Source organism: Nocardia sp. NPDC050717, from assembly GCF_040654275.1.
Taxonomy (GTDB): domain Bacteria; phylum Actinomycetota; class Actinomycetes; order Mycobacteriales; family Mycobacteriaceae; genus Nocardia.
Map to the genome: position 1 here is coordinate 55832 of NZ_JBFAHR010000016.1, position 85338 is coordinate 141169.

Here is an 85338-nt window from a genome sequence, read left to right on the forward strand (position 1 = left end):
CACCCACCCGGTCGACCCGGCGACCTGGTGGTCGCAGATGACCGAGGTGATCGACGAGCAGCGCACCGTGCAGCAGGCCATCGGCGCCGACATCCGCGCCCGCGCCGACGAACTGCGCCGCACCGCTCTGCTCACGCTCGCCGCCTACGCCCTGGCCGCGCTGCTCGCCGTCGCCGCCGAGGTGGTCCTGGTGATCGCCAGTGTCCGGGCGATCGTGCGCCCGCTGGCCGGGCTGGCAGGCGAAGCCGACGACGTCGCCTCCCGCCGCCTGCCCACGGCGATCGCCGCCTGGCGCGACGCCGACACCGCCCCGCCCGCCCCGGCGCCCGTGCGCACCCCGCCCGGCGCGGGCGTCGAGATCGACGCGGTCGCCCGCGCCCTGGACCGGGTGCAGACCACCGCCTTCGATCTGGCCTCCGAGCAGGCGCTGGTGCGGCGCAACACCACCGAGTCGCTGGCCAACCTGGCCCGCCGCAACCAGAACCTGGTCCGCAGGCAGCTCGGCCTGATCAGCGAGTTCGAGCGCGAGGAGATGGATCCGAAGGCGCTGTCGAATCTGTTCGAGCTCGACCATCTCGCCACCCGCATGCGCCGCAATGCCGAGAGCCTGCTCGTGCTCGTCGGCGAGGCGAGTCCGCGGCGCTGGGCCGAGCCGATCGCGCTCACCGATGTGATCCGGGCCGGGCTCTCGGAGGTCGACGACTACCGGCGGGTGGCGCTGCGCCGTGTCGACGAGATCGCGGTCGCAGGCGCGGTGGTGAGCGAGCTCGCCCACGCGCTGGCCGAACTCATCGAGAACGGGCTCGCGTTCTCCCCGCCCGACCTGGAGGTGGAGATCTACGGCCGCAAGGTCGCGGGCGGGTACCTGCTCGCCGTCGTCGACCACGGGGTCGGCATGGGCGCCGAGCAGCTCGCCGAGGCCAACGCGCGGCTGCGCGGCGAGCAGGACTTCATCGTCGCCTCGACCCGCTACCTCGGGCACTACGTCGTCGGCCGCCTGGCCGGGCGCCTCGGCATCGACGTGGAACTCACCACGTCCCCGGTCAGCGGCATCGTCGCCCGGATGCTGCTGCCACCGAGCCTGATCGCCGACGAGAACGCCTCGCGCCCAGCGCGATCCGGCGACGACCCGGGTGCCCTCGAGGCGGGGGCGACAGCGCCTGCCGGGGTGAGCGAGTCCATCGAGCGACCTGCGCTGCCCGCCGCGGCGCGGGACGATCTTCCCGGAGCCGCCGCTGATGATCGATACGCTCCGGCGATCGCGGCGAGCGTTGTGACCGGAGATGCCAGTGCGGAGAGCGGTGGTGCCGCCGGGAGCGCCGGTGCCGCCGGGGCGACAGCGGTGACGGGGCTTTCCCTCGACATCACCGGCGGTGGTGCGCAAGCAGCGGCAGTGCGCCGCGTTCCAGGGGATCTGGGCGCCGCACCCGCGGGTCGATCCGGCGTTGATCAACGATCCCGCGCACAGGCCCATCCACCGTCGGCTCGGACCTCCGACGGTGGAACCGGGGCGGACACCTCGCGCATGCCCGGCGTCGGCGCGCCGGGCGCGGTGGCTTCGCGGCGGGCGGATTCGGCCCCGCCGTCTCGTACGAACGGGGCAGCGACGCCTTCTGATGCGAACGGTCTCGCCGGCCCCGGGCCGACGGCTACCGGCGCACGGACGCTGCGCTCCGGCCCGGCTTCCGCCGCCGCACAGGACGACTCGCCGTATGCGCAGTTCGTCAATGGCGCGGCGCATTCCCGCCGGGAGCCGAAGGTGCGAGAGTCGGCCGATCCGGGGGACGGCATCGTCCGGCACGTGGGCCCGCGCGCGGCGCCCATCGTCGAGCGCACCCGCAACGGGCTGGTGAAGCGGGGCAAACGCGCCAAGGCGCCGGAAGCCCCGCAGCGGGGTGCCGTGTCCGATCCGCACCGCCCGCCCGCCGTGGAACGCACCCCCGACCAGACCCGCGGCATGTTGACCGCGTTCCGTACCGGCCACGACCGCGCGGGCGAGGCCCGTGGCGAGCACCGGCCCCGAACCGAGGAGCTTCGATGACCACCCACCTTCCGACCGCCGACCCGCACACCTTCAACTGGCTGCTCGGCAACTTCGTCCGCGAGACCGACGGGGCGCGCGACACCGTCGCCGTATCCTCCGACGGGCTGCTCATCGCCATGTCCGACGGGCTCGATCGCGCGGGCGCCGACCGGCTGGCCGCGATGGTGTCGGGACTGGCCAGCCTGGCCCGGAGTGCTTCGCGCAGTTACGAATTCGACGGCCTGAAACTGATCATGATCGAGATGCGCCGCGGTTTCCTGCTGGTCTCGGCCCTGGGCGACGGCAGCTGCCTCGGTGTCATCGCCGACGGCGGCTGTGATGTCGGCCTGGTCGGCTACGAGATGGCGGTCCTGGCCGAGCGGGCAGGCGCGTTGCTCGACCCGATGCTCATCGGCGAACTGCGGGAGTCGTTGCGCAGATGAGAGATCCCGAACGCCCCCGGGTGCCCGATCCGCGCATGATCCCGGTCCGCGCGACCATCGGCTGGCGTGACCAGGCCCCGCCGATCCCGGCGCGTTCCGCCGACCCCGAGACGGACGACCGTTTCGTGCGCCCGTTCGTGGTCACCGCGGGCCGCACCGTCCCCGTGCTGGACGGCCTGCGGCTGGAAACCCTGGTGCAGGCGCCGCCGTCGGCGCTGTCGGCACCGTTGCGCTTCGAGGAGCACACCGTGGTGCGCCTGTGTCAGCGACCGCACTCCATCGCCGAAATCGGTGCCGCCCTGCGGATTCCGGTCGGCATCGCGAAGGTGATCGTCAGTGACCTGGCCGCAGCGGGCCGGGTGATCGTGCGCGACGCGCCGGATCTGTCGACCGCCACCATCGAGAGGATCAGGGATCTTGTTCGGGCACTCTGAATTTCGTCCGCCCACGCCGGCCATGCCGTCGTCGGTGAAGGTCGTCGTCAGCGGCGGCTTCGGCGTCGGGAAGACCACCTTCATCGGCGCGATCTCCGAGATCGAACCCTTGGTCACCGAGGCGTCGATGACCGAGATGTCGCTCGGCGTCGACGACGCGGGCCACCGCGCCGACAAGACGGCGACCACGGTGGCGCTGGACTTCGGGCGCATCACCCTGGACTCCGAGCTGGTGCTCTACCTGTTCGGCACGCCGGGCCAGGACCGCTTCGTGTTCCTGTGGGACGACCTGGTCGACGGCGCGCTCGGCGCCGTCGTCATCGTCGACACCGACCGCGTCGAGGACTGCTATCCGGTCCTGGACTACTTCGAGGACCACGACACCCCGTTCGTGGTGGTGGTCAACCGCTTCGACGGCGCCACCCACTTCGACCTGGCCGAGGTCCGCGAAGCCCTCGGCCTCGACGACTGGATCCCGATCCTGGACTGCGACGCCCGCGCCCGCGACTCCGTCCGCGACACCCTGGTGGCCCTGCTCGAACAGGTCCTCCTGCACCGAGCCAGGCCCCGTCACCGTGAGGTGAGCTGAGCGGTCCTGCGTCAGTCCCGGCGCAGTGTCAGCCCCCAGTGCGCGAGCTGGAAGTCCGCCTCGGTGACGGTGACCGCCGTGTCGGTGAACCGGTTGCCGCCCAGGGCGTTCCGCACGAAGTCGCGGACGGCGGCGGGCTGGGAGTCCAGCTCGGCGAGGGTTTGTGGCGGTACCTCGACGGTGCCGTCGAACGCGCGCGGCTGGGCGGTGATGCCGGGCCGCTGGGGGATCTGACGCAGTCCGTCGACGGTGTGCAGCACGAGATCGAGCCCGCTGCCGTCGGCGAAGTCGATGCGCAGCGGGGTGGGGGACACGGCGAGGTCGAAGGACCGGATCCGGGCCGTCCAGCCGTGGTCCGACGCGCCACGGTAGTCGTACGGCGCGACCGGGCCGAGGGTGTCCGCGGAGCGATCGACCGGCGAATTCTCCAGTGGCGCACCGGTCAGCGGCTGATCGGTGGCGACGAACGACCACGCCGGGTCGGTGAGCATCTTGCGCCAGTAGCCGGTGCGGCCGCCCGCGCGGCCCTCCACGCGCAGTTCCCTGGCGTCCGAGCCGGGCGCGGTCCGGTGGATGGAGAGCCGGTCGGTGATCTCGCCGGGCACCTTGGGCTGCGCGACCCAGTCCGGGGCGGGCAGCTGGATCGCGGCGTAGCGGCTGTCGACCCGTTCGGACAGCATGTCCGGGGCCTCGGGCAGCCCACGCTGATCGGCGTAGGAGTAGCGGAAGAAGACCTTGTCCGCGCCGGAGATGTCGAAATCGTAGAGGCGCGTGTAGAAGTCGCCGTAGCGATTGACGATGAGCGAGGTCGACGCGCTCGTCGACAGGGCGACGGCCCGGAATCGCCCGCCGAACGGAGTGCCCATCTCGTAGCTGTGGTCCACCGGCAGCCACGGATCGACGTACTGGATCCGCTGCCCGCCGTGGGTGAGCGCGAAGACGTGCGAGACCTTCGCCCCGCCGACGGGATGCTCATTGCCCGCGGTGTCGGTCCAGACGTGATCCTCGTTGGGCGAGAGGACCGACCACGACCAGGTCAGTGTGCCGGGCGGGAGGGTGTTGCCGGGGCCGGTCCACAGCGGGGTGCCGTACCGGCTGCTCCAGTTCCAGTCCTTCGGCGCGCTGAGCGCGTGGTCCATCGTGAGGAAACGGCCGTCGCGGTCGATCATCATCACTTCGTCGTCGTCGGCCGAAACTCCCGCGATGGTGCCCGCGAGACAGCTCGGCAGGGCCACCTCGCGCCAGCCACCCACGGCCGCGGCCTCTTTCACGTAGACCCGACCGTCACGGGTGGCGAAGGTCCATCGCCGGTTGAACGACTCGGTGGTGGTGCGCAAGTGCACCTGCTCGGGCAGGTCGACCGTCGCCGGAGCGAACGCCGCGAGCCCGGTGGTGGACTCGTCGACGGTCACTTCGGGTGTGCCGACCGTCCCGACCGGCAGGCATCCCGGATCCGCGACGGCGACACCGGGACCCGACATTCCGGCGAACACCAGCCCGGCGGCCACGATCAGCGCACCACGCCGGACGGCGGACCCGCGCCTCACAGCCACCCCGCCGCGCCGAAAGCGACGAGGGCGACGGCGTCGATGCCGAAGATCGCGCCGACGGCCAGTGCCTTGCCGCGTACGGTCGGCAGGTCGTGCACCAGGAAGCAGGCCGCGAAGAACGGGACGTACCCGATGAGCCAGATCAGGAACGGGAACCCCGGCTGCCACCACGACCAGTCCCAGGTGAGCACGCCCGCCTTGTTCAGCAATACCTCGACGCCCACCGCCGCCGCCGAGTTCACCGCGATCAGCACCGGCCGGTTCGGTACCCCGAAGATCCGGGTCTGCTTGGGCGGCAACATCTTCGCCGCCGCGATGCCCATGATCGCGAACATGAAGCAGATCTCGATGTTCAGCCCGATCAGGATCTGATACGCCGTGGGCCCGGTGGCCGCCCACACCGGCGCCCGCTCGGTGACATGGAAGACCAGCGCGTTCCAGATCTCGTTGAACCAGTCCATGCCCCACAGCGCCAGCCCGGCGAAGAACACATTCCAGTTCCGCCGCTCCACCTCGACCGCGTAGACGTAGATGACGAGCAGGAGCAGCGGAACGACGTACCACTTGAACTGACTCGCGTCGCGAAGTATCTCCAGCGCGGCGCGCGCGTTGTCGGTCACCGGGTGGCCTCCTGCTCATCTCACCGAATCGCGCGAGTATGTAACAGATCACCACTGAACGTCAATGTGTATCGCTGGCTTCGGGGGTCTCACTTCCCGGTGAGCGACTGGGTCAACTTCGTGCCGCCGGTGGCCCAGGCGACGCACTGGACGGTGGTGGATTTGCGGTAGGAGGCCTTGTCGGCCGGGGCGTAGGACATCAGCTCGACGACCGCGTTCGCCGTGCTCGCCTCGATGATCGGGGTCGCGTACGTGACACAGAGGGTCTTGCCCGCGTCGCGGGCGGCGGTCTCGTTCTTCCATTCCGTGAGGTGGCCGACGTAGACGACCTCGCCGTCGTGCGGCTTGTCGCAGGATCGTGTCGGCAGCGAGTACACGGTGCCCGCGGAGGACGGCTTGTCGACGCATCGGCCCGCCCTGAGGTCGTCCATCTCGCTGCGGCCGTGCGGGTCGGTGACGCCGCGGTACACCACGGCGCCGAATGCCGAGGCTCCGAGTAGTCCGGCGCCGATCACCGCCGCGATGATCAGTCCCTTGTTGCGCTTCGGCGGTCGGGGCAGATAGCCCGGCCGGCTCGGTGCCTGGTACTGCGGCGGATACCCCGGAACGGGTCCCTGGTAGTGCGGCTGCCGTGGGGCCGAACCCGGATGTGGCGGTTGCCCGCCCATCGGGTACGGCCTCGGCGCGTGCGGATGTGCTGGTCCCCCTGGATGATTCACCTGATCACCCTATCGGGGCCGTCCGACGGCCCGACAGGGTGCGTCAGCGGCTGCCCAGAGGGACGCCGAACAGGGTGGCGAACTTGGCGGCGAGGGTGTCGCCGAGGAAGGCGAGGGCGCCCGGGGTGGCGGCCATGGTGCCCGCGTCGGAGGTGGTGCAGCCCCGCGGGGCGGGGACGCCGTCGAGGCGGTCGCGCAGCCACAGCAGGGCCGCGGGGCCGCCCACGACCTCGGCGACGATGTGCTCACTGGCGTGGTCGCGGGTGTAGGTGAGCGAGGTGTCCGGATCGCGGCAGTAGGTGTCGACGAGGGTGTCGGTGGCGGCCAGGGGAAGGATCTCGTCCCACGCGGAATGCCAGACGAACAGCGGCATGTCGGGCACGGACTTGCCCATGCGGGTGTCGTCGAGCATGGCCGCGACCGGCGGATCGTCGAGCGGATTGCCGTCGGAGCCGATCATGCCGGTGAGATTGAGGAACGGCAGCAGCGCGGACTGGTACTGCACGCACAGCGGCGACTTGATCGCCGTCAGCCCCTTGCCCAGCGGGTCGAGCCGCTGATCGAGGTAGGCGGCGAAATCGGGGTATTCGCGGGTGAGCCCGAGGACGGCGGCGAAGACCAGGCCGGAGGTGAGCTGATTGTTCGCCATGCTGAGCGCCGCGCCCAGATCGGCACCGACACCGCCCTCGGCGGCGCCGACGATGTTCAGTTCGGGCGCGTAGCTCGCGTGCAGTTCGGCGGCGTGGCCGGTCGCGATCGATCCGCCGGAGTACCCGTAGAGTCCCACCGGGCCGCCCGGCCCGACCTCGAGCGGTGCGAATCCGGTCGCGGCCCGAATGCCGTCCAGGGTGATCCGCCCGGCCAGCGGTCCGGCCGCGTAGGCCGAGTTCGGGCCCTGATGGTCGGGCACGACCACGGCCCAGCCCTGCGCCAAGGCCGCCTGCGCGAACAGGAATTCGGCGGGCACCACGATCTGCCCCGCCACCGGGGCGACCGAAAGATGTTGCAGCGCATAGGACGGTGCGCAGTAACTCGCGGTCGAGTCCTCGGCCAGCTGCACCGAGAGCAGCTTGCGCGGGGAGACCGCCTGGCCGCGCGGCTTGATCAGCGTGGCGACGGCGGGGATCGCCTCGTCGCGGCTGTTGTTGGAGCGGTAGGACACCTGCCAGGCGTCGACGTCGACCGGGAGCAGCCCGAAATCGGCGATCCGCACCTGCCTGGCGGCGATGATCGCGCCGGGTTCGGTCGCCGCGACGACATCGGCGGGCGGCAGGTAGAAGCCGGGGTCGAGCTCGGGCGGCAGCGGAATCACCGGTGCGGGCGCCATCGCGGTCGGTTCGGCCGCGACCGGGCCGGCCGCCACCACGGTGGCCGCCGCGAGCACGGCTGTGGCCAGGGCGAACCAGCGCGGAATCAGGGGAGATCTCATCGTGCACAGTCCTCACATCAATTGAGACGCCTTCGTCTCAATGACGGCTACTATGGCACGGGTGTGGCGTGGATCGCAATCAGCGCGGGGGAGTGACCGATGTCAGCGCGTTGAGCAGGGTGGTGAAGACCTCGATCAGCTCCTCGACGGGTGGCCGCGGGTCGTCGTGGCTCCACTGGTGGACCGCGCCGTTCACCGCGCCGATGAAGGCCGCCATCGCCACGCGCCAGCCGCCCGGTGGGGTGCGGGTGTCCGGGCGCCCGCTCGCGATGGCCGCGACGACCTCGCCCCACTGGTCCCTGACCCTGGCCCGGTGCTCCTCCACGGCCGGGCCCACGCCGACGATCTCCACGAAAGCGACCTTGGCGCATCGGATGTCGTCGGTGATCGCCGTCGTGTACGCCCGCACCGCCGCGTCGATGAGCTCGCTCACCTCGGTGGTGCCGGCCGCCGCCAGCGCGGCGACGACGGCCTGCCTGGCGTTGCCCTGCACCGTGTCGTACACCGCGACCAGCAGTTCCTCGCGCCCGGCGAACTGCTCGTAGAACTGCCGCCGCGACAACCCCGCCGCCGCGCACACATCCGACAGCGAACTGTTGGCGTAGGACTTGTCCGCGAACACTGTCAACCCGGCCTCGATGAACAGCGCCCGCCGCTCGACCTGCCGTTCGGCGACCGAGGTACCGCTGTAGTTGTGTCGAGTCCGCGCCGATTTCACTCCCCCGAGCCTACTGACCACCGCGACGGCGGGGCCGTGCGCCCGGCACCCCGCCTACCCTGGCCGCATGGGCGAACAGAAGCGGCGGATGCTCGCGGGGGAGTTGTACCGGGACAGCGATCCGGAGCTGGTGGCCGAGCGGTCGCGGGCACAGCGGTTGTGTGACGAGTTCAACCGGACCGGGGCGGAGGAGACCGCGCGGCGGACCGAGGTGCTCGGCGAGCTGCTGGGCGCGCTGGGGGAGGGGTCCTGGATCATGCCGCGATTCCAGTGCGACTACGGCTATCTCATCGAGATCGGCGCGAACAGCTTCCTCAACTACGACGCGATCCTGCTCGACTGCGCGCCGATCGTGATCGGTGACGACTGCTCGATCGGGCCGCGCTGCCAGCTGCTCACCGCGTTGCACCCGCTCGACGATCACGAGAAGCGCAGGCAGCGTTGGGAATCCGCGGCGCCGATCCGGATCGGGAACAACGTCTGGTTCGGCGGTGGCGTCATCGTGTGCCCCGGAGTCACCATCGGCGACGACGTGGTGGTTGGCGCGGGCAGCGTGGTCACCCGTGACCTGCCCGACCGGGTGTTCGCCGCGGGCAACCCGGCGCGGGTGATCCGGGAACTGTAGCCACGACCGGGGCGCGTCGCCGGGTCGCGTTCGGCGGCGCGCGGCCATACTGTTCTTCCATGGGCGAATCGCGAACGGTGCAGGAGCAGGAAGCGACCCGGCCGCTGCGGGAGGACATCCGGTTCCTCGGCGGCATCCTGGGAGACACCATCCGCGACCACGAGGGCCCCGAGGTCTTCGACCTGATCGAGCGGGTACGCACCGAGGCGTTCCGGGTGCGCCGCGAGGAGGTCGAGCGCAGCGCCGTCGCCGACATGCTCGACGGCACCCCCACCGAGGTCGCGATCCCGCTGATCCGCGCCTTCAGCTACTTCGTGCTGCTCGCCAACCTGGCCGAGGACATCCAGCGCGACCGCCGCCGTGCCGCGCACGTCGCCGCAGGGGAGCCGCCACAGGACTCCTCGCTGGCCGCCACCTACGCCAAGCTCGACGCCGCCGCGCTCGACGGCGCGACGGTGGCCGAACAGCTCACCGACGCGCTGGTCTCGCCGGTGATCACCGCGCACCCCACCGAGACCCGCCGGCGCACCGTCTTCGACGTGCAGGCCAAGATCACCGAGCTGATGCGGCTGCGGCGCAGGCTCGAACCGGGCGATCCGGGCCTGGCCGACACCGAACTGCGCATCCGCCGCGAGGTGCTCACCCTGTGGCGGACCGCGCTGATCCGGCTGGCGCGCTTGCGCATCCAGGACGAGATCTCGGTGGGCCTCCGCTACTACGACCTGACCCTCTACGACGTCATCCCGGCGATCAACGCCCAGGTGCGCGCGGCGCTGCGGGCGCGCTGGCCCGAGGTGGAACTGCTGCCGCGGCCGATTCTGCGCCCCGGTTCGTGGATCGGCGGCGATCGCGACGGCAACCCCTTCGTCACCGCCGAGGTCGTGCACACCGCCGCCGAGCAGGCCGCCGCCTACGCGTTCGGCCGGTACCTGGACGAGCTGGTGGAGCTGGAGAAGTCGCTGTCGCAGTCGGCGCGGCTGGTGCGGGTGAGTCCCGAGGTCGCCGCGCTGGCGGCGGCGGGCTACGCGGATCCGGCGGTCTTCGCCGACGAACCGTATCGGCGTGCGCTGCACGCGATCCGGGCCCGGCTCAGCGCCACCGCCGCCCGCGCCCTCGACGAGCTGCCCGAACACGGTCTCGCCACCGACGCCGCGCCCTACGCCACCCCGCAGGACGTCCTCGACGACCTGGACGCGATCGACGCCTCGTTGCGCGCGAGCGGCGACGCCCTGCTCGCCGACGACCGCCTGGCCGATCTGCGCCACGCCGTGGAGACCTTCGGTTTCCATCTGCAGGGCCTGGACCTGCGGCAGAACTCCGAGGTGCACGAGCAGGTCGTCGCCGAACTGCTGGCCTGGTCGGGCGCGCACGCCGATTACGCGAGCCTGTCCGAGACCGAGCGGGTCGAGCTGCTGGCGAACGAATTGCGCACCCGCCGACCGCTGCTGGGCCCGAACGCGCGGCTCGGCGAGCTGGCCACCAAGGAACTGGGCGTGCTGCGCGCCGCCAAACAGGTGATCGACACCTTCGGCGCCGCCGCGGTCCCGAACTACATCATCAGCATGTGCACCTCGGTCAGCGACATGCTCGAGGCCGCGCTGCTGCTGAAGGAGGCGGGCATCCTCGACCCCGGTTCGCTCGCCGACGGCCCGCGCAGCCCCGTCGGCATCGTGCCGTTGTTCGAGACGATCGAGGACCTCAGCGCGGGCGCCGACACCCTGGCCGCGGTGCTCGAGGTGCCGGTGTACCGCGAGCTGGTCGCGGCGGCGGGCATGCGCCAGGAGGTGATGCTCGGCTACTCCGACTCCAACAAGGACGGCGGCTACCTCGCCGCGAACTGGGCGCTGTACCGGGCGGAACTCGATCTGGTCGAGGTGGCGCGCAAGTCGGGAATCCGGTTGCGGCTGTTCCACGGGCGCGGCGGCACCGTCGGCCGCGGCGGCGGTCGCAGTTACGACGCCATCCTGGCCCAGCCCGCCGGCGCCGTGCGCGGCTCGCTGCGGCTCACCGAACAGGGCGAGGTGATCGCCGCGAAGTACTCCGAACAGGGTGCGGCGCACCGCAATCTGGAGTCGCTGATCGCGGGCACCCTGGAATCGACCCTGCTGGATGTGGAGGGCCTCGGCGAGGACGCCGAACCGGCCTACGCGCTGCTCGACGAGCTGGCCGCCCGCGCTCGCGCCGCCTATGCGCGCCTGGTGCACGAGACGCCCGGCTTCGTCGAATACTTCCGGCAGTCCACACCGGTCGCCGAGGTCGGCGACCTGAACATCGGCAGCCGTCCCGCCTCGCGCAAACCCACCAACTCGGTCGCGGATCTGCGCGCGATCCCGTGGGTGATGGCCTGGAGCCAGGCGCGGGTCATGCTGCCCGGCTGGTACGGCACCGGGACGGCGCTCGAGGAGTGGGTGGGCGGGGACGCGGGCCGCCTGGCCCGGCTGACCGACCTGTACCGGCGCTGGCCGTTCTTCCGCACGGTGCTGTCGAATCTCGCGCAGGTGATGGCCAAGAGCGACCTCGACATCGCCGCCCGCTACGCGGACCTGGTCACCGACGAGGCGCTGCGCGCCCAGATCTTCGGCATGATCCGCGACGAACACGCCCGCACCGTCCGCATGTACGAGGCGGTCACCGGCCACGCGGAACTGCTCAGCGACAATCCGTCGCTGGCGGAATCGATCCACAACAGGTTCCCGTACCTGGAACCGCTCAATCAGCTCCAGGTGGACCTGCTGCGCAGGCTGCGCGGCGGTGACGATTCCGAACTGGTGAAGCGGGGCATCCTGCTCACCATGAACGGCCTGGCCACCGCGCTGCGCAACTCGGGTTAGCTAGAGGCAGACGCTGATCGTGATCGGGCCCACCGGGATCCCGGTGCAGATGGACACCGAGCCGACGACGGGTGCTGCCGTGGCGGCCGAGGCGGTACCGGCGCCGACGGCGGTGACGGACAGGGCGAGGGCGGCGACGGCGAGCGGCCGGGCGGTCTTGGCGAACATAGGCTGATCCTCGGGTAGAACGGGTCGAACGGCCCCCGGGGTGAGGGCCGCCCCATCACAACACGGGTCGGCGGCCGTTGTCCTCGACATCGCGGAATGGCTCAGTCCGTGACGACCGCGATCGCGTCGATCTCCACCAGCATCTCCTCGCGGGGCAGGCCCGTGAAGACCGTGGTGCGCGACGGCAGGACGCCGTTCGTGGTGTGCGCGGTGACGAATTCACCATACGCCTCGTTCATGATCGCGAAGTCCTCCCTTCGGGTGAGGTAGACCCGCAGCATCACCACGTCGTCGAAGGTGGCGCCGGACGCCTCGACGATCGCGCGCACGTTCTCCAGCGTGCGGGTCGTCTGGGCGGCGACATCGCCGGGATACAGGTACTCGTTGGTCTTCGGGTCGACCGGGCCCTGGCCCGAGACCTGCACGAACGGACCCTTGCGCACGCCCTGGGAGAAGGTGTGGGCGGGCGCGGGGGCGTCGGCGGTGCGCACGGCGATCTTGTCGGACATGGGGTTCAGCCTTTCCTCGGGGTGGGGTCTCGGCGGGGCGTCCAGCCGAGTTCGGTGGAGATGGCGTCGGCGGTCGCCCGCACCTGGGGCAGCAGCGCCAGCACCTGATCGTGGTCGAGCAGCACGTCGGGCACCGAGACCGACACGGCGGCCACCACGGCCCCGATGCCGTCGCGCACGGGCACGCCGACGCAGTTGACGAAGCTCTCGTGTTCCTCGTGGTCCTCGGCGAATCCCTGCGCCGCGACGCGGTCCAGCTCCGCCAGGTACTGCTCCGGCGTGCGCAGGGTCTTGGTCGTGAACGGGTGATAGTCCAGGCGCGCGGCCACCGCGGGCCATTCCGCGCGCGGCAACGCGGCGACGAGGACCTTGCCGACCGCGGTGCAGTGCAACGGCGCGGGGCGGCCGATCCGGGAATACATCCGCACCGACTGCTCGGCATCGACCTTGTCGATGTAGACCGCGTCGCCGGATTCGTAGGCGGCCAGGTGCACCGTCTGCCCGGTGGCGGCGCCGAGCGCGCTCAGATGCGGGCGGGCGACGGTGCGGACATCGCGATTCTCCAGTGCGCGACTGGCCAGTTCGAACATCCGGGTGCCCAGCGAATACCGGTGCGCGGCGTCGCGGACGACGAACCGGTCGGCCTGCATGGTCTGGAGCAGTCGCAGCACCGTCGATTTGTGCACGCCCAATCGCGCCGCCAGTTCGTCGAGGGACTGCGAATCCTCGCCGAGGGCGATGAGAATGGACAGGGCGCGCGACACGCTTTGACTCATGGCCCGATGGTCCCATCCAGTGCGTCGGGGTAGCGCAGCCCGGCCCATTCCCGGTCGGTCAGGGCGGCGAGCCGCCGGATCTCCTGCGCCGGAGGAAGTTTCGCGGCATCGCCGGTGGCGGTGAGCGCGGCGGCGGCGCAGAGGTGGCCGTAGCGCAGCCGGGTGCGCGGGTCGGCGCCGTGCAGCAGGGCGGCGAGATAGCCGCCGGCGAACGCGTCGCCCGCGCCGATCCGCTCGGTGATCTCGAGCCCCAGCGCGGGGACCTCGACGGCGGTGTCACCGTCGAAGGCAAGCACGGTGTGCTTGTCGTTCTTGATGATCAGCTGGGCCGGTTCGGGGAACAGCGCCCGCAGCGCGGCGGGGTCGCCGGTGCCGAAGATCTCGGCCGCCTCGTCGGCGCCGAGCAGGGCCACGTCCGCGCCGCGGACATGGGCGGCGAGTTCGTCGGCGGCCGCGGTGAGGCGCGAACCCCACAGTGCCGGACGGTAATTGAGATCGAAGCTGACGAGGCGACCGCGCCGGGGCAGGGCGATCAGGGTGCGGGTGAGTTCGTTCGCCGAGGCCGACAGTGCCGGGGTGATCCCGGTGAAGTGCACCAGATCGGCGCGATCGAGCAGCCCGGCCGCGATCCGCGGCGCCAGATCGGCGGGGGAGAGCGCGCTGCCCGCCGACCCGGCCCGGTAGTAGTGCATGCGGCTGGTGTGGGCGGGCAGGTCGTGGGGTGCGCCCGAGCCGCTGCCGCGCTCCTTGACGTAGAGCCCGGTCGGGCGCTCCGGATCGACGGTGACGGCGCCGACGTCGACGCCGTCGGCGGCGAGCTGGGCCACCAGGTACCGGCCGAAGCCGTCGTCGCCGACGCGCGAGAGCCACGCGGCCGAGACCCCGAGCTGGGCGAGCACCATGGCCACGTTCGCCTCGGCCCCGCCGGCCCCGCGGTCGAACACCGCGGACTGTTCCAGGGGGCCGGAACGGGCGACCAGCACGGCGAGCCCCTCGCCGACGGTGACCGCCCGCGGCGCCGTCGCTGTTGCCTGTGTCACCTTTTCCGCCCTTTCGTGCTTGCCATCACTGCCCTCGAGATGCACAATAACGAGCAGAAACATTTGATGCAACCAGCGTTGCAAATTACGCAATGCATGCTCGACATGAACCACGGAAGGGAAGCTGTGACTATCGACAACGCCGTCGTGGACGCGCTGGCCGACGAGTCGCTCGGGCCGGGGGACAAGAGCGCGCCGCCCGCGGCTTGGGGCCGCACCGTGCGCGAGTACCTCACCGGCGCACCGGAACTCGCGCAGTGGCAGACCCCGCTGCTCACCCTCGACCGGGAGCGGCTCGACGCCAATCTCGCGCTGATGGCGGAGTGGACGGCCGCGGCGGGCGTCGCGCTGGCTCCGCACGGCAAGACGACGATGGCGCCGCAGCTGTGGCGCGAACAGCTCACCGCGGGCGCGTGGGCGATCACCCTCGCCACCGGCTGGCAGGCACAGCTCGCGCGGTCCTTCGGCGTCGGCCGGATCATGCTGGCCAACGCGCTGGTCGATCCCGCCGGATTGTCCTGGGTCGCCGCGGAATCCGCGCGCGATGCCGGGTTCGAGTTCTTCTGCTGGGCCGACAGCGTGGCCACCGTCGAGCTGATGGACAAGATCCTGCGCGACGCGCCCGCCGCCCCGCCCGTGCGGGTGCTCGTCGAACTCGGCGGCGCGCACGGACGCACCGGCGCGCGCACCCGCGCGCAGGCGCACGAGGTCGCGGCCGCCATCGCGGCGAGCGACCGCCTCGACCTCGCCGGAGTCGCCGGCTACGAAGGCGCGCTGGCCCACGATCGCAGCGTGGCCGGGATCGCGGCCGTGCGCGGCTACCTCGGCGAACTCGCCGCCCTGCACACCGAACTCGCTGCGGCCGGCGCGTACCGGGGCCCCGCGGTGGTCACCGCGGGCGGCAGCGCCTATCCCGAACTCGTGGTCGGCGAACTCGCCCGGCTCGCCGACGACACCACCACGGTCGTGCTGCGCAGCGGCGCCTACTTCATCCACGACGACGGCTTCTACGCGGGCATCTCGCCGCTGGCCGCCCCGGCAGTGCGGCCCGGTCTGCGCGCCGCCATGCACGGCTGGGCCCGCGTGGTCTCGCGCCCCGAACCCGAGCTCGCCCTGCTCGACGGTGGCAAGCGCGACTTCCCGTTCGACGAGGGACTGCCGGTGCCCCAGCTGGTGGTCGGCGGTGCGCTCCCCGCGGGCGCCGAGGTGACCGCGCTCAACGACCAGCACACCTTCCTGCGGCTGCCCGGCGCGGACGCCGCAGCGCTGCCGGTCGGCAGCATCGTCCGGCTCGGCCTGTCGCACCCGTGCACCGCCTTCGACAAGTGGCGCCGCATCCCGGTGATCGACAGCGCCGCGGCCGCCGGCCCCCGCGTGGTCGACCTGATCCGCACCTACTTCTGACGGATGACCATGACGGACAAGCTCTTTCGCGACATCGACATCGTCGACGGCACCGGCGCCCCGCGCCGCCGTGGCGACGTGCTCGTGCGCGACGGCCGGATCGCCGAGATCGCCGCCCCCGGCGCGATCACCGCCGACGCCACTGTCGTGGCGACCAGGCCCGGTTCGGTCCTCGCGCCCGGATTCATCGACATGCACGCGCACTCGGACCTGCACCTGCTCACGCACCCCGAGCACACGCCCAAGATCACCCAGGGCGTGACCACCGAGGTGATCGGCCAGGACGGCCTGTCCTACGCGCCGATCGACGAGGCCGCGCTCGCGGTGGTGCGCAAACAGATCGCGGGCTGGAACGGCAACCCCACCGATCTCGACTTCTCCTGGCGCACCGTCGGTGAGTACCTGGACCGGCTCGACCAGGGCATCACCCCGAATGCCGCCTACCTCGTCCCGCAGGGCACGCTGCGGCTGCTCGTCGTCGGCAGCGAACAGCGGCAGGCCACCACCGCCGAGATCGACCGGATGTGCGCGGTGCTGGCCCAGGGCCTCGACGAGGGTGCGGTCGGCATGTCGAGCGGGCTCACCTACACGCCGGGCATGTACGCCGACACCGGTGAGCTCGCCGCGCTGTGTTCGGTGGTCGCCACCTACGGCGGCTTCTACGCCCCGCACACCCGCTCCTACGGCGCAGGCGCGCTCGAGGCCTACGCGGAGATGATCGGCCTGGCGAAGTCGACCGGCTGTGCCCTGCACCTGACCCACGCCACCATGAACTTCGGCGTGAACCGCGGGCGCGCACCGGAATTCCTCGCCCTGGTCGCCGCGGCGCGGGCCGAGGGCGCCGACATCACGCTCGACACCTACCCGTATCTGCCCGGCTCGACGACCCTGTCGGCCCTGCTGCCGAGCTGGGCGATGTCGGGCGGACCCGACGCGGCGCTGGCCCGGCTCGACGACCCGGCCGAGCGCGCCAGGATCGTCGCGGACGTGAACGTCAACGGGTCCGACGGCTGCCACGGCGTCACCGTCGAATGGGAGACCATCCAGATCAGCGGGGTCGCGCGGGACGAGCTGTCGGGCTACGTCGGGCGCACCGTCGCCGAGATCGCGGCCGCGCAGGACCGCGAACCGGTGGCGGTGTTCTTCGACCTGCTGCGCCGCGACCAGCTCGCGACGACGATCCTGCAGCACGTCGGCCACGAGGAGAACGTGCGCGCCATCATGGTCGACCCCGGCCACATGGGCGGCAGCGACGGGCTGCTGGTCGGTGCGCGGCCGCATCCGCGTGCCTGGGGCACCTTCCCGCGCTACCTGTCGCGCTATGTCCGCGAGCTCGGCGTCCTCGAGCTGGAGGACTGCGTGCACCACCTCACCGGCCGTCCCGCCGCGCGGCTGCGGCTGGCCGACCGCGGCCTGATCCGTCCCGGCTACGCCGCCGACCTCGTCGTGTTCGATCCGGCGACGATCCACGACACGGCGACCTTCGAAGACCCACGCCAACAGGCGCGTGGCATCCAGCACGTGCTGGTCAACGGCGCGTTCGCGCTGGCCGACGGCACCGCGACCGGCGTGCGCGCCGGCCGCGCCCTGCGGATGGACGCCACGCGAGAGGAGACCCGATGAATCCGCTGCTCAGCTCGTCGTCCGAGGCCATCGAGGTGATCAGGGCCGACCGGGCCCTCACCGTGGTCCGCGCGCCCGAGATCCCCGATCCCGCCGGACTCGCCCGCACCCTCGCCGGGGCGGGCATCCGCGCTGTCGAACTCACCTTCACCACGCTCGGCGTGCTCGAGGCGGTGCGCACGGCGTCCACCGTCCGCGAAGCCGTCGTCGGGGTGGGCACGGTGACCACCCGCGCGCAGGCCGAGGCCGCGATCGAGGTGGGCGCCCGCTTCCTGGTGACTCCGGCGCTGCGGCCCGAGGTCGCCGAAGTGGCTGTCGCGCACGGTATCCCGGTCGTCATGGGCGCCTTCACCCCGTCGGAGGTGCTGACGGCGGTGGAGCTGGGCGCCGCGGTGGTGAAGATCTTCCCGGCCCGCGCCTTCGGTCCCGCCTATCTGAAGGATCTGCGCGGCCCCTTCCCACACGTCGACCTGATCCCCTCCGGCGGCGTCAACGCCAAGAACGCCCGCGACTTCCTGCGGGCGGGCGCGATCGCCGTCTCCGCGGGCACCGACGTGGTGGCCCCCGCCGACGTCGCGAGTTCGCGGTGGTCCCGGATCGGCGCCAACGCCGAACGCTTCGTCCATTCGCTTGATTGAGAGGTACTCCCATGGGCGCCACTGTCGACTGGTTGCGCACCACCACCCCCGGGTTGCTGGTGCTGTGCGGTCTCGCGATCGCCGTGCTACTCATCGCCATCATCAAGGTCAAGCTGGAGCCTTTCGTCGCGCTCCTGCTGACCGGTCTGCTGCTGGCTCTCGCCGCCGGGCTCCCGGTGGCCCAGATCGTCGGCACGCCGCTGAAAGCCGGTGAGTCACTGCTGGAAACGGGCTTCGGCGGCATCCTCGGCCACATCGCGGTGATCATCGGTCTCGGTACCGTGCTCGGCGCGATCCTGGAGCGGTCCGGTGGTGCCGACGTGCTCACCGACCGGCTCCTGCGGACCTTCGGTGAGAAGGGCGCGCCGGTCGCGATGGGCTTGCTCGGCCTCATCTTCGGCATCCCGGTCTTCTTCGACATCGGCATCTTCGTGCTCGCGCCGCTGGTCTACGTCGCGGCCAAGCGGGGCGGCCGGTCGCTGGTCCTCTACGCCATGCCGATGCTGGCCGGCCTGTCGATGACGCACGCCTTCCTGCCGCCGCACCCCGGCCCGGTCGCGCTCGGCGGGCTGCTCGGGGTGAGCCTGGGCTGGTTGATCATCATGGGATTCGTCTGCGGCATCCCGGGTTTCGTCGCCGCCGGCATCGTCTGGGGCACCTGGATCGGCAAGCGCGTGCAGGTCGACGTGCCCGCCGAGTTCGTGCCGCTCGAGCCGAACGGCGCGGGCGGGACCGCGGAGAACGGGGAGCCCGACGGTGGCACCGGGGGCGGCGGCACCGCCGTGGTCACCAAGTCACCGCCCTCGGTGGCGCTGATCGGCGCGATCATCGCCATCCCGCTGGTGCTCATCCTCGGCGCCACCTTCGGTTACCAACTGCTGGACAAGGATTCGGCCCTGCTGCAGGTGCTCACCTTCTTCGGCACCCCCGCGGTGGCGCTGCTCATCACGGTGCTGGTGGCGTTCTACCTGCTCGGCATCCGGCGCGGTTCCACCGTGCAGGAGCTGAGCACCATCACCGCCGAATCGCTCAAGCCGGTGGGCATGGTGCTGCTGGTCGTCGGCGCGGGCGCCTTCTTCGGCAAGGTCATCTCCGCCACCGGGATCGGCACGGCGCTGGCCGACACCATGTCCGCGGCCGGGCTGCCGGTGATCGTGCTGGCCTACCTGATCAGCTGCGGCCTGCGGATCGCGCAGGGCTCGGCGACGGTCGCGATCGTCACCACCGGTGGCATCGTCGCCCCGCTGGTGGCGAGTGAGGGCTACTCGCAGATGTCGATCGCGTTGATCGCCATGGCCATCGCGGCGGGCTCGATCATCCTCAGCCACGTCAACGACGGTGGATTCTGGATCATCGCGAAGTACTTCAACATGACCGTGAAGCAGACCCTGCAGACCTGGACCGTGCTCGAGACCGTGCTGTCGGTGGTGAGTTTCGTGGTCGCGGCGGTGCTGTTCGCGATCGTCAGCTGAGGTCGGCGCTCAGCGCGTCGACGAGCCTGCGCAGGGCGGCGCGGGGATCGGTTCCGGTCTCCGCGCCGCTCAGTCTGTGCACGATGACACCGTCGAGGTAGTCGACCAGGATGCCGGTGTCGGTGGCGCCGAAGCCGACCTGGGCGGCCAGTTCGACCGCCTGCGCGCGCAGGCGCCGGTGCGCGCGGTGCAGCGCGTCCAGCAGCGCCGGCATGGTCTGCGCCTCGCCGAACAGGGCCAATCGGGCCAGCGTGCGGTCCCGACCCGGGCCGGTGGCCTGGTCGGCGAACTCGACCATGCCGTCGACGAGGTTGTCCAGGGTCGCAGGCCCGAGTGCTCGCCCTGTGGTCTCCCACTCGCCGCGATCGCGGTCCTCCAGGCGCTCGGCGATCCCGATCAGCAGGGCCTCCCTGGTGCGGAAGTAGTTGGACGTCGATCCGACCGGGACGGCGGCGGTCTCGTCCACGGCCCGGTGGGTCAGTGCGCGCGCACCCCGCGACCCGAGGAGTTCGATCGCGGCGTCGAGAATCTGTTCACGCTTGCTGGCCACCCCGCGATACTACGCCCGTAGTGACTCGCACTACATCAGTAGTGGGGCGCACTACAGCAGTAGTAGCGTGAGGCGCGTACCTGCTCACGAGGGAGAACGCGATGTCCACAGCAATCGTCGTCGGTGGCGGCATCGGGGGTCTGGCGACCGCGCTGGCGCTGACACGACAGGGGTGGTCGGTGGAGCTGCTGGAGCGCGCACCCGAGATCGCGGCGGTCGGGTCGGGAATCTCGCTGTGGTCGAACGCCTTGCGCGCGCTGGACGAATTCGGGGTCGGCGCCGCGGTGCGCGGGCACGGGATCGAGGACGTGTCGGCCGGGATCCGCGACAGCACGGGCCGCTGGCTTTCGCGCACCGACGTGGCGACGATGCGCGCGCGGTTCGGCGCGCCCGTCCTGATCCACCGCGCAGACCTGCTCGACATCCTGCGCGCCGCCGTACCCGAAGGTGTTGTGCGGACCGGTGTTTCCGTCACCGAGGCCGATCGTGACGGCACCGTCCGGCACTCGGCGGGCAGCTCGACCGCGGACCTGGTCGTCGGCGCCGACGGGATTCGCAGTGTCGTGCGGCGCGCGGTGTGCGGCGAGGTGGCGCCCCGCTATGCCGGCTACACCGCCTGGCGGGCGGTGGTCGACCCCGACGCGCCGCTCACCGAGTTCGGTGAGACCTGGGGGCGCGGCGCGCGGTTCGGCATCGCGCCACTCGCAGACGGCCGCGTCTATTGCTTCGCCGTCTACAACGCCGCCGAGCACGCCCCCGGCACCCTCGCCGAGGTACGCGCCCGCTTCGCGGGCTGGCACGCCCCCGTCCCCGCCCTGCTGGCCGCAGCGGACGCGAACACGGTGCTGCACAACGACATCTACGAACTGCCCGCACTGCCGACCTATACGGCGGGGCGCATCGTCCTGCTCGGCGACGCGGCCCACGCCATGACGCCGAACCTCGGGCAGGGCGGCTGCCAGGCGCTCGAGGACGCCGTGGTGCTGGCCCGGCTGGCGGGCGAGCCCGGTGGACTCGCCCGCTACGACCGGGAGCGCCGTCCCCGCACGCAGATGATCCGCACCCGTTCCGCGCGCATCGGGACCATCGCCCAGCTCTCGTCCCCGCCGCTGGTCACCCTGCGCGACAACGCCTTACGGCTCGCCCCTGCCTCGCTGGGCTTGCGGTCGATGGCGAAGATCCTCGACTGGCGCCCCTGATCAGAGCGGCACGGGCTTGTTCGCCGCGACCCAGATCTTTTCGCCGTCGGAACCGGGCAGTGGCGGGAACTGCCCGGCGATCATCCAGAGGTCCCTGGGCGATTCATAGGTGTGGAATTCCCAGTGCAGCCCACGGTCGCGGGTGAAGGGCTCCATCACGGCATTGAGCCTGCGGGTGGATCTTTCGCGCAGCACGGGGTCGTCCAGGTGGCGGGCCAGGTGCTCGACGACGATCCGGACGGTGTCGTCGGACGCCGTCCCGCCGACGTAGAACGAGGACCGGTCGATCTCCTTGAACAACACCACGGCATAGAAGGCGGGTAGGCCGACGCCGGTGTAGATCTCGGTGATCGCCTGGGCGAACTCCGCTTTGTCCTCGTCGGAGTAGGTGTTCGGCGGATGGTAGATGTGCCAGAGCGGCATGGGGTCTCCCGGTGGGTCGGTCAGCGGGTCAAGGGGATGGTCAGTGCCTCGACGGGCCCGGACAGCGCCGCCTTGACGGTGCGGGTGATCTCGTCGACGAGCACCTCGCTCTCGCCCCGCTCCACGCCGTCGCAGACGCTCGCGGCGACCAGCTCCGGCGCGGTCTTGGCGAACGGCAGGTCGCGGACCATGTCGGTGTCCGCGAAGGCCAGGTGCACGCCGGTCACCTGGGTGTGCTGGGCCGCGAGTTCGATCCGGACCGAGTTGGTGAGCGACCAGAACGCGGCCTTCGAGGCGCCGTACGCGGCGGCGCCCGCGCCCCACGACAGCACCGAGTGGATGTCGACCAGGGCGCCGCCGCCGCGCGCGGCCAGGATCGGCGCGAAGGCCTGGATCACGCGCAACGGCCCGAAGACGTTGGTGTCGAAGGTGGTGATCACGTCGGCGATGTCGCCGCTGAGCAGGGGCGCGGGCAGCAGCACGCCCGCGTTGTTGATCAGGATGTCGACATCCGCGGCGGTCGCGGCCAGTGCGGTCACCGACGCCGGATCGGTGACGTCGAGCGGTACCGGAACGATGCGGGTGTCGTTGTCGGGCTGAGGGTTTCGTGCGGTCACGTACACCTTGACGGCGCCGCGCCGCAGGAGTTCGCCGGCGAACGCGCGCCCGAGCCCCCGCTGTCCGCCGGTCACCAGTGCGACCGATCCAGCGATCGTGGTCATGAAATCCCCTTCGTTGGCCTGTGTGAGATTTAGATTATGGACATCATCTATCCGAGTGCGCAAGACTTGTCGGCACAGATCGCATGCCGCACCGGGCGGGTGCGAGCCGTCCGGAAGGAGACCCCATGGCGCGGGCGTCCCGAGCGCAAGCCGAGTCGCACCGGCGGGAAATCGTCGACGCGGCGTCGGCCCGGGTACGCGAGTGCGGGGTCGACGGGCTCACGGTCCCGGAGATGATGGCCGCCGCGGGGCTGACCCACGGCGGCTTCTACCGGCACTTCAGCTCCAAATCCGACCTGGTCGTGCAGGCCTGCGCGGCCGCCTACGCCGAGAAGATCCAGGAGATGGAGGCGATTCGCGCCGACAGCGGCGACGGTCCCGCGGCGCGGGCGACGTTCATCGAGCGCTATCTGTCCACCACACATCGTGATCACCCCGGTCGCGGGTGCGGCATCGCGGCCACCGCCGCGGACGCCGCGCGCGCACCGGCGGGCAGCCCCCTGCGCGGCGCCTACCGCGAGGGGCTCGCGAACATGGTCGCGACACTGGCCGGGTTCGGCGACGACCCCGACGCCGACGACGCGGGGGCACTGCTCGAGGTCGCCCTGATGGTCGGGGCGTTGACGCTGGCCAGGGCGGGCGCCGACGACGAGGCGCGCTCGTCGCGCATTCTCCAGGTGGCCAAGGATTTCCTCCTCGGCGATCAGTCCGGCGCCGGGGCGTCCGCGCGGGTCAGCCCGGCCTCGTAGGCCACGATCGCCGCCTGGACCCTGTTGTCCAGATCCAGGCGCCGCAGGATCGCGCTGACGTGGAACTTCACCGTCGCCTCCGCGAGGAACAGCGCGCGGCCGATCTCGGCGTTGGACAGTCCGCGCCCCAGCAGACCGAGCACCTCCCGCTCGCGATCGGTCAGCACTTCGAGACGCCTGCGCGCCGCGGCGCCCGCGGGTGCGGCGGCGCCGAAGCGGGCGATGACCTTCTGGGCGATACGCGGCGACAGGAACGCCGCGCCGCCCGCCACGGCGCGCACACCGAGGAGCAGTTCGCGCGGGTCGGCGGCCTTGAGCAGGAAACCGTCGATCCCGTGCGCGAGCGCGGCGTCCACGTACTCGTCCTCGTCGAAAGTGGTCAGCAGGGCGACTTTCGTCGCGGGAACGGCGGTGCGGAGTTCGGCGGCAGCGCCGAGTCCGTCCAGCCCGGGCATCCGGATGTCGAGCAGCGCGAGGTCGGGCCGGTGGCGCAGGGCGAGGTCGATCGCCGCGCGTCCGTCGCCTGCCTCGGCGACCACGTCGATCTCCGGATCGGTCGCCAGGATGGCGGCGACGCCGGCACGGATCAACGGCTCGTCATCGGCGAGCAGCACCCGGATGGTCATCGGGCCGCCGGGACGGGGAACCGGGCAGTGACCACGAATCGATCGCTCTCGCGCGCGGCGTGGAAGGTGCCCGCCAGCAGGCCGACGCGCTCCCGCAGACCCGCGAGGCCGACGCCGGGAGTCGGCCGATGCCCGATCGCGCGGGCCGCCGACATCGATCCCGCGTCGTCGCCGAGCGGATTCTCGATGGTCACCACCACGAACTCGTCCGCGCGCGTCACCCGCACGACGACACCCGCGCCCGGTGCGTGCCTGGCCGCGTTCGTCAGCGCCTCGCGCACCAGGTGGGCGAGTGCTCGGTCGATCGGCGGTGGAAGCGGCGTCGTCCCGACACCGTCGGTCGTCACGGTCAATCCGGCGGCCCGCGCGCGCTCCACGACCGCCGTGACGTCCTCGATGGCGGGGTCGCCCGCGCCGTCGGCCCGCAGGACCCCGATGGTGCTCCGGAGCCGGTCGGTGGCCGTCGTCGCGGATGCCCGGAGTTCGGCCGTCGCGCGCCGGTGGGTCTCTGGCAGGTCCCCGGCCAGCTCCAGCGCGCCGGCCCGCAGGGCGATCAGCGCCAGGTCGTGGCCGACGCTGTCGTGGATGTCGGCCGCGATCCGGGTGCGTTCGCGCAGTTCGGCGCGTTCGGCGACGAGCCGTTGCTCGAGTTCCAGCTGCCGGACGCGCTGCGCGGTCGCCGCCAGCAGTTCGGCCTGCTGGCGCCGAAATCGTCCCACCGCCCACGGCAGCGCGCAGGTGAGCAGGTACGACAGCAGCACGCCACTGCCGACGGAGAAGTCGGCCACCACCGCCACCGCGCCCGGCAGCGCGAGCGACCCGAGGATCGTCCACTCGCGCGGACACACCCGATGCCGTCCGTGCAGGTAGGCGAGCACAGCGATCGCGAGGAACAGCGCCTGCCGCCAGAGCGGAACGTGATCGAGGAACAGTCCGTTGATCTGGGCCGCGACGCCGATCAGCACCAGCACCGCCGCGTTCCTCATGTGCCCGACCTTACCGAGCGCAGCCGCCACAGCCGCGCCGACGTGGTGGCCAGGCCTGCGACGGCCGCGGCGCCGAGCGCGATCGTCAGGGGCGCCGCGGCGTAGGTGAGCTGCGCCCAGGTGACGGTGCGACCGTCGGCCAGGATCGAGACCGCGGTCGGATACCCGGCGAAGAGCAGCACCGGCAGCAGCGCGGGCAGCATCCGGAGACCGGTGCGCCAGACCGGGCGTCCGGCGCGCGCCCAGCGCCGCGCCCGGGTCACGCCGAGCACTCCCAGCCCGAGGGCGGCCGCGATGCTCACCCCGAGCGTCAGCTCGATCCACTGCCGGGCGCCGCCGGGGTCTCGCGGTGTCTCCCCGCGGCTCAGCGCCGCGAGGCCGAGCATGATCTCGTAGCTGTCGTCACTGAGTCCGGCGCTGTTGGTGAACACCGCGAAGCCGTAGCCGGTGGCCGGATCGATCGCCTGTGCGGCGTTGTAGGTGAACAGGTTTCCGGAGTGCACGAGCAGCCCGCCCTCCGCCTCGGTGCCCCAGCCCATGCCGTAACCGTGCAGCACCGGTGTCCGCATCGTTTCCAGGCTCCGGGCGGTGACCGGCTGTGGACCGTGGCCGTGCTGGCTGATCAGCCAGCGGCCCATGTCCGCGGCCGTGCTGATCACCGAACCGCCACCGCCGCCTTCGAATCGGGACAGCTCCGGTCGTGGAACCCACTGTCCGAACAGGGAGATGAAGCCGTCGGCGGGTGCGGGGAGCTCGGCGTCGGTGCCGCTGCTCGCCATCCCGAGCGGCGCGAAGATCCGTTCGCGCAGGGACGCGCCGAAGTCGCGACCGCTGACCACCTCCACCAGGCGGGCCGCGATGTCGTAGTTGACATTGCAGTAGGCCCACTCGGTACCCGGTTCGGCGCCGAGCGTGCCGGTGCGCAGGGTGGCGACATAGTCGGCGAGCGAGCCCGCCCGCTGCGTCGCCGCGATGTCGACCGTCCGGTCCGACAGCCCGGAGGTCTGGTTCAGCAGGTGCCGCACCGTGATCCGCGCGGCTCGCGGGTCGGCCATCCGGAATTCCGGGAGTTGCTCCGCGACGGGGGCGTCCAGCGCGAGTCGGCCCTCGTCGACCAGCGACAGGACCGCGGCGGCGGTGAACGACTTGGTGAGCGAGGCGATCCGCATGGGCGTGTGCGCGGTGACCGGGTCGCCGTCGGCGGTCCGCCCCGCGCCGGTGGCGTGCACGATCGCATCGCCGTGCGTGACCACGAGGGAGATCCCGGGCAGGCCCGTCGAATCCATGGCGCGGTCTAGATAGGACTCGATGGCGGCGGGGGAGAGCTCGGCCACGGGCGGCGTGGCGCCGGCGCTCGACGGTGCGAGGAGACCGGCGGCGAGGACGGCCGGGAGGAGGGCGCGGTGCATGGTGTCGACCGTAGGAAGGGCGGTGGGGCCGCGGATCCGCCGAACGAACGGGACCGCCCTCGACGAAAGTCGGGCGGTGGATCACCCGGGTGGGCCCGCGTAGCGTGCGTGCATCGCCGCCGCGGTGGCGGCCATCGTCGCGCGGAGTTCGGGCGGGTCGAGGACCTCGACGAACGCGCCGAGGGGGAGCAGGGCGTGGGCGAGGATCTCGTAGGTCTCACCGGGGACGGTGATCTCGGCCCAGCCCGCGGCGTCGGGTGGGCCGAGCGAGGCGCGGGCCTGGCGCACGGCGGCGGGGTCGTTCAGGAGGCGGAGCAGGCCGAGGTGCGCGGTCGCGATCCGGCAGCGCGCCCGGACCCGCAGGATGGACCGGGCGAACTCGTCGGCCGATCGCGCCCAGTAGTCCGGGAGTGTGAAATCGGCCGGGCGGGTGAATGTTTCGCCGGTGGATGCCGCCGCTTCGATGCGGCTCACCCGGTAGGAACGGATGTCGGCGCGGTCGCGCGCGATCAGGTACCAGGTGCCCGCCTTCATGACCAGGCCCAACGGGTCGATGGTCCGTGCGACCGTCTTCTCGCCGCGGCGATAGTCGATCGCCAGCGTGCGGTCGTGCCAGAGCGCGTCGGCGACCGTGGCGAGCGTCGGTGTGTCGTCGGGGCGGTGGAACCAGCCGGGCATGTCGATGTGCACGCGCTCGGCGATGCGGGTCGCGCGGCCGCGTAGTTCCGGCGGGAGGGCGGCGAGCATCTTGAGTTGCGCGGTGGCCAGGACCGTGCCGAGGCCGAGGTCGGCGGCGGCGCCGGGCAGTCCGGCCAGCAGGACCGCGTCGGCCTCGTCGGAGGTCAGGCCGGTGAGGCGGGTCCGGTAGCCGTCGATCAGCCGCACTCCGCCGCCGCGGCCCGGCTCGCTGTAGACCGGCACGCCCGCCGCCGACAGCGCCTCCACATCGCGGTACACGGTGCGCACCGACACCTCCAGCTCCCGCGCCAGCTCACTCGCGGTCGTCCCGCCGTTGGCCTGCAACAGCAGCAGCAACTGCACCAATCTGCTCGCTCGCACGATTCCGAGACTAGCCGTGAAACCTGACAGCAGATGACAAGGTTCGGTCGTACCGTACAGAGATGACCACATGGAGCCAGTTCACCGAGGAAGCGCCGAAAATCGCCGCCCTGTTCCAGCGCAGGCACCAGGCCACCGGCAACCTGTGCATGCTCGCCACCCTGCGGGCCGACGGGTCACCGCGGATCAGCCCGATCGAGCCGACGATCTTCGAGGACATGCTCGTGCTGGCGGGCATGCCCCACACGCGCAAGTTCGACGATCTCGCCCGCGACCCCCGCTTCTGTCTGCACACCGCCACCGTCGACACCAACGTCTCCGAGGGTGACGCCAAGCTGTTCGGCAGGGTGACCGACCTCGCCGACGAGACCGTGCACGCCCGCTTCGCCCAGAAACTCTTCGACGACAGCGGTTTCGACATCCGCGGGCAGAGGTTCGACCACTTCTACGTCGCCGATCTCACCGGCGCGTCGACGGTGGAGGTCGACGACGACCACCTCGACATCACGGTGTGGAAGCCGGGTGCGGGGGAGCGGGTCGTGCGCAAGGACTGAGCGGCTCGCCCCGGGGCTGGTGCTTCGCCGGCCGAGCAGGCCGATGTCGAGTCCGGGCGGCGCCCTCGTGGTGCGGCACGGCGGCGTTTCAGCGTGGTCGGTGGGGAGTGGCCGGTGGTTCGAGGAGTGACTGGATCTCCCGGTAGCCGGGTACGGCCGTGTGCTCGCCGCGGTCGCCGCGCACGGTGCGGGCGAGGCCGATCGCCGCGCCCAACGCGGTGCGGTAGAGCGCGGATCCGGTGCTGACCCGGCGAACGCCGAGCCCGGCCGCCGCGTCGACGGTGGGGCCCGCTGGGGTGTAGAGAATGTTGAGCGGCAGCGTGGTCGCGCCGACCAGGGTGGTGATGGTGTCGGGGTCGGTGACGCCGGGGACGAAGATCCCGTCGGCGCCTGCCGCCGCGTACTGTCGCACCCGCGTCAGGGTCGAGGCCTCTTCGATGCCGAACCAGTGCGTGTCGATGCGGGCGTTGACGAACAGGTGCGGAACGCGTGCCGTGATGGTGTGCAGGAGCTCGGCGTGGCGTTCGGGTGCCGCGAGGGCGGTATCGCCCCGCCCGTCCTCGATATTGATCCCGGCCACTCCGAGATCCGCCAGCCGGGCCACATAGTCGGCCACGGCCGCGGGGTCGTCGGCGAATCCGGCCTCGACGTCGACGCTCACCGGCACCGGCAGGCGCGTCAATCGCGCCGCGAGAGCGAAGGTTTCCGCTGCCGACCGCGCTCTGCCGTCGGGCAGCCCCGCCGCCGCGGCGACACCGAGACTGGTGGTGGCGATCGCCGGAAATCCAGCCTCGACGAGCAACGCGCCGGACGTGAAATCCCAGGCGTTGGGCAGGATCAGCGGGTGCTCGCCGTGATGGAGCTCGTGAAAGGTCGTCATGGGGATCTCCTCGGATCTGGTCGGGGTTCGATCGGTTCGGCTGTGGTGCGGGTGCGCTCGGCCGCCGATACCGGTTCCACGGGCGGAACTGCGCCGCGCCGCGTGTCGCCCGTCGATGGGAGTCGCGCGGCACGGGAAGCCGGCCGAGTTCATCGCCGCGTGGACGGCTCATCGAGTCAGGCCCGGCGCCAGAGCCCGCCGACGGGGTCTGCTGCCTCCCCTTCCAGCACCCCGGTCGCGATCGCGGTCGCGTGGGCGCTACCCGGGCACCGATGCGGCCCCACCCCGAATCCCAGCCCCGGATGCCGCAGATCGAGCTCGGTCGCCACGCCGTTCACCCTCCGCCGCGTGGACCGCAACGGCGGTGCAACGGCCATCACCAGTGAGGCCCGCCCGGCTACGGGCACGTCATCGAAAGCCCGTGCTGCGGCAATCAATTCGCCGGTGGCACTGCAGGCCTGCACCAGCACACAGATCAGCGCGACAACTCGGCTGTCGCTCGTGCTTGTGTCGTCGCTACCGCTGATGTTGTAGCGGTCGGTGTGGCCGGCGCTCGCGCGGTCGCCGCGGCCTTGGCCGGTGCTGTCGAAGGCGCTGTGGCGGTAAGCAGTGCCAGGGCCGGCGCTGCCGGTGTCGCTGTCGGTTCGCCACTCGATGTCGACGCGGTCGTGGCGAATTGCCGCTCGGCACAGGGTGACGAGGTCGGCGACCGCGGCGTCCGCGGCCGGGGTTATCGGCTGATGCGGCTGGTAGGCCGCGGCGACGAGCGCCACGCTCTCGGCCGCGCTCTCGGGCAGGTTCAGCGCGGCAAGCAGGGTGCGGACGTGGGCGAGGGGGTGGCCTGCCCTGGTGCGGGCGCTCGCGCGGAGCAGCTCGGGGTCCAAGCGATCGAGTTCGCGCTGCACCGCGGCACGTCGGCGGTGGTGTTCGGCGCCGTCGCGGAACCGCGGAACCTGACTGCGCAGCCACCGGATATCCGTCTCGCCGGGGACAGCCCCGGGGACCGGTGGCATCGGTGCCGTCCGGAGTAGCAAACGCACGCGCTCGGGATCGCTGATCACGCCCCTGACCGTAGGACCGCGACAGTTCGGTGGCCGCCGAACGATCACCGTCGCATGATGGAGGGATGCCCACCCGTGCCGCCGCCCTCGCCGACTGGGCGGCCGTCCTCGCCGACCGGACCAGGGCCCAGATGTGCCTGGCCCTGCTCGACGGGCGCGCGTGGACCGCGGGCGAACTGGCCCGGCTCACGGGCGTCGCCCCGTCCACCGCCACCGGCCACCTGCACCGGCTCAGCGGCGCGGGCCTGATCGCCGAGCGCCGCCAGGGCAGACATCGCTACGTCGAGCTGGCGAACCCAGCCATCGCCCAGCTGCTGGAAACCCTGCTCGCGGAACTCGACCCGGCCCCGCCACCTCCGGCCACGCTGCGCGCCGCGACCGCCGACGCCGCCCTGGCCCGCGGTCGCACCTGCTACAACCATCTCGCGGGCCGCCTCGGCGTCACCATCACCGACGCGATGACCGCCCGCGGCTTCCTCGACGCCGACAACGCCCACGCCCTCACCGACACCGGCGCCACCTGGCTCACCACCGCCCTCGGCATCGAGGAATCCGCCCTCACCCGCGCCCGCCGCCCCCTGACGCGCCCGTGCCTGGACTGGACCGAACGCCGCACCCACCTCGCAGGCCCGGCCGCCACCCTGCTGCACCGCCGCCTGCTCACCCTCGGCTGGACCGCCCGATCCGGCACCGGCCGCGCGATCCGCCTCACCCCCACCGGCACGACCGCCCTCGCCGAAACCCTCGCCCTCGACCCCGCCGCGCTCACCGCCGACTCCGCCAACCGCACCTGATCGCGCCGTCGCCAACGATTCGCAATCGGTGACGGTCATGCACTCGATCCGGAACGGACCGTGGATCGTGCCGCGGGGGATCGACCCCACCCCCGATGTGACTGTTCCGGTAGGGCACCGAATCCATCACCGCGGCAATGATCTCCGCGTCGGTGGCGCCCGGTTCGGTCAGGTCGAACGGTGTGACGTGGATCCACCGCCGGCCGTGGTCGACCAGGTGATCCTTCAGATTCACGAAGACGGGCTCGCCCGGTACGAGCAGAGGTGGCATAGCGAGCAACAGTAGCTCTCAGCGGGAATCCCTTCTGCGGTGGAGGAATTCGCGCTCGATCTGGTTCGCGCTCAGTGAGGCCGCTCGATCGTACGCGGTCGCCGCCTCCTCGGCGCGACCCGTCCGGCGCAGAAGATCGGCGCGAATCGCGTGGTAGAGGCGGTGTTCGGGCAGATCGATCGTGTCCAGGTCGCGCAGGGCGGCGGCGGGGCCGCGGACCTCGGCGACGGCCACGGTGCGGTGCAAAGCGACGACGGGTGTCGGGGTGAGTGTGTACAGGTGGTCGTAGAGGGCCAGGATCTGGGGCCAGTCGGTGTCGGCCGCGGTGGCCGCGTCGGTGTGGACCGCGTTGATCGCGGCCTGGAGCTGGTAGGGACCAGGATTGCCGCGCCGCAGGCATTCCCGCACCAGCGCGTGCCCTTCGGCGATCAGCGCACGGTCCCAGCGGGAGCGATCCTGTTCGGGCAGTGGTACCAGGACGCGGTCGTCGGTCCTGGCCGGGCGCCGCGATTCGGTGAGCAGCATCAGCGCCAGCAGCCCGAGCACCTCGGGCTCACCCGGCATCAGCTCGGTGAGCAGGCGCCCCAGCCGGATCGCCTCCGCGCACAGGTCACCCCGGGTCAGTTCCGGACCCGAGGTCGCCGAATACCCCTCGGTGAACACCAGATACACCACCGCGAGCACGGCGGGCAGCCGCTCGGGCACCTCGGTGTCGGTGGGTACCCGGTAGGGGATGCGGGCATCGCGGATCTTGCCCTTGGCACGCACGATCCGTTGCGCCATCGTCGATTCCGAGACGAGGAAGGCCCGCGCGATCTCCGCGGTGCTGAGGCCGCAGAGCAGCTTCAGCGCCAGGGCCACGCGCGCGGTGGGCGCGAGCGCCGGATGACAGCAGGTGAAGATCAGGCGTAGCCGGTCGTCGGGGAAGCCGTCGGTGGGCAGGTCCGGATCGGCGTGCAGCAGGGCGGCGTCGGCGTGCCGGTCGGCGCGGGTGGCCTCGCGGCGCAGCCGATCGATCGCGCGGTTGCGGGCCGTGGTGATGATCCAGCCCGCCGGGCTCGGCGGCACCCCGTCGGCGGGCCAGCGCGCGAGTGCCGCAGCGAACGCCTCCTGCACCGCGTCCTCGGCGAGACCGATGTCGCCGAAGACGCGGATCAGGGACGCGACCGCGCGGCCGTAGTGCTCGGCGAACACGGCCTCGATCGTCGCGGTGTCCATCTACCCGTGGGCCACCGGCCGCACTTCGATCGGCAAGGTGAGGACCGCGGCGAGCTTGCCCGCCCAGCCCAGCGCCTCGTCCAGATCCTCGACCTCGATGAGGGTGAACCCGCCGACGTGCTCGGTGCCCTCGGCGAACGGCCCGTCGGTCATCAGCAGCTCGCCCTCTTTCGCGCGCACGACGGTCGCGGTGCTCGCCGCGTGCAGCCCGAGCGCGAACACCCAGACCCCGGCGGTCTGCATCTGTTCGTTGAGCGCGCCGAGCTCGGCCATGACGGCGTCGATGTTCTCGGGCGCGGGCCCGTCGGGCTGATAGATGGACAGCAGGTACTGCGTCATGATCGTCCTTTCGTCGATACCTCCGGTGCGAAACCGGCTCATCTCCTACACGAACGCGATGCCGCCGAATCGACAGCCCGACCACCCCGATTCTCGCCCGCCCACCCCGCGAGGTGCCCCGGATCGCCGGATCCGAGGCCGGCTATGGCGTGGGCGTTTGCGGACGTGGAGCGGGGGAGAGCCTCGACGGCCAGGGAAAGCTGGAGGGGATCGTGGGCAGCGCCCGAGGTACTCGGCTCGCCACGCGTATCGACGCGCGAGCGTCGCTCGCGCCTCCGGCGCGTAGTCGGGATTGAGTTCGGTGGCGCGCCGGATACGAGGTTCGGCGCTGCCCCATTCGTCGGCCCATCGCGAGCTGAGTCGCGCTCTGGCACAGATGGGCGAGGTCCGCGCCGGAGAATCAATCCGTCCGGTGAACCAGTGCGGCCAGGTCGATGCCGGCCACGGGGCGGTCACGCAGGTTCGAGTGGATGATCGAACGACGGGCTTCGGCATCGGGGAGCCCGACGAAGATCATGCGATCGAAGCGACCGGGTCGGCGCAGCGCCACATCGAGATCCCAGGGATGGTTGGTGGCGCCCAGCACGAACACTCCGTCATTGCTGTGGGTGGCCGAGTCCATCTCGGTGAGCAACTGATTCACCACGTTCCGCCACTGCGGGAGGTCCCGTCCACGCCAGCGCGGTTCCGTGGAACGGAGGCCTCGGCGTGCCACGATGAGGCGATGGAGCTGCTCGCGTCCGCCGCCGGGGACGGTCCGTCGCCGATCGTGTCGCTGTTCTGGATCGCGCTGGTCGCGGTGGTGGCGCCGCTGCTCTCGCGCGCCCTGCGCGGCTACGTGCCCGATGTGGTGATCCTGCTCGTGGCGGGGACGGTCCTCGGGCCCTTCGCGCTGGGCTGGGCGACCGAGGACGGCGGGGTCGACCTCATCAAGGAGCTCGGCCTCGGCATGTTGTTCCTGCTGGCGGGCTACGAGCTGGATCCGAAACTGCTCGGTGGCCGGTCCGGGCGGGTGGCCTGGCTGGTGTGGGTGGCGGGGCTGGTCTTCGCGTTCGGCTTGATGACCGTCCTGGCGCGCGAGGAGTCGACCACCAACCACATCGCGGTCGCCATCGCGATGACCTCCACCGCGCTGGGCACCCTGCTGCCGATCATCAAGCAGGCCGGACTCCTCGACACCCCGCTCGGGCGCGCGGTCCTCGCGCACGGCGCGGTCGGCGAGCTGGGCCCGATCGTGGCCATGTCGGTGCTGCTGAGCAGCCACAATGTCGGCGCCGCCCTCGTCGTGCTCGTCCTGTTCGTGGTGGCGGCGCTGCTGGTGGGACTGATCCCGCTGCGGCTGTTCGGCCGCATCCCCGATCTCGGCGCCGCGCTGGCGCGCATGGACGGCGGTACCTCCCAGCTGCCGGTGCGCGGGTCGATCCTGCTGCTGCTTGTCCTCATGGTGGTGGCCGAACGCTTCGACCTGGACGTGGTGCTCGGCGCGTTCGCGGCGGGCATGGTGCTGCGCAGGCTCATCGCCGCCGGTCACCCGCGCGTCGACGAACAGCTCGAGACCATCGGCTACGGACTGCTCATCCCGGTGTTCTTTGTGGTCTCCGGCATGGGTATCGACATGTCGGCGGTCGCGGGGCAACCGCTGCTGTGGGTGTCGTTCGTGCTGGCCATCGCCGTCGCCAGGGGCCTGCCGGTGTGGTTGAGCGAACGGTTCGTCCCGCACGGCCGCAACCTGGAGACGCCCCGCGAGCGCGCCCAACTCGCGCTGTTCGCCGCCACCGGCTTGCCGATCATCGTCGCCGTCACCCAGGTGGCCGTCTCGACGGAGCTGATGACGGCCGACACCGCCTCGGTTCTCGTCGCCGCCGGCGCGACGACCGTCCTGGTGTTTCCCCTGGTCGCGAGGCTGATCGGCGGGAAGACGCCGGTCGTCACCGCACCTGCCCATGAATGAGCTTGCATAGTCGTGCATAATCATCACATGGTTGATTCGTCGGGAGGACCCGTGTTGCGGGTGGCGGTTGCCGGTGCGAGTGGATACGCCGGTGGCGAGGTGCTGCGACTATTGCTTGCCCATCCCGAGTACCGAGCCGGGCGCCTCGAGATCGGGGCGCTGACCGCCGGATCCAACGCAGGCACCGCGCTGGGCGCGCTCCAGCCGCACCTGCTGCCGCTGGCCGACCGGATCCTGCAGGAGACGACCCCCGAGACCCTGGCCGGGCACGACATCGTGTTCCTCGGCCTGCCGCACGGCCAGTCCGGCGCCATCGCGCAGGCGCTGCCCGAGTCGACCGTGATCATCGACTGCGGCGCCGATTTCCGGCTCACCGATGCCGCCGCTTGGGAGAAGTACTACGGCGGCACCCACGCGGGCAGCTGGCCCTACGGACTGCCCGAACTGCCGGGCGGTCGCGAACGGCTGACCGGCGCGCGGCGCATCGCCGTCCCCGGCTGCTATCCGACCGTGTCGAGCGTCGCGCTGGCCCCGGCCGTCGCCGCGGGCATCATCGAGCCCACCGTGCACGTCGTCGCCGTGAGCGGCACCTCGGGCGCGGGCCGCAAGCTCGACATCGGCCTGCTCGGCTCGGAGGTGATGGGCAGCGCGCGCGCCTACAGTGTGGCGGGCGCGCACCGGCACACTCCCGAGATCGCGCAGAACCTGAAGGCGGCCGGCGGCGTCGACGTCACGGTGTCGTTCACCCCCGTGCTGGCGCCGATGCCGCGCGGCATCCTCGCCACCTGCACCGCCCCGGTGAAGGTGGACGCCGCCGAAGCACGCGCCGTCTATGAGAAGGCGTACGCCGACGAACCTTTCGTGCACCTGCTGCCCGAAGGGCTGCTGCCGCAGACGGGTTCGGTGCTCGGCTCCAACGCCATCACCCTGCAGGTCGCCGTCGACGCCGACGCGGGCCAGCTCGTGGTGATCGGCGCGGTCGACAACCTGACCAAGGGCACCGCGGGCGCCGCGGTGCAATCGATGAACCTGGCCGTCGGCTTCGACGAGACCGCTGGACTTTCCACCGTAGGAGTGGCACCGTGACGACCCCTGATCCGCACACGACGGACCACGGCAACCTGATCCACACCCAGGGCGTCACCGCCCCGCTCGGCTTCCGCGCCGCGGGCATCGCCGCGGGCATCAAGGCCAGCGGCAAGCCCGACCTCGCCCTGGTCCTCAACGAGGGCCCCGAATACGCGGCCGCCGGTGTGTTCACCACCAATCAGGTCAAGGCCGCGCCGGTGCTGTGGTCGCAGCAGGTGCTGAAGTCGGGGCGCGTGCGCGCGGTCATCCTGAACTCCGGCGGCGCCAACGCCTGCACCGGACCCGGCGGTTTCCAGGACACCCACAAGACCGCCGAGGAACTGGCTGCCGCACTGAGCAATTGGGGCACCGAGACCGGTGCGGGCGAGGTCGCGGTGTGTTCGACCGGCCTCATCGGCGATCGGCTCCCGATGGACAAGCTCATCCCCGCGATCACCGAGATCGTGCACGAGATGGGCGGCGGCATGTCCGGCGGCTCCGACGCCGCGCACGCCATCATGACCACCGACACCGTGCCGAAGGAATCGGCCTTCCACCATGAGGACAAGTGGAACGTCGGCGGCATGGCCAAGGGCGCGGGCATGCTCGCCCCCTCGCTGGCCACCATGCTCGTCGTGCTCACCACCGACGCGGTGGCCACGCCCGAGCAGCTCGACCAGGCGCTGCGCAAGGCCACCAAGTACACCTTCGACCGGCTCGACGTCGACGGTTCCTGCTCCACCAACGACACGGTGCTGCTGCTGGCCAACGGCGCCAGCGGCGTCGCGCCCTCGCAGCAGGACCTCGACGACGCCGTCTTCACCGTCTGCGACGACCTGGCCGCCCAGCTCATGGCCGACGCCGAGGGCGTCACCAAACGGGTGCAGATCACCGTCGCGGGCGCGGCCTCCGAGGACGAGGCGCTGACCGTGGCCAGGGCGGTCGCCCGCGACAGCCTGGTCAAGACCGCGCTGTTCGGCTCGGACCCGAACTGGGGCCGGGTGCTCGCCGCCGTCGGCATCGCCCCGGTGACGCTGGACCCGGACCGGATCGCGGTGTCGTTCAACGGCAATCCGGTCTGCGTCGACAGTGTCGGCGCGCCCGGTGCCCGCGAGGTCGACCTGTCCGGCGAGGACATCGACGTGCTGATCGAGCTCCATGTCGGCGAGGGCACCGCGATGGTGCGTACCACCGACCTCTCGCACGACTATGTCGAAGAGAACTCGGCGTACAGCTCATGAACGCCGGTGTGCTGCACAGTCTCTCGGCCCTGGACAAGGCGCATGTGCTGGCCGGCGCGCTGCCCTGGCTGCAGAAGTTCCGGGACAAGATCGTCGTCGTGAAGTACGGCGGCAACGCCATGATCGACGACGAGCTCAAGGCCGCCTTCGCCGCCGACATGGCGTTCCTGCGCACCGTCGGCGTGCACCCGGTGGTCGTGCACGGCGGTGGCCCGCAGATCACCGCGATGCTGAAGAAGCTCGGCATGGCAGGCGAGTTCCGCGGCGGTTTCCGCGTCACCACCCCCGAGGTGATGGACGTGGTGCGGATGGTGCTGTTCGGCCAGGTCGGGCGCGAGCTCGTCGGGCTGATCAACGCGCACGGCCCGTACGCGGTCGGCATCTCCGGCGAGGACGCGCACCTGTTCACCGCGACCAGGCGCACCGTCACGGTCGAGGGCGTCGCCACCGACATCGGCCTGGTCGGCGACGTCACCGAGGTGAACCCGGGCGCCGTGCTCGACCTGATCGACGCGGGCCGGATCCCGGTGGTCTCGACCATCGCCCCCGACGCCGACGGCGTGGTCCACAACATCAACGCTGACACCGCCGCCGCCGCGCTGGCCGAGGGCATCGGCGCGGAGAAGCTCGTGGTGCTCACCGATGTCGAGGGCCTCTACACCGACTGGCCGGACCGCTCGTCGCTGACCAGCGAGATCGACGCGGCCGCGTTGACGGAGTTGCTGCCACGCCTGGATGCGGGCATGGTGCCCAAGATGGAAGCCTGCCTGCGCGCCGTGCAGGGCGGGGTGCCCAGTGCACACGTGATCGACGGCCGGGTGCCCCATTCGGTGCTCCTGGAGTTGTTCACCGGCGAAGGAATCGGAACGATGGTGACCGCATGAGTGAAGTAGAGAAGCTGCAGCAGCGGTGGTCGGCCGCGATGATGAACAACTACGGCACCCCGAAGGTCGCGCTGGTGCGCGGCGCGGGCGCGGTGGTCTACGACGCCGACGGCAAGCGCTACGTCGACTTCCTCGGCGGCATCGCCGTGAACAGTCTCGGCCACGCCCACCCCGCCATCCTGGAAGCGGTCACCCAGCAGCTGGGCACGCTCGGCCACGTGTCGAACATCTATGCCAGCGAACCGGTGATCGAGCTGGCCGAGAAGCTGCTCGCGCACTTCGGCGACGGCGAGGGCAGGGCGTTCTTCTGCAACTCCGGCACCGAGGCCAACGAGGCCGCGTTCAAGATGGCCCGGCTGACCGGCCGGACCAAGATCGTCGCCGCCGAGGAGGCCTTCCACGGCCGCACCATGGGCGCGCTCGCGCTGACCGGTCAGCCGTCGAAGCGCGAGCCGTTCGCGCCGATGCCGCCCGGCGTCGTGCACGTGCCCTACGGCGACGCCGACGCGCTCGAGCGGGTGGTCGACACCGACACCGCCGCGGTCTTCCTGGAACCGATGATGGGCGAGAGCGGTGTGGTCGTCCCGCCGTTCGACTACCTGGCACGGGCGCGCGAGATCACCTCGCGGGCGGGCGCCCTGCTGATCCTCGACGAGGTGCAGACCGGAATCGGCCGCACCGGAACGTTTTTCGCGCATCAGGCTGTGGGCATCGTGCCCGACGCGATCACCCTGGCCAAGGGCCTCGGCGGTGGCCTGCCCATCGGCGCCGTGCTGGCGCAGGGCCGGGCCGCCGAACTGCTCACCCCTGGCCTGCACGGGACGACCTTCGGTGGCAATCCGGTGTGTGCCGCGGCGGCGCTGGCGGTGCTGCGCACGATCGACTCCGAAGATCTTCTCTCCCATGTGGAATGGGTGGGCAAGAAGCTCAGCGACGGTATCGCGTTGCTCGAGCATCCCGAGATCGATCATGTGCGCGGTGCGGGTCTGCTCATCGGCATCGTCTTGAAGAACGACATCTCGGCCCAGGTGGACGAGCGGGCGCGGGAGGCGGGCTACCTGATCAACCCCGCCAAGCCCGATGTGATCCGGTTGGCGCCGCCCCTGGTGCTCACCGAAACCCAGGCCGACAACTTCGTCGCCGACCTGCCCGAGATCCTCGACAAGGCCGCCGCCGATGCGAAGGGAGCCAGCAAGTGAGCCTGCGCCACTTTCTGCGCGACGACGACGTGACCCAGGCCGAACAGGCCGAAATCCTCGCCATCGCCGCGGAATTGAAGCAGAATCCGTTCGCGCACCGGCCGCTGGACGGCCCGCGCGGGGTCGGGGTGATCTTCGAGAAGAACTCCACCCGGACCCGGTTCTCGTTCGAGCTCGGCATCGCCCAACTCGGCGGACACGCGGTCGTCGTCGACGGTCGTGACACCCAGCTGGGCCGCGAGGAGACCCTCGGCGACACCGGCAGCGTGCTGTCGCGCTACGTCGAGGCCATCGTGTGGCGGACCTTCGAGCAGTCCCGGCTCGACGAGATGTCGGCGACCGCGACGGTTCCCGTGGTGAACGCGCTGTCCAACGAGTTCCATCCCTGCCAGGTGCTCGCCGATCTGCAGACGATCAGCGAACGCAAGGGCGCCCTGGCCGGGCTGAACCTCACCTACTTCGGTGACGGCGCCAACAACATGGCGCATTCGCTGCTGCTGGGTGGGGTGACGGCGGGCATGAACGTCACCGTCGCCGCTCCCGCCGGGTTCGAGCCGCTGCCGTGGATCCTCGAGGCCGCCGCGAAGCGGGCGGCCGAGACCGGCGCCACGGTGTCGGTCACCAACGACCCGGTCGCCGGTGCCACGGGCGCGGATGTGCTCGTCACCGACACCTGGACCTCGATGGGCCAGGAGAACGACGGCCTCGACCGGGTCGGCCCGTTCCGTCCGTTCCAGGTCAACGGTGCGCTGCTCGCCGCCGCCGATCCGGAAGCCATTGTGATGCACTGCCTTCCGGCGCACCGCGGCGAGGAGATCACCGACGAGGTGCTCGACGGCCCGCACAGTGTGGTCTGGGACGAGGCCGAGAACCGGCTGCACGCGCAGAAGGCGCTGCTGGTGTGGCTGCTCGCGAAAGCCGCCGCGTGAGACCGCGGGCCGGGGCCGGCGCGGAGGTCCGGAGATGAGCACGGCGCCCGAGAAGGGCTCGCCCGCCATCGCCCGCACCCGCGCCGGCCGCCAGTCCCGCATCGTCGAACTGCTGTCCGCGCACGCGGTCCGCAGCCAGACCGAACTCGCGGCCCTGCTCGCCGCCGAGGGCATCGAGACCACCCAGGCCACGCTCTCGCGTGACCTGGACGAACTCGGCGCGGTGAAGCTGCGCGCCGCCGACGGCGGCGCCGGGGTGTACGTGGTGCCCGAGGACGGCAGCCCCGTCCGCGGCGTCACCGGCGGCACCGGCCGGCTCTCCAAACTCCTCGGCGACCTGCTGGTCTCCACCGATGCCAGCGGCAACCTCGCCGTCCTGCGCACCCCACCCGGCGCCGCCCACTTCCTGGCCAGCGCCCTGGACCGCGCCGCCCTGCCCTTCATCGTCGGCACCATCGCCGGCGACGACACCATCGCGGTGATCGCCCGCGAACCCCTCACCGGCGCCGAACTCGCCGCGGAGATCGAACGCCTGGCCTGAGCGTCCCACCCGGAATCCGCTCGGCCACTGCGGGTCTCGGCCCGCACCGGGTGGAACGACATATGTTCACTTGCTGTTCCGCTGGCGTCGCCTGTGAGCTCGGTGAGCCGTGGGCGACACTCGGAGCCCGGTTCTCGACGAGGGGGAAGATGTGATCGATCGGCCGAGGGCGCTGGTTCGCCTGCAGCAGCATCGGGTCCGGCGGTATCGGAAGCTGGCCGCGGAGGCGGCGGCCATCGCGCCGAGCTGGCACGCGCGAACGCGACGGCGCCGACAGGTGCGCGTGCTGACTGTGCTGCTGGTGCTGTTCGCGTCGTCCTCGCTGCTGTTGCCCTTCGGCTGGGGCGCGGCGTACATGGTCTGGGGTCTGACGGTGCCGGCGCTATTGGTGCTCTCGATCCCGCTGGATCGGGTGATGGGCGGCCAGATCTGGGCGCCGGCGGAGATCCTCGACGCGGCGCAGCTCGAACAGCGGAATCATGCTCGGTCGATCGGATTCTCCCTGGTCGTGAAGTTGTCGATCATCCCCGTGCTGTGGTTGTACTTCGCGCCGGACCTGCACGGTCCGGACCTCGAGGACGTCATCCGCGGCTGCGCGCTGATGCTGGTCAGCCTGCTCACGGTCGGGGCCTATTCGCCGACCCTGATCCTGGCCTGGAACCGGCCCGATCCGGCTCCCGTCGGGGTGCCTGGGCCCGCACCCATCGTGTGAGGCGGTCTCCGGCGCAGGCGTGCGTGCTCACCTCGACCGGTGTGTGCTGTCGGCGAGACGGGGGCTTCTGGTCAGCCGAACGACTGTCCACACGGCCGCCCCGGCTGCCAGCGCCGCGCCGGTCAGCAGGATGGCCGCGGTGGCACCGAAGGCCATCCACGCGGGCATCACCTGTTCGAGCCCGCGGACCAGCGCGGCCAGGGCGAACAGGCCGCCGATCAGCGCGGCACCGGCGGCGACGACGAGGACCACGGACGCGGCGGCGGCCAAGCGCAGCCTGCCGGCGAGGGCCACCGTCACGGTGACGGCCTGGTGACGTGCGCGGCGGGCGAGCGGGGAACGCAGCACACCGCGGAGGACGGACTGCGGGCGCGGCGGGGTGCTCTGGTGGGTCATGGCGAATTCCTGTCGATCAGTGGGCGAGCAGTGGGGAGCCGACTTCGCTGACCAGCCAGCGGTCGGCGTCCCTGCGCAGCGTCATGGTGACCGCGAGCTGGCCTGGCGTGGGGGTGCCCTGGGTGCCGAGGCTCGTGATCGTCTGGTTGATGACGGCGACGGCGCGTGCGGTGGTCTCGTCGGCGGATTCGAGGGCGCAGCGGACAGTGCCGACGGTGGAGACCACCTGGCCCTGGGTCAGGACGTCGCGCAGATCCTTGCTGGTGGCGTCGAATTCGGTCTTCCATGCGCCGGTGGCGCCCGCCAAGACCGCGGCGAAATAGGTGTCGAGATCCTTGGCGTCGTACCGGGCCAGCACCGGGGCGTACGCGCAGGCTGCGTGCTGGGCGGCGGCGCGAGCGTCCTCCCTGGAACGGATGCGATGGTTGTCCACGGCAGAGTAGGCGGCGACGCCGACCGCGACCAGCGCGACGACCGAGATCGCGGTGACGGTACGACCCGAGGTGAGTCGACGGCGAATCGACGGGAGCGCACGCGATGGGGTGGGGTCCGCCTGATCTGTTCTCGGTGGGGTGCTGATCTCGGACCCCACCGCCTCGCCGGTCGCCAGATCGATGTCCTCGCGTTCGGTGTCGGCCTTCGGCTGCTCATCGGTGGTCATGGGAACGTCCTCGGGTGGTGAATTCATTTGGCGGGCAGGGGAACCGACAGCTCGTCGCCGGCGACGCCGGGCGGTGGACCGGATCCGTTGTCGGGAACCGCGGGCCGCGGCGCGTTGGCCGACCCGCGGATCTGCAGTTCGGGGCGGCTGGTGACGCAGTAGTTGTAGAGCCTGGTGCGGCCGTCGGAGACCTCGACGGGCGAGACCGGGACGGTGTCGTATTCGCAGGTCGGTCGCGGCCATGCCTCGGCCAGCGTGTGAAAGGCATTGTCGTGCGCCGGAACACCGACGGCGACGACACCGGTGCGCAGCGCCGGGAACAGCGCTGCCATCGCCGGCGTGCGCAGCCGGGCCGCCCTGGTGATCGCGACGACGTTGGTCACCAGGTTCGTCAGCGGATCAGTCGTCTCGGCGAGCACCCCGCCCAGCGCGGCCAGCCGGCCCGGACCGAGGTCGAGCAGCTCGCGCACCTCCTGATCGGCGGCGCTCATCTGGTCGAACAGCGTGCCCGAACCGCGCACGAGCGTGCCGAGATCGGGTTGCGCGTGACTGGTCGTCTCCGCGATGACCTGGAGATTGCGAATCAGTTCGGTGGTCTGCGGCAGCAACCCGGTGAGTCCGGCCATCGCGTGACTGAGTCCGCTGATGACGGTGCGCAGCACGTCGGGCCCGCCGCCGAGCGCGCGCTCGAGTTCGTCGACGATCACGGTGAGCCGCGCCGGATTCAGGCCGGCCACCAGCGCCCCGGTGTTCGACAGGAACGAGTCGATGGTGACCGGGGTGCTCACCTGATCCGCGGATACGACGGCACCGTCGGCGAGGTAGGGGCCGTCACCCGTGGTCGGCCGGAAGTCGAGATATTGCTCGCCGGCCGCCGACAACCGGCCCACCGCCACGGGGGAGCCGACGGGAATGGCCGCGGCAGTGTCGATGTCGGCGTCGGCGCGAATCCCGGTGCCGTCGATGCCGATCGCGCGCACCGACCCCACCCGCACGCCGCGAACGGTGACGGGGCTGTGCGGCAGCAGGCCACCGGAGCGGTCCAGGTGCACCCGCACCGTGTATGTCGTGCGCAGCGGCCGCACCCCGACCACGTCGACGGCGATGTACCCGGACCCGACGACGAGCAGCCCCACCATCCCGAGCAGGGCGAACGCCGTCCGGGCGCCGTATGCCCAACGGGCAAGGCGGACAACGAGTCCTGCGCTCCGATCGATCATCGGTGGCCTCCCTGCAGCCGGCCGAGTACCCGCGCCAGCACCTGCGACAGACTGCCGATGAAGGCCGTCACATCGCTGCCGTCGGGCATCCTGCTGCCCGAGGGGTCGGTGAGCGCGCCGATGTCCAGGAACGACACCGTCGCCGCGACCGCGAGACTCGACCCCTCGGTGCTCGCCTTCACGGCGGGGGCGAGGGCGTTGAACTGGTCGAGGGTGCCCGCGAGATCGTCGCCCATCCGGGTGAATCCCGCCATCAGGCGCTGCACGCTGTCGAACAGGCTGAGGAATTCCGGTCCGGTGGTCTCGGTGAAGTCACCGAGCGCGGCGGTCACCGTGGACACCTTGGTCGTGAGATCGGTGATGGCCCTGTTGTTCTCGGCGATCACCGCGATCAGATCGGGGAAGGCGTCGGCGGCCTGACCGAGTTCGGCCTTCCGGGCGCGCAGGGTCGTGGTGAGGCCGTCGAGGCCGACCAGAACCGAATCTATCTGTCCGGTGCGCTGATTCAGCGCCGTGAGCACGGCGGTGAGTTCGGTGAGCAGATGGGCCAGCTGAGGGCCGCGGCCACCGACGATCGCGTTGAGCTCCGAGGTGATCCGGGCGACCTGATTCATCGCCCCACCGTCGAGCAGCATCGACATCGCCAGCATGAGCTCCTCCACCGAGGCACCCGCGGAGGTGTGCGCCCGGTCGATGACGTCGCCGTCGCCGAGCAGCGGCGCGCCGGGGCGGTGCTCGGGCAGCGTGACGGCCACGTGGATGTCACCGAGCGGCGTCGACTGCCGCAGTTCGGCGCGGGTGCCGCGCGGCAGCGCGATGTCGCGGCGAACCTCGAGCTCGACCTCGGCCACGAAGTCCATGGTGTCGATCCCGGTCACCACGCCGATGTCGACGCCGCCGATCTTCACCCGCGCCCGTTCCGGGAGATTGAGCGCGTTGTCGAACTCCGCGCGCAGCCGATACGACGGGCCGTCCACACCGGGCCTCGGCAGTGGCACGGTGTCGACGGTGCACGCGGCCAGACTCAGCGTGGCCAGCACCGTCGCGGCGGCGCGGGCGGGACGGCCGGTCATTCGGTGAGTCCCAGCAACGCGGCGGTCAAGCCGAAGTCCGGGCCGAAGTCCATCAGCTTGCCGGTGCGGCAGCCGTCGGCGCGCAGGGCGAGCCGCTCGCACAGGGTCGACAGGATCTCGTTGTCCAGCAACGTCTTGTCGGTGAGCAGATGCAGCCGCATCGCCTGATGCTCGGTGCTGACCGAGCGGCTCAGGTTCTCGAACAGCAGCGGCGCCACGTCGACGATCTCGGTGAGCCCGCGCGCGTTGTCACGCATCTGGGCGGTGATACCGACGAGACGGTGCACCGCGTCGGTCAGCGGCACCCGGTTCTCCGTGAGGACGGTCGAGGTGTTGGCGACGAAATCGTCGACCTGGGCGAGCACCGCCGCCAGCCCGGGTGCCTGCTCGGCGAGCAGCGTCACCAGGTCGGTGAGGCGGGCGCTGAAGTCGCGCACCGTCTGATCGTTGCTCGCCACCACGGCGGTGAGTTCGTTCAATGCGATGATGGTGCTGGTGATCTGGTCGCGGTTGGCCAGCGTCACCTCGAAGGCGCCCGCCAGCGAGTCGAGAGTCTCGCGGATGCGGTCGCCGTTGCCGTCGAGCATCGGGAACAGGACACGGCTGGCCATCGGGCCGTCGGTGTCGTCGCCCTTCAGCGATGCGCCGAGCTGCTCGAAATTGCGCAGGATCCGATCGAGCTCGACAGGAGTCCTGGTGCGCGCCAACGGGATATGCGTGCCGTCGGTCAGCATCGGGCCGTCACCGGTGTAGGCGGGGGTGAGTTCCACGTGCCGATTGGTGATGAGCTGCGGGGAGACGAGCGCCGCCATCGCCTCGGCAGGCAGCTCGGTGCTCTCCTCGATGGTCATCCGCACCTCGACGAAGGCTCCCCGCTGCTCGATCGCGTCGACCCGGCCCACCGGAACACCGAGCACCGAGACCTCGTTGCCGACGAAAAGACCGGCGGCACTGTCGAAATCGGCGCTGATCTGCATCGTGTCCGGCCGCAGCGACATCGGAATCGATGAGCATCCGGCACCGGCCACGGTCAGGGCCACCAGGGCGGCGGCTCGGAGCGCTCTGCGCATCATCGGCACCCCTCGACGACCTGGGCCAGGCACAGCCAGTTGTCCGGGAACAACCACGGCATATAGACCTCTCCGTACGGACCTTGGCCGAAGCCGTTGTTGAACTGGCGCATCGTCACCGGCATCACCTGATACAGCGCGTCGAGGTTGGCGCGGTTCTTCTCCAGGCCCTGCGACATGGTGTTCAGGCTGTGGATGAGCGGGCCGAGTCTGCCGCCGTTGTCGACGCCCATGTCCCGCAGGATCTTCGACGCGGCGGCGACATTGTCGAGCAGCGCACGGATCAGGTCCCGGCGGCGGGTCACCGCGTCGCCGATCGCCTGCCCCCTGGTCAGCAGCAGGAGCACGCTGTTCTGGTTGTCGGCGATCAGGCCCGACACCTGGTCCATGCTGTCGAGCAACCGGTCGACCTCGTCACGGCGCGTGGCCACGACCTTCGCCAGCGCGCCGACGCTGTCGAGCGCCTGTGCGGTGAGGTGTGGTGAGTCACCCATCTGCCTGCTGACCGCGTCCAGGCTGTCGCGCAACGCATTCGGGTCGAGCCGCTCGAGGTGTTCGAAGGAGTTGCGGTACTTCGGGTCGTTCACGACCTTGGCCAGGTTGTAGGGAACGGTCGTGGCCGACAACGGAATCCGCTGCCCGTCGAGGTCGGTGCCCCGGCCTGGGTCGAGCTCGACGTGCATCTTGCCGAGAATCGTCGACATCTCGATCGCGGCCGTGGCGTCGCGGCCGAGTTCCACCTCCGAGCGCAGGCTCATCGCCACCACCACGCGATCACGTTCCAGCCGCACCGATTTCACGGTGCCCACCTCGATGCCGGCGATGTCGACACTGTTGCCCGTCCGCAGTCCGGCGGCCTGGGCGAACTCGGCGTGCACCGTCGCCTTGCCGAGTTCGGCGCGGGCGAGCACGCCGGAACCGAGCACCAGCGCCACCACGGCGGCGCCCGCCGCCAAGCCGAGCCACAGGTTGCGGTTGCGGGCCGAGGCGCGCACATGCGCGAACAGGGAGCCGATCATCGGCACACCTCCGTGTGAGAATTGCCGCCGACCTGGGAGAACAGCCCGCGTGGGAACAGCACGCCCCACAGCGACACATCCAGGCTGCAGACGTGGGCGTTGATGTAGGTGCCGTTGCCCGCGATCCGGGCGAGCCCGGCCAGCACCAGCGGCAGTTCGATCGCCGAACGGTCCAGGCGCTCGCCGTTGGACAGCAGCAGGTCGACGCCGGTGCTCGCCTGTTGCTGGGCCAGCGCCATGCCCGGTGCGACCCGTCCGATGAGGTCGGTCAGCGCGGTCGTGGATTGGGCGATGCCCGTGACCGCTTCGCTGAGCACCGCGCCCTGCTCGTACAGGCCCGTCACCAGGGCGCGGGACTGGGTGATGAGGGTCTCCAGCTCGCCGCTGCGGTGGGCCAGGCTCGCGATGACATCGCTCAGATTGCTGATCACCGCGCCGAGGATCTGGTCGCGTTCCCCGAAGGTAGCGGCCAGCGCGGCGGCCTGGGTGATCAGCGCCGACAGCGAGACGCCGTCGCCCTGCAAGGCCTGGACGAGGGTCTCCGACAGCGAGTTCACCTCGTCGGGCTGCAACAGGCTGAACAGCGGCTCGAAACCGGAGAGCATGGTCGAGACGTCGAACGAGGATTCGGTGCGTTCCAGGGGAATCGAGCCGCCGGCGGGCAGCGGGTCACCCCCTGCGTCGCCCACCTCCAGCGCGACATAGCGCTGACCGATCAGATTCTGATACCGGATGAGCGCCTTGGTGGTGGTGCTCAGGCGCTGACGGGCCTGCACGGACAGGGTCACCCTGGCATGCCTGCGATCGACCAGGTCGATCGCGTCGACCCGGCCGACCCGCACTCCGGCAATCCGCACGTCGTCGCCTTCGCGCAGGCCGAGCACATCGGTGAAGGTGGCGCTGTAGCGATGGGTGTCACCGGGAACGGAGCGCTGCAGGGTCGACCAGATCGTGGCGGTCGCGACGACCGAGAGCGCGACGAACACGGCGAGCCCGAGGTAGGTGGTGCGCGAACGCATGTCAGTGTCCTCCGGACGGGCTGTCGAGGGTGACGGTCGCACCGGTCAGCACGGTGCCGAGCAGCAGCAGCTCGGTGAGGTTCGGCCTGCCGCCGACGATCGCCGCGACGGCATCCGGGCCGGTCAGAGCGATCGGCTCGGTGGTGCTCGCCGGTACGGTGAGTCCGGGAATCACCAATCCTGGGATGGTGGGTAGCGACAGCCCCGGCAGGGTGGGCGGCGTCAGCGTCGGCAGGCCCGGCATCGGGGCCGGCCCCGCCGTGCCGAGCCATCCCGGCAACAGCTGGCTCGGATAGTTCTGTGGCGCGGCGACTTCGGGCACCGAGGGTCCACCGCATCGAGGACCGCTCTGCGTGCCGTAGCGGGGGCAATCGGCCGCGGTGTACTGGCGGAACGGGGTGAACGACACCGTGATGTCCCAGCGCATCTGCTTGCTCGGTCCCCACGTGAACACCGTGGCCAGGCGGTTCAGGGACGCACCGAGTCCGGTGACGGTGTCGGTGAGCGCCGAGGGATCCGCCGCCAGCGCGCCGAACGTCTCGTCCAGACCGACCACGAGTTCCTTGCCCGCGTCGGGATTCCGGGCGAACAGGACCTGGGTCGCGTCGGTGGCGGTGCCCGCGGCGGTGAGCAGCTCGACGACCTGCGCGCGGCGCTCGGTGATCGTGCGGGCCGTCCGCACCGAGCGGCCGAGGGCATCGACGAGGTCGGGCGCCGACTGGTTCACCGCGGCCGTCGCCGCGCCGAGATCGCCGAGCAGCGTGCCGATCCCGGGCAGCGCGCGGACCTCGGTGATCCACTGGTCGAGTCGTTCGATGGTCGAACCGGGCAGGCGGGTGTCGCCGTCCAGCGCGTCCGCGAGGGTGGCCAGTACCCGCGCCAGCTTGGCGGGCTGAATGCGGTCGAGGACGTCGCGCAGGGTGGTCAGCGTTGTCTGCAGGGCGACCGTGGCGCCGCTGGTGTCCTGTTCGACCACCGCGCCCGGCCCGAGCGCCGAGGGGGCGGCGCCGTTGTCGACCAGTTCGATCGCGGTGACGCCGAAGATGTTGGCCGGCACGACCCGGGCGGTGACCGTGGCCGGAATCGACGCGGCCGCAACCGGTTCCAGCCGCAGACCGACGCGCTGCCGCAGACCCTTGTCCGCGATCTCGACGTCGGCGACCGCGCCGACGAGCATGCCGCGGAAGCGCACGTCCGCCCGGGCGGGCAGGCCGTCGCCGGTGCTGGTCAGCACGGCCGTCACCGCGACGGTGTCTTCGAAGTGGCCGCCGTAGCGCAGCCCGAGCAGGGCCACCACGGTCGACAGACTGGCCGTCATCGCCACTCCGGCCAGGCCGAGGCGCCTGCGCGACCAGCCGCGCCCACTGGGATCCGGATACATCTCGACCACCTATCCCGAGATCCGGATGCCCGGGTCGACGCCCCAGACGGCCAGGGTGAGCAGCAGATTGAGGAAGACGACCACGATGATGGTCATCTTGATGGCCCGGCCCGCCGCGACACCGACACCCTCCGGACCCCCGGCGGCGATGTAGCCGTAGTGGCATTGGATGAAGGTCGCGACGAGCACGAAGGCGACCGCTTTGAGCACCGAGTAGACGATGTCGCCGGGGTCGAGGAACTGGTGGAAGTAGTGGTCGTAGGTGCCGATGCCGCTGCCGCCGAGGAAGAACACCGTCACCTTCGTGGACAGATAGGCCGTGGCCATGCCGATGCTGTAGAGCGGCAGGATCGCCACCGCCGCGGCCAGCATGCGGGTGGTGATCAGATAGGGGAGTGGCCGGATGGCCATCGACTCCAGCGCGTCGATCTCCTCCGCGATCCGCATCGAGCCGATCCGTGCGGTGAACCGGCACCCGGCCTGGGCGGCGAACGCGATCGTCGCCAGCAGCGGGGCCAGCTCGCGGGTAGTGGCGAAGCCGGAGATCGCTCCGGTGAGTGGGCTCATGGTGAGCAGGTCCAGCGCGGTATGTGATTCCATGCCGACGGTGACGCCGCCGAACCCGCACAGGATGAGGACCACGCCCACCGTGCCGCCGCCGACGACCAGCGCGCCGTTGCCCCAGGTGACGTCGATGATCAGCCGCACGACCTCTTTGCGGTAGTGCCGCACGGCGAACGGGATCGCGAGGAGCGCTTCGGCGAACACCAGGCCCTGGTGTCCCAGACGGATGGTGGCCTCGGTGACCGGCCGCCCCGCCCGGCGGAGCGCACGCCACGGCCGCAGCGCGGGTGGTGCGTAGTTCGCCATCTAGAGCACCTTCGACGGGAACACGGTGTTGTAGATCTGGGTGAGCGCGATGTTCGCCGCGAACAGGACGATCGCCGAGCTGACGACCGCGGAGTTCACCGCGTCCGCGACGCCGCCGGGTCCGCCCTTGGTGTGCAGTCCCGCGTCGCAGGCGATGATCGCGGTGAGCGCTCCGAACACCGCCGCCTTCACGATGGCCACCAGCAGGTCGCTCGCGACCGCGAACGAGGCGAAGGTACTGATGTACGAGCCGGGGGTGCCGTCCTGGACGAAGACGTTGAACACGTACCCCGTGGCGAAGCCGATGAACACGACGAATCCGCACAGCAGCATGCTCACCGACACCGCGGCCAGCAGTCGCGGCGCGACCAGCCTGCGCACCGGGTCGACGCCCATCACCCGCATCGCGTCGATCTCCTCGCGGATGGTGCGTGAGCCGAGGTCCGCGCAGATCGAGGAGCCGACAGCGCCGGCGATCATCAGCGAGGTGACCAGTGGCGCGCCCTGCCGGATGATGCCGAGCCCGTTGACGGCGCCGATGAAGGTGGTCGCGCCGACCTGACCGACCAGCGAGCCGATCTGGATCGAGACCACCACCGCCACCGGGATGGCGACCAGCAGCGTTGGTGTGGCTGAGACACTGGCCATGAAGGAGCACTGCCGGAGGAATTCCCGCAGCGGAAAGCGGCGATTCGCCAGGGCGAGCACCAGTTCGACGCCGGCTCGCCAGCCCATCGTCACCTGGCGGCCCGCGGTCTCGACCGACTGCTGCGGGTGGGTGCGCCACCAGCGCTGGACGAACTCGACGACGAGTTCCTGATCCCTTGGTGTGCTGGGAGTTTCGGTTGTCGTGACGATGACGATCACCCCGGGTTCGGTGCGGCTGCCCGCGTGTGCGACCAGAACTGACTGATGAGCTACGCGGCCGTACAAGTCAATTTCTACGGTCGCGTAGCCAACAGTCTGAGACAGTAGCAATACCTCGCTCAGGTGTCTGCGAATTGGGGCATGATCGCTGGGTGAGCGTGCAGCGGAAGTCGGCCGGGGTGTGGCAGGTATCGGGCGCCGGGCGCTCCCGGGGGCGCAATACACCCAGGCTGCCGCCCGCCCAGCGCAGGGAGCAGCTGCTCGACGCCGCTCTGCGCGTGGTCGCCCGTGACGGGTTGGCCCGGTTGACGATGCAGGCCGTCGCGCGGGAGGCGGGCGTGGCCAAACCGGTGCTGTACGCCGTGTTCCCCGCGGCGCCGGAACTCGTCGCGGCGCTGCTGCGCCGCGAGCACGCCGCGGGGATGGCACAGGTGTTCGCGGCCATGCCCGCCGACCTGCGCGACACCGACCCCGACGCGGAGTTCGTGGCGGCGCTGATGGCGTTTCTCGACGCGGTGGCCGCCGATCCGGCGCGCTGGCGGTTGATCCTGCTGCCCAGTGACGGTGCGCCCGTGGGCTATCGGGAACTCCTCGGTACGGCCAGGGACGAGATGGTGTGCCACGGCACGGATCTGCTCAAGCAGGGCCTGCGCCTACGCGGCGGCGCGGCCGAGGTGGATGTGGAACTGATCGGTCACGCGCTGTTCGGCTTCGCCGAAACCCTGGGCAGGATGGTGCTGTCCGATCCGCGCCGATTTCCGCCGGACCGGTTACGGCCCGTGGTGCGGTCCCTGCTGCGGACCGTGCCGAGACCGTCCCGCGAGGGCTGAGCGCACGGGCTCAGCCCGTCGACAACCGGCGCCAGGTCCACTCGACCCGGATGTCGAGGGGCGCGTCCACGGTGACCATCCGGGGCTGGGTGTTGAGACCGTCGGGCGGCCCGGACTGGGCTTCGACCGACAGCGACTCTGTCGGCAATGTCCACACGACGACGTCGGAAACCGGGCTGGTGACGGTGAATTCGAGGAAGCCGGGCCAGGTGAGACGGGCGTGGACGCCGTCGGGCATGGCGAAGCAGTCGTCCCACGGCGGCGGCGTCGGCGGGATGTGGCGGCCGGTGGGCAGGTAGTTCTCGCCGCGCTCGTACTGCCAGGCGGGGTGGAAGTCGAGTTCGAGCGGGCCGGTGGCGGGGGCGAGCTCGCGCAGGAACCACGGATGCCAGCCGCCCTGCGCGGGGAACGGATCGCCGTCGGTGGCGATGCGCATGGTCAGGGTGAGACCGGTGTCGGTGAGCGCGAAGGTCTGGGTGACGGTGCCCGCGAACGGCCACGGCTCGACCAACCGGTACCGCAGTGTGGCGGCGGCGGGGGAGACCGTCACCACCTCCCACTCGCCGTCCCGGACGGTGCCGTGGATGCTGTGCGGTCCGTTGTTGATCGGCATCCGGTAGACGCGCCCGTCGACGGCGAATGTGCCGTAGCCGAGCCTGCCCGCCCACGGTGCCATGACGAAACAGCCGGTCCCCGGGTCCTGCCGGAGCAGTTCGGTGCCGTCGACGGTCAAGCTGTGTAGCGCCCCGCCGTCCGCGGGGGCGAGGGTGAGAGTGGCGGTGCCCGCGCGCAGCGTCACCTCGTCGGCGGTCATGCGCGGAGACTAGCGGTTCCGGCCGGGCACCGGCCGGAACCCACGCCGGTCAGTTGAACGGGTACTGGCCCCCGCCACCGCCGCCGCCCTGATTGTTCGGTGTCGCGACGTCGATGATGTCCTGGACGAGCGAGACGATCGCCCGCCCGACCTCGAGAACCCCGTTGCCGAGGGTGGAGAATTCCTGCGCGATGTAATGGAGCATCTTGTTCGTCCTCACGTCTGGCGAGCCGAATAGTGCTCTCCCAGAGTGCCACACGTCGCGCGCGGGTGGGCTCACTCAGGACGCGAGGAAGTTCAGGATGGCCAGGGCCAGGGGGGAGCTCAGGTCGAAGAGCACCCGGCCGATGTGCAGGCCGAGGGTGGCGCCGGATTCGTAGTGGTCGGACAGGAACTGCAGGATCGCGTCCTCGGGCATGATGTGTTCCTCCTGGTCGGGTCGCCGCGGGGCTAGGTGAAGAACGGCTGCAGGAGCGGCGCGCCCATGTCGATGACGACCTTCGCGACGGACAGGCCGAGGTTGCCGAGCCCGATCACGACATGGCCGATCAGGTCGTAGTTGTCCTGGGCGAAATCTCGTAGCTGCTGCATGGTGACGTACTCCTTGATCCCGACCGATTCCGAAACTCGATGTGACCACCGTCTCACATTCGGGGTTTGCTGCCAAGATGCCAGGCGGTGTAGTCCCAGGTGATCGCGGTTTTCGGGCGATCTCACCGAGGTGGCGACCCCCGGTGATGAATGAGATTGCATCATCGTGCATAATCATTTGCAGCAACGGCGCGAGCCGAATCGGCGGCCGGAGCATCCATACTGCTCAGGGCAGCCCGTGCAGCGGAACGACAACACTTCGAGGAGCACAACAGACATGTCCGATCGCGTCGTACTCGCCTACTCCGGTGGGCTGGACACCTCCGTCGCCATCAGCTGGATCGCGAAGGAGACCGGTGCCGAGGTGGTGGCCGTGGCCATCGACCTGGGCCAGGGTGGCGAGGACATGAACGTGGTGCGCCAGCGCGCCCTGGACTGCGGCGCCGTCGAGGCGATCGTGGTCGACGCGCGCGACGAGTTCGCCGACGAGTACTGCCTGCCCACCATCCAGGCCAACGCCATGTACATGGGCCAGTACCCACTGGTCTCGGCCATCAGCCGCCCGCTGATCGTCAAGCACCTGGTCGAGGCCGCGAAGTTCCACAACGCGACCACCGTCTCGCACGGCTGCACCGGCAAGGGCAACGACCAGGTCCGCTTCGAGGTGGGCATCGGCGCGCTCGCGCCCGACCTGGACGTCATCGCCCCGGTCCGCGACTACGCCTGGACCCGCGAGAAGGCCATCGCCTTCGCCGAGGAGAACAACCTCCCGATCAACGTCACGAAGAAGTCGCCGTTCTCCATCGACCAGAACGTGTGGGGCCGCGCGGTCGAGACCGGCTTCCTCGAGGACCTGTGGAACGCCCCCACCAAGGACGTCTACGACTACACCGCCGACCCGACTGTCAACTTCGAGGCGCCCGACGAGGTCATCATCACCTTCGACAAGGGTGTGCCGGTCGCCATCGACGGCCGCCAGGTCACCGTGCTGCAGGCCATCGAGGAGATGAACACTCGCGCCGGTCGCCAGGGTGTCGGCCGCCTCGACATGGTCGAGGACCGCCTCGTCGGCATCAAGAGCCGTGAGATCTACGAGGCGCCGGGCGCCATCGCGCTGATCACCGCGCACCAGGCGCTGGAGAACGTCACCATCGAGCGCGAGCTGGGCCGCTACAAGCGTCAGGTCGAGCAGCGCTGGGGCGAGCTGGCCTACGACGGCCTGTGGTTCTCCCCGCTCAAGCGCGCCCTGGACGCCTTCGTGCAGGACACCCAGCAGCAGGTCTCCGGCGACATCCGGATGGTGCTGCACGGTGGCTCCGCCGTGGTCAACGGCCGCCGCTCCGAGCAGTCGCTCTACGACTTCAACCTGGCCACCTACGACGAGGGCGACACCTTCGACCAGTCGCTGGCCAAGGGCTTCGTGCAGATCCACGGCCTGTCCTCGAAGGTCGCCGCGCGTCGCGACCTGAACCAGAAGTAGCACCGAGCCACCGCGTCCCCGGTTCCGACAGCTGACGGGCCGGGGACGCGGCATGCGCGCACCCGGGACCCGGCGGCCGGGTGGCACCGGCGCCCGCGCGGCTGGTTACGGTGGTCACCGGCACACCCCCCACGCCCTTCGATCCGAGGAGACAGCACACCATGACCGACGGCGGCAGCACGAACACCGGTGCCCTCTGGGGTGGGCGTTTCGCGTCCGGGCCCGCCGAGGCGATGGCGGCGCTGAGCAAGTCGACGCACTTCGACTGGGCACTGGCGCCCTACGACATCCGCGCCTCCCAGGCGCACGCCCGGGTGCTGCACAAGGCGGGGCTGCTCTCCGCGGAGGATCTGTCCGGCATGCTGGCCGGGCTGGACGCCCTGGCCGCCGACGTGGCCTCGGGCGCGTTCGGTCCCGCCGAGTCGGACGAGGACGTGCACGGCGCGCTGGAGCGCGGCCTGATCGAGCGGGTCGGCGCCGAGCTCGGTGGCCGGTTGCGGGCGGGCCGCTCGCGCAACGACCAGGTGGCCACGCTGTTCCGGATGTGGCTGCGCGACGGCGTGCGCCGGGTCGCCGCGGGCCTGCTCGACGTGGTCGACGCGCTCGTCGCCCAGGCCGCCGCGCATCCCGAGGCCGTGATGCCCGGCAAGACGCACCTGCAGGCCGCCCAGCCGGTGCTGCTCGCCCACCACCTGCTCGCGCACGCCCACCCGCTGCTGCGCGATCTGGAACGCCTGCGCGACTTCGACAAGCGTGCCGCGATCTCGCCCTACGGTTCGGGCGCGCTCGCCGGTTCCTCGCTGGGCCTGGACCCCGAACAGATCGCCGCCGAACTGAATTTCACCGCCGCGGCGGCCAATTCGATCGACGCCACCTCCGCGCGGGACTTCGCCGCCGAGGCCGCGTTCGTCCTGGCCATGATCGGCGTGGACCTGAGCCGGATGGCCGAGGAGATCATCCTCTGGAGCACACCGGAATTCGGGTACGTCACCCTCGCCGACGCCTGGTCGACGGGCTCGTCGATCATGCCGCAGAAGAAGAACCCCGATGTCTCCGAGCTGACCCGCGGCAAGGCGGGACGCCTGATCGGCAACCTGACCGGCCTGCTCGCCACGCTGAAGGCCCAGCCGCTGGCCTACAACCGGGACCTGCAGGAGGACAAGGAGCCGCTGTTCGACTCGGTCGCGCAGCTCGAGCTGCTGCTGCCCGCCATCGCGGGCCTGGTCGGCACCCTGACCTTCCACACCGACCGGATGGCCGAACTCGCCCCCGCGGGCTTCACCCTCGCCACCGACATCGCCGAATGGATGGTGCGCCAAGGTGTTCCGTTCCGGGTCGCCCACGAGGCGGCCGGTGCGTGCGTGCGGGTCGCCGAGGGTCGTGGCGTCGGCCTCGACGCGCTCACCGACGCGGAGTTCGCGGCCGTCGACCCGGCGCTGACCGCGGGCGTGCGCGAGGTCCTCACGGTCGAGGGCTCCATCGCCTCCCGCAACGCGCGCGGCGGCACCGCAGGCGTGCGCGTCGCCGAACAGCTCGCCGAGGTGCGTGCCGACGCCGAGGACGCCCGCGCCTGGCTGAGCTGATCTCCGCGCGATGGCGGCCACGGCGAATCCCGGTGCCGCGCCGGGCTACTCTGCGGCCATGACCTTGCTCTTCCTCGCGCTGGCCATCGCCTCCGAAGTCACCGCGACGGTGTCGCTCAAGCTGTCCGAGGGGTTCACCAAGCTGGTGCCCTCGATCGTCGTGGTGCTCGGCTACGGCACCGCGTTCTACTTCCTGTCCCAGGCGTTGAAGCGCGGGATGGGCATCGGTGTCGCCTACGGGATCTGGTCGGCCGTCGGTGTCGCGGCCATCGCCGCGATCGGCGTGCTGTTCCTGGGGGAGCGCCTCACCCTGGTGCAGGTCGGCGGAATCGGGCTGGTGATACTCGGCGTTCTTGCCCTGGAACTCGGTGGCGCGCACTGAGCGACCGGGCCACCGGCACACCGGTCGCGGAACAGCGATTCGGTCACGCTACAACTCGGCGCGCACCCTGAATCCCGCGTCGCGCAAAGAGTCCAGGACATCATCCCGGTGCGCGGGACCGCGTGTTTCCACCGTGAGCGACACCTCGACCTCGTCGACGGCCAGCCACATCCCCGTGCGGGAGTGGGCGACGTCGACGACACTCGCGCCCGCGCGCCCGACGACACCGAGCAGCTCCGACAGCGCGCCGGGGCGGTCGGCGATGGTCACCCGCATCGCCAGGTAGCGGCCCGCCGCGCTGAGACCGTGTCCGATCACCCGGGTGAGCAGCAGCGGGTCGATGTTGCCGCCGGACAGGACCGTGACGACAGGGCCGGGCAGGTCGCGCTCGCGCAGGGCGGGGGTGAGCAGGGCGGCGACCCCGGCGGCACCCGCGGGCTCGACGATGAGCTTGGCCCGCTCCAGGCACAGCAGCAGCGCCTTGGACAGCGCGTCCTCGTCGACCGTGACGATCTCGCGCACCAGCTCGGCCACATGGGCGAAGGGCACCGCGCCCGGCAACCCCACCGCGATACCGTCGGCCATGGTCGCCATCCTCGGCACCCGCACCGGCCTGCCCGCGGTGAGCGAATCCGGCCAGGCGGCCGCCTCGGCCGCCTGCACACCGATCACCTCGACATGCGGCGCCAGCGCGTGCAGCGCGACCGCGATCCCCGCCAGCAGCCCACCGCCACCGGTCGGCACGACGACGGTCCCGACATCGGGAACCTGCTCGAGGATCTCCAGCGCGACCGTCGCCTGGCCCGCGACGATGTCGGGATGGTCGAACGGATGGATCAGCGTTGCCCCGGTGCGCTCGGCGAATTCCTGTGCGGCCAGCAGTGATTCATCGATGGTGTCGCCCACCAGATGCACCTCGGCGCCGTAGGCGCGGGTCGCGACCAGCTTGGGCAGCGACGCGCCGATCGGCATGAACACCGTCGAGCTGATGCCCAGCTCGGCGGCCGACCACGCCACGCCCTGCGCGTGATTGCCCGCGCTCGCCGCGACCACCCCGCGCGCCCGCTCGGCCGCGGGCAGATTCGCGATCCGGTTGTAGGCGCCGCGCGGCTTGAACGACCCGGTCCGCTGCAGGTTCTCGCACTTGAGCAGTACCTGCGTCCCGATCCGCTCCGACAGCACGCGCGACCCCACGGTCGGCGTGCGCCGGATCACCGGCGCGAGCAACCGCGCCGCCGCCTCGACCTGTTCGATCCCGACGCTCTCCATGGGCCACATCGTGCCAGCCCGCCGCCGCGCTCACGCGCATGTTCCCGGACGCGGGATCACCAGGCCTGTGGCGGCGGCATCGGCCGCGCGGTGATCGGCGCCCGCGCCCGCCGGTCCGCCGACCGGCTCCGCTCAGGCGAGAGCGGCGGCCTTGGCGATGTTGTGCGCGCGGGTGCCGAGGCGGGTGAGCCTGGCGTCGCCGAGCGGGGTGAGTTTGCCGCCGAGGCGGTTGGTCACGAAGGCCAGCGAGAGCCCGGTCGCCGGATCGGCGAAGGCGCCGGAGCCGCCGAGGCCGAAGTGCCCGAACGCCGAGATCGGGTCGGCCTTGGACGGTTTCATCGGCACGCCGTGGAACCCGAGCGCCCACGGGATGCGGAAGGCGAGCACGTAGTCGGGCGTGAACACCTGCCGGGTGGACATGCGCCGCACCGTCTCGGGCCGCAGTACCTGGGTACCGTCGAACTCGCCCCTGCCCGCGAGGGCGGCGTAGACCTTGGCCAGCGCGCGCGCCGAGAACACCCCGTTCACGCCCGGCATCACCGAGTCGTGGATGCGTGGATCGACGATGAGGTCGGCGAACCCGCGCGGCGTGGTCTCCGCGGCCGCCGCGAACCGGGTGCGGGTGAGCAGCTCCGAGCCGCGCTCCCACTCCATGCCCGCGGCGCGCAGCCGGGGGAAGGTGGTGGCGATGCGATGCCGCTCCTCCTTCGGCACCCGGAACCAGAGCTCTTCGGCGCCGAGGGGTTCGGCGAGCTCGGCGCGCACCACGTCGACGAACTCGCGCCCGGTGGCCCGGCGCACCAGCTCTGCGGCCAGGTGCCCGAAGCTGATGCCGTGATAGCCGCTGGTGACCCGGTGTCGCGGGTCGGGGGTCGCCGCCGCGAGGGCCGCGGTGACGGCCTCGTCGTCGAGGAACCGGTCGACCGGCCCCGGCAGCAGCCCGCGCAGCCGGTGCAGCCCGGCCCGGTGGGTGAGCACGTCGCGCACGGTGATGTGCGCCTTGCCCGCGGCGGCGAATTCCGGCCAGTACTCGGCGACCGCGGTGTCGTAGTCGAGCTGCCCGCGTTCGACGAGTTGGTGGATCACCGTGGCGGCCACGCCTTTTCCGGTGGAGAAGGCCAGCGCCACCGAATCCGCGGACCACGGCACGCCGGGGGCGGAGTAGCCGGCCCACACATCCACCACCGGTTCGCCGTGCAGGTACACACACAGCGCGCCGCCGCCGTGCGCGGGCGTGCGGAACAGACTGTCGAACATGGTGACCAGGCTGACGAAACGGCGATCCACCGACTGCGTTGTCGAAACTCCCATCCCCCGAGCATGCCACCCCGTTTCGGGGACCGACCGGTACGGTGATCGTTTCCTGACCGTCACACAGGAGACCGCGCGCGCAACAGATCGTCCATAGCATGAGTCGATGACCCAGAGACGACGATCGGCGCTGCTCGCCCGGCTGGTGGTCGACGAGCCGGGCCGCCCGCAGGTGATCCTCGGCGAATTGCGCAGGGTGATCCTCGACGGGGCCGTGCCGCCGTGCACGGTGATCCCGCTGCGTGAGGTGGCCGAACTGTTCGGCGTGAGCCACATCCCGGTGCGCGAGGCGCTCAAGACGCTGATCGGGGAGGGGCTGGTCACGCACCGTCAGCAACGCGGATATCAGGTGGCCCAGCTCACGGCCCGCGAACTGCGGGAGATGTACATCGTGCGCGACACCCTCGAGACCGCCTCGCTCGCGGCGGCGGCCACCCTCGCCGACGAGGCCGAACGCGCGCATCTGCTCGCCGTGAACGAACTGCTCGAGCGCGCCATCCTCGACGACGATCCGGCGGCGTATCAGCGGCAGTCGCGCAGTTTCCACGTCGCGCTGACCCGCCCGTCGCGGATGTTCCGGCTGCTGCGCATGCTGGAATCGGCCTGGAACATCACCGAACCCGCGCAGCCGATGGTGCACATCGATCGGTGCGACCGCGAACGGCTGCACTCCGACCACATCGCGATGCTGGACGCGTTCCTCGCCCGCGACGTCGACCGCTTGCTCGCGCACGCCGACGAACACCACCGCAGGCTGGAATCGGTCATCGCCACCCTGCCCACCGATACCGGGTTGATCGCGCCGGAAGATATATCTTCGGTGCAATAGGCGGGAAACGGTCGGGAAACCGTGGGGCAACTGCTGATACTTACCGTCAGCGCAGCAGATTCACCCCTTCGGACGGGAACGATCATGACCGACACCATCACCTCCGCCGCGGGTGTTCCCGCCGGTGATCCGCCGAAATACGACCCGCGGCTGACGAACGACGATCTGGCTCCGCTGCGCGAACAACGCTGGGGCACCTACAACATTTTCGCCTTCTGGATGTCGGACGTGCACAGCGTCGGCGGATATGTCACCGCCGGTAGTCTTTTCGCGCTCGGACTGGCGAGCTGGCAGGTGCTGGCGGCTTTGCTCATCGGCATCACCATCGTCTATTTCTTCTGCAATCTGGTGGCGAAACCGAGCCAGGTGACCGGGGTGCCCTATCCCGTGATCTGCCGCAGTGCCTTCGGCGTGCTCGGCGCGAACATTCCCGCCATCATCCGCGGCTTGATCGCGGTGGCCTGGTACGGCATCCAGACCTTTCTCGCCTCGGCCGCGCTGGATGTCGTACTGGTGAAACTGTTTCCGGGCCTGGCGCCCTACGCCGTCACCGCCGACTACGGCTTCCTCGGGTTGTCGCTGCTCGGCTGGGGCAGCTACCTGCTGCTGTGGGTGGTGCAGGCATGCGTGTTCTGGCGCGGCATGGATTCGATCCGGAAATTCATCGACTTCTGCGGGCCCGCCGTCTACGTCGTGATGTTCGTCCTGTGCGGGTATCTGATCGCGAAAGCCGGCTGGGGCGCCATCGACCTGAGCCTGGGCGAGGTGAAGTACACCGGCTGGGCCTCTGTTCCGGTGATGCTCGGCGCGATCGCGCTCGTGGTCTCCTATTTCTCCGGACCGATGCTGAACTTCGGCGACTTCTCTCGCTACGGCAAGAGCTTTCGCGCCGTGAAGGCAGGCAATCTGCTCGGCCTGCCGGTGAATTTCCTGCTGTTCTCGCTGCTGGTCGTGATCACCGCGTCGCTGACGGTGCCCGTCTACGGTGAATTGATCACCGATCCGGTCGCCACCGTCGCCAAGATCGATTCCACCTTCGCGATCGTGCTGGGCGCGCTCACGTTCACCATCGCCACGATCGGCATCAACATCGTCGCCAATTTCATCTCGCCTGCCTTCGATTTCTCGAATGTGAGTCCGCAGCGGATCAGCTGGCGCGCGGGCGGCATGATCGCCGCGGTCGGTTCGGTGGTGATCACGCCGTGGAATCTCTACAACAATCCCGACGTGATCCACTACACGCTCGAGGTGCTCGGCGCGTTCATCGGCCCGCTGTTCGGGGTGCTGATCTGTGACTACTACCTGGTGCGCAAGCAGAAGGTGATCGTCGACGACCTGTTCACCATGTCCGAGCGCGGAACCTATTGGTACCGCAAGGGATATCACCCCGCCGCGATCGTCGCGACCGCGGTCGGCGCCGTCGTCGCGGTGTTCCCGGTGCTGTTCAACAGCCTGCGGGGTATGCACACCGCCGCCCAGTACAGCTGGTTCATCGGCTGCGGCGTCGGATTCGCCACCTACTACCTGCTGACCGCGGCCAAGCGCGCGGCGGCCACCGAGGAGGTCGGTGCCTGATGCGGATCCGGGTGATCAACCCGAACACCACGCGGGCGATGACCGCGGCGATCGAGCGGTGCGCGCTGGCCGTCGCGGGCCCGGACACGGTGCTCGACGCGGTCACCTCCGAGATGGGGCCCGCCTCCATCGAGAGCCACTACGACGAGGCCATGAGCGTGCCGGGGCTGCTGGCGGCGATCCGGCGCGGGGAGGCCGAGGGCGTGGACGGCTACGTCATCGCCTGCTTCGGTGATCCGGGGCTGGACGCCGCGAGGGAGCTGGCCGCGGGCCCGGTGATCGGGATCGCGGAAGCGGCGATGCACACCGCCAGCCACCTGGGCCGCGGCTTCAGCGTGGTGACCACGCTGGGCCGGACCGCGGGACGCGCCGCCGACCTCGCCGACCGCTATGGGATGGGACGGTTCTGCCGGGGCATCCACGCCTGCGAACTGCCGGTGCTCGCGCTCGACACCGACCCGGACGCGCGCAAGATCGTCACCGAGGCCTGCCGGGCGGCGGTCGCGGCCGACGGGTCCGACGCGGTCGTCCTCGGCTGTGCCGGCATGGCCGAGTTGTGCGCGCACATCCGTGACGAGATCGGGGTGCCGGTGATCGACGGTGTCGCGGCGGCGACGCTGACCGTGCGGTCGCTGCTCACCCTCGGCCTGCGCAAGTCGGGCAGGGGAGAGTTCGCGGCGCCGCCGCCGAAGACCTACACCGGGACGCTGGAATCGTTCGGTTCGTAGGGGTCAGACGCCGACGGCCGCGGGGGAGAGGGCACGCAGCACGCTGTCGAGGTCGTCGACATCGACGACCAGGCGCGTGAAATCGGGACCGTCCAGGTCGATCCGCACCGCGTTGCCGCCGAAGGTGGTGTCCCAGAACTCTTTCCGGCCCTTGCCGCGGTACACGCCCGCGGCGATCACGCCGGGGATGAAGGTGCCCGGCGCGCGTACCCACGGCGGCCGCAGGTCCACCTCGGCCGGGGTGATGCCGGTGATGGCGGCGCGGTCGATCACGACCTGCTGCCGCAGGGCGAGCAGGCGATGTCCACCGAGCACGTTGACCGTCACCGTGTTGCCGTCGATCTCGACCTCGACCATCGCTACCTCGCTCACCTTCGCGGAAATGTTTCCCTGTTCAGGTTCGGCGGCGGGCCTGTTCTGCGACTGTGGCGACCCTGTGAGTTCGCCAAGAACCAGAACCATCGAGAAATGTAGATATGCGCATCTATCCAATTGCCGCCTTTCGGGGTCAGGCGGACACCGCACGGTCCGAGAAAAGGCAAGGACGGCCGGGGCTAGGCCTGGGCCGCGAGATGGGCACGCTCGGCGATCTCGAGTACCTCGGCCAGCCACGGGGTGTACTTCGCCGGCTTCGCGGCAAGATCGGCGCGCAGGGACGCGGGGGAGACCCAGGCCCAGCCGCCGACCTCGGCGGGGTCGGGGCGTGGGACCGCGTCGGTCCGGCCGATCAGGACATGGTCGTATTCGTGTTCGACCCGCCCCGTGGACTCGTCGCCCGCGCGGTAGCGAAAGGCGCCGACCTCGCCGAGGTCGGCGGTGAGTCCGAGTTCCTCGCGCAGCCGGACCGCGGCGGCCTCGACCACCGGCTGACCGGGCGCCGGGTGCCCACAGCAGGTGTTGGCCCACTGCAGCGGGAACCGGGTCTTGACCGCCGCGCGCTGCTGGACGAGGACCCGGCCGTCCCGATCGAACAGCAGGACCGAGAAGGCGCGGTGGAGCGTGCCCGGTGGCCGATGGGCATCGGCCACCGAGCACGCTCCGATCGCGGCGCCGGTGTCGTCGACCAGCTCCACGAGCAGGGCTTCGCGGTCGGACGAGGGGTCGGCGGGCGATTCGGTCACCTGGCCACCTTATCGGCGACGATCAGCAGGTACTGGAAGCTCCCCTCGCGGTAGGCGGTGAGGAACGGCTGCTCGACGCCGGTGGCGAGCTCGGAGTGCGTGCGCAGCTCCCAGTACGGGATGGTGTCGGGGGTGAGGTCGACCACGGTGGTCGGGACGAGGCCGTTGTCGGACAGTGCCCGGAAGTACTCGCTGCGCGGATGGATCATGCAGCCGTAGTGCGCGTCGATCCAGCTGACCGAGGCCGAGCGCCCGCCGGTGACGTCGTTGGAGCAGCCGGTGATGCAGACGTAGCGGCCGCCGGGTTCGAGCAGCCGGGCGAACTCGTCGTACAGGTCGAACAGGTCGACGTACATGGTGGTCTCGTTGGTCCAGATCGCGCGCGCCGACTCGTCGGGGAAGCCGGTGTCGAGCATGTTCCGGAAGTGGAACCGCACCCGGTCGCTCACGCCGCGGGACGCGGCCTGGTCGTTGGCGAAGCCGACCTGGTACTCGGAGATGGACACACCGTCGACCTGGCAGCCGAAGCGTTCGGCGGCCATGAAGCTGGTGCCGCCCCGCCCTGACCCGCCGTCCACGACCCGGTCCGCGGTCTGCACCGAACCGAGATTGTCGAGCAGGAATTCGGCCTGGGCGGTCTCGAGCCGGTGCAGCTCCCGCACGATCCGGTCCTGCCTGGTCTCCTCGGGGCCGTCGAGCACCGACCAGTCGGGCTCGCCGATGCCGTAGTGGTGGTGGTAGAGCCCGTCGACCTCGCCCAGTTTGGTGTTGACCCGGTCGTCGTTCGGATTGTTGTTCCAGTAGGCGGCGACGGAACGCTGATAGGTGGTGCGCAGGACGGAGGTGTCGGTGTGCGGGTTCGCGATGGTCATCGGTCGTCCTCTCCTGGTGCGATGTCGTGGTAGCGGCGGCTGTCGGCGTGCCAGGCGCGGTTGCCACCCATCCAGGCCCACAGGCCGGTCAGGAAGCGGCGCAGTTCGGGTGAGCCCGCGGCGGCGAGCGGGGCGGCCTCGCGTTCGAACCGGTGCATCAGCTCGTCGTGGATCTCCGCGGTCCGCAGCACCGCCTCGCCGCGGCTGCAGGTGTCCTCGGCGGCCAGGACCGTCGGCAGGTTGAACTCCCTGCCGTCGGAAAGGTCCTCGCGCGCCATCGAATACAGGTCGTTCACCATCTGGGCGGCCAGCGCTGCGGTGGTGACCACCCGCCGGACCGGCGGGTCGGTGTACTCGGCGGCGCCGAGTTCGTACCCACCGAGTGCGTCGATCGGCGCCATGCACGGCAGGAAGCTGTGCGGTTGCCGGTTGGTCAGGTATTCCCAGACCGGTGGCATGCGGCCCGCGGTGCGCCAGCCCACCTCGGCGCCGAGCGCGATGAACCAGCCCGCGATCTCGGTGCGTAACCTGGCCAGCTGCGCCGGGCTCGCATACCCCGCCAGGTGCGCGAACGAGGTGCGGAACGCGCGCAGGATCGGATCGGACTGCATGGCCAGTTCGAGCCGGGGCGCGTACCGCGCGGGCAGGTGGGCGGGATCCATGGCGGCGGCGGCGAGTTCGAGTCGTGGCCCCAGCTCGGCCGCGGCGCTGGACGGGGTGCCGTCGGGTGCGGTGTCGCCAGGGGCGTCCTCCTCGCAGTAGTAATCGTCGACCGACCATTCGGCCACCGCGCAACGGGCGGCGGCCAGCAGGCGGTCGGGATCGTCGCAGTCGGGGTGGGCGAGCATGATCAGGCGGCCGAAATCGGCCTTGCCGAGCTCGTCGAGCCTGCCCTCGTAGAGGCCGATCTGGGCGGCCCAGGCGAGCAGGCCGGCGTTGACGGCCTCGGCCAGCGCGGGGTCGTCGCGTTCGGGTGGTGGGCAGTAGAGCGTCGGAATCCGCTGTGGCGCACCGGTGGTCGGTGCGACGGCGAGGCGCGGGGTCGGGCGCAGGGCGGTGGTGCCGATGCCCGTCGGCCCGAGCAGATGCCGCGGGCCTGCCGCCGCCGGGCGCGGCGAAACCCGCTGGGGGAGTGGCGATGCGGACGCGCTCCGCCGGGGGAACAGGTCGGCGGGCGCGTTCGCGCCGTGCAGCAGCGCGGCCACGGTGCCCGCGAGCTCGGTGTTCGCCCGCGGTGCCGCCAGCCTGGTCAGGATCGACACGGTCCGCGCCGATCAGTCGGCCCGGCGCGCGACGAGGACGTCGTCGAGCACACCGAGCGCGTCGGGAACCAGGACGGCGGCCGAGTAGTAGCAGCTCACCAGGTAGGACATGATCGACTGGTCGTCGATCTGCTTGAACCGCACATTGAGGCTCGGCTCGTACTCGTCGGGGATGCCGGTCTGGTGCAGCCCGACCACGCCCTGGTCCTGTTCGCCGATGCGCATCGCCATGATGGAGGTGGTCTGGGTGCCGCTCACCGGAATCTTGCCGCACGGCAGCATCGGCACCCCGCGCCAGCCCGGCACCCGATGGCCCTGGAATTCCACCGGGTCGGGATACAGTCCGCGCCGCGAACATTCGCGCCCGAACGCGGCGATCGCCTTCGGGTGCGCGAGGAAGAACTTCGTCCCGCGCCGCATGCTCAGCAGTTCGTCGAGGTCGTCGGGGGTCGGCGGGCCGGATTCGGTGGTGATGCGCTGCTTGAGGTCGCAGTTGTGCAGCAGGCCGAATTCCGGATTGTTCACCAGGTCGTGCTCGCGCCGCTCGTAGAGTGCCTCGACGGTGAGCCGCAGCTGCTGGTCGACCTGATTCATCGGGTCGTTGAACAGGTCGGCGACGCGGGTGTGGATCCGCAGCACGCTCTGGGCCAGGCTCAACTCGTACTGGCGTGGGCTGGCGTCGTAGTCGACGAAGGTGCCCTCGAGCAGGGGTTCCCCGGAGTGGCCGGAGGCGATCTCGATATCGGCCTCGCCTTTGGAATTCTGCGCCCGATCCGGTGTCTGCGCGGCCTCGGTGCGAATGCGGGCGAGTTCGGGATTCGTGTCCAGGAATTGTTCGAACGATTCCCTGGAGAGACTGAGAATAGTGGTTCTGGTGACCGTCTTGACGGTGTCCGGCCAGATCGCCGATTCGTCGGTGAGCATCTCGTCGCCGTAATAGTCGCCACCGGAGAGCAGGCCCAGTTTCGTCGCCTCGCCGTATTCGCCGGAGCCGAGCCGGGCGAGCTTTCCGTGGACGACGAGAATCACCTGATCCATCGGATTGCCGAATTCGGCGACGACGGATCCCGGGTCGAGATCGTATTGCACGAAATTGTCGGCGAGTGGGCGCAGCAGCGCGTCGTCCTCGACGGCGCGCAGGGCCGGGAGTTCGCGCAATTCCTGCGGGATCACCCGGGCCCGGGAACCGTCGACGACGAATTCGACTTCGCCGTTGCCGACGGTGTGGGTGAGCCGGCGGTTGACGCGGTACACACCGCCCGCGACCTGTACCCAGGGCAGCGCGCGGGACAGCCAGCGCGAGCTGATGCCCTGCATCTGCGGTTCGGATTTGGTGGTGTGCGCCAGCTTCTGGGCGGCGCTGGTACTGAGACTCTTGCGCACGGAATTGTCTGTGGGCAGCGGCATTTCGATGGTCATGAGTTCCTCACCTCGAAGCGTTTTTCGGCACGGCCGATCGACCTGTTCGGCGCGACACTGCGCGACAGGTCGGGGGGTGGGCAACGATGCGAATCGAATGGTCCTGCGCGGAGGGAAACCGGGCGTGTGAAACGGTGTTACACGAAATCGAATGCGTGTCAGTACGTTCCGGACGCCATCGATCGTAGGTCGCCGGGACCGTCGCGCGCGGCCGAATTCGGAAAACATGGCTGTGACCGGGAGATCCGTTGTGCGGGAGGTGATTGCGGGCCGACGAATGTCCTGGGATGAATCGCCGATAGGCGGCGGGATCGTGGGTTCGGTCGTTATCGTCGAAGCATGTTCACCTGGATATACGGGTTACCGATCTGGCTGGACTTCCTCCTCATCACCGGCGTCGCGGTGGGCCTCACGGTCACCGCGATCCTGCTCAGCAGAGGCGCCGTCCAGCGCGCGTTCGGGCCGGAGCCCGGCTGGAACGAGACCGTCACGATGGTGCTCACCGTCGGCGGCGTGTTCTACGGGCTGCTGCTCGGGCTGATCGCGGCCGCCACCTACGAGTCCTACGACGCGGCGCAGGGCCGGGTCGCCGACGAGGCCGCCGCGATCGGCACGCTCTACCGCGAGGTCAGCGCCTATCCCGAGCCCACTCGCGAGATCCTGCGCGCCGATCTCGTCGCCTACACCCGCGACGTGCGCGAGGTCGTCTGGCCCGCGCTCCATCGCGGCGAGGAGCCCATGGGCGGCACCGCCCTGGTGACGCGCTTCCAAGGCCACCTGCTCGCGTTCCGGCCTGCCGACAGCGCCCAGGAGATCGTGCACGCCGCCACCATCGACCAGTTCGCCCGCTTCGACTCCGACCGCAGGCACCGGATCAACGCCACCAAGGGCGGCATCCCCGACGTGCTGTGGTGCACCATCCTGGTCGGCGGCGCGGTGAACCTGGTGTTGCTGTGCCTGTTCTGCCTCGGCCGGCACGCCCACCTCGTGCTCGGCGGGCTGTTCGCCTTCTTCCTCGGCGCCATGATCTTCCTGATCGCCGCGCTGGACTATCCGTTCCGCGGTGATCTGAGCGTCAGCAGCGAGCCGTTCGACAGCGTCTACGCCAACGTGATGAGCCCCTGACCGGCGGTTGTGAGGTGAATCGCCGCAACATGCGGCCTGTCACAGCCGACACATAATGGAGGTCCGGTGTGGTTAGCTCATATGAGCACATCGGGGTGTGTGAGGTGTGTCACTGTCAGCAAGGTGGGAATGGTGGATTTCAGTCCAAGAGGTGTGGTCGGTTCGGTGCAGCGGTTGCTGGCTACCGCGCAGAACGGGCTGGAGGTGATCCGCTTCGGCGGATTGTCGCACGATGTCGAGTCCTCGCCCTTCGAGGTCGTCGAGCGACGACGCATGTACCGGCTGCGGCACTACTTCCCCGACGACAAGTCGGCGGGCCGTCCGGTGGCGCTGCTGGTGCCGCCGTTGATGGTCAACGCCGACATCTGGGACGTGAACGCGGCGGGCGGGGCCGTCGGCATCCTGCACGCCAGCGGAATCGATTGCTGGGTGGTCGATTTCGGTTCTCCCGCGACCGAGGAGGGCGGCTGGGAACGCGACCTGGCCGACCACGTGCTCGCGGTGAACTCGGCCATCGACACCGTCTGCGAGGCCACCGGCGCGCAGGTGCACCTGATGGGGTACTCGCAGGGCGGCATGTTCGCCTACCAGACCACGGCCTACCGCTACGGCAAGGGCGTCGCCTCCATCGTCACCTTCGGCAGCCCGGTCGACATCGTCGCGGGCATGCCGTTCGGGCTGCCCTACGGCATGGTGTCGGAGGTCGCCGACTTCCTGGCCGACCACGTGATGCACCGGCTGCCGATCACCGAGTCGATGGTGCGCATCGGATTCCAGATGCTCGACCCGGTCAAGACCGCGAAGTCGCGCATCGATTTCCTGCTGCAGCTGCACGACCGGGAAGCGTTGCTGCCGAAGGAACGTCAGCGTCGCTTCCTCAACAGCGACGGCTGGGTGGGGTACTCCGGTCCCGCGGTCGCCGATCTGCTCAAGCAGTTCGTCGCGCACAACCGGATGATGCTCGGCGGCTTCGTCATTCGCGATCACCCGATCTCGCTGGCCGAGCTGCGGTGCCCGATCCTGGCGTTCGTCGGCGAGGTCGACGACATCGGCCAGCCGGCCGCCGTGCGCGGCATCGTGCGCGCCGCGCCCAACGCCGAGGTCTACGAGGCCAGCCTCGTGGCGGGGCACTTCGGGCTCGTCGCCGGATCGATGGCGACCAACCACACCTGGCCGATGGTGCGCGACTGGATCACCTGGATGGAGGGCAACGGCACGCTGCCCGAGCAGATCGTGCCCATGCGCGAACACGTCGCCTCGAACGCGCCGCGCACCGCCGCGACCCGCGTGGTGCACACCGCCGCGACCCTGGCCGAGGCCGGCGCCGGCGTCGGCAAGGCCCTGGAGGGCATCGCCAGCAACACCATTCGCGGCTCCGTCGAGATCGCGGGGGAGGCCGCGCGCGCCCTGCCGCGTCTGACCCGGCTCGGCATGATCCAGCCGCACACCCGCATCTCGCTCGGCAAGCTGCTCAGCGAGCATGCCAAGCGGGCGCCGCAGAAGGACCTGTTCCTCTTCGACGACCGGGTGCACACCAACGCCGCGGTGGAGGTGCGCATCGACAATGTCGTGCGCGGGCTCATCTCCGTGGGGGTGCGCCCTGCCACCCGGATCGGCGTGGTCATGGAGACCAGGCCCAGCGCCCTGGCCGCGGTCGCCGCGCTCTCGCGCCTCGGCGCGGTCGCGGTACTGCTCGCCCCGGGTGCCGAACTCGCGCACGGGATGGAATTGACCGGCGTGCGGACGCTGATCACCGATCCGGAGAACCTGCGCACCGCCGCCGCGACCGGCGCGCGCGTGCTGGTGCTCGGCGGCGGCGACGCCAGGCAGCTGTCGGTGCCCACCGGCGATCGGGTGATCGACCTCGAGCAGATCGACCCGTCGAAGGTCCGGGTGCCCGCGTGGTACCGGCCCAATCCCGGCCTGGCCCGCGAACTGGCGTTCATCCTCGTCCTCGGCGTCGGCCCCAAGCTCGAGGCCAAGTACATCACCAACCACCGCTGGGCGCTCTCGGCGTTCGGCACCGCGAGCGCGGCCGACCTCGACCGCCGCGACACCGTGTACTGCCTCGCGCCGCTGCACCATTCGTCCGGGCTGCTGGTGAGCCTCGGCGGCGCGATCGCCGGCGGCAGCCGGATCGCGCTGGCCAGGCCGACCGACATGGAGCCGGGCCGGTTCGCCGAGGAGGTGCACCGCTACGGCGTCACCGTCGTCACCTACACCTGGACGATGCTGCGCGACCTGCTCGACGCACAGGTCTTCCCGGCCGGGCACAACCATCCGATCCGGCTGTTCATCGGTTCCGGGATGCCTGCGGGGCTGTGGCGGCGCACGGTCGAACAGTTCGCGCCCGCCCGCGTGCTCGAGTTCTACGCCTCCATCGACGGCGACGTGGTGCTTGCCAATGTCACCGGCACCAAGATCGGCGCCAAGGGGCGGCCGGTGCCGGGCACCGCGCAGGTGGAACTGGTCGCCTACGACCCGGTCACCGAGCAGATCCTGGTCGGCGACGACGGCTTCGCCCGTCGCTGCGTGGACAACGAGCCGGGCCTGCTGCTCGGCAAGTCCGTCGACGTCGGGGACCTGTCCGACGGCGGGCTGCGCGCCGTGTTCCGGGCGGGCGACGCCTGGTGGCCGACGGAGAACATCTTCCGCCGCGACAGCGACGGCGACTACTGGCTGGTCGACCGCCGCGACACGGTGATCCGCACGCCGCGCGGCCCGGTGTTCACCCAGCCGATCGTCGACGTGCTCAACGACATCACCTCGGTCGACATGGAGGTGGCCTACAGCCTGCCGACCCCGTCGGGCAATCTGGCCGCGGCCGCGCTCTGCGTGCGGGCCGGTTTCAAGATCGAGCCGGGCGATGTCACCGAGGCGATGCGGGCGCTGCCCCTCGACCAGCGTCCCGACCTGGTCTACGTCGTCGACGACATCCCGCGCAGCCCCAGTTTCCGGCCCTCGGCCACGGCAGTGCAGGCGGCGGGTCTGCCCAAGCCGGGTCCGAACACCTGGCTCTACGACCGGGAACGCGAGGCCTACGAGGTGCTCACCGACGCGGTGGCCGCCGAACTGTTCGGCGGGAACTGATCGTGCCCGGTGGTGGCCGGGTACGCCCGGCCACCACCGCGCCTCAGACCTGGTATTCGGTGACCGCGTCGACGACGCGGGTGAGCTGAGCCTCGCTCAGCAGCGGCCACAGCGGCAACCGCACGATCGTCGCCGAGAAGTTCGCCGAGCGGGTGCACGGCACCGGCGTGCGGCCGTACTTGAGGCCCGCCGGGCTCGAGTCCAGCGGAATGTAGTGGAACGGCGCCACGATCCCGCGCTCGGCGAGATGGGCGATGAGGCCGTCGCGGCTGTCCTCGGTGGGCATCCGCAGGTAGAACAGGTGCGCGGTGTGACCGCGGTCGGCGGGCACCGTCATCGGGCGGATGTCGTTGCGGGCGGCCCAGTCCGGCAGCGCGGCGGCGTAGGTGTCCCACACACGGTGCCGCTGCGCCTGGATGGTGTCGAACTCGGCCAGCTGCGCGTCGAGCACCGCGGCGTTGAGTTCGCTGGGCAGGTAGCTCGAGCCGATGTCCTGCCAGGAGTACTTGTCCACCTGGCCGCGCAGGAAGCGGGCCCGGTCGGTGCCCTTCTCCCGCATGATCTCCGCGCGGCCCATCAGGATCTCGTCGGAGAGCAGCAGCGCGCCGCCCTCACCGCAGTGCACGTTCTTGGTGTCGTGGAAGCTCTGGGTGCCCAGCGTGCCGATGGTGCCGAGCTGCCTGCCGCGCCAGGTGCCGCCGAGGCCGTGCGCGTTGTCCTCGATGATCGCCACCCCGTGCTGCGCGGCGAGCTCGAGCAGGGGCGCCATGTCGGCGGCGACACCGCCGTAGTGCATGACCACGATCGCCTTGGTGCGGTCGGTGATCGCGGCCGCGGCGGCCGCCGGGTCGATGTTGCCGGTGGTGTCGTCGATGTCGACGAACACGCACGTCGACCCGCGCAGCGCCATCGCGGTGGCCGCGGAGGTGAACGCGAAACTCGGGACGATGACCTCGTCCTCGGGGCCGAGTTCGAGCAGCAGCGCGCCCAGTTCCAGCGCGTGCGTGCACGAGGTGGTGAGCAGCGCGTGGTCGGCGCCGGTGATGGCCTTGATCTTGGCGGTGGCCGACTTGGTGAACTGACCGTCACCGTGACTGTGATCGGAATCGAGCACGGTCAGCAGGTTGGCGCGTTCGGCGGCGGCGCGGAACGGCCTGCTGAAGATGATGCGGTCGCTCACTCGTGGTGATCCTTCTCCGTCGCGGCTGGAATCGGCGCGTGCATCGTATCCGGGCGCGGTGTCGGGCTGTCGACGGTGAGGTAGAGCGGCTTGCCGACCAGGATGTGCAGCGCCACACCGAGATACTCCGCGATCAGGCCGAGCGAGAACAAGATGGCGCCCGAGCACAGCAGCAGCACGACGATGATCGAGGCCCAGCCCTCGGGATCGCTGTTGTCCTGCGTGAGCGCCTGCACGATCACCACCCCGGCCATGATCACCCCCGCCAGGGCCAGGGTCACCCCGAGCATGCTCACCAGGCGCAGACCGCGGGTGCCGCTGCACAGCACCATCTTCCAGAACAGCGAGAACAGGCGGCGATAGTTGTAGCCGGACTCCTCGCGTCCCTCGGCGCGCAGGGTCACCGGCACCTGGACGGCGTTGCCGACCACCCAGGTCAGCGCCACGTCCAGATACACGCCGTTGGCGGCGACCTCGGCGAGCTGGCGGCCGATGTCACCGCGGATCAGCCGGAAGCTCTCGAACCGGGTGGAATCCGGGAACGCGAACACCGTCGCGAGCACGATCTTCGCTCCGCGCGAGGTGAGGTTGCGCAGGAAGCCGTGGGGACGGGTGTTGCTCGGCTTGGAGTACACCAGGTCGGCGCGCGAGGCCAGCGCCGCGTCGAGGAAGTCGGCGATGAAGGCGGGATCGTGCTGGCCGTCCTCGTCCATCGTGACGATCCAGTCGCCGCGCGCCGCCGCCATTCCGGCGATCGTCGCCGCGTCCTGACCGAAGTTGCGGCTCAACCACACCGGACGCACCTGCGGGTAGGAGCCGGCCAGTTCCTGCAGCACCACATCGGAGCGGTCGGGGCCGTTGTCGTGGACGAGGATGATCTCCTCCACCGCGAAGCGGGCGCCCGCCGCCGAGGTCGACGGTCCGGTCAGCCGGTCCAGCTCGGCGACCAGCGCCGCGATCGTCTCCTCGCCCCGGTACACCGGGACCACCACCGACACCGAATGCACCGGGCGCGACCCGTTGCGGTCGGGCGCCCCGGCGGGCAGCACGGCGCCGGGTCGGGACGAATGTGCGGAAGGAATCGGCATCGTCGACTTTCGGTGATGGGAGGCGGTGCGGTGCGGGCCCGGCAGTGGGGGAACTTTAACACTGGGCGGTAGCGCCCGGTGGTGACGCAGGGCACCGTGCGACGGTGCCGTCGGTGCCGCTTACCTGTAGGGTCTGATCCTCGTGGTGGAAAGTAGAACCCCTCCCCGTCGTGCCGTGTACCTGTGGGGCTTGATCACCTCCCTCGGAGTGATCGCGGGCTACGGCGCGGTTCTGCTGGCGAACGCCCGGCACTTCTACACCGACGACACCGAATCCCAGTACGTTCCGCTGTGGGTGATGCTCGGCAGGCGGCTGCGCGACGGCGATCTGCCGGTGATGGTCCCCGAGCACTGGATGGCGGGCAACTACGCCATCGAGGAAGCGGGACTGCTGAATCCGCCGCAGCTGCTGATCGATCTGATCGCGCCGTCGGTCGGCAACCTGGTGCTGTACGCGACCGTGGTGAAGCTGGTCTTCGCGATCATCCTCGGCCTCGGCGTCTACCGGATCTGCCTGGCCTACGGTTCGCGCGTGCAGTGGGCCGCGCTGGCCGGCGTCTCGATCCCGTTCACGGGCTGGCTGCTGTTCTTCGACGAGGCCAGCTGGATGACCGCCTTCACCGGCACCGCGTGGATGGTGCACGCGTGGGCCTCGGGTGTGCGGTACGCGCGCGGTCGGGGTGGGCCGATTCCGGTGTTCGTGTATCTCTACCTGGCGATTTCGGTGCAGTACATCTTCCCCGCGGTCGAGGCGGGGATGATGATCGTCGCGGTCGCCGTGGGTGAACTGATCTATCAGAAGGCCTGGCGGCCCTCACTGAAACTGCTGCTGGTGTCCGGGCTGGCGGCGCTGGCCGGGCTCGCGACCTATCTGCCGAGCATGCTCTCGGCCAAGGTGACCTGGCGTGGCACCGCCCAGATCAACAACGACCAGTTCCTCACCGTGCCGTGGTCGGAATCGCTGAACGCCAGCCTGCCCACGACGCTGCCCGCCTTCACCTCCTGGTGGGGGTACGTGCAGCCGCTGCCGGTGGTCTACATCGCGTGGTTCCTCGTCCCGGCGCTCGCGTTCATCGATTGGGGCAGGGCGCGGGCCGCCTGGCGGGAGCTCAGCGGGATCGCGCTGTTCGCGATCGCCGCGCTCATGTGGACCGCGGGGCCGGGCACCATCGGACCGCTGCGCTGGCCCGCCCGGGTGCTGCCGATGGTGGCGCTGGGCCTGCTGCTGCTGGTGTGCGTCCTGCTGGGCCGCTTCGCGACGTTCAAGGACTGGCGGGCGCGCGGGATCGCGGCGGCCGTGCTGATCGGGTTGCTGTGGGTGCGGTCGTTCTCGGCCGATCCGCACCACTGGCTGTGGCACATCGGCGCCGCGCTGGTGCTCGCCGCGCTCGGCGCGTTGGTGGTGTGGCTCGCGGTGAACAAGGGGACGACGGCGGCGGTGGCGCTGGCCATCGTCGCGGTGTTCCCGATCGCCTATTTCCAGGTCGACCGCGCCCAGCCGACGCCGATGAGCTGGAACCTGCCCAGCGATCGCGGCGCGGCGATGGCGGCGTTCCCCGACTTCGCGGGCACCACGCTGCAACTGGGCGATCGCGGCCTGATCCAGCCGGGGGAGCGCACCCTCGACGGGGCCTATGGCTCGCTGGTGTTCGGCAACTACGCCAAGGACCTCGAACTCACCTACGTCAGCGGATACACGCCGAACGGCCACTACTGGTTCGGTGACATGCTCTGCATGCGCTGGGACACCAGCGTCTGCCCGGACGCCTTCCGGCGCGCGTTCGCGGTCGAACCGTCGACCGGCAAGACGATCGTCGACCTGATGAACATCGATCGCGTCGTCCTGCAGAAGGCGCTCTATCCCGACGCGGGCACCCAGGAAGCGCCCGCGGGCTGGAAGTGGGTCGCCTACCCCGGCCACGAGAAGTACATCGCGGTACTCGAGCGCGAGGACGGCCTGATCTCGACCCGCAACGGCCGGATCTCGGCGGTCCAGGGCGCCACCGCGGTCTCGGTGTCGGAATCCGACACCACCAGCCGGGTGACGGTGAGCTCGGAGACCGGCGGCCGGGTGGTGTTCGCGCGCCTGGGCTGGCCGGGCCACCGGGTCAGCCTCGACGGCAAGGACGTGCCGTTCACGGTGGTGGCCAAGAGCTTCGTCGCCGTCGACATCCCCGCGGGCACCCGCGACGGCGATCTCGAGCTGACCTGGCGCCCACCGGGCTGGAAGATCGGCGGCGCGGCCATCGCGGCGAGCCTGCTCGGGCTCGCGGTGTTCCAGTGGCTGTACCTGCGTGGGCGCAAGCCCGAGGACGAGGAGCCCGCCGCCCCCGCCGCCGAGACCATCCCCGACGGCGACGCCGAACTCGCGGACGCGGTGCGATGACCACCGAGGCGGCGCCCGTCGACGGGGTGCTCGAGACCCCGGGCCCGCTGCTGCGGATCGTCAAGCGCCAGGAATTGGCGTTCGCGATCGTCGGCGGGTTCAACACCCTGCTCGGCATGGCGCTGGCGGTGTTCTGGCTGGGGGTGCTCGGTGACGGCAGGCCCGGGCTCGCGGTCGTCGCCGCCTACGCGGTGAGCACGCTGGTCGCGTTCGTGTTGCACCGCACCCTGGTGTTCCGGGTGCGCGGGCGGCTGCTGCGCGATTTCGTCGCGTTCTGCGGCGTGAACGTCGGCGGCCTGGTGCTCAATGTGGTGCTGGTGGAGGTGGCGGTCACCGGTCTCGGGTTCCCCGCCGCGCCCGCCTCGGTGATCGTCATGGGTCTGGTCGCGGTGCTCAGCTTCTTCGGACACCGCTACATCTCGTTCCGGCGCGCGCGGTAGGTTGGGCGCATGGCGCACGAATCCACCCTCGACGCAACCCTGCTCGGCCTGCTGGCCTGCCCGCAGGACAAAGGCCCCCTGCAGCTGGTCCGCACCGAAGCAGGCGCGAGCGTGCTCTACAACCCGCGACTGCGCCGCGCGTACCCGATCGACAACGGCATCCCCGTCCTGCTGATCGACGAGGCCCGCGACGTCGCCGACGCCGAGCACGAGTTCTTCACCGCCCAGTCCTGAGCGGGACGTCGAGATCGCCGGTCAGATAGCGTTGCACCGACGGGCCGACCGCCGCGACGACCGTCTCGATCGGCATCGAGGCCAGCGGCTCGACCCCGATGATCTTGCGCGCGGTGAGCACCCCCACCATCTGCGCGGCGACCAGCGACACCCGGGCGCGGCCGTCGTCCTCGGCGGTGGCGATCCGCCCGCGCACCCGCTCGAGCACGACCTGGAGCAGGAAGGAACGAGCCAGGCTCATCTCGCCGCCGCCGCCCAACATGCTGCGCACCATGGCGACGATGCCCGGCCCGGCGGGGGAGTCCCACACCGTGACCACCGCGCGCACGATCGTGGCGCCGAGCTCGTCGAGCGGCGCGTCGTCGACCTGGCTCAGCGTCGAGTCGGGGTCGACCGGGAAATCCACCGCCGCCGCGAACAACTGCTGCTTGGTCCCGAAATAGTGGTGCACGAGCGCGGGATCGACGTCGGCGTCGCCCGCGATGGCCCGGATCGAGGTCTTGTCGAAACCGGCGTCGGCGAACCGGATCCGGGCGGCCTCCAGAATCGCCGTCCTGGTGTCGGTGTTGCCGGGCCTGCGTCCGGTGCGGCCGGATCTGGCTGTGCCCGTACCGGATTCGCCGTCGCTCATCGTCTCCTCGTTCCGTCAGGGTGTCCGTCGCCGCAGGGTGGCCGCGCCGAGACACAGGGCCACCACGGCGAACCCGGCGACCACCGCGATGTCGCGCCACATGACGCCGGTCGGCTCCGGGGAGACCGACACCTGCTGCAGCGCGTCGACCGCGTAGCTCAACGGCATCACATTGCTGATCGCCTCCAGCCACCCGGGTAGCCGGTCTCGGGGAACGAGCAGGCCGCACAGGAAGATCTGCGGCGCCACGATCACCGGCATGAACTGCACCGCCTGGAACTCGGTGCGGGCGAACGCGCTGGCCAGCAGGCCGAGCGCGACGCCGCACACCGCGTCGACCATGGCGATCAGCATCACCCAGCCCGGATTGCCCGCGGCTTCGAGCCCGAGCAGCCAGAACGCGACGACGCAGGCGACGGCGGCCTGCGCCGCGGCGGCGAGGGAGAACGCGCTGCCGTAGCCGGCAAGCAGATCCAGCTTGCTCAGCGGCGTGGTGAGCAGTCGCTCCAGCGTGCCCGAGGTGCGCTCGCGCTGCATGGCGATGGCGGTGATCAGGAACATCACGATGAACGGCAGGATGCCGAGCATGGTGATGCCGACCCGGTCGAAGATGGTCAGTGGGGCGTGTGGCGCGCGCGGGGCGTCCTGATAGATGAAGTACAGCAACGTCATCAGCAGGGCGGGCACCACCAGGATCATGGCGACGGTGCGGTGATCGTTGCGCAGCTGGCGCAGGATCCGGCCGGTGGTGGCGGTGTAGGGGCGCAGCGGGGTGCTCATGCGCGCTCTCCCATCGTGATGAGGGTGAGGAAGGCGGTCTCCAGGTTCTGTTCGCCGGTCCGCTCGCGCAGCTCGTCGGGGCTGAGCTGGGCGAGCAGGTCGCCCTCCCGCATGAGCAGCAGCCGGTCGCAGTGCTCGGCCTCGTCCATCACGTGACTCGAGACGAGCAGAGTTGTTCCGGCGGCGGCCAATTCGCGGAACTGCTTCCACAGCTCCACCCGCAGGACCGGGTCGAGCCCGACGGTCGGTTCGTCCAGCACCAGCAGTTCCGGCTTGCCGACCAGCGCGCAGGCGAGCGAGGCCCTGGTCTTCTGCCCGCCCGAGAGCTGGTCGCCGAGCTGGCCCGCGTACTCGGCCAGGCCGACGGCGCCGAGCGCGGCATCGATGTCGTCGCGGCCGCGGCCGTAGAGCGCGGCGTAGTAGGCGACATTGTCGCGGACGCTGATGTCGGCGTAGATGCTCGGCGCCTGGGTGACGTATCCGACCCGGCGGCGCAGCCCGGCACTGCCCGCCGGCTCGCCGAGCACCGTGACGGTGCCCGATTCCACGATCTGCGTGCCCACCACGGCGCGCATCAGGGTGGTCTTCCCGCAGCCGGACGGGCCGAGCAGCCCGGTGATCGAGCCCTGCGGGATGTCGAGCGACAACCCTTGCAGGACAGTGCGTTTCCCGCGGGTGACGGTCAGGCCGTCGACCCGGACGGCTACCGGTGGCGGGGCGGTGTGCGACATGGTCGCCTCAATTCATCGAGTGTTGAATTCACTACGTGATGAATTTAGCGCGACCGCGCCGTCCCGGCAACCCTCAATGCGGGTGGCCGGGTGTCACCGCGGCCTCCTGACCAGGCTCGACGACCATGAACTGGCCCATCATTCCCTGGTCCTCGTGCCAGAGCAGGTGGCAGTGATACATGTACGGCGTGTCCGGATCGGCGGGCCCGTCGAAGCGCAGGGCCACCGTCGCGGTCGTGTTCGGCGGCAGGAAAAGCGTGTCCTTCGGGCCGGTCAGCGCGGGCGGTGGTGGCGCGCCCGCGTAGTCGAGCACCCGGAACTGCACGTCGTGGACGTGGAAGTTGTGCGGCATCCCGTCGACATTGCGGATCACCCACCGCTCGGTGGTGCCCCGCGTCACCGTCGCGTCGATGCGATCCATGGCCATCTTCGCTCCGTTGATCCCGGAGAGGGTGAGGTCGAAGGTGCGTTCGCGGACCGTGTCGGTACCGTCGGGCGTCGCGGGCGAGACCAGGGCGGCGGGCAGGTCGGGGGAGGGACGCAGGGTCGGCGCCGCCCGCAATTCCAGCACGTCGAACCGGTCGTCGCCGCCGGCGAACCTGGTGCCCCAGAAGTCCAGGCCCGCGTCGAGCCGCTCGCTGCGCAGGACCGTGCGCTCACCCGGCCCGACCCGCACCACGATCTCGGCCCGCTCGCCGGGCGAAAGCTGCACGGCGGACAGGGTTTCCGGCCGCGGGAGCAGACCGCCATCGGTCCCGACCAGCGCGAAGGTCCTGCTGTCGTGGAAGGCGAAGGTGTAGATCCGCGCCGTCGAGGCGTTGAGCACGCGCAGGCGCACCAGTTCGTCGCCGATCTCCTGATACGGCGCGAGGGTGCCGTTGACCATGGTGCGGTCGCCGAGGAATCCGACATCGCGGAACAGGCCGTGACCGTCGTCGAGCTGCCCTCGGCGCAGCCGCACGTCCTGCACGATCACCGGGAGATCGTCGACACCATAGGTGTGGGGGAGCGGCAAGGCGTTCGCCACGTCGTCGTCGAGCAGGAACATGCCCGCCAGTCCGCGGCGGACGTGAGCCTCGGTCTCGCCGTGCGGATGCGGGTGGTACCAGAGTGTCGAAGCCGGCTGGGCCACTGTCCATTCCGGCGTCCAGGTCGCGCCGGGCTCGACCATCTGATGCGGTCCGCCGTCCATCTCCGCGGGCAGGTGCATGCCGTGCCAGTGCACGGTCGAGGCTTCCGGTAGCTGGTTGCGGACCCGGACGCGCACCCGCTCGCCGCGGGCGGCCCGCAGGGTGGGGCCGAGGTAACTGCCGTTGAACCCCCAGGTCTCTGTGGCGTTGCCGGACTCGAATTCGGTCGTCCCGGTGCGCATATCGAGGTCGAAGACCCGCGTTCCGTCGTTTTCGACCGTCGAAGGCGCCAGTGGCGGGATGGCGAGCGGTCTGGTGAATTCGGTGGTGCCGACGGTGGAGATGTCCGCGGTCGCCCAGGTCCAGGTCACCAGTCCGGCGATCGTGACCACGAGGGTGAGGGCGAGCGCGCAGGCGCCGAACAGTATCCGGCGCACGAGGCGGAATCGCGAGGGGGGAGCCATGCTCCGACGGTAGGAACCGCCCCCACCTCCGCACATCGGGTTCCAGCCCCCAGCCGACCCTGGTCCGGACCCTGATGATCCGAAGTTTCCGCAGGTCGGAAGCCGATACGGGGAGAAGTGACCTAGGTCACATCGACAGGTTGTCACGTTCGGCCGGGCTCATCTGTCCCATCGGCATCCCATCGAGAAGGAGCGCCGCCATGAACACCACTACCACCACCCACGTCGTCGTCCTGGGCGCCGGGTACACCGGCATGCTGGCCGCGATCCGGCTCGCCCGCCGTACCCGCGAGCTCGGCGTCCGGATCACCCTGGTGAACCCGTCCGCCCGGTTCACCGAGCGGCTCCGCATGCACCAGATCGCCGCGGGCCAGAAGCTGGCGAACCATCACATTCCTGATCTGCTGGACGGCGCCGGTGTCGAATTCGTCCAGGGCAGCGCCACCGCCATCGACCCCGTCGCGCGCCGCGTCCAGGTCGACGGCCACGGCGAACTCGCCTACGACCGGCTGATCTATGCCCTCGGCAGCGGCACCGACACGACCGCGGTCCCCGGCGCCGCCGACCACGCGTGGACCCTGAACGACCCGCGCCGCGCCCACGCGTTCGCCGGTGAGCTCGCCCGGCTCGCCGCGACCGGCGGCACGGTCGCCGTGTGCGGCGGCGGCCTCACCGGCATCGAGGCCGCCGCGGAGATCGCCGAGAGTCATCCCGGCCTGCGCGTCACCCTGATCGGCGCCACCGAGCCGGGCGCGATGATGGGCGACAACGCGCGCGCGTACCTGCACGCGGCGCTGGACCGCCTCGGCATCGTCCGGCGTACCGGTGTCCGGGTCACCAAGGTGCTGCCCGCCGCGGTCGAACTCGCCGACGGCACCCGCGTCGACGCCGACCTGGCCCTGTGGACCAGCGGTGTCCGCGTCTCGCCGCTGGCCGCCACCGCGGGCATCGAGACCGACGAGCGGGGACGGGTGGTGGTCGACCCCACGCTGAAGTCGGTGTCGCACCCCGCGATTCACGCGATCGGTGACGCCGCCGCGGTCCGCCAGGCCTGGGGGCAGATCCACGGCACCTGCCAGAGCGGGTTGCCGACCGCCGCCTACACGGCGGATGTCATAGCCGCCGAATTGCGCGGAAAGCCGGTGCGGCCGTTCCGGTTCGGCTACTTCCACCAGCCGGTGAGCCTGGGGCGCCGCGACGCCGTCATCCAGTTCACCCACGCCGACGACAGCCCGCGCCGGTACTTCCTCACCGGCTGGGCCGCGCGCGCCTACAAGGAGCTGGTCAGCAGCAGCCCGGTGCCGACATTCAAGGCGAGCCGCCGGATGACGATGAAGGTCCAGCTGTCCACCGGCGGCAGGGCCACACGGCTGCCCGCGTGACCGATCCAGCGCACGCGCGCCGAAGGCGGGAGAATGCGTCATGCCTGAACCCGATCCGTTCCTCGAGCACCGCCGGCTGCTGTTCGCGACCGCCTACCGGATGCTCGGCACGGTCACCGACGCCGAGGACGTCCTGCAGGACGCGTGGCTGAAGTGGCACGACACCGATCGCGCTCGCGTCGAACACCCGAAGGCGTACCTGGTCCGCACCGTCACCAACCTGGCGCTGAACCGGCTCACCTCCGCCCAGGCCACCCGCGAGGCCTATGTCGGCCCGTGGCTGCCCGAACCGGTCCTGACCTCACCCGACATCGCCGAGGACACCGCATTGGCCGACACCGTCTCCACCGCGATGCTGGTGGTACTGGAAACCCTCACCCCGGTCGAACGCGCGGTCTTCCTGCTGCGCGAGGTGTTCGGGTACTCGCACGCCGAGATCGCCACGGCGCTCGAGCGACCCGAGCCCACCGTTCGTCAGATCGCGCACCGCGCCAAGAACCACGTGCGCTCGCGCAGGCCGCGCTTCGACACCGACAAGGCCGCCCGCGCCCACGTCACCGAGCAGTTCATGGCCGCCTGCGCCGGCGGCGACCTGAACGCGCTGATGGACCTGCTCGCCCCGGACGTCACCTGCTGGTCCGACGGCGGCGGCGTGGTCACCGCCGCGCGCAGGCCGCTGTACGGGCCCGATCATGTCGCCCGGTGGATCCTCGGCGTCCTGGCGAAACCGTCCTCGGCGGGCGCCGAGCTCAGCGCCGCCGAGATCAACGGCGAGCTGGGCACGCTCATCTCCATCGGCGGCGCGCCCGGTGCCGCCTTCACCTTCGACCTCGTCGACGGCCGCGTGCGGAACCTGCGCTTCCAGGTGAACCCCGGCAAGCTCGCGGGCCTGTACCGGGGGACCGAGCTGCTCGGCTGAGTTCCGCGGTAGGCACAATGGCGGGCGTGTCCGCCCAGGAACTGGCCGTCGATCCGCCCACCGCCGCCCGCAGGCTGCTCGGCGCGGCTCTGTGGTCGGGGCCGGTCGCGCTGCGCATCGTGGAGGTCGAGGCCTACGGCAGCGATCCCGCAGGCCCGTGGCCGGATCCCGCCGCGCATTCCTGGCCGGGACCAACGGCCCGCAACGCGGTGATGTTCGGCCCGGCCGGTCGGCTCTACGTCTATCGTTCCTACGGAATCCACCTGTGCGTCAACGTGACCACGGGCTACGACGGCGAGGCCGGCGCGGTGCTCGTGCGGGCGGCGGAAGTGCTCGACGGCGTCGATCTCGTCCGCGAACGCAGGCCCGCCGCCCGCAAGGACGCCGACCTCGCACGCGGACCGGGCAATGTCGGCAGCGCGCTCGGGATCAACCTGTCCGACTACGGCACCGAGCTGTTCGATCCGTTCTCCGATGTGCGCCTCGAGCTGAAACCGCCTGTGCCACAAGCGGACATCGTCGCAGGCCCCCGTGTCGGCGTCAGCTCGGCCGCCGAGGTGCCGTGGCGGTTCCTGATCCCCTCGCCGGCGGTCTCGGTGTACCGGCGCAGCCCTCGCGCCGCGGCACCGACGACGTAGCGCGAAAAATCTCGCACGGGCAGCGATGAATTCCGCGGCGGCCCTCCGTCCTATCTGTTGAACGCGCCACCGACCCCAGCGCGACCGACCAGAAGGACGAGAGATGACCACCACCACCGCCCACTTCGCCGCCACCACCACTGCCGCGCGCCGCCCCGGCAAGATCCGCAACCGCGTCCTGTGGACCCTGCAGATCGTGCTCGGCCTGTTCTTCATCATCGCCTCGGGCGGCCCCAAGATCGTCATCCCGCACATCCTCATGGCGAACCCGCCGCAGAACATGACCATCCCGATGGGGCTGCTCATCTTCATCGGCGTCGCCGAGGTGGCCGGCGGCATCGGCCTGATGGTGCCGAAGCTGACCGCGCTCGCCGCCGCGGGCCTGTCGCTGCTCACCGTGCTCGCCGCCGCGACGCAGGCCTTCATCGCAGGCATGCCCGGCACGGCGATCTTCCCGCTGGCCCTGGCCGCGATCTTCGCCTGGATCGCCTACGAGCGTCGCGAGAGCATCACCGCGCTGGTGCGATGAGTGACGACTCGACCCGCTGACGATCGCCGGAACCACACGGTTCCGGCGATCATCGGCGTGCCGAGGAAGTTCGGCCTGTTCGCGAGCCCGGATCCGGATGCGCAAAGATGGGCACCGTGACCGGCGACATCTTCGACGAACTGACCTGGCGCGGCCTGATCGCGCAGTCCACCGACCTGGACGAGATGCGGGCGGCCGCCGCGACCGCGCCGCTGACCCTCTATGCCGGCTTCGATCCCACCGCGGCGAGCCTGCACGCGGGTCACCTCGTCCCGCTGCTCGCGCTCAAGCGCTTCCAGCGCGCCGGTCACCGGCCGATCGTCCTCGCGGGCGGCGCCACCGGCCTGATCGGCGACCCGCGCGACGTCGGCGAACGCACCATGAACTCCACCGACACCGTCGCCGAGTGGGCCGGGCGCATCCGCTCCCAGCTCGAACGCTTCGTCGACCTCGACGATTCGCCGACCGGCGCGGTGATCGTCAACAACATGGACTGGACCGGATCGCTGTCGACCGTCGACTTCCTGCGCGACATCGGCAAGCACTTCTCGGTCAACGTCATGCTCGCGCGCGACACGGTCAAGCGGCGGCTCGAGGGCGACGGCATCTCCTACACCGAGTTCAGCTACATGCTGCTGCAGGCCAACGACTACCTGCAGCTGCGCCGCGAACACGGCTGCACGCTGCAGGTCGGTGGCTCGGACCAGTGGGGCAACATCATCGCCGGCGTGGAACTGAACCGCCGCGTCGACGGCGCGCACGTGCACGCGCTCACGGTGCCCCTGGTGACCTCGGCCGACGGCAAGAAGTTCGGCAAGTCCACCGGCGGCGGCAGCCTGTGGCTCGACCCCGAACTCACCAGCCCCTACGCCTGGTACCAGTACTTCGTGAACACCGCCGACGCCGATGTCGTGCGGTACCTGCGCTGGTTCACCTTCCTGAGCCGCGAGGAACTCGACGAACTCGAGCGCGCCACCGCCGAGCGGCCGTTCGCCCGCGAGGCGCAGAAGCGCCTGGCCGCCGAGATGACCACCCTCGTGCACGGCGAAGCCGAGACCCGCGCGGTGGAACTGGCCAGCCAGGCGCTGTTCGGTCGCGGTGATCTGCGCGAACTCCCCGAGTCGACGCTCGGCGCCGCGCTGCGCGAGACCGCGGTCGACGGCAAGGTGGCCGAGGTCGTCCCCGGTGAGCCGAACACGATCGTCGACCTGCTCGTCGCCTCCGGCCTGGCCGAGAGCAGGGGAGCGGCCCGCCGCGTGGTCAACGAAGGCGGGGCGTCGGTGAACAACGAGCGGGTCGCCGACATCGACTGGACGCCGTCGGACGCCGACTACCTGCACGGCCAGTGGCTGGTGCTGCGCCGGGGCAAGAAGAACATGGCCGGCGTCCGACGGATAGCCTGACCATGTCGCGGAGGCCTGAGTCACATCCGTGTGATTCGGGCCGCCGCAGCGCCGATCGCCAGCGCCCTGACCTGCGCAGATCCGCTGCTGTCCAGGCGATTTGACGCGGCGTTATCCGGCGCGTAACTTATTGGAAGTCAGAGCGACACGGACCAACCGGAGAGCGCCTGGCAAGCCCAACAGAGTGACCAGCGTTACGATTGACATCGTCTGGAAGCGAAGTTAGGCTGGAACAGTTGCCCTGCAGACGATCCGGACGAGAGCCGGTGGTTCTGCTTGTGCGTGTGTTCTTTGAGAACTCAATAGTGTGTCGATGAATGTCAGTGCCAATATTATTATTGGTTCCGCTTCTCATACCCCCCGGTTGAGGAGTGGACATTTGAACAACAGCAATCTTTTTGCTGGTGTTCGGCTTGCTAGGTTTTCGGACTCTAGTCTTTAGATTGTTCTGATTCGCTCCTTTTGGGAGTGTTTCGAGAGTCTTCAACGGAGAGTTTGATCCTGGCTCAGGACGAACGCTGGCGGCGTGCTTAACACATGCAAGTCGAGCGGTAAGGCCCTTCGGGGTAC

Annotated in this window: 86 protein-coding genes, 1 rRNA gene and 1 pseudogene (1 of these 88 running past the window's edge); 40 read left to right on the forward strand and 48 right to left on the reverse strand. The window is 70.4% G+C overall.

The window, feature by feature from the left end:
• The 4 genes in view from AB0H56_RS26565 to AB0H56_RS26580 are tightly spaced (at most 22 nt apart) and all read left to right on the forward strand, a layout consistent with a single transcriptional unit that may run on beyond the window.
• On the forward strand, nt 1-2041 hold the 3' portion of the coding sequence (locus AB0H56_RS26565; RefSeq protein ID WP_357168151.1) for a nitrate- and nitrite sensing domain-containing protein. 803 nt of this gene lie to the left of the window's left edge; only the last 2041 of its 2844 coding nucleotides appear in the window; its start codon lies off the left edge, out of view; its stop codon occupies nt 2039-2041.
• Nucleotides 2038-2466, forward strand: coding sequence for a roadblock/LC7 domain-containing protein (locus AB0H56_RS26570; RefSeq protein ID WP_357168153.1), 429 nt, complete (start codon nt 2038-2040; stop codon nt 2464-2466). The genes AB0H56_RS26565 and AB0H56_RS26570 overlap by 4 nt, the downstream gene beginning before the upstream one ends.
• On the forward strand, nt 2463-2900 hold the full coding sequence (locus AB0H56_RS26575; protein WP_357168155.1) for a DUF742 domain-containing protein: 438 nt from the start codon (nt 2463-2465) through the stop codon (nt 2898-2900). Before AB0H56_RS26570 ends, AB0H56_RS26575 begins: the two co-directional genes overlap by 4 nt.
• A gap of 22 nt (nt 2901-2922) precedes the next feature.
• Complete coding sequence (locus tag AB0H56_RS26580; RefSeq protein WP_357168303.1) at nt 2923-3489, forward strand: ATP/GTP-binding protein; 567 nt, start codon at nt 2923-2925, stop codon at nt 3487-3489.
• An 11-nt stretch (nt 3490-3500) separates the two neighbouring features.
• Here AB0H56_RS26580 and AB0H56_RS26585 read toward each other — a convergent pair whose 3' ends face one another.
• From AB0H56_RS26585 to AB0H56_RS26605, 5 genes are all read right to left on the reverse strand, one after another.
• Complete coding sequence (locus AB0H56_RS26585; protein ID WP_357168157.1) at nt 3501-5036, reverse strand: hypothetical protein; 1536 nt, start codon at nt 5034-5036, stop codon at nt 3501-3503.
• The gene (locus AB0H56_RS26590; protein WP_357168159.1) at nt 5033-5659 is read right to left on the reverse strand and encodes a hypothetical protein; all 627 of its coding nucleotides are present in this window, start codon (nt 5657-5659) and stop codon (nt 5033-5035) included. Before AB0H56_RS26590 ends, AB0H56_RS26585 begins: the two co-directional genes overlap by 4 nt.
• Before the next feature lie 89 nt (nt 5660-5748).
• Complete coding sequence (locus AB0H56_RS26595) at nt 5749-6327, reverse strand: hypothetical protein (protein WP_357168161.1); 579 nt, start codon at nt 6325-6327, stop codon at nt 5749-5751.
• Between the two features lie 94 nt (nt 6328-6421).
• Nucleotides 6422-7705, reverse strand: a complete 1284-nt coding sequence (locus AB0H56_RS26600) for a lipase family protein (protein ID WP_357168305.1) — start codon at nt 7703-7705, stop codon at nt 6422-6424.
• A 181-nt stretch (nt 7706-7886) separates the two neighbouring features.
• Nucleotides 7887-8525: a TetR/AcrR family transcriptional regulator gene (locus AB0H56_RS26605; protein ID WP_357168163.1), complete on the reverse strand. Its 639-nt coding sequence runs from the start codon at nt 8523-8525 to the stop codon at nt 7887-7889.
• 67 nt (nt 8526-8592) lie between these two features.
• On the opposite strand from AB0H56_RS26605, the gene AB0H56_RS26610 reads away from it, so the two are divergent.
• Nucleotides 8593-9150, forward strand: a complete 558-nt coding sequence (locus AB0H56_RS26610) for a sugar O-acetyltransferase (RefSeq protein ID WP_357168164.1) — start codon at nt 8593-8595, stop codon at nt 9148-9150.
• A 59-nt stretch (nt 9151-9209) separates the two neighbouring features.
• Nucleotides 9210-11981, forward strand: a complete 2772-nt coding sequence (gene ppc / locus AB0H56_RS26615) for a phosphoenolpyruvate carboxylase (RefSeq protein ID WP_357168166.1) — start codon at nt 9210-9212, stop codon at nt 11979-11981.
• Here the strand turns inward: ppc and AB0H56_RS26620 are convergent, their stop codons facing one another.
• The 4 genes from AB0H56_RS26620 to AB0H56_RS26635 form a co-directional block, all read right to left on the reverse strand.
• Nucleotides 11982-12149 (reverse strand): hypothetical protein, encoded by a 168-nt coding sequence (locus AB0H56_RS26620; RefSeq protein ID WP_167456415.1) that lies wholly within the window; start codon nt 12147-12149, stop codon nt 11982-11984.
• A 101-nt stretch (nt 12150-12250) separates the two neighbouring features.
• Nucleotides 12251-12658 carry a RidA family protein gene (locus AB0H56_RS26625; protein WP_357168168.1) on the reverse strand — a complete coding sequence of 136 codons (408 nt, stop codon included), beginning with the start codon at nt 12656-12658 and terminating at the stop codon, nt 12251-12253.
• 5 nt (nt 12659-12663) lie between these two features.
• Nucleotides 12664-13434, reverse strand: a complete 771-nt coding sequence (locus AB0H56_RS26630; RefSeq protein ID WP_357168170.1) for an IclR family transcriptional regulator — start codon at nt 13432-13434, stop codon at nt 12664-12666.
• The gene (locus tag AB0H56_RS26635; protein ID WP_357168172.1) at nt 13431-14474 is read right to left on the reverse strand and encodes a sugar kinase; all 1044 of its coding nucleotides are present in this window, start codon (nt 14472-14474) and stop codon (nt 13431-13433) included. Before AB0H56_RS26635 ends, AB0H56_RS26630 begins: the two co-directional genes overlap by 4 nt.
• Nucleotides 14475-14579: 105 nt before the next feature.
• Here AB0H56_RS26635 and AB0H56_RS26640 point away from each other — a divergent pair, with 105 nt between their 5' ends.
• The 4 genes from AB0H56_RS26640 to AB0H56_RS26655 are packed head-to-tail and all read left to right on the forward strand — an operon-like array spanning nt 14580 to nt 19611.
• Nucleotides 14580-15878 carry an amino acid deaminase gene (locus tag AB0H56_RS26640; RefSeq protein WP_357168174.1) on the forward strand — a complete coding sequence of 433 codons (1299 nt, stop codon included), beginning with the start codon at nt 14580-14582 and terminating at the stop codon, nt 15876-15878.
• Between the two features lie 9 nt (nt 15879-15887).
• The gene (locus tag AB0H56_RS26645; protein ID WP_357168176.1) at nt 15888-17501 is read left to right on the forward strand and encodes a D-aminoacylase; all 1614 of its coding nucleotides are present in this window, start codon (nt 15888-15890) and stop codon (nt 17499-17501) included.
• Entirely contained in the window at nt 17498-18139 is a 642-nt protein-coding gene (locus AB0H56_RS26650) for a bifunctional 4-hydroxy-2-oxoglutarate aldolase/2-dehydro-3-deoxy-phosphogluconate aldolase (protein ID WP_357168178.1), read from the forward strand. Before AB0H56_RS26645 ends, AB0H56_RS26650 begins: the two co-directional genes overlap by 4 nt.
• Before the next feature lie 11 nt (nt 18140-18150).
• Nucleotides 18151-19611, forward strand: a complete 1461-nt coding sequence (locus tag AB0H56_RS26655; protein WP_357168180.1) for a gluconate:H+ symporter — start codon at nt 18151-18153, stop codon at nt 19609-19611.
• Here AB0H56_RS26655 and AB0H56_RS26660 read toward each other — a convergent pair.
• Complete coding sequence (locus tag AB0H56_RS26660) at nt 19604-20161, reverse strand: TetR family transcriptional regulator (protein WP_357168182.1); 558 nt, start codon at nt 20159-20161, stop codon at nt 19604-19606. The genes AB0H56_RS26655 and AB0H56_RS26660 overlap by 8 nt on opposite strands.
• A gap of 101 nt (nt 20162-20262) precedes the next feature.
• Between AB0H56_RS26660 and AB0H56_RS26665 the strand changes: the two genes are divergently transcribed.
• On the forward strand, nt 20263-21360 hold the full coding sequence (locus AB0H56_RS26665; protein WP_357168184.1) for an FAD-dependent oxidoreductase: 1098 nt from the start codon (nt 20263-20265) through the stop codon (nt 21358-21360).
• Here AB0H56_RS26665 and AB0H56_RS26670 read toward each other — a convergent pair whose 3' ends face one another.
• Nucleotides 21361-21783 (reverse strand): tautomerase family protein, encoded by a 423-nt coding sequence (locus tag AB0H56_RS26670; RefSeq protein ID WP_357168186.1) that lies wholly within the window; start codon nt 21781-21783, stop codon nt 21361-21363.
• A 20-nt stretch (nt 21784-21803) separates the two neighbouring features.
• Nucleotides 21804-22505, reverse strand: coding sequence for an SDR family oxidoreductase (locus AB0H56_RS26675; protein ID WP_357168188.1), 702 nt, complete (start codon nt 22503-22505; stop codon nt 21804-21806).
• A gap of 125 nt (nt 22506-22630) precedes the next feature.
• On the opposite strand from AB0H56_RS26675, the gene AB0H56_RS26680 reads away from it, so the two are divergent.
• The gene (locus tag AB0H56_RS26680) at nt 22631-23254 is read left to right on the forward strand and encodes a TetR family transcriptional regulator (protein WP_357168190.1); all 624 of its coding nucleotides are present in this window, start codon (nt 22631-22633) and stop codon (nt 23252-23254) included.
• On the opposite strand, the gene AB0H56_RS26685 is transcribed toward AB0H56_RS26680, so the two are convergent.
• From AB0H56_RS26685 to AB0H56_RS26700, 4 genes are all read right to left on the reverse strand, one after another.
• Complete coding sequence (locus tag AB0H56_RS26685; protein ID WP_357168192.1) at nt 23209-23880, reverse strand: response regulator transcription factor; 672 nt, start codon at nt 23878-23880, stop codon at nt 23209-23211. The two genes, AB0H56_RS26680 and AB0H56_RS26685, sit on opposite strands and share 46 nt — an antisense overlap.
• On the reverse strand, nt 23877-24866 hold the full coding sequence (locus AB0H56_RS26690) for a histidine kinase (RefSeq protein ID WP_357168194.1): 990 nt from the start codon (nt 24864-24866) through the stop codon (nt 23877-23879). The genes AB0H56_RS26685 and AB0H56_RS26690 overlap by 4 nt, the downstream gene beginning before the upstream one ends.
• Nucleotides 24863-26275, reverse strand: coding sequence for a serine hydrolase domain-containing protein (locus AB0H56_RS26695; protein WP_357168196.1), 1413 nt, complete (start codon nt 26273-26275; stop codon nt 24863-24865). Before AB0H56_RS26695 ends, AB0H56_RS26690 begins: the two co-directional genes overlap by 4 nt.
• 81 nt (nt 26276-26356) lie before the next feature.
• Nucleotides 26357-27334 (reverse strand): YafY family protein, encoded by a 978-nt coding sequence (locus AB0H56_RS26700; protein ID WP_357168198.1) that lies wholly within the window; start codon nt 27332-27334, stop codon nt 26357-26359.
• Between the two features lie 62 nt (nt 27335-27396).
• Between AB0H56_RS26700 and AB0H56_RS26705 the strand changes: the two genes are divergently transcribed.
• The gene (locus AB0H56_RS26705; RefSeq protein ID WP_357168200.1) at nt 27397-27888 is read left to right on the forward strand and encodes a pyridoxamine 5'-phosphate oxidase family protein; all 492 of its coding nucleotides are present in this window, start codon (nt 27397-27399) and stop codon (nt 27886-27888) included.
• An 88-nt stretch (nt 27889-27976) separates the two neighbouring features.
• Here the strand turns inward: AB0H56_RS26705 and AB0H56_RS26710 are convergent, their stop codons facing one another.
• Nucleotides 27977-28768, reverse strand: coding sequence for an isocitrate lyase/phosphoenolpyruvate mutase family protein (locus AB0H56_RS26710; protein WP_357168202.1), 792 nt, complete (start codon nt 28766-28768; stop codon nt 27977-27979).
• 176 nt (nt 28769-28944) lie between these two features.
• Nucleotides 28945-29829: a hypothetical protein gene (locus AB0H56_RS26715; RefSeq protein ID WP_357168204.1), complete on the reverse strand. Its 885-nt coding sequence runs from the start codon at nt 29827-29829 to the stop codon at nt 28945-28947.
• 65 nt (nt 29830-29894) lie between these two features.
• On the opposite strand from AB0H56_RS26715, the gene AB0H56_RS26720 reads away from it, so the two are divergent.
• Nucleotides 29895-30623: a helix-turn-helix domain-containing protein gene (locus AB0H56_RS26720; protein ID WP_357168206.1), complete on the forward strand. Its 729-nt coding sequence runs from the start codon at nt 29895-29897 to the stop codon at nt 30621-30623.
• 289 nt (nt 30624-30912) lie between these two features.
• On the opposite strand, the gene AB0H56_RS26725 is transcribed toward AB0H56_RS26720, so the two are convergent.
• The 3 genes and pseudogenes from AB0H56_RS26725 to AB0H56_RS26735 all read right to left on the reverse strand — a co-directional run.
• Nucleotides 30913-32112 carry an RNA polymerase sigma factor gene (locus tag AB0H56_RS26725; protein WP_357168208.1) on the reverse strand — a complete coding sequence of 400 codons (1200 nt, stop codon included), beginning with the start codon at nt 32110-32112 and terminating at the stop codon, nt 30913-30915.
• Nucleotides 32113-32451, reverse strand: coding sequence for a YciI family protein (locus tag AB0H56_RS26730; protein ID WP_357168210.1), 339 nt, complete (start codon nt 32449-32451; stop codon nt 32113-32115).
• Nucleotides 32452-32854: 403 nt separating this feature from the next.
• Nucleotides 32855-33097, reverse strand: a pseudogene (locus tag AB0H56_RS26735) (ATP-binding protein); the annotation flags it as partial.
• 78 nt (nt 33098-33175) lie between these two features.
• On the opposite strand from AB0H56_RS26735, the gene AB0H56_RS26740 reads away from it, so the two are divergent.
• The 8 genes from AB0H56_RS26740 (at nt 33176) to AB0H56_RS26775 (ending at nt 40976) form a co-directional block, all read left to right on the forward strand.
• Entirely contained in the window at nt 33176-34402 is a 1227-nt protein-coding gene (locus AB0H56_RS26740; protein WP_357168212.1) for a cation:proton antiporter, read from the forward strand.
• 27 nt (nt 34403-34429) lie between these two features.
• Nucleotides 34430-35488 carry an N-acetyl-gamma-glutamyl-phosphate reductase gene (argC, locus tag AB0H56_RS26745; protein ID WP_357168214.1) on the forward strand — a complete coding sequence of 353 codons (1059 nt, stop codon included), beginning with the start codon at nt 34430-34432 and terminating at the stop codon, nt 35486-35488.
• A complete protein-coding gene (gene argJ, locus AB0H56_RS26750) occupies nt 35485-36711 on the forward strand; it encodes a bifunctional glutamate N-acetyltransferase/amino-acid acetyltransferase ArgJ (protein ID WP_357168216.1) in 1227 nt (408 codons plus the stop codon). Before argC ends, argJ begins: the two co-directional genes overlap by 4 nt.
• Nucleotides 36708-37595, forward strand: coding sequence for an acetylglutamate kinase (argB, locus tag AB0H56_RS26755; protein WP_357168218.1), 888 nt, complete (start codon nt 36708-36710; stop codon nt 37593-37595). The genes argJ and argB overlap by 4 nt, the downstream gene beginning before the upstream one ends.
• Nucleotides 37592-38794, forward strand: coding sequence for an acetylornithine transaminase (locus AB0H56_RS26760; protein WP_357168220.1), 1203 nt, complete (start codon nt 37592-37594; stop codon nt 38792-38794). The genes argB and AB0H56_RS26760 overlap by 4 nt, the downstream gene beginning before the upstream one ends.
• Nucleotides 38791-39723: an ornithine carbamoyltransferase gene (argF, locus tag AB0H56_RS26765; protein WP_357168222.1), complete on the forward strand. Its 933-nt coding sequence runs from the start codon at nt 38791-38793 to the stop codon at nt 39721-39723. The genes AB0H56_RS26760 and argF overlap by 4 nt, the downstream gene beginning before the upstream one ends.
• 34 nt (nt 39724-39757) lie before the next feature.
• Nucleotides 39758-40264, forward strand: a complete 507-nt coding sequence (locus AB0H56_RS26770; RefSeq protein WP_232997968.1) for an arginine repressor — start codon at nt 39758-39760, stop codon at nt 40262-40264.
• 151 nt (nt 40265-40415) lie between these two features.
• A complete protein-coding gene (locus AB0H56_RS26775) occupies nt 40416-40976 on the forward strand; it encodes a hypothetical protein (RefSeq protein ID WP_357168224.1) in 561 nt (186 codons plus the stop codon).
• 27 nt (nt 40977-41003) lie between these two features.
• On the opposite strand, the gene AB0H56_RS26780 is transcribed toward AB0H56_RS26775, so the two are convergent.
• The 10 genes from AB0H56_RS26780 to AB0H56_RS26825 are packed head-to-tail and all read right to left on the reverse strand — an operon-like array spanning nt 41004 to nt 50543.
• Nucleotides 41004-41372 (reverse strand): hypothetical protein, encoded by a 369-nt coding sequence (locus tag AB0H56_RS26780; protein ID WP_357168226.1) that lies wholly within the window; start codon nt 41370-41372, stop codon nt 41004-41006.
• Nucleotides 41373-41388: 16 nt separating this feature from the next.
• Nucleotides 41389-42033, reverse strand: a complete 645-nt coding sequence (locus AB0H56_RS26785) for a hypothetical protein (protein WP_357168228.1) — start codon at nt 42031-42033, stop codon at nt 41389-41391.
• Nucleotides 42034-42056: 23 nt separating this feature from the next.
• Nucleotides 42057-43253 carry an MCE family protein gene (locus AB0H56_RS26790; protein WP_357168230.1) on the reverse strand — a complete coding sequence of 399 codons (1197 nt, stop codon included), beginning with the start codon at nt 43251-43253 and terminating at the stop codon, nt 42057-42059.
• A complete protein-coding gene (locus tag AB0H56_RS26795; RefSeq protein WP_357168232.1) occupies nt 43250-44326 on the reverse strand; it encodes an MCE family protein in 1077 nt (358 codons plus the stop codon). Before AB0H56_RS26795 ends, AB0H56_RS26790 begins: the two co-directional genes overlap by 4 nt.
• Nucleotides 44323-45399: an MCE family protein gene (locus tag AB0H56_RS26800; RefSeq protein WP_357168234.1), complete on the reverse strand. Its 1077-nt coding sequence runs from the start codon at nt 45397-45399 to the stop codon at nt 44323-44325. Before AB0H56_RS26800 ends, AB0H56_RS26795 begins: the two co-directional genes overlap by 4 nt.
• A complete protein-coding gene (locus tag AB0H56_RS26805) occupies nt 45396-46415 on the reverse strand; it encodes an MCE family protein (protein ID WP_357168236.1) in 1020 nt (339 codons plus the stop codon). Before AB0H56_RS26805 ends, AB0H56_RS26800 begins: the two co-directional genes overlap by 4 nt.
• The gene (locus tag AB0H56_RS26810) at nt 46412-47434 is read right to left on the reverse strand and encodes an MlaD family protein (RefSeq protein ID WP_357168238.1); all 1023 of its coding nucleotides are present in this window, start codon (nt 47432-47434) and stop codon (nt 46412-46414) included. Before AB0H56_RS26810 ends, AB0H56_RS26805 begins: the two co-directional genes overlap by 4 nt.
• Nucleotide 47435: 1 nt before the next feature.
• Nucleotides 47436-48815: an MCE family protein gene (locus AB0H56_RS26815; protein ID WP_357168240.1), complete on the reverse strand. Its 1380-nt coding sequence runs from the start codon at nt 48813-48815 to the stop codon at nt 47436-47438.
• Between the two features lie 9 nt (nt 48816-48824).
• Entirely contained in the window at nt 48825-49685 is an 861-nt protein-coding gene (locus tag AB0H56_RS26820; RefSeq protein WP_357168242.1) for an ABC transporter permease, read from the reverse strand.
• A complete protein-coding gene (locus AB0H56_RS26825; protein ID WP_357168307.1) occupies nt 49686-50543 on the reverse strand; it encodes an ABC transporter permease in 858 nt (285 codons plus the stop codon).
• Nucleotides 50544-50704: 161 nt separating this feature from the next.
• On the opposite strand from AB0H56_RS26825, the gene AB0H56_RS26830 reads away from it, so the two are divergent.
• Nucleotides 50705-51382 (forward strand): TetR/AcrR family transcriptional regulator, encoded by a 678-nt coding sequence (locus AB0H56_RS26830; protein ID WP_357168244.1) that lies wholly within the window; start codon nt 50705-50707, stop codon nt 51380-51382.
• Between the two features lie 10 nt (nt 51383-51392).
• On the opposite strand, the gene AB0H56_RS26835 is transcribed toward AB0H56_RS26830, so the two are convergent.
• The 4 genes from AB0H56_RS26835 to AB0H56_RS26850 form a co-directional block, all read right to left on the reverse strand.
• Nucleotides 51393-52196, reverse strand: coding sequence for an aldose 1-epimerase (locus AB0H56_RS26835; protein WP_357168246.1), 804 nt, complete (start codon nt 52194-52196; stop codon nt 51393-51395).
• A 49-nt stretch (nt 52197-52245) separates the two neighbouring features.
• Nucleotides 52246-52401: a hypothetical protein gene (locus tag AB0H56_RS26840; protein WP_167456418.1), complete on the reverse strand. Its 156-nt coding sequence runs from the start codon at nt 52399-52401 to the stop codon at nt 52246-52248.
• A gap of 75 nt (nt 52402-52476) precedes the next feature.
• Nucleotides 52477-52614: a hypothetical protein gene (locus AB0H56_RS26845; protein WP_357168248.1), complete on the reverse strand. Its 138-nt coding sequence runs from the start codon at nt 52612-52614 to the stop codon at nt 52477-52479.
• 32 nt (nt 52615-52646) lie between these two features.
• On the reverse strand, nt 52647-52787 hold the full coding sequence (locus AB0H56_RS26850) for a hypothetical protein (protein ID WP_357168250.1): 141 nt from the start codon (nt 52785-52787) through the stop codon (nt 52647-52649).
• A gap of 277 nt (nt 52788-53064) precedes the next feature.
• Here AB0H56_RS26850 and AB0H56_RS26855 point away from each other — a divergent pair, with 277 nt between their 5' ends.
• The 3 genes from AB0H56_RS26855 to AB0H56_RS26865 all read left to right on the forward strand — a co-directional run bounded on the left by AB0H56_RS26855 (nt 53065) and on the right by AB0H56_RS26865 (nt 56232).
• Nucleotides 53065-54267: an argininosuccinate synthase gene (locus tag AB0H56_RS26855; protein WP_110040510.1), complete on the forward strand. Its 1203-nt coding sequence runs from the start codon at nt 53065-53067 to the stop codon at nt 54265-54267.
• 161 nt (nt 54268-54428) lie between these two features.
• A complete protein-coding gene (gene argH / locus AB0H56_RS26860) occupies nt 54429-55850 on the forward strand; it encodes an argininosuccinate lyase (protein WP_357168252.1) in 1422 nt (473 codons plus the stop codon).
• Between the two features lie 58 nt (nt 55851-55908).
• Nucleotides 55909-56232, forward strand: a complete 324-nt coding sequence (locus tag AB0H56_RS26865; RefSeq protein WP_280218324.1) for a multidrug efflux SMR transporter — start codon at nt 55909-55911, stop codon at nt 56230-56232.
• 48 nt (nt 56233-56280) lie between these two features.
• Here the strand turns inward: AB0H56_RS26865 and ilvA are convergent, their stop codons facing one another.
• Together ilvA and AB0H56_RS26875 are read right to left on the reverse strand one after the other, a co-directional pair.
• Complete coding sequence (ilvA, locus tag AB0H56_RS26870) at nt 56281-57510, reverse strand: threonine ammonia-lyase (protein ID WP_357168254.1); 1230 nt, start codon at nt 57508-57510, stop codon at nt 56281-56283.
• A gap of 123 nt (nt 57511-57633) precedes the next feature.
• Nucleotides 57634-58812, reverse strand: a complete 1179-nt coding sequence (locus AB0H56_RS26875; protein WP_357168256.1) for a serine hydrolase domain-containing protein — start codon at nt 58810-58812, stop codon at nt 57634-57636.
• 106 nt (nt 58813-58918) lie between these two features.
• On the opposite strand from AB0H56_RS26875, the gene AB0H56_RS26880 reads away from it, so the two are divergent.
• From AB0H56_RS26880 to AB0H56_RS26890, 3 genes are all read left to right on the forward strand, one after another.
• Nucleotides 58919-59641: a GntR family transcriptional regulator gene (locus AB0H56_RS26880; protein ID WP_357168258.1), complete on the forward strand. Its 723-nt coding sequence runs from the start codon at nt 58919-58921 to the stop codon at nt 59639-59641.
• Nucleotides 59642-59725: 84 nt separating this feature from the next.
• On the forward strand, nt 59726-61216 hold the full coding sequence (locus AB0H56_RS26885; RefSeq protein WP_357168260.1) for an NCS1 family nucleobase:cation symporter-1: 1491 nt from the start codon (nt 59726-59728) through the stop codon (nt 61214-61216).
• Nucleotides 61216-61944: an aspartate/glutamate racemase family protein gene (locus AB0H56_RS26890; RefSeq protein ID WP_357168262.1), complete on the forward strand. Its 729-nt coding sequence runs from the start codon at nt 61216-61218 to the stop codon at nt 61942-61944. The genes AB0H56_RS26885 and AB0H56_RS26890 overlap by 1 nt, the downstream gene beginning before the upstream one ends.
• A 3-nt stretch (nt 61945-61947) precedes the next feature.
• On the opposite strand, the gene AB0H56_RS26895 is transcribed toward AB0H56_RS26890, so the two are convergent.
• From AB0H56_RS26895 to AB0H56_RS26915, 5 genes are all read right to left on the reverse strand, one after another.
• Nucleotides 61948-62316 (reverse strand): hypothetical protein, encoded by a 369-nt coding sequence (locus AB0H56_RS26895; protein WP_357168264.1) that lies wholly within the window; start codon nt 62314-62316, stop codon nt 61948-61950.
• Between the two features lie 182 nt (nt 62317-62498).
• Nucleotides 62499-63065 (reverse strand): isopentenyl-diphosphate Delta-isomerase, encoded by a 567-nt coding sequence (idi, locus tag AB0H56_RS26900; protein ID WP_357168266.1) that lies wholly within the window; start codon nt 63063-63065, stop codon nt 62499-62501.
• Nucleotides 63062-63937: a geranyl diphosphate 2-C-methyltransferase gene (locus AB0H56_RS26905; RefSeq protein ID WP_357168268.1), complete on the reverse strand. Its 876-nt coding sequence runs from the start codon at nt 63935-63937 to the stop codon at nt 63062-63064. Before AB0H56_RS26905 ends, idi begins: the two co-directional genes overlap by 4 nt.
• Nucleotides 63934-65199, reverse strand: a complete 1266-nt coding sequence (locus tag AB0H56_RS26910) for a family 2 encapsulin nanocompartment cargo protein terpene cyclase (RefSeq protein WP_357168270.1) — start codon at nt 65197-65199, stop codon at nt 63934-63936. The genes AB0H56_RS26905 and AB0H56_RS26910 overlap by 4 nt, the downstream gene beginning before the upstream one ends.
• Before the next feature lie 12 nt (nt 65200-65211).
• Nucleotides 65212-66618, reverse strand: a complete 1407-nt coding sequence (locus tag AB0H56_RS26915) for a family 2B encapsulin nanocompartment shell protein (protein WP_357168271.1) — start codon at nt 66616-66618, stop codon at nt 65212-65214.
• A gap of 339 nt (nt 66619-66957) precedes the next feature.
• On the opposite strand from AB0H56_RS26915, the gene AB0H56_RS26920 reads away from it, so the two are divergent.
• Complete coding sequence (locus AB0H56_RS26920; RefSeq protein WP_357168273.1) at nt 66958-67743, forward strand: hypothetical protein; 786 nt, start codon at nt 66958-66960, stop codon at nt 67741-67743.
• A gap of 129 nt (nt 67744-67872) precedes the next feature.
• Nucleotides 67873-70833: an AMP-binding protein gene (locus AB0H56_RS26925; protein ID WP_357168275.1), complete on the forward strand. Its 2961-nt coding sequence runs from the start codon at nt 67873-67875 to the stop codon at nt 70831-70833.
• Nucleotides 70834-70876: 43 nt separating this feature from the next.
• Here AB0H56_RS26925 and rffA read toward each other — a convergent pair whose 3' ends face one another.
• Both rffA and AB0H56_RS26935 read right to left on the reverse strand, forming a co-directional pair.
• Nucleotides 70877-72013, reverse strand: a complete 1137-nt coding sequence (gene rffA, locus AB0H56_RS26930; protein WP_357168277.1) for a dTDP-4-amino-4,6-dideoxygalactose transaminase — start codon at nt 72011-72013, stop codon at nt 70877-70879.
• Nucleotides 72010-73020, reverse strand: coding sequence for a glycosyltransferase (locus AB0H56_RS26935; RefSeq protein WP_357168309.1), 1011 nt, complete (start codon nt 73018-73020; stop codon nt 72010-72012). The genes rffA and AB0H56_RS26935 overlap by 4 nt, the downstream gene beginning before the upstream one ends.
• 226 nt (nt 73021-73246) lie before the next feature.
• On the opposite strand from AB0H56_RS26935, the gene AB0H56_RS26940 reads away from it, so the two are divergent.
• From AB0H56_RS26940 to AB0H56_RS26950, 3 genes are read left to right on the forward strand one after another with little or no spacing between them, the layout of a single operon-like run.
• Complete coding sequence (locus AB0H56_RS26940) at nt 73247-75487, forward strand: hypothetical protein (protein ID WP_357168279.1); 2241 nt, start codon at nt 73247-73249, stop codon at nt 75485-75487.
• The gene (locus tag AB0H56_RS26945; RefSeq protein WP_357168281.1) at nt 75484-75927 is read left to right on the forward strand and encodes a GtrA family protein; all 444 of its coding nucleotides are present in this window, start codon (nt 75484-75486) and stop codon (nt 75925-75927) included. The genes AB0H56_RS26940 and AB0H56_RS26945 overlap by 4 nt, the downstream gene beginning before the upstream one ends.
• A 9-nt stretch (nt 75928-75936) precedes the next feature.
• Complete coding sequence (locus AB0H56_RS26950) at nt 75937-76161, forward strand: Trm112 family protein (RefSeq protein ID WP_280347962.1); 225 nt, start codon at nt 75937-75939, stop codon at nt 76159-76161.
• On the opposite strand, the gene AB0H56_RS26955 is transcribed toward AB0H56_RS26950, so the two are convergent.
• The 4 genes from AB0H56_RS26955 to AB0H56_RS26970 form a co-directional block, all read right to left on the reverse strand.
• Nucleotides 76145-76792, reverse strand: a complete 648-nt coding sequence (locus AB0H56_RS26955) for a TetR family transcriptional regulator (RefSeq protein WP_357168283.1) — start codon at nt 76790-76792, stop codon at nt 76145-76147. The two genes, AB0H56_RS26950 and AB0H56_RS26955, sit on opposite strands and share 17 nt — an antisense overlap.
• A gap of 15 nt (nt 76793-76807) precedes the next feature.
• A complete protein-coding gene (locus AB0H56_RS26960) occupies nt 76808-77572 on the reverse strand; it encodes an ABC transporter permease (RefSeq protein ID WP_357168285.1) in 765 nt (254 codons plus the stop codon).
• On the reverse strand, nt 77569-78303 hold the full coding sequence (locus AB0H56_RS26965; protein WP_357168287.1) for an ABC transporter ATP-binding protein: 735 nt from the start codon (nt 78301-78303) through the stop codon (nt 77569-77571). The genes AB0H56_RS26960 and AB0H56_RS26965 overlap by 4 nt, the downstream gene beginning before the upstream one ends.
• Nucleotides 78304-78376: 73 nt before the next feature.
• The gene (locus AB0H56_RS26970) at nt 78377-79897 is read right to left on the reverse strand and encodes a multicopper oxidase domain-containing protein (protein ID WP_357168289.1); all 1521 of its coding nucleotides are present in this window, start codon (nt 79895-79897) and stop codon (nt 78377-78379) included.
• Between the two features lie 200 nt (nt 79898-80097).
• Between AB0H56_RS26970 and AB0H56_RS26975 the strand changes: the two genes are divergently transcribed.
• From AB0H56_RS26975 to AB0H56_RS27000, 6 genes are all read left to right on the forward strand, one after another.
• On the forward strand, nt 80098-81279 hold the full coding sequence (locus tag AB0H56_RS26975) for an FAD-dependent oxidoreductase (protein WP_357168291.1): 1182 nt from the start codon (nt 80098-80100) through the stop codon (nt 81277-81279).
• A 40-nt stretch (nt 81280-81319) separates the two neighbouring features.
• Nucleotides 81320-82198, forward strand: a complete 879-nt coding sequence (locus tag AB0H56_RS26980; RefSeq protein WP_357168293.1) for an RNA polymerase sigma-70 factor — start codon at nt 81320-81322, stop codon at nt 82196-82198.
• 17 nt (nt 82199-82215) lie between these two features.
• Nucleotides 82216-82836, forward strand: coding sequence for a DNA-3-methyladenine glycosylase (locus AB0H56_RS26985; RefSeq protein ID WP_357168295.1), 621 nt, complete (start codon nt 82216-82218; stop codon nt 82834-82836).
• Between the two features lie 103 nt (nt 82837-82939).
• Nucleotides 82940-83365 (forward strand): DoxX family protein, encoded by a 426-nt coding sequence (locus AB0H56_RS26990; RefSeq protein WP_357168297.1) that lies wholly within the window; start codon nt 82940-82942, stop codon nt 83363-83365.
• Nucleotides 83366-83481: 116 nt separating this feature from the next.
• Nucleotides 83482-84768, forward strand: a complete 1287-nt coding sequence (tyrS, locus tag AB0H56_RS26995; protein ID WP_357168311.1) for a tyrosine--tRNA ligase — start codon at nt 83482-83484, stop codon at nt 84766-84768.
• Between the two features lie 483 nt (nt 84769-85251).
• Nucleotides 85252-85338, forward strand: a 16S ribosomal RNA gene (locus tag AB0H56_RS27000); the annotation flags it as partial.

Bases quoted from the DNA above. Each gene is read 5' to 3' on its own strand.
- AB0H56_RS26780 (WP_357168226.1), bottom strand. From the start codon at position 41,372: ATGACCCACCAGAGCACCCCGCCGCGCCCGCAGTCCGTCCTCCGCGGT.
- AB0H56_RS26850 (WP_357168250.1), bottom strand. From the start codon at position 52,787: ATGCAGCAGCTACGAGATTTCGCCCAGGACAACTACGACCTGATCGGC.
- AB0H56_RS26725 (WP_357168208.1), bottom strand. From the start codon at position 32,112: ATGGACACCGCGACGATCGAGGCCGTGTTCGCCGAGCACTACGGCCGC.
- AB0H56_RS26665 (WP_357168184.1), top strand. From the start codon at position 20,263: ATGTCCACAGCAATCGTCGTCGGTGGCGGCATCGGGGGTCTGGCGACC.
- AB0H56_RS26990 (WP_357168297.1), top strand. From the start codon at position 82,940: ATGACCACCACCACCGCCCACTTCGCCGCCACCACCACTGCCGCGCGC.
- AB0H56_RS26985 (WP_357168295.1), top strand. From the start codon at position 82,216: ATGGCGGGCGTGTCCGCCCAGGAACTGGCCGTCGATCCGCCCACCGCC.
- AB0H56_RS26955 (WP_357168283.1), bottom strand. From the start codon at position 76,792: ATGAGCGACGGCGAATCCGGTACGGGCACAGCCAGATCCGGCCGCACC.
- AB0H56_RS26770 (WP_232997968.1), top strand. From the start codon at position 39,758: ATGAGCACGGCGCCCGAGAAGGGCTCGCCCGCCATCGCCCGCACCCGC.
- AB0H56_RS26655 (WP_357168180.1), top strand. From the start codon at position 18,151: ATGGGCGCCACTGTCGACTGGTTGCGCACCACCACCCCCGGGTTGCTG.
- AB0H56_RS26975 (WP_357168291.1), top strand. From the start codon at position 80,098: ATGAACACCACTACCACCACCCACGTCGTCGTCCTGGGCGCCGGGTAC.
- AB0H56_RS26675 (WP_357168188.1), bottom strand. From the start codon at position 22,505: ATGACCACGATCGCTGGATCGGTCGCACTGGTGACCGGCGGACAGCGG.
- AB0H56_RS26610 (WP_357168164.1), top strand. From the start codon at position 8,593: ATGGGCGAACAGAAGCGGCGGATGCTCGCGGGGGAGTTGTACCGGGAC.
- AB0H56_RS26790 (WP_357168230.1), bottom strand. From the start codon at position 43,253: ATGATCGATCGGAGCGCAGGACTCGTTGTCCGCCTTGCCCGTTGGGCA.
- AB0H56_RS26620 (WP_167456415.1), bottom strand. From the start codon at position 12,149: ATGTTCGCCAAGACCGCCCGGCCGCTCGCCGTCGCCGCCCTCGCCCTG.
- AB0H56_RS26595 (WP_357168161.1), bottom strand. From the start codon at position 6,327: ATGGGCGGGCAACCGCCACATCCGGGTTCGGCCCCACGGCAGCCGCAC.
- AB0H56_RS26920 (WP_357168273.1), top strand. From the start codon at position 66,958: ATGTTCACCTGGATATACGGGTTACCGATCTGGCTGGACTTCCTCCTC.
- AB0H56_RS26890 (WP_357168262.1), top strand. From the start codon at position 61,216: ATGCGGATCCGGGTGATCAACCCGAACACCACGCGGGCGATGACCGCG.
- AB0H56_RS26580 (WP_357168303.1), top strand. From the start codon at position 2,923: ATGCCGTCGTCGGTGAAGGTCGTCGTCAGCGGCGGCTTCGGCGTCGGG.
- AB0H56_RS26625 (WP_357168168.1), bottom strand. From the start codon at position 12,658: ATGTCCGACAAGATCGCCGTGCGCACCGCCGACGCCCCCGCGCCCGCC.
- AB0H56_RS26575 (WP_357168155.1), top strand. From the start codon at position 2,463: ATGAGAGATCCCGAACGCCCCCGGGTGCCCGATCCGCGCATGATCCCG.
- AB0H56_RS26630 (WP_357168170.1), bottom strand. From the start codon at position 13,434: ATGAGTCAAAGCGTGTCGCGCGCCCTGTCCATTCTCATCGCCCTCGGC.
- AB0H56_RS26970 (WP_357168289.1), bottom strand. From the start codon at position 79,897: ATGGCTCCCCCCTCGCGATTCCGCCTCGTGCGCCGGATACTGTTCGGC.
- AB0H56_RS26645 (WP_357168176.1), top strand. From the start codon at position 15,888: ATGACGGACAAGCTCTTTCGCGACATCGACATCGTCGACGGCACCGGC.
- AB0H56_RS26730 (WP_357168210.1), bottom strand. From the start codon at position 32,451: ATGACGCAGTACCTGCTGTCCATCTATCAGCCCGACGGGCCCGCGCCC.
- AB0H56_RS26705 (WP_357168200.1), top strand. From the start codon at position 27,397: ATGACCACATGGAGCCAGTTCACCGAGGAAGCGCCGAAAATCGCCGCC.
- argB (WP_357168218.1), top strand. From the start codon at position 36,708: ATGAACGCCGGTGTGCTGCACAGTCTCTCGGCCCTGGACAAGGCGCAT.
- AB0H56_RS26785 (WP_357168228.1), bottom strand. From the start codon at position 42,033: ATGACCACCGATGAGCAGCCGAAGGCCGACACCGAACGCGAGGACATC.
- argC (WP_357168214.1), top strand. From the start codon at position 34,430: ATGGTTGATTCGTCGGGAGGACCCGTGTTGCGGGTGGCGGTTGCCGGT.
- AB0H56_RS26820 (WP_357168242.1), bottom strand. From the start codon at position 49,685: ATGGCGAACTACGCACCACCCGCGCTGCGGCCGTGGCGTGCGCTCCGC.
- AB0H56_RS26880 (WP_357168258.1), top strand. From the start codon at position 58,919: ATGACCCAGAGACGACGATCGGCGCTGCTCGCCCGGCTGGTGGTCGAC.
- AB0H56_RS26570 (WP_357168153.1), top strand. From the start codon at position 2,038: ATGACCACCCACCTTCCGACCGCCGACCCGCACACCTTCAACTGGCTG.
- AB0H56_RS26670 (WP_357168186.1), bottom strand. From the start codon at position 21,783: ATGCCGCTCTGGCACATCTACCATCCGCCGAACACCTACTCCGACGAG.
- AB0H56_RS26640 (WP_357168174.1), top strand. From the start codon at position 14,580: ATGAACCACGGAAGGGAAGCTGTGACTATCGACAACGCCGTCGTGGAC.
- AB0H56_RS26740 (WP_357168212.1), top strand. From the start codon at position 33,176: ATGGAGCTGCTCGCGTCCGCCGCCGGGGACGGTCCGTCGCCGATCGTG.
- AB0H56_RS26980 (WP_357168293.1), top strand. From the start codon at position 81,320: ATGCCTGAACCCGATCCGTTCCTCGAGCACCGCCGGCTGCTGTTCGCG.
- AB0H56_RS26885 (WP_357168260.1), top strand. From the start codon at position 59,726: ATGACCGACACCATCACCTCCGCCGCGGGTGTTCCCGCCGGTGATCCG.
- AB0H56_RS26835 (WP_357168246.1), bottom strand. From the start codon at position 52,196: ATGACCGCCGACGAGGTGACGCTGCGCGCGGGCACCGCCACTCTCACC.
- AB0H56_RS26720 (WP_357168206.1), top strand. From the start codon at position 29,895: ATGCCCACCCGTGCCGCCGCCCTCGCCGACTGGGCGGCCGTCCTCGCC.
- AB0H56_RS26925 (WP_357168275.1), top strand. From the start codon at position 67,873: ATGGTGGATTTCAGTCCAAGAGGTGTGGTCGGTTCGGTGCAGCGGTTG.
- AB0H56_RS26600 (WP_357168305.1), bottom strand. From the start codon at position 7,705: ATGGCGCCCGCACCGGTGATTCCGCTGCCGCCCGAGCTCGACCCCGGC.
- AB0H56_RS26915 (WP_357168271.1), bottom strand. From the start codon at position 66,618: ATGACCATCGAAATGCCGCTGCCCACAGACAATTCCGTGCGCAAGAGT.
- AB0H56_RS26695 (WP_357168196.1), bottom strand. From the start codon at position 26,275: ATGCACCGCGCCCTCCTCCCGGCCGTCCTCGCCGCCGGTCTCCTCGCA.
- AB0H56_RS26710 (WP_357168202.1), bottom strand. From the start codon at position 28,768: ATGACGACCTTTCACGAGCTCCATCACGGCGAGCACCCGCTGATCCTG.
- AB0H56_RS26840 (WP_167456418.1), bottom strand. From the start codon at position 52,401: ATGCTCCATTACATCGCGCAGGAATTCTCCACCCTCGGCAACGGGGTT.
- ppc (WP_357168166.1), top strand. From the start codon at position 9,210: ATGGGCGAATCGCGAACGGTGCAGGAGCAGGAAGCGACCCGGCCGCTG.
- AB0H56_RS26650 (WP_357168178.1), top strand. From the start codon at position 17,498: ATGAATCCGCTGCTCAGCTCGTCGTCCGAGGCCATCGAGGTGATCAGG.
- AB0H56_RS26965 (WP_357168287.1), bottom strand. From the start codon at position 78,303: ATGTCGCACACCGCCCCGCCACCGGTAGCCGTCCGGGTCGACGGCCTG.
- AB0H56_RS26685 (WP_357168192.1), bottom strand. From the start codon at position 23,880: ATGACCATCCGGGTGCTGCTCGCCGATGACGAGCCGTTGATCCGTGCC.
- AB0H56_RS26950 (WP_280347962.1), top strand. From the start codon at position 75,937: ATGGCGCACGAATCCACCCTCGACGCAACCCTGCTCGGCCTGCTGGCC.
- AB0H56_RS26680 (WP_357168190.1), top strand. From the start codon at position 22,631: ATGGCGCGGGCGTCCCGAGCGCAAGCCGAGTCGCACCGGCGGGAAATC.
- AB0H56_RS26960 (WP_357168285.1), bottom strand. From the start codon at position 77,572: ATGAGCACCCCGCTGCGCCCCTACACCGCCACCACCGGCCGGATCCTG.
- AB0H56_RS26875 (WP_357168256.1), bottom strand. From the start codon at position 58,812: ATGGGAGTTTCGACAACGCAGTCGGTGGATCGCCGTTTCGTCAGCCTG.
- AB0H56_RS26865 (WP_280218324.1), top strand. From the start codon at position 55,909: ATGACCTTGCTCTTCCTCGCGCTGGCCATCGCCTCCGAAGTCACCGCG.
- AB0H56_RS26805 (WP_357168236.1), bottom strand. From the start codon at position 46,415: ATGATCGGCTCCCTGTTCGCGCATGTGCGCGCCTCGGCCCGCAACCGC.
- AB0H56_RS26945 (WP_357168281.1), top strand. From the start codon at position 75,484: ATGACCACCGAGGCGGCGCCCGTCGACGGGGTGCTCGAGACCCCGGGC.
- AB0H56_RS26845 (WP_357168248.1), bottom strand. From the start codon at position 52,614: ATGCCCGAGGACGCGATCCTGCAGTTCCTGTCCGACCACTACGAATCC.
- AB0H56_RS26795 (WP_357168232.1), bottom strand. From the start codon at position 44,326: ATGACCGGCCGTCCCGCCCGCGCCGCCGCGACGGTGCTGGCCACGCTG.
- ilvA (WP_357168254.1), bottom strand. From the start codon at position 57,510: ATGTGGCCCATGGAGAGCGTCGGGATCGAACAGGTCGAGGCGGCGGCG.
- AB0H56_RS26760 (WP_357168220.1), top strand. From the start codon at position 37,592: ATGAGTGAAGTAGAGAAGCTGCAGCAGCGGTGGTCGGCCGCGATGATG.
- AB0H56_RS26800 (WP_357168234.1), bottom strand. From the start codon at position 45,399: ATGATGCGCAGAGCGCTCCGAGCCGCCGCCCTGGTGGCCCTGACCGTG.
- AB0H56_RS26810 (WP_357168238.1), bottom strand. From the start codon at position 47,434: ATGCGTTCGCGCACCACCTACCTCGGGCTCGCCGTGTTCGTCGCGCTC.
- AB0H56_RS26815 (WP_357168240.1), bottom strand. From the start codon at position 48,815: ATGTATCCGGATCCCAGTGGGCGCGGCTGGTCGCGCAGGCGCCTCGGC.
- argH (WP_357168252.1), top strand. From the start codon at position 54,429: ATGACCGACGGCGGCAGCACGAACACCGGTGCCCTCTGGGGTGGGCGT.
- AB0H56_RS26855 (WP_110040510.1), top strand. From the start codon at position 53,065: ATGTCCGATCGCGTCGTACTCGCCTACTCCGGTGGGCTGGACACCTCC.
- AB0H56_RS26905 (WP_357168268.1), bottom strand. From the start codon at position 63,937: ATGACCATCGCGAACCCGCACACCGACACCTCCGTCCTGCGCACCACC.
- AB0H56_RS26690 (WP_357168194.1), bottom strand. From the start codon at position 24,866: ATGAGGAACGCGGCGGTGCTGGTGCTGATCGGCGTCGCGGCCCAGATC.